This window comes from Stenotrophomonas nitritireducens, from assembly GCF_050984405.1.
Lineage (GTDB): Bacteria > Pseudomonadota > Gammaproteobacteria > Xanthomonadales > Xanthomonadaceae > Stenotrophomonas > Stenotrophomonas nitritireducens_B.
In genome coordinates this window covers 685,001-800,343 of record NZ_CP158790.1, presented here as the reverse complement: position 1 = coordinate 800,343, position 115,343 = coordinate 685,001, and the positions used below count along the sequence as shown (strand labels likewise).

The following is a 115,343-nucleotide window of genomic DNA, read 5'->3' as shown; positions in this document are numbered from 1 at the left end:
ATCGGCATCAGCATGTTCCCGCACGACGGCCACGACATGGAAACGCTGCTGCACCACGCTGACATGGCCATGTACCAGGCCAAGAACGGCGGCCGCAACGGCGCGCGCTTCTATTCGCGCGAGATGGACCACAACGCGCAGGAACGGCTGGCGCTGGAGACGGCGCTGCGCGAGGCCGTCGAGCAGCGCCAGCTGCACCTGCACTACCAGCCGCAGATCCGGATCGGCGACGGCCGCCTGTGCGGCGTGGAGGCACTGGCGCGCTGGCGGCATCCGCGCCTGGGCGAGGTGCCGCCGATGCGCTTCATCCCGCTGGCCGAGGAATGCGGGCTGATCGTCGATATCGGCCACTGGGTGCTGGAGGAGGCCTGCGCGCAGCTGGCGCGCTGGCGCCGCGCCGGACTGGACGTGCCCTGCGTGGCGGTGAACCTGTCCCCGACCAACTTCCACGACCTGGACCTGCCGGCGCGGATCGAACAGGTGCTGCGGCACAACGCGCTGCAGCCCGGCGACCTGACCGTGGAGATCACCGAGGACGTACTGCTGGATACCGACCCCAGCACCCTGCGCACGCTGCATGCGGTGCACGCGCTGGGCGTGCGCCTGTCCATGGACGACTTCGGCACCGGCTACTCCAGCCTGAGCTACCTGCGCCTGCTGCCGATCAGCGAACTCAAGCTGGACCGCAGCTTCGTGCGCGGCATCGAGAGCGACGAGGTGGCCAGCGCCCTGACCCGCGCCATCGCCCATATCGGCCAGAGCCTGCGGCTGACGGTCGTGGCCGAGGGCGTGGAAAGCGCCGAACAGCTGCGCCTGCTCGGCGAACAGGGCTATTGCATCGCGCAGGGCTACCACTTCACCCCGGCGCTGCCGGCCGAGGAGCTGGAGGCGTGGGCCCGGGAACGGCCGTAGGAGCGCACTTCAGTGCGCGATGGGGCTCTACCGGGGAAGCCTCGATCGCGCACTGAAGTGCGCTCCTACGGCAACCTCAACCTGTGGAAGCAGGTCAAACAGGCACCACCGCCAGGGTCAGGCGCGAAATGCACACCGGCTTGCCGGCTTCGTTCTCGATGCGGATTTCCCAGACCTGGGTGGTGCGGCCGACGTGCAGCGCGCGCGCCGTGCCGGTGACCACGCCCGAGCGGGCCGCGCGCAGGTGGTTGGCGTTGATCTCCAGCCCCACGCAGACCTGGCTGGCGGTATCCACGCACAGGTTGCCGGCGCTGCTGCCCAGCGTCTCGGCCAGCACCACCGAGGCACCGCCATGGAGCAGGCCGTAGGGCTGGCGCGTGCGTTCGTCCACCGGCATGGTCGCCTGCAGCCAGTCCTCGCCGGCGCCGGTGAATACGATGCCGAGGTGGTCGATCAGGGTGCCCCGGCTGAGGCGGTTGAGTTCGTCCAGTGAAACGGGGGCGCGGAAAACCATGGCGATGACCGGTGTGGAATCGATGCCAGTTTACGGGGCCGCGCGCAGGCCGGGTTCACCCGAACAGATCGTCCTGCGGCGGCGGATAGACCAGCCGGCCATCGACCAGGCGCGCGGTGTCGGTCAGCGCATGCACCTGCAGGTGGGTCGCGTCGAGGATGTGCCGCACCTCGATGCCGCGCGTGGTGAGCACGTCGGCGATCAGGCGGCGATGGCAGCGCCACCACACCGCTTCGGCGCACATCAGCGCGGTGCGGCGGCGCGCGGCCAGTTCCAGCAGCAGCGCCAGGCCTTCGGCGAACTCGGCGCTTTGCAGATGATCGGCGTAGCCCTGGAAGGCGGCATTGCGCCACGCGCCGTTGGGCGAGCCCGGCAGCGCGCGGCGGCGCCCGCCCAGCTGCGGCAGCCAGAGGTAGTCGAAGCCCGCCGCCGGCAGGGTGCGGGCCATGGTCTCGCCGGCGAACCAGGGATGGCGCCGCGAGCCGGGGAAACGGCGCACGTCGGCCACCGCCTCGATGCCGTACCCACCCAGCAACGCGAGGAAGTCGTCCCAGTCGCGGGTGGAATGGCCGACGGTCCAGACGGTGGCGACGCCGGCCATGTCAGCCGATCTTCTCCAGCACCGCGCCGCGGTGCATGGCGATGTGGTCGGTGCGGTCGCTGCGGATCTCGTACTGCGGGTCGTCCTCGCTGCAGCGGCGCATGTGGCCCTTGTACGACGTATCGCGGGTATGGACCTTGATGATGTGGCCGGTGACGTGGCCGGCCTCGGAATTCCAGCGGACGTGGTCGCCGACCTTGAAGGCGTGGCTCATGGCAATGCTCCGGGTGGGAACAGAAGGCGGTTCCGGCGGCAACGGCGGGATGTGCGTCATGCGCAGGGCGCCACCGGCCCGTGCCGCGGCCCCCTGGAAGGCGGAGCGGGCCCGTTCCACGCGGCGCGGGAACGGCGGGCGGGCGGAGCGCCGGAACACGGGCCGCGCGGCGGCCCACCCTTGTTTTATAGGTCCCTGCCGTGAATTCCCGGTCAAGGGCGGCAGATGGTTCAGGACGCCAGCGTCCAGCGCAGCGTTTCCAGCGTCCTGCCGTTGAGTTGGACGGAGAGCGCGTGCGCACCGGGGTGATGCACACGGGTGGTTACCTGCCGCAGGGCGTGGCGCTTCTCCAGCCGCAGCCGGGCGCCGGGCGGAAGCTCGAAGGTCTTCCACTTGAAGACCTTGGGGCTGAGCGCGCCGTTCGCCTTGCGGTAGTGCACCGCATAGTCGAGCACGATGCGCTGGTTCCGGGACGAGCGCGATTCCAGATCGATGGCGAAGACCAGCGTGTCGCCCATCGCGTAGACCGCCTCCTCGAAGCGCAGGCCATGCACGCGGACGGCGGCGCCGGCATCGACGCCGATCGCCGCCAGGGCCGGCGCGTGGCCGGCCTTGATCAGGGTGCGCAGCGCATGCCGGGTGATCCATTCCAGCCGCGCCTTCTCCTCGGCGGTCGTCGCCTCCCTGCGCCAGGCGAGCAGGGTATCCACCACGTACCCGGGATGGTCCTTGGCGATGTCGTTCAGGTGGTTGGCGACGCTCTTGCGCACGTAGAGCGAGGCGTCGAAGACCAGCGCGCGCAGGATGGGCAGGGTCGGCGTGGGGTCGGCAACCAGCTGCTGCAGGCGTTCGCCCCAGGGCAGGCGCGGCCGCGAGCCCTCCGAAGCCCAGCGCCGGTCGTGTTCGTTGTCCGATGCCGTGCAGCGCAGGAGATGGGCCAGCGTTTCCTGCGGGTGCAGGCGGAGGAAGGGCCGGACGGCGAATTCGGCGGTGAACAGCCGGGTGAGCACGGTCAGCGCATCGAGCGAGCGCCTGCGGTCGTCCAGGCCGAAGGTCTGCACGAAATCGGTGAACGGCCAGATGTCGAAACCGCGCAGGTTCCCTCTCCCGGCGGCGGCGAGCAGGACGGCCAGCGCGTCCGGGTAGGAGGCGGGCAGCCGCCGCGCGAGCTCGTCCCGCACCCGCGCGATGCGCGGCTTGAGCTCGAGCCGCGCCAGGTCGCCGGCGATGCCTTCGAAGGCCCTGCGATCGAAGGCGGGATGGACCGCCTCGATCTCACGGCCCATGCGCTCCAGCAGGGCCGGGCCCACGCTGTGCTTGAAAGCGGAAGGGTTGTGCTCTTGTTCCAGGCCCACGGTCGGTTTCCTCGCTGTGGCGGCGGTCTGCCGGATGCATGCCGGCGACGCGGGATGGATCGCGCGCCGGAACCAAACGGCCGCCGCGCATGATGAGGATCGACGCCGGGCGCACGACCCGGTGGGCGCCACGACCCGGCCGGATCACAGGATCGGCACCAGCCCCGCGCCGAACGCGGTGAGCATGCGCACCAGCAGCCATTTCGGCCCGACGTCGACCTCGGGGAAGTCGCCCACCGGCACGTAGCAGCGGCGGAAGTCCGGATCGTGCCGCGACAGCGGCAGCGGGCATTCCGGTCCCGGCTGGAACGCGTAGTTGGTGGCATAACGCCACGGCCAGACGTCGAGGATCGGCAGCGCCTCGGAGGCCTTGCCCAGGCTGTAGTTCAGCCCCGAAAGTACCGGTGCCTTCTCGCGCGGCGCCACCACCCAGGCGTTGTCCGGCGCGATGTCGCGCAGGATGCTCTGCGCCAGCCGCTCGGCGAACACCGGGTCGTCGATGATCACCGCGCCCTCGGTGTTGTAGTTCTCGCTGCGCGGATCGAAGTTGTGGGTGCCGACCACGCCGATGCGGCGGTCCACCACCAGCGACTTGGCGTGCAGGCCCATGCGCGCGCCGCGCCGGGTGACCGGCAGCGGACGGTTGGCCGCCTTGCTGCCGAGGAACGAAGGCCGCGTCTCGGTACGCAGCACCTCGCGCTCGACCTCGCTGCCATCGGCGCCCGCGCGCCGCCCCGGACCGCTGCCGCGCACGTTGCTGCCGGCCACGCTCGCGCCGATCACCCGGTCCGGCGGCGGCGGCGCGTCGTCCAGCGCCGCGGACAGCAGGTTGGCCGGGGCCACCGGCGCATCCAGCGGGAACGGCTTGTACTCGTAGACGTCGAAGCCCAGCACGCGCAGGTTGCGGCGCTTGTACTTGTAGGACATCGCATAGACGATCGGGTTGTCGGTCGCCGCCAGGCTGTTGGTGGACACCACCACGCGCGGCGGCGACTGGCGCGCGCGCAGGTCCTCGAACAGCTTCTGCGCCGGCCTGGAGAGCACCAGGTACGGGGTCTGCAGCAGCACTTCGGACTGCGCGCCGGCGATGAGCGCGTCCAGCCGCGGCTCGGTGGCGTGCGGCGCCTGGTCGCCGCGGTGCTTGCGCGGCAGGTCGGCGACGTAGGCCACCGAACGCACCGGCAGCGCGGTGTCGACGAAGGCCTCGGCGACGAACGCCGGGTCGGCGGCCTCGGCGGCGGCGCGCGCCACCCGCTCCGGGCGCAGGAAACGCGCTTCGGGCAGCGCGGGCACGCCATGCCGCAGCAGGGTCCGGCCGACGTCGTTGAGGCGCTCGGCCGGCACGCTGCGGCGCGCTTCCCAGAACGCCTGGAAGTTGGCGGCCATCTCGCGCGCCTCGGGCCCGGCCACCACCACGTCGCGGTCGCGGAAGTTGTACTCGCGGTCCCAGTCGTAATAGTCGTCCTGGTAGTTGCGCCCGCCGACCACGCCGACCACCCCGTCCACCACCAGCAGCTTGTTGTGCATGCGCTGGTTGAAGCGGCGGAAGCAGCACAGCACGCTGCCGGCGTAGTCGAAGTAGTTGAGCTTGGCCTTGCCAAAGGTGGGGTTGTAGATGCGCAGCTCGAAGTTGGCGTGCGCGCCGGACAGCGCGCCGAGCATCTGCAGGTCGGAAATCGCCGAAAGCTGGTCGATCAGCAACCGTACCTTGACCCCGCGCCGGGCGGCGTCCAGCAGCGCGTCGATGATCATGCGCGCGCTGTCGTCGGTATCGAAGATGTAGGTCTGCAGGTCGACGCTGCGGCTGGCGCTGCGGATCAGGTTCAGCCGCGCCACCAGCGACAGCTCGCCCTCATCCAGCAGGGTGGCGTAATGCCGCGGCGCGCCGGCGGCCTCGGAATCGGCGATGGCCTGCGCGCCCAGCGCGCGCAGCGGCGAATCCAGCGCGCAGCGGTCGGGGCGTTCGCAGTCCAGCGCGGTGGAGCGGGCGGCCACGGCGATGCCCTCGGCGCGCTCGCGCTGCTGCGGCGACAGCGACGCGCAGCCGCCGGCCAGCAGGGCCGAGCCGAGCAGCAGGAGGCGGAGCAGCAGGTTCACGGCAGGGGGGCGCCCACCAGGCGCGTACGCAATATGAAGGTCACACGGTCACTCAGGGCGAACTGCCAGCTGTCCATGCCGTAACGACCGCGCTGGACGGTACCCCGGCTGACGAGGTCGCAATCATAGCCCGGCCTCGCGCATTCAGGCTCCTCCAGGCGCAGCACCTCGCGCCGGCTGACGCCGCGGATGGTCAGGCGCCCCTGCACGCTGCCGCCGCGTTCGACGATGTCCGGCTCGTAGGGGTCGGATTCGAACTCGACCAGCGGATGCCGCTGCGCGTCGAAGAAGTCCTCGCCACGCATCCAGCCGGTGTAGCGCGGCTTGCCGGGAATCTCGACGTACTGGGTGAACATGCGCAGGCGCACCTGGTGGCGGCCGTCGGGCAGCACCGTGATCCAGCCGTCGAAGCGTGGGAACTCGCCCTCGATCCGCTGCCCGAACCGGGTGCGGATCTCGAAGCCGAAGCGCGAATGTACGGTATCGAACTGCAGCGGCTGCGACGCGGACGCCGCGCCCGTCGCCGCCAGCAGTGTCAGCAGCAGTCCAGCACACACCGACCGCATGCGCTCAGCCCCTGTCCACGTTCCCGTCGCATCCGCCGGCAGCCGGGGACGGGCCGCCGGCGCCGTCCGCCCATGTACCCGCACCGGCGCGCATGCGCCGCGCGCCACCCTGGCCCCCGGACCGTCGCACGCGGCGGATCGCGGTCATGGGCTCAGGGCCACCAGAAGGCGGCCAGGCGGGCGATGCCCGGTTCGATCGCCGCGGCCATCGGCAGCGACAGCACCGCCACCGAGGCGGTGGGCATGCCGCGGTAGTCGCCGGACTGGCCGCTGTGCATCAGCGCCACCAGCCGCTCCATGCCCGGGTTGTGGCCGACCAGCAGCAGGCGCTCGACCTCGCGGTGCTCGTCCACCAGCGCGGCGAGGGTCCCGGGCGTGGCGTCGTAGATCCGCTCCTCCAGCCGCTGCTCGACATAGCCGGTCAGCGACAGCACCGCCTCCAGCGTTTCGCGCGCGCGCCGCGCCGGCGAGCACAGCACCCGGTCCGGCACCAGCCGCTGCTCCAGCAGCCAGCGACCGGCCGCCTCGGCCTCGGCCAGGCCATGCGGGGAAAGCGGACGGTCGATGTCGGCCAGGCCATTGTCGGCCGGCTCGGCGTGGGCATGTCGCAGCAGGATCAGTTCACGCATGAGGTTTCATTAGCTCCGGGTCAGACCTTGTTCAACCATTTCAGAAGCGGCTCCCAGTCCTGCTGGTGCTCGCGGACCTGGGCGGAGTGGTAGTCGAACAGGCTGCGGCCCAGGCCGACCATGACCACGTAGCTCTGGCTGTCGCGCAGCTGCGCCACCACTTCGTACGGCCATTGCGCCAGCATCTGCCGCGCCTGCTGCGACGTCTGCGTCCACGGCTTGGTGCGATTGAGCACCAGGCCCACCGGCAGCGCGCGCGAGTGCACGCGCCTGACCTTGGCCAGACTGTTCAGGAAACCGACGATGGCCTCGATGTCCAGCGCCGACGGCAGCACCGGCACCACCACCGCGTCGGCCACGTCCAGGAAATGCTCGAGATCGTCCGCATGCGCGCCGGCCGGGGCGTCGATGATCACCTGCTCGGCGCCATCGGGAATGTGCTTTTCCCAGGCCTTCTTGCGGTAGACGTCCACCGGCAGCACGGCGCTGTCCAGGCCGGCGCGGCGTTGCGCCCAGCGGGTGCTTGACCCCTGCGGGTCGGCGTCGGCGATCACCGTCGCCCTGCCCTGCAGCGCCGCGTGCGCGGCCAGATGCGTGGCGATGGTGGTCTTGCCCACACCGCCCTTGGAACCGGCCACCAGGATCGTCTTCATGCACGCCTCGTTTTGCGCGGGACTGCCCGCAGCGTACACCGGCGCGCGACGGCCGCGGTAGTCGGTGCGTGAGGACGGCGCGCGGTGGGCGTTCCCGGCAAAGCCCGCCGCGCACCAGGCTGCGCTCCTGCGGGTGCGGCGCGCGCTTTGCTATCGTGGCGGTCCACACCGGAGCCGCCATGAGCGAACTGCAGGACCTGACCGCGCTGATCCGCGCCAATACGCCACTGATCGTCATCGAAACCCCGGACGAGGCGCGGGTCGTGGACCTGTTCCGGCAGGCGCTGATGCACGTATGGCGGGCGCTGTACCGCTGGTCGATCACCGAGGGCCTGCGCCGCATCGACATGGACCGCGAAGACGAGGCGGTCGGCCCGCCCGACGCCAGCGCGGCGCTGCGCATGATCCAGGCCGCCGAGCAGCGCGGCATCTACCTGCTGCTCGATTTCCACCCCTACCTGGGCTACGCCAGCCACCAGCGCCTGCTGCGCGACATCGTGCAGCGCCGCCACAGCCAGCCGCACGTGCTGGTGCTGGTCGGCGCCAAGGTCGAACTGCCGGCCGAACTGGAAGCGCTGGCCACCCGCTTCAACCCGCGCCTGCCCGACGCAAACGCGCTGCTGAAGATGCTGCGCGAGGAAGCGGCGGCCTACGCCGGCGACAACGGCGGCCGCCGCGTGGAGGTGGACCAGGACGCGGTGCGGCAGATCCTGCGCAACCTGCAGGGCCTGAGCCTGCCCGACGCGCGCCGCATCGCCCGCCAGCTGATCTACAGCGACGGCGCGCTGCGCGCCGACGACCTGCCGCAGCTGGCGAAGCTGAAGTTCGAACTGCTCAACCGCAGCGGCCACCTGCACTACGACTACGACAGCGCGCGCTTCGGCGACGTGGCCGGCGCCGCGCGGCTCAAACGCTGGATCGAGCAGCGCCGCGCGGTGTTCGTCGCCGGCGACGCGCCGCCCGGGCTGGACCCGCCGCGCGGCATGCTGTTGCTCGGCGTGCAGGGCTGCGGCAAGTCGATGCTGGCCAAGGCCACTGCCGCCGGCTTCGGCGTGCCGCTGCTGCGGCTGGACTTCGGCACGCTGTACAACAAGTACCACGGCGAGACCGAGAAGAACCTGCGCGACGCGCTGGCCTCGGCCGAGCAGCTGGCGCCGTGCGTGCTGTGGATCGACGAGATCGAGAAGGGCCTGGCCAGCAGCGGCGAGGACGGCGGCGTCTCGCGCCGGGTGCTGGGCTACCTGCTGACCTGGATGGCCGAACGCAAGGCGCCGGTGTTCATCGTCGCCACCGCCAACCAGGTGCACGAGCTGCCGGCCGAACTGCTGCGCAAAGGCCGCTTCGACGAGATCTTCTTCGTCGACCTGCCCGCGCCCGACACCCGCGTGGAACTGTTGCGGCTGCACCTGGGCAAGCGCGGGCTGGACGCCGACGGCTTCGCCCTGCCGGCGCTGGCGGCCGCGGCCGACGGTTTTTCCGGCGCCGAGATCGAGCAGGCGGTAGTCGCCGGCCTGTACGCCGCGCACGCCGAGCGCGCGCCGCTGGACACCGACCTGCTGATGGCCGAGATCCGCAACACGCGGCCGCTGTCGGTACTGATGGCCGAACAGGTACAGGCGCTGCGCGACTGGGCGCGCGGGCGCACGGTGCCGGCGGACTGAGGGCACCCGCCAATACGCCGCCGGGCCGGCCCGGCAGCGGGGTTTGCCTGGCAGCTCAGGGCCAGGCCGGCGGATCCGCGGCCCAGGCCTGCTGCACTTCGGCCAGACGCGCGCGTTCTTCGTCCTTCCACAGCGGCAGCAGCTGCGGGAAGCGCGCCGGGGTGTTCCACTGCTCCGGCTCGGTGCGGACCGCTGCCGCGTACCACTGCAGCGCTTCATCGCGACGGCCCAGTGCCCACAGCGCCAACGCCAGGGTCGGCGGTGCCCAGCTGGCGTTGCCGCGCGTGCCGCTGGCCGCCTGCGTCCACAGCGCCAGTGCGCCCTCGGCATCGCCCTGGCGGTACAGGTCCCAGCCCTGGTTCCAGCGGATGCTGCGCGACTGCAGCGAGTTTTCGGAGACCGACGCCAGCGCTTCCTGGTAGAGCTTGGCCGCCAGCTCCCCGCGGCCTTCGGCATAGGCGATGCCCGCCAGCTGGACCGTGGCATCCACGCCCTTGCGGCCGCGCTCGCGCAGTTTCATCAACTGGTCGACCAGCCCCGGCTGTTCCGGCGGCAGCGCCTGGATGGGCCTGGCCGCGGTGTCGTCATCGAAATAGAACTCGGCGATCTTCGGCATCCCCTGTGCCCACGCCGTCGAACAGAACAAGCCAGCCAGCAGCAACAGGCCGCCGGCCACGCACCTTATCACCTGCATGTTGCAATCCCCATCGTTCAGCATCCAGCAAGGGTCCGATCCTAACCGCTCGGGCGGCCGCCCGCGAGTCCGCCCGCCGGAGCAGCGGCGGGCGCCAAAACCCCCGCTGTTACAATCGCCGGCCGCGTGCGCGCCGCCCTGGCGCGGCCGCGCTGCCAGCCGTTCCTGCAATGGGCCAGCCATGACCAGTACCGCCGAACTCACCTCCCCCGCCTCCGCCAACACGCCGCTGACCGGCGTGCGCGACCGCGACTACACGCTGGAGCACAAGTACACCCGCACCGACGGCCGCATCTACCTGAGCGGCGTGCAGGCGCTGGTGCGGCTGCCGCTGATGCAGCAGCAGCGCGACACGGCGGCCGGGCTGAGCACCGCCGGCTTCGTCAGCGGTTACCGCGGCTCGCCGCTGGGCGGCTTCGACCTGGAGCTGTGGCGCGCGCGCCGGCACCTGGAGGCGGCGAAGGTGAAGTTCGTGCCGGGCCTCAACGAGGACCTGGGCGCGACCATGGTGTGGGGCACGCAGCAGACCAACCTGTTCCCCGGCGCCAACGTCGATGGCGTGTTCGGCATGTGGTACGGCAAGGGCCCGGGCGTGGACCGCTGCGGCGACGTGTTCAAGCACGCCAATGCCGCCGGCACCTCCAGGCACGGCGGCGTGCTGGCGCTGGCCGCCGACGACCATGCCTGCCGCAGCTCCACCCTGCCGCACGGCAGCGAGGACGAATTCGTCAGCGCGATGATGCCGGTATTGAACCCGGCCGGCGTGCAGGACATCCTCGACATGGGCCTGGTCGGCTGGGCGATGAGCCGCTACACCGGCCGCTGGATCGGCTTCAAGACCATCGCCGAGACGGTGGAATCCTCGGCCTCGGTGGACGTGGACCCGTTCGCGCGCCAGATCATCCTGCCGGAGGACTTCGAGATGCCGCCGGCCGGCCTCAACATCCGCTGGCCGGACCCGCCACTGGACCAGGAGATGCGCCTGCACCGCTACGCGGTGAAGGCCGCGCAGGCCTTCGCCCGCGCCAACGGCATCGACAGGGTGGTGATGGATTCGCCGCAGGCGCGGCTGGGCATCGTCACCACCGGCAAGAGCTACCTGGACGTGCTGCAGGCGCTGGAGTACCTGGGCCTGGACGAGAAGGCCTGCGCGCAGATCGGCATCCGCGTCTACAAGGTCGGCATGACCTGGCCGCTGGAGCCGCAGGGCATCGGCGCGTTCGCGCGCGGCCTGGAAGACATCGTCGTGGTGGAGGAGAAGAAGGCCTTCATCGAGCGGCAGATGAAGGAGTACTTCTACAACTGGCCGGCCAGCTGGGGCGCGCGCCCGTCCATCGTCGGCAAGTACGACGAGCAGGGTGAGTGGATCCTGCCGTCCACCGGCGAACTGACGCCGGCCACCATCGCCGGCGTGATCGGCCGCCGCATCCAGCGTTTCTTCAACACCGAATCCATCGAGCAGCGCCTGCGCTGGATGGACGAGAAGGAAGCGGAAATGGCGCTGCCGCGCGCGCAGTTCCCGCGCGTGCCGCACTACTGCTCCGGCTGCCCGCACAACACCTCGACCAACGTGCCGGACGGCTCGCGGGCGATGGCCGGCATCGGCTGCCACTACATGGTGACGTGGATGGACCGCGACACCGACACCTTCACCCACATGGGCGGCGAAGGCGTGACCTGGGCCGGGCAGGCGGCGTTCACCGACACACCGCACGTATTCCAGAACCTGGGCGACGGCACCTATTTCCACAGCGGCTCGCTGGCGATCCGCCAGGCCATCGCCGCCGGCGTCAACATCACCTACAAGGTCCTCTACAACGACGCGGTGGCGATGACCGGCGGCCAGCCGGTGGACGGCACGCTCACCGTGCCGCAGATCGCCCAGCAGATGCGCGCCGAGGGCGTGCACACCATCGTGCTGCTGTCCGACGACATCGAAAAGTGGAAGCTGCGCCGGCACGAGTTCCCGCACGAGGTAGAATTCCACGACCGCGCCGAGCTGGACGCGGTGCAGAAGCACCTGCGCACGGTGAAGGGCACCAGCATCCTGATCTACGAGCAGACCTGCGCCACCGAGAAGCGCCGCCGCCGCAAGCGCGGCAAGCTGGTCGATCCGCCCAAGCGCACCATGATCAACTCGCTGGTCTGCGAAGGCTGCGGCGACTGCGGCGAAAAGAGCTTCTGCGTGTCGGTGCTGCCGAAGGAAACCGAGTTCGGCCGCAAGCGCGACATCGACCAGTCCAACTGCAACAAGGATTTCTCCTGCACGACGGGCTTCTGCCCGAGCTTCGTCACCGTGCACGGCGGCCAGCTGCGCAAGGGCAGGAAGAGCGATGCCGCCAGCCTGCTCGACAACCTGCCCGACCCGGTGTTCCACAGCGACCTGTCGCAGCCCTGGAACATCCTGATCACCGGCGTCGGCGGCACCGGCGTGGTCACCATCGGCGCGCTGCTGGGCATGGCCGGCCACCTGGAGGGCAAGGGCGCCACGGTGCTCGACCAGACCGGCCTGGCGCAGAAGGGCGGCGCGGTCACCACCCACATCCGCATCGCCAACACCCCGGCCGACATCCACGCCGTGCGCATCGCCGCCGGCGAGGCCGACCTGGTGCTGGGCTGCGACATGGTGGTGGTCAACGACTACTGGGCGCTGTCCAAGGTGCGCGGCGAGCGTTCGCAGGTGGTGCTCAACACCTACGAGGCGATGCCCGGCACCTTCACCACCCACCCGGACATGCAGTTCCCGGCCGCCGACATCATCGCCGGGGTCAAGGTGGCGCTGGGCGGGCGCGACCCGATCCTGCTCGACGCCACCCAGCTGGCCACCGCCCTGCTCGGCGATGCCATCGCCTCCAACCTGTTCATCCTCGGCTTCGCCTGGCAGCAGGGGCTGGTGCCGCTGTCGCTGGAAGCGCTGATGCGCGCCATCGAGCTCAACGGCGCCGCCATCGAGATGAACCAGCGCGCCTTCGCCTGGGGCCGCCTGGCCGCGATCGACCCGCAGGCGGTGCAGCAGGCCGCCGGCCTGGTGCGCAACGCGCCCACCGAGGCCGAGCGCACCCCCGGCCCGCTGCGCGAACTGCCGCCGGGCGAATGGGAAGGCAGCGAGGCCGGCGCGCCGTCGGCGCCGCGCAACCCCGGCAACGAACCGGAAGTGCGCGGCCTGCCGTCCAACGACCCGCAGCCGGGCGACGTCACCTTCCCGACCCTGGACGACGCGCGCCTGTCGCGCTCGCTGGACGAACTGATCGCCCGCCGCAGCGGCTTCCTCATCGACTATCAGGACGCCGCCTACGCCACCCGCTACCGCCAGCTGGTCGACGCGGTGCGCAAGGCCGAACAGCGCGTGGCGCCGGGCAGCACCGCGCTGACCGAGGCGGTGGCGCGCTATTTCTTCAAGCTGATGGCCTACAAGGACGAGTACGAGGTGGCCCGCCTGTACACCAGCGGCGACTTCCTCAAGCGCGTGCAGCAGCAGTTCGAAGGCGACTACCAGGTGCGTTTCCACCTGGCGCCGCCGCTGTTCGCCAAGCGTGACGAACAGGGCCGACTGCAGAAGAAGGAATACGGGCCGTGGATGTTCAAGGCCTTCGGCCTGCTGGCCAGGCTCAAGGGCCTGCGCGGCAGCCGCTTCGACCCCTTCGGCTATACCGCCGAGCGCCGCGGCGAACGCCAGCTGATCGCCGATTACGAGAAGACCCTGCAGGAACTGCTGGGCACGCTCGACGCCGGCCGGCTGGCGCTGGCGGTGGAGATCGCCAGCATTCCCGAGCACATCCGCGGCTACGGCCACGTCAAGGAAGCGCACCTGCACGAGGCCAAGGCCCGCGAAGCGGCGCTGCTGGCGACTTGGCGCAATCCGAAGGCGCTGCATATCGTGCAGGCGGCGTAGTCCCAGCAGGCAATCCGTACATCGCATGCAGGACATGCAATGTATGGGTTGCATTCGGGAAATGAAACCTATGCCTTGCATTTTGCATATGCAAGGCATAAGTTGCCTCGGCACCTCGTGCTTCGGGCGCCCGCCATGACAAACAAACGCCACACCCTCCGCACCGCCCACCAGTTGGGCCCCTTGATGCGGGCATTCCGCAGGCAGGCCGGGCTCAGCCAGGCCCAGCTGGGCGAACGCCTCGGCATCTCCCGGCAAGCCATCACCGCGCTGGAGCGCGAGCCCGAGGCGGCCACCTTCGAGCGGCTGATGCGGGTATGGGCCGAACTCGGCTTGGAGGTTTCCCTGCAACCACGCGGCCAGGAAACGCCCGATACCGGCCTGGAGTGGTGAGCCATGGGCGAGTTGCGGGTATGGATGAACGGCCTGGAAGTCGCCTCGTGGCAGGAGGGCGCGCGCACCGGGCCACGGCTGACCTATCTCCCCACGTGGCTGGACTCCGAACTGCCGCGTCCGTTGTCGCTGTCGTTGCCGCTGCTGCCGGACGGTGAAAGCCACCGCGGCCCGGTGGTCACGGATTACTTCGACAACCTGCTGCCGGACAACGGCGTCATCCGCAATCGCATCCGCGACCGCTTCGGCATCCGCTCATCCGGCACGTTCGACCTGCTGCAGGAAATCGGCCGCGACTGCGTCGGCGCCGTACAGCTGCTTCCTCCCGGCATGGTGTCGGAAGACATCCACCGCATCGATTGCACGCCGTTGAGCGATGCCCAGGTGGCGGGCCGTCTGCAGGCGGTCACCAGCGCCGCGCTGCCGGGCCGGCATGTGGATGACGAGTTCCGCATCTCCATTGCCGGCGCGCAGGAAAAGACCGCCTTCCTGCGCCATGACGACCGCTGGTGCGTTCCCACCGGCAGCACGCCCAGCACGCATATCTTCAAACTGCCGCTGGGGCTGGTAGGGAACATGCGCGCCGACATGCAGCTGTCGGTGGAGAACGAATGGCTGTGCATGCAGCTGCTGGCCGCGTTCGGCATCCCCGTCGCCGCTACCTCGATCGGCCAGTTCGGCGATCAGCGCGCCTTGATCGTGGAGCGCTTCGACCGCCGGCTTGCCCGCAACGGCCGCGGGTGGCTGCGGCTGCCGCAGGAGGACATGTGCCAGGCGTTCGGCCTGCCCTCCTCGCGCAAGTACGAAAGCGACGGCGGCCCGGGCATCGTGCAGATCATGGAACTGCTGCGCCAATCGGAGCAGCCGCAGGACCGTGCCACCTTCTTCAAGACCCAGCTGCTGTTCTGGATGCTGGCCGCCACCGACGGGCACGCCAAGAACTTCAGCCTGCACATCGAAGCGGCGGGGCGCTTCCGGCTGACGCCGGTCTACGACGTGATCTCGGCATATCCGATCCTAGGGAACGGGCCGAATCACGTCTCCCCGCACAAGGCGGCACTGGCAATGGCGGTGAGCGGCCGGAACCGGCATCGCCAGCTCCTGCATATCCGTCGCAGGCACTGGAACGAAACCGCACGCGCCTGCGGCGTTGCCGAAGGCGCCGAACCGTGGATCGTTGAACTGCTGGAACGCGTCGAGCCGGCCATCCGGACGGTGCAGGCAACACTGCCGCCCGACTTCCCGGATCGTGTCGCCACCCCGGTCTTCGAGGGCCTGCGGCAAGCCGCGGCGCGCCTGGCACAGATGACGCCGGACGCCTGACGGCGGCCCGGAGCGCTTCGATCCACACGAAGCGCATGCGGGCCAATGACCTCAACGCCGCGGCGCAAGAATCTCCGTCAACAGATCCTTGCGGCCGGCGATGCGGCGCAGGTGCGGGTAGCGCAGGCCGTCGCGGTAGTCGATGCGCACGGTGCGGAAGCTGTCGGCCTGGCGCACGATCAGCTCGACCGGCGTGCCGCCCTTGGCGTCGCTCACCGCCTGCTTCAGGCGCGCCCCGCTGTAGGCCAGCCCGTTGACCGCCACCACGGTGACGTCCTTCGCCAGCCCGGCCTTGAACGCCGGGCCGTCCCAGCCCACCCACTGCAGCACGCCGTCGCTGCCGGCCTTCAGGCCCAGCGAATACTGCAGGTCGGTCACGCCATCGGCCTCGCCGTCGGCGACCACCAGGTTCGGCGCTTCGCCGTAGTACAGCTCCCAGCCCGCGGCTTCCAGGCCGTCCGGCGCGCTGCCATCGCGCGCGTCCAGGCGCTGGCCGATGAAGGCGTCCCAGCCGCCGGGCTGCACCGCCTCCAGCGCCTGCATCACGTCGGCGCGGTCGTACAGGCGGATCTCGCCCTGCGCGCCGCCCTGGTGGAAGCGGCGCGCGAAGTCGTCCAGCGCCACCTTGCCCTTGGACAACGTGCGCAACCGCGCATCCACGCCCAGCCACAGCAGGGTGCTCTCGTTGTAGAACTCGAAGGCGCGCTGCCAGTCGGCCCAGGCCTGCGGTCTGGAATTGAAGTCGAGGATGCCCTGGTGCACGGTGTCGTGCAGGTCGCGCCACTGCCGCCCCGGCTGGGTGGCGTAGTTGGCCTGCAGCTGGGCCAGCATCGCCATGGCGTAGTCCCGTTTCCAGAGGCCCGAGCGCGTGGCCAGCATCACCGCCCAGTACTGGGTCTGGCCCTCGTACATCCACAGCTCGTCGTTGTGCATCGGCGCGTTGTAGTGCGGCACCCAGGTCGGGCGTGGGCGCCACGCCTTGCCGATCCACGCATGGGCGTATTCGTGCGGCAGCAGGTCGTTGTCGGCGTAGGGACGCTCGCCGCGCAGGTAGCCGTCGTGCATGCCGTTCTCGCTGGACTGCGCGTGCTCCAGGCCGATGCCGCTGAACACGTCCGAGACCGCCAGCAGGAAGTCGTAGCGGGTATACGGGCGCGGCCCGAACACCTTGTCGGCCTCGTGCACCAGCGCGCGGTGCGCGTCCAGCACCTTCGGGTCGGCCTGCAATGCCTGCGGGTTCTCGGCCACCACGTCCAGCCATACCGGCTGCGCGGCCTTGTCGTCCAGGGCGAAGCGCCGGAACCAGCGCCCGGCATAGACCGGCGAATCGATCAGCGTCATCAGCGGCACCGGCGCGTAGTGCTCGGTGGCGCCGTCGCGCCGGGCCAGGTCCAGCGCCGTGCCGCTCTGCCAGCCTTCGGGCAGGCGCAGCGCTGGCTTGACCTGGATGCCGCGCGCGTCGAAGCCGGCCGGGTACAGCACCACGCGGTGCCATTGCAGGTCGAGCAGGTTGGGCGTCATCGCCACCCGGCCCTGGTCGGCGGCGGTGGGCGAGAGGTACTGGAACTCGATGTCCAGCGTGTCCACGCCCGCGGGCACCTGCAGCCGGAAGGCGTACATGTCGCCGGAATCGCGGGTCCAGGGCAGCGGCTGGCCGTTGCCGTGGATCACCAGCCCGGCGATCTGGTTGATCGGCCCGGTCGGCGCATGGTTGCCGGGAATCCACTGCGGGTACCACAGGGTCAGCGGGCCGGGTGACACCGGAATGCGTTCGCGCACGCGCTGGATGCGGCGCTCGATGTCGCTGGCGTCCACCTCCAGCTCGATCACGCCCGGATAGCGCGCCTGCACCTGCGTCGCCGCCTGCCGCGCACCGCCGTCCTGCGCCTGCGCGCCGGCCAGCGGCGCCAGGCCCAGCATCATCGCCAACAACCAGTCGCGCACCTGCATCCGTCCACCTGCCCCGTGTTGAAGTTTCCGCATCCTAGCCGGTCCGCGCCGGCGTCCGCCGCCAGACCAGAGTGCGGTTGTTGGCCGGCATCGCCGCGTCCTCGCGCAGTTCCATCCCCTGCGCGCGGGCCAGGGCGTCCACCGCCTCGAAATCGCGGATGCCCGAGCGCGGGTCGCGCGCCTTCAGCCAGCCGTCGAAGGCGCGGTTGCTGTCGCTGCTGAAATTATCGCCATAGTTGAACGGCCCATAGGCGATGAACAGCGCGCCCGGCGCCATCAGCGACGGCAGCCCGGCGAACAGCGCCTGCACCGCATCCCAGCCCATGATGTGCAGGGTGTTGGCGGTGAACACCGCATCGAAGCCGGCCACGCCGTCGACGACCGGCAGCGGCGGCGCGGGCCGCAGCCCGGCGCCCACCACCGCCTGCAGTTCCAGCGGCGCCGGCGTGTTGGGCAGCGCGGCCTCGTCCAGCCATTGGCCGATGCCGCACAGGTGGTCGCGGTGGTCGCTGGCCTGCCAACGCAGCCACGGCATCGCCGCGGCGAAGTGCACCGCGTGCTGGCCGGTGCCGCTGCCGATCTCCAGCACGCTGCGGGCATCGCCCAGGTGGCGCCGCAGCACCGCCAGGATCGGTTCGCGGTTGCGGTCGCAGGATTCGGCGTGGGGCTTGGCGGTCATCGCGGCGGGGCGTCTCCTGTGGTCCGGGCGATTGTGCCGGAGCGCATGCGCGCGCCACGCATGACCATGGTCACTTGTGCCGGCACCGCGCCGCGGCCGAGATTCGGGGGTCCCGCGCGATGCCCGCATCGCCACGCCCATGGAGTTCCGCATGCAACGCCGCCAGTTCCTCGCGCTTTCCGGCCTCGGCCTCGCCGGCATGATGCTGCCCAATGCCCGCCTGATCGCCGCCGAGGAACTGCTGGCGCCGGCCGACGTGACGCGCAAGAAGGTGCTGGCAGACACCGTGCTGGCGCTGGCGCGGAAAGGCGGCGCCAGCTACTGCGACGTACGCATCGGCCGCTACCTCAACCAGGCCATCATCACCCGCGAGGACAAGGTCCAGAACGTCACCAACAGCGAGTCGGCCGGCGTCGGCATCCGTGTGATCGTCGATGGCGCCTGGGGCTTCGCCGCCAGCAACCAGTCCACCGACCAGGGCGTGGCCACCGCGGTGGCGCAGGCGCTGGCCATCGCCCGCGCGAACGCCAAGGCCCAGACCCGGCCGGTGCAGCTGGCGCCCACGCCCGGCGTGGGCGAGGTGCGCTGGCAGACGCCGATCCGCCGCAACGCGATGGCGGTGCCGGTCAAGGACAAGGTGGACCTGCTGCTGTCGATCAATGCCGCCGCGCTCAATGCCGGCGCCAGCTTCATCAACTCGCAGCTGTTCCTGGTCAACGAGCAGAAGTACTTCGCCTCCAGCGACGGTTCGTGGATCGACCAGGACGTGCACCGCATCTGGCTGCCGTTCACCGCCACCGCCATCGACAAGGCCAGCGGCAGGTTCCGTACCCGCAACGGGCTGTCGGCGCCGGCCGGCATGGGCTGGGAGTTCCTCGATGGCGACGCCGCGGGCAAGTACCACCTGCCCGGCGGGGTGATCGGCTACGGCCATTCCTACGATCCGGTGGAGGACGCCATCGCCGCGGCGAAGCAGGCGCAGGAAAAACTGAAGGCGCCGTCGGTCAAACCAGGCAAGTACGACCTGGTGCTGGACCCGTCCAACCTGTTCCTGACCATCCACGAGAACGTCGGCCACCCGCTGGAGCTGGACCGCGTGCTCGGCTACGAGGCGAACTACGCCGGCACCAGCTTCGCCACGCTGGACAAGCGCGAGGCCGGCTTCCGCTGGGGCAGCGACATCGTCAACTTCACCGCCGACAAGACCGAGCCCTACAGCCTGGGCGCGGTGGGCTACGACGACGAGGGCGTCAAGACGAAACGCTGGGACCTGGTGAAGGACGGCATCCTGGTCAATTACCAGGCCACCCGCGACGAGGTGCATATCCTTGGCGAGAACGCCTCGCACGGCTGCAGCTATGCCGATTCGTGGAAGAGCGTGCAGTTCCAGCGCATGGCCAACGTGTCGCTGGCGCCGGGCAAGGTGCCGCTGACGCCGGCGCAGATGGTCAAGGACGTGGAGAACGGCATCTACATCCACGGCCGCGGTTCGTACTCCATCGACCAGCAGCGCTACAACGCGCAGTTCGGCGGCCAGCTCTGCTACCAGATCAAAAATGGCGAGATCACCGGCATGGTCGAGGACGCCGCCTACCAGATCCGCACGCCGGAGTTCTGGAACGCCTGCTCGGCCATCTGCGACGAGCGCGACTTCCGCCTGGGCGGCTCGTTCTTCGACGGCAAGGGCCAGCCGGGCCAGGTTTCGGCGGTGTCGCACGGCTCGGCGACGACGCGCTTCGACGGGGTGAACATCATCAACACGGCGCGCAGCCTGGGGTAATGCACCAAGCCCCTCTCCCGCCGGGAGAGGGGTTGGGGTGAGGGTGCGGGCGACGCCGTGCTGCCGGGGACTGCAGGCAATGGCGATGAAGGCATCGGCGGATGCTCAACCATATCGCAGCCTGTTCGTCGCGGTTGATACCCGCGCCCGTCCCTACCCTCATCCGCCCCTTCGGGGCACCTTCTCCCGGCGGGAGAAGGGCGGCTACCTCAGCGCGTCGTATAGCCGCCGTTGACCAGGATGGTCTGCCCGGTCATCCACCAGCCCTCGGACACCAGGAAGCGGATCCACGGCACGATGTCCTCGATGTCGGTCAGGCCGGTGCGCGAGAACGGCGACAGCGCCGCGGCGGTCTTGTGGTAGGCCACCGCGTCGGCACCCTCGGCCGGATAGAAGAATGGCGTATCCATCGGTCCCGGACCGATCGCGGTCACCGAGATGCCGCGGTCGCCGAACTCCTTGGCGGCCGCGCGCGTGTAGTGCTCCACCGGCGCCTTGGTGCCGGCATAGCTGGAATAGAACGGGGTGAACGCGCCCAACAGCGAGGTCACCAGCGTGCAGACCTTGCCGTTGTCGGCGAGGTGGCGGCCGGCTTCCTTCAGGAAGAAGAACGCGACCTTGTTGTTCACCGCGTCCATCTCGTCGAACTCGGCTTCGCTGACCTCGGCCATCGGCTTCTTCAGCACCTTGCCGACGGTGTTGACCGCGATGTCGATGCGGCCCAGCGCCTGGCGGGCGTCGGCGAACAGCTTCTCCACCGCCCCGGCGCGGGTCAGGTCGGCCTGGAACAGGTGCGCGTTGCTGCCGGCGGCGCGCACCGCGGCGGCGGTCGCCTCGGCCTGGCCGCGGGCGGCGATGCCGTTGTAGTGGATGGCGATGCCGCTGGCGCCGTGGGCGGCGAGGTCGTGGGCGAGCAGGCCGCCCAGGTTCTTGGCGCCGCCGGCGATGAGCACGGTCTTGCCCTGGATGCGATGGTCGGTCATGGCGAACTCCTCTGGCTGGAATGCTTGCAGAGGCTATCGGCTTGGATTTCCGGATAAAGCCAGCCATCCTGACTTCACTTGTCGGATTTCCCGGACAATCGCCATGGACCGCATCGAGCTGTGCCGCATCTTCGTCCGCGTGGTGGACTGCGCCGGCTTCACCCGCGCCGCCGACCAGCTGAACCTGCCGCGTTCCACCGTCTCCGAGGCGGTGCGCACGCTGGAACAACGGCTGGGCACGCGCCTGCTCCACCGCACCACCCGCCAGGTCACGCCAACCCAGGACGGGCTGCTGTTCCATGCCCGCTGCCAGCAGCTGATCGCCGACATGGACGAAGCCGAGCAGCTGTTCCGGCAGTCGCCCCACGCGCTGAGCGGACGCCTGCGGGTGGACCTGCCGGGCCGCATCGGCCGGCTGATCGTGGCGCCGGCGCTGCCGCGCTTCCTCGACGCGCACCCCGGGATCGACATCGAGCTGGGCATGACCGACCGCGCCGTGGACCTGGTCGAGGACGGCGTGGACTGCGCGCTGCGGGTGGGCCCGCTGCAGGATTCGCGGCTGGTGGCGCGCGGCCTCGGCCAGCTGCCGCTGCTCAACGTGGCCAGCGCCGGCTACCTGGCCGTGCACGGCACGCCCACCCACCCCCGCGACCTGGCGGACCATTGGGGCGTGCGCTACGCCTCGCCCGGCAACGGCCGGGTCGAACCCTGGGAATGGCGCGAGGACGGCGTGCTGCACGAGCAGCCGCTGCGCGGACGCGTCACCGTCAACAGCGCCGAGGCCTACATCGCCTGCTGCATCGCCGGCATGGGCCTGATCCAGATCCCCGCCTACGACGTGCGCCGCGAACTGGCCGACGGCACCCTGGTCGAGGTGATGCCCGGCCATCGCGCCGATCCGATGCCGATGCACCTGCTGTATCCGCACCGTCGGCACCCGTCGCAGCGGCTGCAGGCGTTCGTGGCGTGGCTGCAGGAGGTGCTGGACGAAGCGCTGCGCCAGCGCACGCGCCGGTGAGGAAAGCGGGCGCCGGCGCTGGTTCCTATGTCTAAAGTCACTACCGCTGCAAACGCCTCCCCGCAAGAATCGAACGGTTCGCGGAGCACCGCGAAGCCACCGTCGTTCGTTGCCGTAACGCCCGCCGCGCGGGCCGTCCCTGGAGAGCAGCCTTGCAAAGACGTGACTTCCTCGCCCTGACCGGGCTCACCGCCGGCGGCCTGATGGTGCCGTCGTTCTTCGGCAAGGCCATCGCCGCCGAACAACTGCTCACCGCGATCGACCCGGCGCTGAAGAAGCGCCTGGCCGACGATGCGATGAACGCCGCGCGCGCCGCCGGCGCCAGCTACTGCGACGTGCGCATCGGCCGCTACCTGCGCCAGTTCGTGATCACCCGCGAGGACAAGGTGCAGAACGTGGTCAACACCGAGTCCACCGGTGCCGGCATCCGCGTGATCGCCGGCGGCGCCTGGGGCTTTGCCGCGACCAACGACCTGAGCCCGGCCGGCGTGGTCAAGGCCGCGCGGCAGGCCGCCGCCATCGCCAAGGCCAACGCCAAGGTGCAGACCGCGCCGGTGCAGCTGGCCAAGGCGCCGGGCTTCGGCGAAGTCAGCTGGCGCACCCCCATCAAGAAGAACGCGATGGAAGTGCCGATCAAGGACAAGGCCGACCTGCTGCTGGGCGTGAACGCCGCCGCGCTCGGCGCCGGCGCCAGCTTCGTCAACTCGATGCTGTTCCTGGTCAACGAGCAGAAGTATTTCGCCTCCACCGACGGCTCCTACATCGACCAGGACGTGCACCGCATCTGGGCGCCGATGACGGTGACCGCCATCGACAAGGCCAGCGGCAAGTTCCGCACGCGCGACGGCCTGTCCTCGCCGATGGGCCTGGGCTTCGAATACCTGGACGGCGCCGCCTCCGGCAAGACCGTGCTGCCCAACGGCGTGACCGTGTACGGCCAGTCCTACGACATGCGCGAGGACGCCATCGCCGCCGCCCGGGACGCGCAGGCAAAGCTCAAGGCGCCGTCGGTGAAGCCGGGCAAGTACGACCTGGTGCTGGACCCGTCGCACACCTGGCTGACCATCCACGAATCGGTCGGCCACCCGCTGGAGCTGGACCGCGTGCTCGGCTACGAGGCCAACTACGCCGGCACCAGCTTCGCCACGCTGGACAAGCGCGAGCAGCATTTCCAGTACGGCAGCGACAAGGTCAACATCTTCGCCGACAAGGTCCAGCCGGGCAGCCTCGGCGCGGTCGGCTACGACGACGAAGGCGTCAAGACCAAGCAGTGGGACCTGATCAAGGACGGCAAGCTGGTCGATTACCAGGCCATCCGCGACCAGGCCCACATCCTCGGCAAGACCGAATCCGACGGCTGCTGCTATGCCGACTCGTGGTCGAGCGTGCAGTTCCAGCGCATGGCCAACGTGTCGATGGCGCCGGGCAGGAGCCCGCTGAGCGTGGCCGACCTGATCAAGGACGTGGAGAACGGCATCTACATCATCGGCGACGGTTCGTTCTCGATCGACCAGCAGCGCTACAACGCGCAGTTCGGCGGCCAGCTGTTCTACGAGATCAAGGACGGCAAGATCACCCGCATGCTCGAGGACGTGGCCTACCAGATCCGCACGCCGGAATTCTGGAACGCCTGCAGCGCCGTGGCCGACGAACGCGACTACCGCCTGGGCGGCTCGTTCTTCGACGGCAAGGGCCAGCCGGGCCAGGTCTCGGCGGTGTCGCACGGCTCGTCCACGGCCCGTTTCGACGGCATCAACGTCATCAACACCGCGCGCAGCCTTGGCTGACATCTGTAGAGCCGGGCCTGCCCGGCTGCTGCGGATCGCCCCCTTATAGAAAAAGCAGCGGAGCACGCTCCGCTCCACGGAGAATCACATGAGCATTTTCACCGAACAGGAAGCCAAGGCCATCCTGGACAAGGTCATCGCGCTGTCCAAGGCCGACGAATGCACGGCGACGCTGGCCGGCTCCGTCGAAGGCAACATCCGCTTCGCGCTGAACAACGTCTCCACCAGCGGCATGGTCAACAACGCCGAACTGGCGGTGCAGGTCGCCTTCGGCAAGCGCGTGGGCACCGCCTCGATCAACGAGTTCGACGACGCCTCGCTGGAACGCGTGGTGCGCCGCGCCGAGGACCTGGCGCGACTGGCGCCGGAGAACCCGGAGTTCATGCCCATCATCGGCAAGCAGGACTACAAGCCGAGCCCGACCTTCAGCGAATCCACCGCCGCCATCGATCCGGACTTCCGCGCCAAGGTCGCCGCCGACTCCATCGCGCCGTGCCGCGGCCACGGCCTGATCGCCGCCGGCTTCCTCGAGGACGGCAACGGCTTCGTCGCCATCGCCAACAGCAAGGGCAACTTCGGCTACCAGAAGAGCACCAGCTTCAACTACACCTGCACCGTGCGCACCGAGGACGGCCGCGGCTCGGGCTGGGTCGGGCGCAACCTCAAGGACGCGGCCGACTTCCACGCCGGGCAGGAGATCGAGATCGCCAAGCGCAAGGCGATCGAGTCGGCCGAGGCCAAGGCGCTGGAGCCGGGCAAGTACACGGTGATCCTGGAACCGGCCGCCGCCGCCGGCCTGATCAGCTTCATGATGAATTTCTTCGACGCGCGTTCGGCCGACGAAGGCCGCAGCTTCCTGTCCAAGAAGGGCGGCGGCAACAAGCTCGGCGAGCAGGTCTACGACCCGCAGGTGAACATGTTCGCCGACCCGTGGCACCCGGAGGCGCCGGTACTGCCGTGGGACGGCGAGGGCATGCCGCGCGAGCGCATGGCCATCATCGAGAACGGCAAGGTGATGAACCTGAACTACTCGCGCTACTGGGCGCAGAAGCAGGGCAAGACCGCCAACGCGCGGCCGGGCAACCTGCTGATGAGCGGCGGCAGCAAGTCCATCGCCGAACTGGTCAAGGGCACGCAGAAGGGCATCCTGCTCACCCGCACCTGGTACATCCGCATGGTCGATCCGCAGACCGTGCTGCTGACCGGCCTGACCCGCGACGGCACCTTCTACATCGAGAACGGCCAGATCAAGCACCCGGTGAAGAACTTCCGCTTCAACGAATCGCCGGTGATCATGCTCAACAACATCGACGAACTGGGCAAGCCGGTGCGCGTGGCCGGCGACGAATCCAGCTTCGTGATGATGATTCCGCCGATGAAGCTGCGCGATTTCACCTTCACCTCGCTCTCCGACGCGGTGTGACTTTGCCTTCCCCTTCTCCCGTCGGGAGACAGCCTGGCAGGATTGCCAGGCTGCACGGCGAAGCCGCCCGCAGGGTGAGGCACAGGGATGTGCCGAATGCAGATGCCCCGAAGGGCGGATGAGGGTAGGGGCCAAGCCTCGTGTAACCAGACATTGAGAGGGCTTTGCCCCGACCCTCTCCCCAACCCCTCTCCCGGTGGGAGAGGGGCTTCGAGATTTCCCACCTTTGTCCCAGCCCCGGCTAACGCGCGTGCAATTCCTCCACCTGCTGCTCGGCGGCGCGGTGGCGGCCGCGTTGCCTGGGCGCGCGCGCGCGCAGGCCAGCCGCTACGACTTCTGGTTCACCCGCCTCAAGTACGACTCCGGCGACTGGGACGTGGACGCGCGCATGCCGTCCAACCTGATCACCTCGCTGATCGACTACACCACGCTGCGCGTCGATCCGAAGGAACACGTCGTCGCCCTGTCCGACCCGAAGATGCTGCGCGCGCCGTTCTGCTACCTGGCCGGGCACAAGCTGGTGGAGTTCAACCCCGACGAACGCCGCAACTTCGAGCGCTACGTGCGAAACGGCGGCTTCGTGCTGGTGGACGACTGCAACCACGACATCGACGGCCTGTTCGCCACCTCGTTCGAGGCGCAGATGCGCGCCATCTTCGGCGCCAATGCGCTGAAGAAGCTGCCCAACACGCATGCGCTCTACAACAGCTTCTTCAGGTTTCCCGAGGGCCCGCCGGCGACCACGTTCGAACTGAACGGCTGGGGCGACGACCTGGTGCACGACTACCTGAAGGGCATCGAGATCGACGGCCGCCTGGGCGTGCTCTACAGCAACAAGGACTACGGCTGCGAATGGGATTACGACTGGCGCAACAAACGCTTCCTGGCCGAGGACAACACGAAGTTCGGCGTGAACATCGTGATGTACGCACTGACGCATTGACTCCACTGGTGACCGCATGAACAGCCCCGCCCACGACCTCGACTCCCTGCTGCCCCGCCTGGGCGAACTGCGCGGCGCGCTGGCGCAGGCGGTGGTCGGCCAGCAGGACGTGGTCGAACAACTGCTGATCGGCCTGCTCGCCGGCGGCCACTGCCTGCTCGAAGGCGCGCCCGGCCTGGGCAAGACCCTGCTGGTACGCTCGCTCGGGCAGGCGCTGGAACTGCAGTTCCGGCGCGTGCAGTTCACGCCCGACCTGATGCCCAGCGACATCCTCGGCACCGAGCTGCTGGAGGAAGACCACGGCACCGGCAAGCGCGCGTTCCGTTTCCAGCAGGGCCCGGTGTTCACCAACCTGCTGCTGGCCGACGAACTCAACCGCACCCCGCCCAAGACCCAGGCCGCGCTGCTGGAGGCGATGCAGGAGCGTACCGTCAGCTACGCGGGCACCACCTACACGCTGCCCGCGCCGTTCTTCGTGCTGGCCACGCAGAACCCGATCGAGCAGGCCGGCACCTACCCGCTGCCGGAGGCGCAGCTGGACCGCTTCCTGCTGCACGTGCGCGTGGACTACCCCAGCGAGGCCGAGGAGCGCGACATCCTGGCCCAGACCACCGGCAGCAGCGGCGGCGCGGTGCCGAAGGTGATGGACGCCGACGCGGTGAAGGCGCTGCAGGCCGCGGTGCGCGAGGTGCACGTCGGCGCCGACCTGCTGACCTGGATCACCCGGCTGGTGCGCGCCAGCCGCCCCGGCGACGGCGCGCCGGCCGAAGTGAACAACTGGATCAAGTGGGGCGCCGGCCCGCGCGCCGGGCAGTCGCTGGTGCTGGCGTCGAAGGCGCGCGCCCTGCTGCACGGCCGCTTCGCCGCGACCCGCGAGGACGTGCAGGCGCTGGCCGCGCCGGTGATGCGCCACCGCCTGCTGCTGTCCTTCGCCGCCGAGGCCGAGCAGAAGAGCGCCGACGACGTGATCGCCGCGCTGCTGCGCGCGGTGCCGTACCCGGCCTGAGCCACGCCCCGCGTTCGCCTTGGCCGCCACCGCGCCACCGCTGATTCCCGCCGACGTGCGCAGCCGCCTGCGCGGCCTGCGGCTGTTGCCGCAACGCGCCAGCGGCAGCCGCGGCAGCGGCATGCACGCCAGCCGCAGCCGCGGCGCCGGGCTGGAGTTCGCGCAGTACCGCGCCTACGAGCCCGGCGATGAACTGCGCCAGATCGACTGGAAACTCTACGCGCGCTCGGACCGCTTCTTCGTGCGCGAATCCGAACGCGAAAGCCCGCTCACGGTGTGGCTGCTGCTCGATACCACCGCGTCGATGGCGCAGGCCGACCAGGCGCGGCGCGACTGGACCCGCCTGGACGCGGCCTGCGCGCTCGCCGCCTGCGTCACCGAACTGGCGCTGCAGCAGGGCGATGCCTTCGGCCTGGTCGCCATCGGCGGCGAGGGCCTGCGCCTGGTGCCGGCCGGCCACGGCCTGCGCCAGCGCGACCGCCTGCACCTGCAGCTGCACGCGCTGCGCGCGCAGGGCCGGTGGCCGGCGCAGGAACGGCTGGCGCCGGTGTGGGAACGCATCGCCGCCCACGACCTGGTGGTGATGATCGGCGACGGCTTCGACGAGGCGGCGATTGAACTGGCCGAGCGCCTGGCCAGGGCCGGCCGCGATGTCGTGCACCTGCAGCTGCTGACCGCCGAGGAACGCGACTTCCCGTTCCGCGACGGCCACCGCTTCCGCGACCCGGAAACCGGCGAGGAGCTGCTCAGCGACGGCGCGACGGTACGCGCCGATTACCTGGCGCGCTTCGCCGAGGCGCGGCGCACGCTGGACGCGCGCCTGCAGGCCGCCGGCATCCGCCATGACACCGGCTTCCTCGACGAAGCCATCGACGCGCCGCTGCAGCGCCTGGCCGGTCGCCGCGGAGGCCGCGGCGCATGAGCCTGGTGTGGCTGTTTCCGGCGGGCCTGGCCGCACTGGCGGCGCTGCTGCTGCCGCTGCTGATCCACCTGGCGCGGCGCGACGAGCAGCGGCTGATCGACTTCGCCGCGCTGCGCTGGCTGTCGGCCAGACCGCGCCCGCGCCGGCGCATCCGCTTCGACGACTGGCCGCTGCTGCTGGTGCGGCTGCTGCTGCTCGCGCTGCTGGCGGTGCTGCTGGCGCGGCCGGCGCTGGAAGGGGTGGAAGACGATGCGCCGCGCGTCGCCGTGGCGCCCGGCGTGGACATCGCCGCCGCGCGCGGCGCGGTCGGGGCCGCCGAAGCACGGTGGCTGTGGCTGGCGCCGGGTTTTCCGGCGCTCGATGCGCCCACGGCACCCTCGCCCTCGCAGCCGCTCGCCAGCCTGCTGCGCGAACTGGATGCGACGTTGCCGCCCAAGGCGCCGCTCACCGTGGTCGTACCGTCAGTACTGGACGGGCTGGACGCGCAGCGGCCGCGGTTGTCGCGCGCGGTGCGCTGGCAGGTGGTCGAGAGCGCGCCATCGGCCTCGACTGCCGTCGCCGTGGCGGCACCGCGCCTGCATATCCGCCATGACGACGCTGGCAGCGCCGCCTTGACGTGGCTGCGTGCCGTCGCCCGGGCATGGAACCGTGACACGCCGGCGGACATCGCCCGCGACGATCAGCCCTTCACCGACGGCGAAGGCGTGCGCGTCTGGCTGTCGGCCACACCGGTTCCCGACGCCCTGCAGGCATGGGCGCGCGCGGGCGGCCGCTTGCTGGTCGATGCGCGCACGCCGGTGCCGGACAACACGCAGCGCCTGCCGCTGTGGCGCGACGACAGCGGCGCGCCGGTGATCGAGCAGGTGGATGGCGCCCACGCGCATTGGCTGCGCTGGGCCGCGCCGCTGCAACCGGCAACGATGCCGGCGCTGCTGGAGGCCGGCTTCCCGCAGCGCCTGCGCGACCTGCTGCAGGCCCCACCGGTCCCTAAGCGGGCACCGGCGGCGGCAATGCCGCCGGACAGCGGCGCCGGCGCATGGCCGCAGCCGGCCTACGAACCGGTGCCGTGGCTGGTGGCCGCCATCGCCCTGCTGTTCCTGCTGGAACGCTGGATGGCCAGCGCGCGCCGGCGCCGGGGGCAGGCATGAGCCCGCTGGCCCTGCTGCGCGGCGCACGGCGCCGGGTGCTGCTGATCGCGCTGGCCGGCGGCGTGCCGCTGGCGCTGGCGCTCGGCCTGCTGATGGTGCGCGTGGCCGGTTTCGACACCGGCAGCGTGGCGCTCACGCTCGCCCTGCTCGCCGTCGCCGCGTTCGCCACCTGGCGCGCGCGGCGGCTGGATGCGCGCTGGCTGGTCGCGCGCCTGGACGCGCAGCCGCGGTTCGAGGACAGCGCCGACCTGCTGTTCGCCGCGCCGCAAACGCTGAACCCGCTGCAGCAGCGCCAGCGCGCGCGCATCGAACAGCGCCTGCGCGCGACGCCGCCCGACCTGCGCCCGCGCTGGCCATGGCCGCGCCTGTTGGCCTGCGTCGCCGTCGCGCTGCTGGTCGTCGCGGCCTCCGTGCTGTGGCCGCGCGGTACGCCGGGCGCGCCGGCCGGCAGCCACGGCGGCAACCCGGCAGCCGTCGCTTCGACTGCACCGCCGGCGCTGCGCGGCACGCGACTGGAAGTGACGCCGCCGGCCTACACCGGCCAGGCGGCCAGCGCCGGCGAAAAGCTCGATGCGCGCGCCCTGCAGGGCAGCCGCCTGCACTGGCAGCTGCGCTTCGCGCCGCAGCCGCAGCGCGCGTGGCTGCAGTTCCACGACGGTCGCCGCCTGCCGCTGCAGCGCGACGGCGAGCGCTGGCAGGCCAGCGAAACCCTGCAGCGTTCCGGCCTCTACCGCATCGTCGCCGAACCCGCGCTGGTCGAGCCCGGGCGTGCGTGGCGGCTGGAAGTGGTGCCCGACCGTCCGCCGCAGGTGAAGGTGATCGAACCGGCGCAGACGCTCACCCAGGCCGCGCCGCACCAGCGCCGCTGGCCGCTGCGCTTCGAGGCCAGCGACGATTTCGGCGTCGCCGCCGGCGCGGTGCTGGAACTCACCACCGCCAAGGGCAGCGGCGAGAACATCGACTTCCAGCAGCGCCGCGTCGCACTGTCCGGCAGCGGCACCGCCACCGCGCGCCGCTTCGCCTACGACGTCGACCTGGCGGCGCTGGGCGTCGGCCCCGGCGACGAAGTGGTCGCGCGCCTGGGCGTGCGCGACAACCGCGCGCCGCAGCCGCAGGAAGCGCGCAGCCCCAGCCTGATCCTGCGCCTGCCCAGCGAGCAGGAGGTGCAGACCAGCGACCTGGAAGGCGCGATCAAGAAGGTGATGCCGGCCTACTTCCGCAGCCAGCGGCAGATCATCCTCGACGCCGAGACGCTGCTGAAACAGCGCGGCACGCTCGACGCCGACACCTTCACCCGCCGCTCGGACGCCATCGGCGTGGACCAGCGCATCCTGCGCCTGCGCTACGGCCAGTTCCTCGGCGAGGAGGCCGAAGGCGGCGCCAAACCGCCGCCGACCGGCGACCATGCGCCCACCGCCGACGCAGCAACCAGCGAGCACGCGCACGACGACGGCCACGACCACGCCGACACCAGCGACGGCAGCGCGCCCGCTTTCGGCAGCGCCACCGACGTGCTCGCCGAGTACGGCCACACCCACGACCACGCCGAGGCCGCCACCCTGCTCGATCCGCAGACCCGCGCCATCCTCAAGGCCGCGCTCGACCAGATGTGGCAGTCCGAAGGCGAGCTGCGCCAGGGCCATCCCGACAAGGCGCTGCCCTATGCCTACAAGGCGCTGGGCTTCATCAAGCAGGTGCAGCAGGCCGAACGCATCTACCTGGCGCGGGTCGGCCCCGAGCTGCCGCCGATCGACATGGCGCGACGCATGGGCGGCAAGCGCGAGGGCCTGGGCAACCGCGGCCTGCGGCTGCCGCCGCGCGACCGCGGCGATGCCACGCCGGCCGACGCCTGGCGGGCGCTGGCGACGGCGGACGCGGCGGTCGACCTGGACGCGCTGTCGCGCTGGCTCGATGCGCATCCGCAGGCCGTGCCCGACCCGCTCGACATCGCCGCCGCCATCGACGAACTGCGCCAGCAACCCGATTGCCGCACCTGCCGGCAGCGCCTGCGCGACCAGCTGTGGCCGGCGCTGCCGCGCGCGCCCGGCCCGCCGGCGCGGCGCGACGCCGCCGACGCCATGGGCCGCCGTTATCTGGATGCCCTGGCCACGCCGCAGGAGGCCGCACGATGATCTTCTGGCTGCCCCTCGCGCTCATCGCCGCGGCCGTGCTGCTCGCCAGCCTGCGCCTGTGCCTGCCGCCACGGCCACCGCTGGCGCGCCTGGGTCTGCTGCTGGCGCTGCAGCTTGCGGCGGCGCTGCTGCTCGGGTTGACCCTGTTCCCGCCACTGCACGCCGTGCCCGCCGGCACGCTGCTGGTCGCCAGCGCCGGCACCACCGCCGCGGACCTGGCAGCCGTGCCGGCCGCCGTGCGGCTGCGCCTGCCGGAAGCGTCGGCACTGGCAGGCGTGGCGCGCGTGCCCGACCTGGCCACCGCCCTGCGCCAGCACCCAGGCGCAAGCGACCTCGTCGTCGTCGGCCAGGGCCTGCCGGCGCGCGACCGCGACACCGCGCTGCCACCGCTGCGCTTCCAGGCCGCCGCCGCGCCACGCGGACTGGTCGAACTGCAGGCGCCGCCGCCGCTGGCCGCCGGCGCGCGCTTCGAGGTCGGCACCCGCGTGCAGGGCCTGCCGCAGGTGCGGGTGGAACTGCTCGACCCGGCCGGACATCGTGTCGCCATCGCCGCGCCCGGTGCGGACGGCCGCGTGCGCCTGGCTGCCAGCGCGCGCGATGCCGGCGATGTCGAGTTCGCCCTGCGTGCGCTCGACGGCGACGGCAAGGTGCTCGACCAGCTGCCGGTGCCGGTGCGCGTGCGGGCCGTGCCGGCGCCGGCGCTGCACCTGCTCGCCGGCGCGCCCGGGCCGGAACTGAAATACCTGCAGCGCTGGGCCGCCGATACCGGCGCCAGCCTGCAGACCGGCATCAGCGTCGGCGGTGGCGTGCAACTGGGCGATGCGCCACAGGCCATCGACGCCGCCAGCCTCGCCCGGCTCGACCTGCTGCTGCTCGACGAACGCCGCCTGGCCGCGCTGTCCTCGGCGCAGCGCGCGGCCATCGCCGCGGCCATGCGCGAGGGCCTGGGCGTGCTGGTGCGCCTGGGCGGCGCGCTCGACGGCAACGCCCGCCGCGCCCTGCGCGACTGGGGGCTGGACGTGCGCGGCGGCGAACAGACGGCCACGGTGAAGCTGCGCGATGCCGATGCCGATGCCGATGCCGCCGGCGACGAGGGCAACGCGCCGGCGACACTGGACATCGAACGCTTCGACCTGGCGTTCGCCGACACCGGCGTGGTGCCGCTGCTGCACGCCGCCGACGGCAGCGCGATCGGCGGCTGGCGCGCCGTCGGCCGCGGGCGCATCGGCGTGCTGCCGGTCGTCGACAGCTACACCCTGGTGCTCGCCGGCCATGCCGGCGCCCATGCCGAGCTGTGGAACCATGTGCTGGCGACGCTGGCGCGGCCGCTGCCGGCATCGCCGCTGGCCGCGCTGCCCGCCTGGACCTGGGCCGGCGAACGCGCCGCGCTGTGCGGGCTGCCCGACGGCACCCGGATCGAAGCGCCCGACGGCAGCACCACGCTGCTGCTGGCCGATCCGCGCGCCGGCAACTGCAGCGGCTGGTGGCCGCGACAGGCCGGCTGGCACCACGTCGTCGCCGGCGATACCCGCGCCGGCGTGCGGGTCATCGACCCGGCCGACGCCCGCGCCCTGCACGCGCAGGCCACGCGCGAGGCCACCCTGGCCCTGCGCGGCGGCACCGGGAATGCCGCAACCACGACACTGCCGGTGCCCCGCCCGCGCTGGCCGTGGCTGCTGGGCTTCGTGCTGGTGGCGAGCTTGCTGTGGTGGCTGGAACGGCGGCCACGGCCGTCAGGCGGCGCTCATGCCCCGGGCAGTGCATAGGAAACGGCGGCTCCCGATACCTTCACGCAGCCCCGTTCGCGCAGCACGGCGATGAGCCGCTGGACCTCGGCCCGCGGCAGCTTCTTGCCGAACATGGAATCCAGCGCGCTTTCCAGGGTTTTCACCCGCGCCGGCCGGGTCATGGCCGCAAGCCGTTGCAGGACAAGCTGCAGCCGCGCTTCCTGCTCCAGCGGTGGCGCGGCCGGCGCGAAGCACGGCATCCGCGTAATGGCGGTAGAGCGGCACGCAAGTATCCGGTTGTCCTTGAGGTGCTGGATCAGCGGGTCGAAGCCGGTGTCGCCGGAGATGACATGGAAGAACCCCCGGGGATCGGCCTCCGCCAGGCGCCCCATATACCAGGCGATATGGAAGTCGGCCGCATTCGGGCCGTTGCCGGCAATCTTCACGTACTCGGCATGTCGCCCCATCCGCTGCAATGCCGCAGCCACCTGGAACGATATCTTCGCCTGGCTGGCGCCGACGAACACGATTACGCGGAAGTCCGGCCGCTCCAGCTGCTCCAGCGATTCCGGCTGCACGTTCTCGTAATCGATCAGCACATAGTTGATGCGTGCGGTCGAAGCCGATGCTTCGCCAGCACTTGCCTGCAGATCCATCGCATCCCTGTTCGCGACCGCCGACAGGCACAGCTTATACGCCTCGATGGACCTTGCTGCCAGGCGGGTGCCTTGAAGCAACGGCGCCCGCGCCCGGAGCGGGCACGGGCGTCGCCGCTATCACGCGGCTCAGCGCGCCGGCGCGTTCACTTCGTGTGGCTTGCTGCCCTGCTCGGCATCCATGCGGTTGCGCTCCTCGTGCAGAGTCTGCACCTGCTCCTTGCTCAGGCCGTCGTGCAGGGTGTCGCGCAGGCCGGTCAGCCAGGGAATGCGCTGGCGGTCGGGCAGCTGCCGCACCCACATGCGCAGGTCGTAGCGCTGTTCCGGCGTCATCTGCCAGTACGCGGCGGCCGTGGGTACCGGCGGTACCTCCAGCTGCGGCATCAGCATGAACGACACCGCGCGGCTGATCGCCGTGGGGATGACGGTGCCGTGGTCCTCGCCGGCGATCTCGTCGAAACGCGCGTCCACCGCGGTGCGCTCGGTCAGCGCGGCCGCCAGCGCGCGGCTGCTGTCCACCTGCGCGCGTTCCTTCTGCAGCAGCGCCAGCTTGGCGACATTGGGCCGCGAGTGCGCCAGCGGCGACAGCGCCTGCTCGTACTCGCCCGCGGTCAGCAGCAGCCGCAGCGGCGACGCCTGCGAGGGGCGCGCGGCCAGGGTGTCGGCCAGCTGCCGGGCGATGTCGGCGCGGTCGAACCAGATCGATGGGCTGGCGGCGACACGCACGGCGAAGGCATCGGGCCTGCGCAACATCGAATGCAGCACGAACAGGCCGCCGAAGGAATGCCCGAACAGCGCCTGGCGCGCCGAGTCGACCGGCGCCAGCGCGGCGATGCGCGGCTTGAGCGTGTCCTCGATGAAATCGAGGAAAGCGTCGGCACCGCCGGACGCGGCGGTGATGCGCGGGTTGCCGCTGCCCGGCGGGGTCAGGTCCAGGGTGCGCGCCGTGCCGACGTCCACGCCGTCGGGATAGCCGATGCCCACCACCACGGTCGCCAGATCGCGCGGCACGTCGGGGCGGCGCTCCATGGCGCGCACGGTTTCCAGGGCGGTGAGGAACATGGCGTTGCCGTCCAGCACGTAGAACGCGCCGTAGCCGGAGGGCGGCGCCGGCTTGTCCGGCACCGAGACGAAGATGCGGTAGACGCGCCCGTCGGCGGCCTCCAGATCGAACTGCTGCGCGCCCTTGACCTGCAGCGGCGCGGCGGCCGGTGCGGCAGGGTGGCCCAGCGCGGCCGTCGCCATCGCCGGCGCCAGGCCGAGGCCCAGCGCCAGCATCACGGTTGCTGCTTTCATCATTGCGTTGTCTCCCGGCCTGCCCGGCGCGATGCCGGGCAGGCCTGCGTTGCTTACCAGCGCTTGTCGAAGGACAGCACCAGGCTGCGGCCCAGCACCGTCGCGTTGGCCGGATCATAGGGGTCCGGCAGGGTATCGACGGCGGCGGTGGTGCCGGTGTCGAAGAACGGCGGCGCGCTGTTGGTGAGGTTGATGGCGGTGAAGCTCACCCGCGAATCATGGAACAGGCCGCCGATGCCGGACAGGTCGTAACCGAGGTGGAAGTCGAACGTCTTCCATGCCTTGATCTTCACCGGCGCGGTCGCCGCCACCGGCAGGCCCTGGGCGTTGGGCAGGAAGCAGCCGGCCACGCACTGGTAGTCGTCCACGTAGTTCATGGTCAGCGATGCGTTGAGGTTGCCGTAGTACCACTTCACGCCGTGCATCGAACGCAGCTTGACCGGGCTGGAACCGTCGGCGGCGCTGTACCGGCCGAGGCGGTCGACGTAGCCTGCGCCCGGCGTGGCCTCGATCTCGTAGGACTTCAGCAGGGTGCCGCGGTTGAAGAACTCCAGCGAGCCGCCGTAACGGGTGTCGAAACCGTAGTCGAGGTTGAAGTCGAAGCCGTCCATCCGCAGTGAGGCCAGGTTGAGCTGGGTGGCGTTGACGATCATCGCCACATCCGCCGGGCCCATCACCGGGCCGGCGCCGAGCTGGCCGAGATAACGCGGGTCGTTCTCCATGATCTGGCGCACGCGGTCCACGCCCGGGTTGATCTCCAGGCTGTCGATGTACGGCGTGGTGCCCTTGGTGAACAGGTCGTTGAGGATGCCGCCCAGCTGCCCGGCCTGGATGCGCACGATGCGGTCGTCGACCTTCAGGTTGAAGTAGCTCGCCCCGGCGTGCAGGCCCGGCGCCCATTCCGGCTTCCAGTCGAAGCCCACGGTCCAGGTACTGGCTTCTTCCGGCTTCAGCGTGGGACCGGCGCCGCCGGAGACCACGATCGCGTTGAAGGTGCAGCCGGCCGCCGTGTTGGACACGCCGTTGAGCGGGACCACGGTGGTGTCGCAGGGCGCGCGGTACAGGTCCGCGCGCAGGAACGCGCCGTTGCCGCCGGTGATCGGCTGCACGCCGTCGTAGGCGTAGCGCATCGGCGGAGCGTGGAACGAGGTGCCCCAGCTGGCGCGCAGGGTCAGGTCGCCAGTCGGCTTGAAGTCCAGGCCGACCTTCGGGTTGAAGGTGGAGAAGTCGCCCATGCCGCGGCTGCGCTCGTAACGGCCGGCCAGCGACAGGTCCAGCTTCTGCGCGAAGCGCGAAGCGTTGTCCTTGCCGATCAGCGGGAACGCCAGCTCGGCGAACACCGCGCCGACGTCGCGCTCGGTGGTGCCGAACACTTCGTGCTTGCTGGAGGTCGAGCGCCAGTTGAAGTCCAGCTCGCCGCCGATGTTCTCGCGGCGATAGTCGATGCCCGCGGCCAGCTTGGCGGTGCCGCCGGGCATCGCGAACAGGTCACCGTCGACCTTGAAGCTGGCCTGCGCCAGCCACGAGGCGAAGTCCAGGTTCTCGTAGCCGATCAGCTGCGACAGCACCTGCTCGGACAGCGGGTCGGTGGTCCACGGGTTGAACGCGGCGTAGTTCAGTCCGGCGCAGTAGGCCAGCTGCGCCGGCGTGGCGTTGCCCGGCAGGCCCTGGCTGCACTGGATCGCGGTCGGTGCCTGCACCCTGCCGCCGGCGGGCGTGGGCAGGTAGTCGTAGATGTTGGCGTTGCGCTGCACGTCGGAGTTGCGGAACTGCTCGTCGCGGCTGTAGCTCAGCGTGGCCTCGCCGCGCCAGCTGCCGCCCAGGTCGAACCCGGCGCCCAAGGTCGCGGCGATGCTGTCCACGCCGACCTCGCGCTGCAGCGGGCGGTCGTCGATCAGCACGCCGTAGTTGTTGGCCACGCCCGGGATCAGGTACGGATTGTTCGGGCCGAGGGTGCCGTACAGCGCCTGGTAGCCCTGGTTGTAGGTGCCGCGACGGCGGGTGTAGCGCAGGTCGCCATACAGGTCGGCCGAGCCCACTTCCTGCTCGAAGCCGACGAAGGCGCTGTGGCGCTCCATCTCCGGCAGGATGTCCACCTTGTCCCAGGCGTCGTGGGTGTTGCCGACGCCGTCGGTGACCGCGACCAGGCCGCCGCCGGAGATGCGCCGCGCCGGCGTGCCCCAGCCGTTGGCGGTGGGCGTATTGAACTGGTTGGCCGCCGCGCCCGCGCGGGCGCCGGCACGGCGCCAGTTCACGCCGCCGCGGTCGCTGAAGTCGCTGCCGGAGCGGTAGATGCCCAGGTCGGTGGCGGCCAGCGCGTCCTGCCGGTCGTACTCGTAGCCGACGATCATGCCGCCGCCGTTCCATTGCCGGCCCCAGGTCTGGCCGATCTGCAGCTGGCTGTTGCCGCCCTCGGTGGCGTTGCCGAGGCGGACCGTGGTGCGTGCACCGTCGTCGCTGCGCTTGAGGATGATGTTGACCACGCCGCCGACCGCGTCCGAGCCGTACACCGCCGAGGCGCCGTCGAGCAGGATCTCGATGTGGTCGACCGCGTTGCTGGGGATGGTCGAGATGTCGACGAAGTCGCCGTACTGGCCGGCGGCCGCGACGCGGCGTCCGTTGACCAGCACCAGGGTGGACAGCGCGCCCAGGCCGCGCAGGTTCACGCCCTGCCCGCCGGTCATGTTGGAGCCGGCCACGCTGCTGTCCGAGCCCTGGATGTTGTCGCTCATGCCCACGCCGCCGGCGAAGTTGGCCGGCAGTTCGCGCAGGAAATCGGCCACGGTGGCCTTGCCGCTGGCCTGGATCTGCTCGGCGCCGATCACCATCACTTCGTTGCCCGCCGGCGTCGCGCCACGGATGTTGGTGCCGGTGACGACCACCGTATCCAGTTGCACCGGCGCTTCCTGCGCCTGCAGCGCGCCGGCGATGCACACCGCCAAGATCGAAAATCCGCTGGCCAGAACCCGCTGTTTCCCTGCTCGACTGCTCATCATTCCCCCGCATTCACTGTGGCTGACGGATGGACGCCCACGCTGCCCGCATGTCGCCGGCAGTGGCCGTTCCCGGGCCCGGGCCGATGCCCCATCCACGTTCCGAAGGCCGGCGCCTGGCGCCGGAGTGCACCCGGATCACACCAAGAGCGCGTCGAAGTGTCAACGAAAATTACGATATTTTTTCCACATCTATGCGGATGATAGCCAGTCTCACATGTTAGCCAGCCACCCGGTCTTTGAAAAACAATGACTTGAAGCGTTCACAAAAGGATAGCGAATGCCACGTTGTCGAAATTAATGCGGAGAATGCTGCAACACAGCAAAGAATTTGATTTTCGAAATTCCCGCCCCACACTGTACGCATGACGACCCCAGCCTCCGCCCCGGCCACCACTGCCCGCACCCTGGCCAAGCGCGCCTACCAGCGCCTGCGCCGCGACATCGTCCACGGCCAGTGGCCGCCCGGCGGCAAACTCAAGCTGGAGGCGCTGGTCCAGCATTACGAGATCGGCATGTCGCCGCTGCGCGAGGCGCTGGCGCGACTGGTCGGCGACCAGCTGGTGAAGACCGAGGACCAGCGCGGGTTCTGGGTGGCGCCGCTGTCGCTGGAGGAACTGGACGACATCTCGCGGGTGCGCAACCTGATCGAAACCGAGGCGCTGCGTCTGTCCATCGAGCGCGGCGACGAGGCCTGGGAAGCGCGCGTGCGCGACACCTACGACGCGCTCAACGAAGTCGAGGGCGAGGTGCTGGGGCGCGGCGAAGGCGCGCCCCAGGAACTGCTCGACGCATGGGAGGAGCGCAACCGCCAGTTCCACTACGCGCTGGTGTCGGCCTGCGATTCGCCGTGGCTGATCAAGCTGCAGGAACTGCTCTACCACCAGGCCGAACGCTACCGCCGGGTGTCGCTGAGCGCCTCGCGCGGCAAGCGTTTCGTGCAGGACGAGCACCAGGCGATCTTCGAGGCGACGCTGGAGCGCAACGCGCTGCGCGCCTGCCGCCTCACCCACGACCACCTCATGCGTACCTACGACGAGGTGCGCAAGACCGTGGCGGCGCTGGGCGCCGGGCAGAAGGACGCCTCATAGCAGGTATTCCAGCGCCAGCTTGACGGTGCTGGTGCGGCCGCCGCGCGGATCGTCGACGCTGCGGCCGGCCAGCGCCTGCCATTGCAGGTGGCGGCCGATCCGCCGCTTCGCGCCGATGTTCAGGCGCAGCTCGCGCGCCCCCAGGTCCTGCCGCGGCGCGTCGGCGACCAGTTCGATCCCGCACGACCAGCGCGGCGCGGCCACGTACTCCAGCAGCAGCCCGGCGCCGAGCTTGTCGGCATCGCGGCCGAAGGTGCGCTGCATGCTGGCTTCGCCGGTCAGGCGCATGTCGCCGAAACGGCGGCTGGCGCGCACCGGCAGCTCCAGCGCGTAGGCGCCCTTGCCGATGCCGCTGGCGCGATCCCCGGTCGGCAGGCTCAGCGAAGGTTCGATGGCCAGCGCCGGACGCTGGCCCTGCTCGTCGAGCAGGCGCCACTTCATGCCCACCGACAGGTCGCGCATGCCGTGGCTGTCGCGGCCATCGGCGCGCTCGATGCGGCCGTGGCCGGTGCCCATCGTCAGTTCGAGGTTGTCGGCCAGCGGCCCGCCGACGCCAAACTTGGGCAGCACCCAGGTGTCCTTGTCGGCGCCGTGCTTGAGCTGCACGTTGCTCTTGAACTTGATGCCCTTGGCGGTGCTGGTGCTGCCGGTCTCGTAGGGACCGGCCAGCGCGGGGGCGCTGGCGCCGAGCAGGAGGCACAGCGCGGAGGCGGGGCGGAGGAGCGGAATGGCGGGCATGGCGTCGATCTCGGCGGTGGAACGGACCGCCATGCTCGGCGCGCCGCCATTACCCGCGCCTGCCCGCCACATTGCGCAGCGGTAACCTGCGATGGCGGCGGCGCGCGGCTATCCTGCAGGCCGCGATGACGTAGGAGCGGCGGATGCAGATCCTGCTGGTGGAAGACGACCAGGAGACGGCCGAGTACATCGGCGACGGCCTGCGCGCCGAAGGGCACCAGGTGGTGCATGCGGTCGATGGCCGCGACGGCCTGTACCTGGCGATGGACGAGGCGGCGCCGGATGTCGTGGTGGTGGACCGCATGCTGCCGGGGCTGGACGGGCTGTCGCTGGTCAAGGCGCTGCGCAGCGCCGGCTCGCAGGTGCCAGTGCTGTTCCTGACCGCGCTGGGCGGCGTGGACGACCGCGTGCTCGGGCTCAAGGCCGGCGGCGACGACTACCTGGTCAAGCCCTTCTCCTTCGCCGAACTGGCGGCGCGGATCGAAGCGCTGGCGCGGCGGCCGCGCGCGCTGTCGGCGCAGACCCGGCTGCAGGTGCACGACCTGGAGATCGACCTGCTGGCGCGCACCGCCAGCCGCGGCGGCCAGCCGGTGGACCTGCAGCCGCGCGAGTTCCGCCTGCTCGAATACCTGGCCCGCCACGCCGGCCAGGTGGTCACCCGCACCATGCTGCTCGAACACGTCTGGGACCTGCACTTCGATCCGCAGACCAACGTGGTGGACAGCCATATCAGCCGCCTGCGCGCCAAGATCGACCGGCCGCACGGGCAGCCGCTGATCCACACCGTGCGCGGCGCCGGCTACCGCCTGGACGCCGGCGCCGAGCCGGAGTGACGCCGATGCCGCTGCCGCGCCTGCTGCGTACCAGCAGCTTCCGCCTGACCCTGCTGTACGCGGCGCTGTTCACCGCCTCGGTGGCGATCCTGCTGGGCATCGGCTACCTGGAGATCCGCGGCTACGCCACCCATCTGCAGGACGAGATCGTCAAGCGCGAGGTGCAGTACCTGCGCCGCGCCGAGCAGGACGGCGGCACGCCGGCGGTGCGTGCGCTGCTCGAGCAGCGCCTGCGCCAGCCCCTGCTCAAGTCGATGCGCTACGTGCTGCAGGAGCGCGACGGCCGCCTGATCGCCGGCAACGCGCCGGCGCAGGCCGGACGCCCCGAAGGCCGGTTCTGGTTCCGCATGCCCAAGGGCGACAGGCCCGACCAGATGCGCACGGTGCGCGCCTACGGCCTGCCGCTGCAGGACGGGCGCTACCTGGCCGTGGGCGAGGCCGGCAAGGCGATCGAGGAATTCACCGACCTGCAGGGCGCGCTGCTGCGCGACATCGGCTACGCGCTGCTGGCGGTACTGGCGCTGGCGCTGGCTGGCGGCGCGCTGATGAGCCACCTGATGCTGCGCAGGGTCGAGCGCATCGTGCGCGATACCCGCGCCATCGCGCTCGGCGAGCCGGCGCGGCGGCTGCCGGTGGGCGACGGTGGCGACGAGTTCGACCGGCTCGCGACCAGCGTCAACCACATGCTCGACCGCATCGACGCGCAGGCCGATTCGCTGCGCCAGGTCTCCAACGACATCGCCCACGACCTGCGCACGCCGCTGGGCCGGCTGCGCCAGCAGCTCGAACGCGGCCGCCGGCTGCGCGACGTCGATGCCCTGCATGGCGTGCTCGAACGCGCCACCAGCGAGGTCGACACGGCGCTGCGCACCTTCGCCTCGCTGCTGCACATCGCCCAGATCGGCGGCGACCCGCACCTGCTGCAGCAGGCGCCGATGCCGCTGTCGGAACTGCTGGAAACACTGGCCGAAGTGCACCAGCCCGCGTTCGAGGCCGCCGGCCAGCATTTCCACGCGGACATCGCGCAGGACCTGCGGGTGGCCGGCAACCGCGACCTGCTCGGCCAGTTGTTCTCCAACCTGCTGGAGAATGCCTGCCGGCACTGTCCCGCCGGCGCCCACGTGACGCTGCACGCCGGAACCAGCGCGGACGCGGTAACGGTGAGAGTGGCCGACGACGGGCCGGGTATTCCGGCGCAGGAGCATGCGCACGTGTTCCGCCGCCTGTACCGGCTGGAGCGCAGCCGCACCACGGCCGGCAGCGGCCTGGGCCTGTCGCTGGTCGAGGCGGTGGCGCGCGCCCACGGCGCGCAGGTCGAACTGCACGACAACCGGCCCGGACTGGACGTGCGGGTGCGCCTGCCGCGCCTGGCCTCCGCGCCGCCAGCGGCGCGAAGGCCGGGGGATTAACCGGCCGCGCAGATGCGCGGTTGGCTGCGCAGCAGTTCGCGGGTGCGCTCGAAACCGGCCACCGCCCTGGGATCGAAATCCTTCACGCCCTCGGACACGTACAGGCCGACGATCAGCGCGCCCTTTTTGTCGTAGAAGCCGAGGATGCGGGTGAACTTGTCCGCTTCCCTGGTCGGCAGCTGGAGGGCCCAGATCTGGTCCACTTCCTGCGGGGTGATGTGGCCGTGCACGCCGGCGCCGCCATCGGCGTACATGTCGTACCAGATGGGCGTGCTGGTCGACTGGGTCTGCGGCACCTTGCTCGGGAAATTCCACACGTGCATGCCGCCGGAGGTGAACACGATGCCGATGCGGGTGTCCGCGCCCCAGGCGTCGACCGACTTCCACACCTCGTCGAACAACAGGCGGTTGGAGCGCACGCCGTAGGCCTGCGCCGGTTCCAGCGCGCTGACCACGCGCGTCTCGTCCATGCGGAACAGCCGCGCCACCGCCGGCGGCGGTGCGCCCGGGCGGGTCTGCGCGTAGTAGTGGCGGATCACCTTGGTGTCGTCGGCCGAGGCGCAGTTGTCGGCGGCCGCGGCATGGCCAGCCAGGCCGAGCGCCGCCAGCAGCGACGCGTTCAGCAGGGTCTTCATCGGTCTTTCTTCCGTCTTCGGGTGGTGGAGAGGCGGGCGGCGGCTCAATCCAGCTCGGCGTCGCCCGCGGTGAGGTAGTCCCACATGCGCTCGAGCAGGCGGCCATCCCAGGTCGCGCGGACCGCGGACTGCTCGTCGCTCAGGCAGGTCGGCAGGGTGTGCGCGGCGGCGGACAGGCAGTCCAGTTCCACGCGCGCGGCGTCTTCCAGGTACCAGGCCAGCACCACCGCCGCCTGCAGCGACTGTCCGGCGGTGACCGCGCCGTTGCCGCGCATGACGATGGCGCGCGCGTCGCCGAGCTGCTCGGCCAGGCGCCGCGCCTGCACGTCCGAGCGCAGCAGCAGCGGGTCGTCCCACAACGGCGGCTGCGGGTGGAAATAGGCGCCGAAGCCGTGCCGGGCCAGCGGCGTGCGGCCGAGCACGCTCAGGCTCATCAGCTTCGGCGGCTGGATCCGCGCCACGCCGCCGACATCCGGGCGCCGGCGGTAGATCTCGCGGTGGATGCGCACTTCCGGCAGCACGCCCTCGGGCAGGTCGCCGTCCAGCGGCACTACCGTGCAGCGCTCGCCCGGGCGTACCAGGCCCAGCGGCCGTGACGGTGCGACCAGGAACGAGGTCGCATCGATGCGCGCGCTGCAGTGCCCGTAGGCATGCACCAGCCCGGCGCGGCCCAGCGCGCGCGCCGCCACGCGCACGCTGCGCGCCAGCGCTTCCAGCTGCGCGCTCACTTGCGGAACTCCCGGATCTGCGGCTCGGCACCCCACATGCAGAAGCCCGGCGGCGCGAACTCGAACTGGCGCTCGCGGTACAGCAGCTCGTCGGCGATGCTGCTCACGCCCGAGGAATACTCGTAGACCATGCCGTCGGGCCCTTCGAAATACAGGAAGCGCGCGCCCGAGGTCGGATGGCGGCCGGGCCCGAACACCACCGGGATGCCGTGGCCGCGCAGGTGGTGCAGCGAACGCTGCACGTCGTCGGCGCTGGCCACCTGGTGGTTGATGTGCTGGATGCCGGCGCGGGTGGTCGGAAACAGCGCGATCTTGTGGTGGACCTCGTCGATGCGCAGCAGCGGCGCGTCGCCGATGCGGTCGCTGACCCGCGCGTTGCACACCGAGGTCCAGAACGCCTCGTCGCGCGCGGCGTCGGTGGTGCACAGGCCAATGTGGCTGAAACCGGTGATGCCGGCATCGCGCGTGCCGTGGTAGCGGCGCGCGGACATCTGCGGCCGCCACACCAGTTCGATGCGGTTGCCGGTGGGGTCGCGGAAGCCGATGAAGTCGCGCACCTTGCGCTGCTGCGCCTCGCCGGCGGTGCCGCGGTGCACCGGATGCCCCAGGCGCTCGAGCTCGGCGCCGGCCGCGTCCAGTTCGGCGCGCGTGTCCACTTCGAAGGCGACGACCTGGTCGGCCGGATCGCCGTCGAAATAACACAGCGTGTGCTCGCGCTGGTCGGACTTGAAGTAGGCCGCGCCGTGGCCGCGTTCGGCCACTTCCAGGCCAAGGATGGTGGTGGCGTAGCGCGTGGCGCCTTCCAGGTCGCGGGTTCCCAGGCGCACGTAGCTGACGTCGCGCAGGTGGATCATGCGCTGGGCACCCCGCGCAGCGCCGGGCGCTGCGCCGCGGCCTCGGCCGCGAGCTCGGCGATGGTGCAGTCGCTGCCCCAGGCGCAGTGCGAATCGGCGCGCATCGCGAACTGGCGCGGGCGCCGCGCCGAGGCCGCGTCGATGCGCTCGCCCTCGGCAACGAAGCTGTAGTACACCGCGTCGGGCCCGGCGAAGGTCACGAACGCCTGGCCCGATACCGGCCGGCGGCCGGGACCGTGGGCGACGGCCTGCGGCAGCGCGCGCAGGCGGTGGTACTGCTGCATCACCTGGTCCAGCCCCTGCACGTCGAACTCCACCGCCAGCACGCCGGCGGCCGCAGCGGGGAACAAGGCCAGCCGGTGGTGCGCCGCGTCCATGCCCAGGTAGGCCGCATCGCCGATCCAGTCGCGCACCTGCAGGCCGAACAGGTCGGCCAGCAGCGCTTCGTCGGCGGCCACGTCGGTGCTGCGCAGCGCCAGCGCCGCCAGCCCGGTCACGCCGCTGTCGCGCGCCGGGAAGAAGCGCCAGCCCTGGTTCTGCGGGCGCACCACCAGTTCCAGGCACAGGCCGCCGGGCGTGGTGAACGCGGCCAGCGCGCGTACGTTGCGCCGCGCCGCCAGCGTGGCGTCGCGCGTGGCGGCGATGCCGCGCGCCTGCAGGGCCTGCAGCGCCGCCTGCAGCGCGGCCTCGTCGCGCAGCTCCAGGCCCACCGCATGACGCCGCGGCGCCGCATTGGAATAGACCAGGCTGTACTGGCGTTCGTCGGAACGGAACGCCTGTTCGCCGTTGCCGGCCGGCAGTGCCTGCAGCCCGAGTTCGGCGCCGGCGAAATGCGCCGCCGCCTCCAGGTCGCGGGTTCCAAGGACGACGTAACGCAGTTGCTCGATGACGGTCGACATGACGCGGTGCCTCAGTTCGTTGCGGTGGCCGTGCAGGGTGGAAGTCGTCGGCGCGGCGGCGCGGGCTCAGCCCAGGCGGCGGCGCACGATCCGCTCGAACACCGCCGCCGCCACCGGCAGCAGCTGGTCGTCGAAACGGAAAGTCGGGTGGTGGCACATGGCGCTGTCCATGCCCAGGAACAGGTAGGCACCCGGCCACCGCTCCAGCATGTAGGAAAAATCGTCGGAGAACGGATAGGCGCGCATGTCGGTCCTGACGTTGTCCGCGCCCAGCACGTCGCCCAGCGCCTGCGCCGCCAGCGCGGCCTGTTCCGGAGCGTTGACGCAGGGCGGGCAGGAATGCGGGATGCGCAGGTCGATGCTGCAGCCGGAGATCTGCGCGTAACCCTCGCACAGCGCGCGCAGGCGCTTGAGCAGTTCGTCGTGGACCTCGCGCGACAGCGAGCGGATGGTGCCGCTGAGCGAGGCGGTGGACGGGATGATGTTGTGGGTGGTGCCCGCCTGCAGGCTGCCGACGTTGATCAGCGCCGCTTCCATCGGGTCGATGTGGCGGCCGACGATGGCGCTGATCTCCACCGCCAGTCGCGCGGCGACCTGCAGCGGGTCGTTGGCCCGGTGCGGCGCGGCGGCGTGGCCGCCGACGCCCTCGATGGCGATCTCGAACACCGCCAGCGACTGCAGCGTGGCGCCGGTGCGCACGCTGGCCTGGCCGCCGGGCAGCGCCGGCATGTTGTGGAAGGCGTAGACCTCATCGCACGGCCAGCGCTCGAACAGGCCGTCCTCGATCATCCGGATGGCGCCGCGGCCGCCTTCCTCGGCCGGCTGGAACACCAGCACCACGCGGCCGCTGGCCGGCGGGTGCTTCACCAGGTGCTCGGCGGTGCCCAGCAGCGCGGCGGTGTGGCCGTCGTGGCCGCAGGTATGGGCCACGCCCGGACGCTGCGAGCGGTACGGCAGCTCGTTGTGCTCGTCCATCGGCAGCGCGTCCATGTCCGCGCGCAGGCCGATCGACGGACCCGGCCTGCCGGAATCGATCACCGCCACCACGCCGGTACCGCCCAGGCCGGTATGCACCTCCAGCCCCAGTCCACGCAGCACTTCGGCCACCAGCGCCGACGTCCGCTCCTCCTCGAAGCCCAGTTCGGGCCAGGCATGGATGCGCTGGCGCCAGTCGGCCATGCGCGGCGCCAGGGCAAGGACGGAATCAGGAACAGCGGCCATCAGGGTGCATCTCCGGAACGTGGGCGTGGGACGGATCAGAGCAGAGTCCCACCGCGCTGTCAAATTTAATTTCGATATTTTGCAGACATTGCGAAATTTGTCTGGCATGATCGCCGCTCGAGCATCAGCCCAACAAACATTGGCATTTGGCTGACAGACGAGAGAAATCCGGCCCCCAAAGCACCACGAGGAAACGGAATAAATTTCGTAATTTATGGATTCGACCACGGAAACCACATGAACACCATTGCAGCGCAAGCGCCCGCTCCCTCCGTCATCACGCACTACATCGCAGGCCGCCCGGTCACCTCCAGCCGGCCTCCGTTCGCCAACATCGATCCGGCCACCGGCCAGGTCGTGGGGCATGTCCACGAGGCCGACGCCGGCACCGTCGACCAGGCGGTGCGCGCGGCGCGCGAGGCGCTGCACGGCCCTTGGGGCCGGCTAACCGACGGCGAGCGCGCGACGATCCTGCGCCGGCTGGCCGACGGCATCCGCGCCCGTTTCGACGAGTTCGTCGCCGCCGAGGTGCGCGACACCGGCAAGCCCAGGAGCCTGGCCAGCCACCTGGACATCCCGCGCGGAGCGGCCAACTTCGACGTGTTCGCCGACCAGCTGGCGCACGGCGCCACCGAAGCGTTCCGCTCGCCCACGCCCGACGGCGGCACCGCGCTCAACTACGGCCTGCGCACGCCGCGCGGGGTGATCGCGGTGATCTGCCCGTGGAACCTGCCGCTGCTGCTGATGACCTGGAAGGTGGCCCCGGCGCTGGCGTTCGGCAACACCGTGGTGGTCAAGCCCTCGGAGGAAACCCCGAGCACCACCACCCTGCTGGCCGAGGTGATGAACGACGCCGGCGTGCCGCCGGGCGTGTTCAACGTGGTGCACGGCTTCGGCCCGGACAGCGCCGGGCAGTACCTGACCGAGCACCCGGACGTGAACGGCATCACCTTCACCGGCGAGACCCGCACCGGCACGGCGATCATGAAGGCCGCGGCGGTGGGCGTGCGCCCGGTTTCCTTCGAACTGGGCGGCAAGAACGCGGCGCTGGTGTTCGCCGACTGCGACCTGGACGCAGCCGTCGCCGGCATCACCCGTTCGGCCTTCCTCAACAGCGGCCAGGTCTGCCTGGGCACCGAGCGCCTGTATGTCGAACGGCCGATCTTCGACGCCTTCGTCGTGCGCCTGAAGCAGGCGGCCGAGGCGCTGCGCCCGGGCGACCCGAACGCGGAGGGCACCACCTTCGGCCCGCTGATCAGCAAGGCGCACCGCGACAAGGTGCTGTCCTACTACGCCCGCGCGCGCAACGAGGGCGCCACCATCGTCACCGGTGGCGGCGTGCCGTCGCTGCCGGCGCCGCTGGCCGGCGGCTGGTGGGTGGAGCCGACCATCTGGACCGGCCTGGCGGCCGACTCGGCGGTGCTGACCGAGGAAATCTTCGGGCCGTGCTGCCACATCGCCCCGTTCGACCGCGAAGACGAAGCGGTCACGGCGGCCAACGACAGCCCCTATGGGCTGGCCACTTCGATCTGGACCGGCGACCTGTCGCGCGCGCATCGCGTGGCGGCGGCCATCGAGGTCGGCGTGGCCTGGGTCAACTGCTGGTTCCTGCGCGACCTGCGCACCGCCTTCGGCGGCGCCAAGCAGTCGGGCATCGGCCGCGAAGGCGGCGTCCACGGGCTGGAGTTCTATACGGAGCTGCGCAATGTCTGCATCAAGCTTTGAAGCACTGGCCGGCACCGCGCCGGTGCGCGAGGCCGCGCGCCTGCTGGGCGAGGCCGCACGCAGTGGAACGGCCTGCGAACCGGTCGCGCCGCTGCTCCAATCCGGCGGCATCGACGCCGCCTACGCGGCCCAGCACCTGCTCACTGAGCAGGCGCTGGCCGGCGGCCGGCGCCTGTCCGGGCGCAAGATCGGCCTGACCTCGGTGGCGGTGCAGCGGCAGCTGGGCGTGGACCAGCCCGACTACGGCATGCTGTTCGACGACATGGCCCATGGCGACGGCGAGGAGATCGCGCTCGGCCGCCTGATCCAGCCCAAGGTCGAGGCCGAGATCGCCTTCGTGTTCGACCGCGACCTGGACGCGGAACGGCCGACGCTGGGGCACGTGCTGGGCGCCATCGGCTACGCGCTGCCGGCCATCGAGGTGGTCGACAGCCGCGTGCGCGACTGGAAGATCGGCATCCTCGACACCATCGCCGACAACGCCTCCTCCGGCGTCTACGTGCTCGGCGGCGCGCCGAAGAAGATCGACGCGCTGGACCTGCGCCTGTGCGGCATGAGCCTGGAGCAGCGCGGCGAGCCGGTATCGCTCGGCTGCGGCGCGGCCTGCCTGGGCAACCCGCTCAACGCGGTGGTGTGGCTGGCGCGCACCGCCGCGCGCATCGGCCGGCCGCTGCGCGCCGGCGACACCGTGTTGTCCGGAGCGCTGGGGCCGATGGCCGTGGCGCGCCCGGGCGATGTCTTCGAAGCCCGCATCTCCGGCCTGGGCCGGGTCGCGGCCGCCTTCCGCGGAGAGTGAACCCATGAGCAAGCGCAACGTCGCGGTGATCGGTTCCGGCAACATCGGCACCGACCTGATGATCAAGATCCTGCGCCACGGCCGCCACCTGCAGATGGCGGCGATGGTCGGCGTGGACCCGCAGTCCGACGGCCTGGCGCGCGCGCGCCGGCTCGGCGTGGCCACCACCCACGACGGCATCGAAGGCCTGCGCGCGATGCCGGAATACGCCGGCATCGACATCGTGTTCGACGCCACCTCGGCCGGCGCCCACGTCGGCCACGACCGCCTGCTGCGGGCCGACGGCAAGCGCGTGATCGACCTGACCCCGGCCGCGGTCGGCCCCTACGTGGTGCCGGCGGTGAACCTGGACCAGCACCTGGCCGCGGGCAACATCAACATGGTCACCTGCGGCGGCCAGGCCACCATCCCGGTGGTGGCCGCGGTGGCGCGCGTGGCGCCGGTGCGTTACGCCGAGATCGTCGCCTCCATCGCCAGCAGGTCCGCCGGCCCCGGCACCCGCGCCAACATCGACGAGTTCACCGAGACCACTTCGCGCGCGCTGGAGACCGTCGGTAGTGCGCAGCGCGGCAAGGCGATCATCGTGCTCAATCCGGCCGAGCCGCCGCTGATCATGCGCGACACGGTCTACTGCCTGACCGAAGGCGGCGACCCCGCCGCCATCGCCGCCTCGATCGAGGCGATGGTCGCCGACGTGGCCGGCTACGTGCCCGGCTACCGGCTCAAGCAGCAGGTGCAGTTCGAAGCGCTCGACGCCGCCGCGTGCGCGGCCATCCTCGGCCGCGCCGACGCCGCGCCGGGGTTGAAGGTGTCGGTGTTCCTCGAGGTCGAGGGCGCCGGCCACTACCTGCCGGCCTACGCCGGCAACCTGGACATCATGACCTCCGCGGCGCTGGCTGCGGCCGAACGCATGGTCGAGGTTTCCCTGGACACCGCCACCGAGGAGGGCGTGCGATGAACCGGCTCTACATCCAGGACGTGACCCTGCGCGATGGCATGCACGCCATCCGCCACCAGTACGGGCTGGACCACACCCGCGCCATCGCCGCCGCGCTGGACCGCGCCGGCGTGGCCGCCATCGAGGTGGCGCACGGCGACGGCCTGGCCGGCTCCAGTTTCAATTACGGCTTCGGCCGGCACTCGGATCTGGAATGGATCGCCGCGGTGCGCGAGAGCGTGCAGCAGGCGAAGCTGACCACCCTGCTGCTGCCCGGCATCGGCACCGTGCACGACCTGCGCGAGGCGGTGGCCGCCGGCGTGCGCTCGGTGCGCGTGGCCACCCACTGCACCGAGGCCGACGTCGCCCGCCAGCACATCGAGGAAGCGCGCCGGCTGGAGATCGACGTGGCCGGCTTCCTGATGATGAGCCACATGACCCCGCCGGCCCAGCTGGCCGAGCAGGCGCTGAAGATGGAGAGCTACGGCGCGTACTGCGTGTACGTGACCGATTCCGGCGGCGCGCTGACCATGGACGCCACGCGCGAGCGCGTGCGCGCGCTGCGCGACGCGCTGCGCCCGGAAACCCAGATCGGCATCCACGCCCACCACAACCTGTCGCTGGGCGTGGCCAACTCCATCGTCGCGGTGGAGAACGGCGTGACGCGCGTGGACGCCTCGCTGGCCGGCATGGGCGCCGGCGCCGGCAACGCACCGCTGGAGGTGTTCATCGCCGCGGCCGACCGCATGGGCTGGGAACACGGCTGCGACCTGTACGCGCTGATGGATGCGGCCGACGACCTGGTGCGGCCGCTGCAGGACCGCCCGGTGCGGGTGGACCGCGAGACGCTGAGCCTGGGTTATGCCGGCGTCTACTCCAGCTTCCTGCGCCACGCCGAGAAGGCCGCCGCCGACCACGGCCTGGACGTGCGCTCAATCCTGGTCGAGCTGGGGCGCCGGCGCATGGTCGGCGGACAGGAAGACATGATCGTCGACGTCGCGCTGGATCTGCTGGCGCGCAACCGCACTTCCGAAGGACAGACCGCATGACCGCCATCGACATCGACGCGCTGGCCGCGCGCCTGGACGACGCCGCCCGCCACGCCACCGCCACCCCGCAGCTGGAGCAGGCCATCAGCCTGCAGCAGGCCTATGCGATCCAGCGCCTGAGCATCGAGCGCCGGCTGCGCCGCGGCGAACGCCGCATCGGCATCAAGATGGGCTTCACCAGCCGCGCCAAGATGGTGCAGATGGGCGTGTCGGACATGATCTGGGGCCGCCTGACCTCGTCGATGCTGGTCGACGACGGCGGCTCCATCCGCATCGGCGACTACGTGCATCCGCGGGTGGAGCCGGAAGTGGCCTTCCTGGTCGGGCGCCCGCTGGCCGGCGCGGTCACCGCGCCGCAGGCGCTGGCCGCGATCGACGCGGTGGCGCCGGCGCTGGAGATCATCGATTCGCGCTACGAGGACTTCCGTTTCTCGCTGACCGACGTGGTCGCCGACAACAGCTCCTCGTCCGGCTTCGTGGTCGGCCCCTGGCGCAACCCGGCCACCGATCTGGACAACCTCGGCCTGGTGCTGGACTTCGACGGCCGCCCGCAGGCGTTCGGTTCCACCGCCGCGATCCTCGGCCACCCGCTGCGCTCGCTGGTGGCCGCCGCGCGCGTGGTCGCCGAGGCCGGCGAAAGCCTGCAGCCTGGGGACATCGTGCTGGCCGGCGGCGCCACCGCCGCCTGCGCGCTGCGGCCCGGCATCCACGTGTCGCTGGAGGTCGCATCGCTCGGCCGCTGCGGCTTCCACGTCGAGGGCTGAACCATGCCGATCCTGCACGCGCACATCCTGGCCGGCCGCAGCGCCGAGCAGAAACAGGCCTTCGCCCGCGCCGTCACCGAGGCCGCGACCGTCCACCTCGCGGTGCCGGCCACGGCGGTACGGGTGCTGATCCACGAGATCCCGGCGGCCGAGTGGTTCACCGCCGGCGAACCGAAGGCGCCACCCACGCCCGCGCGCTGACGCCGACCCGCACCGCCCCTTGCGACCCGAACACGAGCGATTCCAGCCATGCCCCACGCCGCAGCCAACACCGTTCCCTCCCCCCCGCCGGCCGCCCCGCGCCGGCTCTGGCTCCTGCTGCTGGTGGTCCTGGCGGTCACGGTCCTGACCGAATGGATCGGACCGATCGCGGTGCCGGTGTGGTCGTCGAAGATCGTGATCCTGCCGATGCTGATGGCGCTGCTGCTGACCACGACGCTGGCCGCGCTGCACGCGCGCATGCCGGCGGCGCTGCGGCTGGACGTGCCGCTGCAGCGCCACGCCGGCAAGCTGCTCAACGCCGCGCTGCTGCTGTTCATCGTCAAGCTCGGGCTGATGGCCGGGCATTCGATGCCGCAGCTGCAGAAGGTCGGCTGGGCGCTGGCCTTCCAGGAACTGGGCCATGCCTTCGGCACCATGGTGCTGGCGCTGCCGCTGGCGCTGATGCTGGGCATCAAGCGCGAGGCGGTCGGCGCGACCTTCTCGATCGGGCGCGAGAACAGCCTGGTCATCATCGGCCAGAAGTACGGCATGCAGTCGGCCGAAGGCCGCGGCGTGCTCGCCGAGTACATCACCGGCACGGTGCTGGGCGCGGTGTTCATCACCCTGCTGGTGAGCGTGATCGCGCCGCTGGGCATCTTCGATCCGCGTTCGCTGGCGATGGGCGCCGGCATGGGTTCGGGCAGTCTGATGGCGGCCGCGCTGGGCGTGATCACCGTCGGCATGGCGCCGGAGGTGGTCAAGGAACTGAACGCCATCGCCGCGGCGGCGAACCTGATCGCCGGCGTGGTCGGGTTCTACTTCGCGGTGTTCGTCACCCTGCCGCTGTGCAACTGGCTGTACGCGCGTCTGGAACCGGTGCTGGGGCGCACCGCGCTGGCGCGGCGCGCGCCCTCGGCCGACGACCTGGACCCGCAGGCGGCGATGGCCGAGGAGGACGAGAACCCCTCCTTCGCCGACAGCGTGGTGGCGCTGCTGCTGATGGTCGCCGGCATCACCCTCAGCAACTACATGGGGTACGGCGTGCCGCCGCAGCAGACCCTGCCGGGCGTGGCGGCGATGGTGGCGATCGTGCTGGCCGGCATCGCGCTCAAGCGCGTGCTGCGCCGGCTGCCGCTGATGCTGTTCCTGGCGGTGGCGGCGACGCTGGTGACGATCCCCGGCGGCTGGCCGCTGGCCGACGCGCTGGCCACCACCGTCGACCGCGTGCAGTTCATGAGCATCACCACCACCGTGCTGGCGCTGGCCGGCTTCTCGGTGGCGCGCAAGCTGCCGATGTTCCGGCGCCTGGGCTGGCGCATCGTCGCGGTGTCGCTGACCGCCACCGCCGGTACCTTCATCGGTGCGGCGGCGATCGCCGAGTTCTTCCACTGACGTGGCCGCGGCGAACGACATGGCGCGCGGCATGGACGCAACGTCGCGCTGGCCGGCGGCGGTGCGCTGGCTGCACTGGCTGGGTCTGCTGCTGGTCGTCGCCACCGCGGCGATCGGCCTGCTGATGGTGGACATGGAGCGCGGCAGCGACCTGCGCCGGCTGTGCTACGGCCTGCACAAATCGCTGGGCGTGTCCGCGCTGGCGCTGGCGGCGCTGCGCATCGCCGTGCGCGTGGCCACGCGCGCGCCCGCGCCGCCGGCCGGACCGGCCTGGCAGCTGCGCGCCGCGCGCGCCACCCACCTGCTGCTGTACGCGCTGCTGCTGGCCCTGCCGTTGTCCGGCTGGCTGCTCAACTCGGTGGCCGGACAGCCGTTGCCCTGGTTCGGCCTGTTCCAGCTGCCGGCGCTGACCGCGCGCAACCCGGATCTGCGGCAGGTGCTGGACGCTGCCCATGTGTGGCTGTTCTGGACGCTGGCCGCGCTGGTCGCGCTGCACCTGGCGGCGGTGCTGCACCACCAGCTGCTGCGCCGCGACGGGCTGCTGCGGCGGATGCTGCCGGCCGCGCGCGGCTGAGCGGCAAGGGGTATCCACGATGTCCGTCAGCACGTTCGACCTGTTCAAGATCGGCATCGGCCCGAGTTCGTCGCACACCGTGGGCCCGATGCGCGCGGCCGAGCGCTTCGTCCACCGCTGGCTGCTCGATCCGGGCAGGCTCCAGGACGTAGTGCGCATCCGCGCCGAGGTGTTCGGCTCGCTGGCCCTGACCGGCCGCGGCCACGGCACCGACACCGCCGTGCTGCTCGGCCTGGAAGGCCACCGCCCCAACCTGATCGACCCGGACATCATCCCGGCCACGCTGGCGCGCATCCGTTCCAGCAAGCGCATCAACCTGATGGGCCAGCATGAGATCGCCTTCGACGAGAAGCGCGACCTGGCCCTGAACAAGCGCCAGAAGCTGCCCTACCACACCAACGGCATGCGCTTCACCGCCTTCGACGCCAACGACGCCGTCATCGCCACGCGCGATTACTACTCCGTCGGCGGCGGCTTCGTGGTCAATGCCGACGATGCCGCCGACGACCGCATCGTGCCCGACCAGACCCCGCTGCCGTATCCGTTCAGGAGCGGCGACGAACTGCTGGCCCAGGCCGCGCGCAGCGGCCTGAGCATCGCCGCGCTGATGTTCGAGAACGAGAAGTGCTGGCGCAGCGAGGCCGAGATCAAGGACGGCCTGCGCGAGATCTGGGACGCCATGCAGGCCTGCGTGGCGCGCGGCATCCGCTCCGAGGGCACCCTGCCCGGCGGCCTGCACGTCAATCGCCGCGCCCCGGCGCTGTACCGCGAACTGTCCGCGCGCCCGGAAGCGGCCATGCGCGATCCGCTGACCACGCTGGACTGGGTCAACCTGTACGCGCTGGCGGTCAACGAGGAGAACGCCGCCGGCGGGCGCGTGGTCACCGCGCCCACCAACGGCGCGGCCGGCATCATCCCGGCGGTGCTGCACTACTACGACCGCTTCTGCCCGGGCAGCAACGAGCAGGGCGTGTTCGACTTCCTGCTCACCGCCGCGGCCATTGGCATCCTCTACAAGGAGAACGCCTCGATCTCCGGCGCCGAGGTCGGCTGCCAGGGCGAGGTCGGCGTGGCCTGCTCGATGGCCGCCGGCGGGCTGATGGCCGCCCTGGGCGGCAAGCCGGGGCAGATCGAGAACGCCGCCGAGATCGGCATGGAACACAACCTGGGCCTGACCTGCGACCCGATCGGCGGGCTGGTGCAGATTCCCTGCATCGAGCGCAACGCCATGGGCGCGGTCAAGGCGATCAACGCCGCGCGCATGGCCATGCGCGGCGACGGCAAGCACAAGGTCAGCCTGGACAAGGTCATCAAGACCATGCGCGACACCGGCCGCGACATGCAGGACAAGTACAAGGAAACCAGCCGCGGCGGGCTGGCCGTCAACGTCATCGAATGCTGAGCGTTCCCCCGTCATCGACACCCGCGAAGGACACCCCATGAAGCCATCCATCCGCCCCGCGCACCCGCCACGCTGCCTGCTCCCGCTGGCCCTGCTCGCCACCGGCATCGCACCGGCCTACGCGCAGCAGAACGGCGACCATGCCGCACTGCTGGAACAGGTCGCGCAGCTGCGCGCGCAGCAGGCGCAGCTGGCGCGCATGCAGCAGGACAACGAGGCCGCGCTGCGCGCGCTGGAATCGCGCCTGGGCGTGGCCGCGGCGGTGCCGGCCACGCCTGTGGATGCACCGGCACCTGCGCCCATCGCCGCCAGCACACCGGCGGCATCGACCACGGGCGATGCCACGTCGCGGCTGAAGATCAGCGGCGACCTGCGCGTGCGCTCGCAGTTCGAGAACTCCAACGGCGGCGCGCGCGACCGTACCAGCGGCCAGGTGCGCGGCCGCCTCGCCGCCGCGTTCGCGGTCAACGACCGCGTCAGCATCGGTGCGCGCCTGGTCACCGGCAACCCGGACGACCCGCGCAGCACCGACGTGCAGCTGTCCAACTGGGACGACGACCTGGAGGTCAGTCTGGACCAGGCCTGGCTGAAACTGGCCTTCGGCGAGCTCGACCTGCACGCCGGCAAGATCCCGCAGCCGTTCACCCGCACTGAGCTGGTGTGGGACGGCGACGTCAACCCGCAGGGCCTGTCGGCAAACTGGAAGCACGCGCTGGCCGGCGGCGGCGCGCTGCGCGCCAACGGCCTGTTCTTCGTCGTCGACGAGCAGGCCACCGGCGCGGACAGCACCATGGCCGGCGCACAGATCGGCTACGACACGCCGGCGCTGGGCCACTGGCGCTTCGACATCTCGGCCGCGCACTACCGCTACAGCATCGGCAGCACCGTCGGCGCCACCGCCACCGACTGGCGCAGCAACCTGCTGCGGCCCGACGGCAGCTACCTGTCCGGCTTCCACCTCAACGACGTCATCGTCGGCGCCAGCTGGTCCGGCTGGGGCGAACGCTGGCCGCTGCGCGTCGTCGGCGACTACGTGCGCAACAGCGCCGCGCGCGCCGACGCCGACAGCGGCTACGGCGTGGACCTGCTGCTCGGGCGTGCGCAGCAGCCCGGCGACTGGCGCGTCAGCTACGGCCACGCGATGGCCGAGGTGGACGCGGTGCTGACCGCGTTCTCGCAGGACAACATCGGCCTGGGCAGCAACTACCGCATGCATGCCTTTGGCGTGGATTACGTGCCGTGGCCGAAGACCACGCTCAGCGCGCTCTGGTACCGCTACCGGCCGCTGTCGGCGCAGTACGCCGGCGCCGCCGACCCCGGCGACTGGCTCAACCGCTTCCGCGTGGCGCTGATGGTCAGCTTCTGAGCCGCCGCCCCGTAGAAGCGTCCATGGAAACGACCGTAGGAGCGGCTTCAGCCGCGATGGCGCTTTACCGGCAAAGCCCCTTTCGCGGCTGAAGCCGCTCCTACGGGAAGCGCAGCAGAATTCCGACATGCGTTTCACGCGTGCGCCGACGTGGCACCCACCATCCGTCGCGTCATGTTGTGCGGCATGCTCATGCCATCCATCGCACCTGGCCATCGCGCCCTGCGCAAGGGACGGGACACGCGGCCCAACGGCCTGTATCTGCTGACCACCACCACGCATGGGCGGCGGCCCATGTTCGCCCAGTGGCACTGCGCCCGTGCTGCCGCCGCTTCGCTGGCACAACCGGAAAGCTGGCCCGGCGCGGAGCTGCTGTGCTGGGTATTGATGCCCGATCACTGGCACGGCCTGGTCCGGCTGCAGGATTCCGGCGCCCTTGGCGTTGCGATGCGCCACGCCAAGGGACGTTCGGCACGGGCGGTCAACCTCGCCCGCGAACGCAGCGGACCGGTGTGGTCGCGTGCATTCCATGACCATGCCTTGCGCGCGGACGAGGACATCCTGCGCTGCGCGCGCTACGTGATCGCCAATCCATTGCGCGCCGGACTGGTGGAGCGCATAGGCGACTACCCCTATTGGGATGCGGTATGGCTTGAGCATGCTGCCATCCCGTAGGCGCGGCTTCAGCTCTACCGGCAAGGCCCTTCGCGGCTGAGGCCGCTCCTACGGGTTTTCCTTGCGGCACGTTGCCCTGCGGCAAGAGCGGGGATCGGGCGCGATTCCCGGACACATCCCGCGTGCCCGCAGGCCCTGTCGCCCTTCGTAGGAGCGGCTTCAGCCGCGAGGGGGCCTTGCCGGTAAAGCCCCATCGCGGCTGAAGCCGCTCCTACGGGTTTTCCTTGCGGCACGTTGTCCTGCGGCAAGAGCGGAGTTCCGGCACGGTTCCCGGACACATCCCGCGCGCCCGAAGGCCCTGTCACCCTTCGTAGGAGCGGCTTCAGCCGCGATGGGCCTTGCTGGGAAAGCCCCATCGCGGCTGAAGCCGCTCCTACGGGTAACGCGGGGTTACCTGCGCGCGCTGAAGATCGGCGTCAGGTAGTCGGGGGTGCCTTCGATGCGCTGCAGCGACGGGTAGCGCAGGCCGCCGTGGTAGTCGATGCTGAGCGTGCGGTAGACGTCCATCTCCTTGACCAGCAGGCGGATCGGCTGCTTGCCGTCCTTGGCCGCGCGCACCGCTTCCTCCAGTTCGTCGGCGCTGTACTGCAGGTCGTTGACCGCCAGCACCTGCATGCCGCTGCCCAGTCCGGCGTCGAAGGCCGGGCTGTCCCAGCGCACTTCGCCGATGCGGCCGCCGGCGTCCAGCGACATGCCCAGCGAGTAGATGAAGCTGGCGCCGCGGCCCTTCATCATCGCCTTGTAGTAGGCGCTGGGCTTCTCGCCATAGACCAGTTTCCAGCCGGCCGCCTCGATGCCGCCGGTCAGACCGGTCCTGCGCTCCAGGCGGTCGCGCAGGAACTGCGTCCAGTCGCCGGTGGGCTGCACCTGTTCCAGCGTGGCGGCCACGTCCTCGAAGGTGTAGGTATCCGGCCGCTCCCACTGCCCGTCGTTCTTTCCGAAGAAGGCGCGGGCGAAGTCGTCCAGGCTGCGCCGGCCCTTGCTCAGGCTGCGGATGCGCACGTCCGCCTCCAGCCACAGCATCTGCCCGCCCTGGTAGTAGTCCTCGCTCATCTGGTAGCCGCGGTAGGGCTTGGGCTTGCGGCGCGCGATCACCGGGTCGTTGGTGGTATCGCCCAGCGCGCGCCATTCCAGGCCGGGGCGGTTGTCGGCATAGGTGGCCGCGACCAGCGCCAGCGCGTCGCGCGAGGCCCCCATCGGGCGGATGCCGGCGCGCGCGGTGAGCACGTTGCCCCAGTACTGGGTCTGCCCTTCGTACACCCACAGCAGGCTGCCCTGCATCGGCACGTTGTAGTGCAGCGTGGCCAGGTCGGCCGGGCGGCGGTACTTGCCGTCCCACGAATGGGTGTACTCGTGGCCGAGCAGGTCGCTGCTGCCGATCTTGGCGTCCCAGCCGCTGAAATAGTCGCGGTCCTCGCTGTTCTCGCTGGAGCGCTGGTGCTCCAGGCCGATGCCGCCGAGCTGATTGGTCACCGCGAACAGGAAGTCGTAGTGGTTGTAGTGTTCGGCGCCGTAGAGTTTGCGCGCCTGCGCGACCAGCGCGCGGTGCTGTTCGATGTGCTCGGGCTTGGCCTCCAGGTCCTTGGCCCGGTCGGCGAACACGTTCAGGCGCACCGGGCGGGTGCCGGCCGGCGCCAGGTCGATGGTGCGGTGGTAGCGGCCGGCGAACACCGGCGAATCGACCAGGATTTCCAGGTTGGTCGGCGCGTAGTGCACGGTGTCGCCTTCGCGGCGTTCGACTTCCAGCGCGCTGGCCGCTTCCCAGCCCTGCGGGTAGCGGGCGCTGGCGCGGTAGGTGATGGCGTGCGCGGCATGGCCGGCCGGGTACAGCACCATCGCGATCCACTGCAGGTTGAGCATGTTCGGGGTCATCACCGTGCGCCCCTGCGAGGCGTCGGTGGGGCTGAGGAACTGGTAGTCCATGCGCAGTTCGTTCACGCCTTCGGGCACCTGCACGTTGAAGGTGAAGACATCGAGCGGATCGCGCGTCCACTCCAGCCGCTGGCCGTTCCCGGTGACGACCAGCCCGGCCAGCTTCTCGATCGCGCCGCTGGCGGCGTGGTTGCCGGGCAGCCACGCCGGATAGTGGAAGCGCTGCAGGCCGGGCCGCACCGGCACCGTCTGGCGGATCTTGAACACGCGCTGGCCCAGGTCGGTGGCGTCCACGTCCAGCACGATGGTGCCCGGGTAGGCCGCCTCGCTGATGGCGACGCCGCGCGCGTCGGTATTCGGCACGTCGGGGGCGGCATGCGCCAGGCCCATGGCGGCCATCAGCGCCAGTCCCAGCATGGCGGGGCGGATTACATGCATCGGCAGACCTCTCGTCGGTTCGGATCGACGGATGATCGCCGGATCGGGCAGGCGGCGCACGGGCCGTTCGGCATGCCTCCATGCCCGGATTGCGCCGGCGCCATCTCCCGGAAACGAACAGCCGCCCGGGGCGGTTTCGGCATCGCTGGCGATGGCAGGAAAGCGCGAGCCGTCATGGTTGGCAGCAACGAAAAGGAATCGCAAGGAGCGATTCCGGCCATCGCTTGCCGATGGCCCCGAGGATTGCCGCCATGGGCGGCGGCAACAAAGGAACCGCCAGGAGCGATTCCTGCCATGGCCCGCCGATGACCCACGTAGTTGTTCGCCATGGATGGCGGCAACAAAAAAAGTCCGGCCGGAGCCGGACCACACATCCCATGCTGCGGCCTCTTGCGAGGGGGAGAGACAGACGGGAAAAGAGAGATTTGGATGGCGCCAGCATGAACTCGCCGCTGCCGTCCCCGCGCCCACGACGATCGGGGCGACCGGGGACGTGGCCCGGCATGCGCCGGGCCACGGACGTTCCGCTGGAGCGTCGGCTTACCTGAACTTGTAGATGACCTCCGCGGCCACTTCGCGGCCGATCGGGTCGTCCACGCTGTAGGCGAAGTCGCCATGCCACTTGTCGCGGTAGATCTTGTCGAAGATGTTCGACACGTACAGGTTCACCTTCCAGGCGTCGGTGATCTGGTAGCCCACGCTGCCGTTGAAGTAGCGGCGCGGCTGGCGATGACCGTAGTGGCGCTTGGAGGTCTGGCCGTAGGTGACGCTGGTCGGATCCTCGTCGCGGCAGGTGGCGTCGTCGACGTAGGTCAGCGAGGTGTAGCCGTCGGCCAGCGGTTCGCAGCCGCCCCAGCCGACTTCGCGGCCGCCGGACTTCTGGTACACCAGCAGGGTCGCGTTCCACTTCTCCCAGGTCCAGTTGGCGCTGGCGGTGATCTTGGTGCGCGGGTTCTGTTCCTTGCGGGTGTTGACCAGCGGCTCGGTGGACAGGCCACGCTGCTTGTAGGTCAGCATGTTGGTGTAGCCGAGGTTGAAGCTCCAGCTGCCGATCGCCGTGTCGGGCAGGCGGTAGCGGGCGCTCAGGTCGACGCCGGCCACCTGGGTTTCGGCGCGGTTGATCGGGTTGATGTCGATGGTGACCGAACCGGCCACGCTGCCCGCCGTACCGGGCGTGCGGTGGATGCGGCTGGCCACTTCCGAGCACCACTGCGACGAGGGCGGCGACGCCAGCGGGGCGCCGTCCGGCGTGAAGCCGTTGCGGCTGCAGTAGGCCTCGGCCTTGAGCAGGTCGTCGGCGCCGATGTCGTCGATCAGGTTGTCGATGCGGATGTCCCAGTAGTCCGCCGACAGCGAGAAGTTGCTGAAGGCGTCCCAGACGAAGCCGACCGTGTACGACTCGCCTTCCTCGTACTTCAGGCCCGGCGTGCCGCCGCGGTTGACGCGCGCGTCCTCGATCTTGAACGGCACGTTGTTGCGGCCGTCCCACGGGCAGCCGTAACCGCCGCCACCGCCGTTGTCGGCACAGGCCACGTAATCGGTGAAGTCGGAAACGCCCGAGCTGGGCAGCGCGTAGACGTAGTGCATGTCCGGCGCGCGGAACGCGGTGCCGTAGCTGCCGCGCACCAGCAGGGTTTCCAGCGGACGCCACTCCAGGCCGGTCTGGTAGGTGAACTTGGCGCCGCTGCGCACTGCGTCGTACTTGTCGTAGCGGCCGGCGATGTTGGCCGTCAGCGTGTCCATCAGCGGCACGCGGAACTCGACACCCGCCGCATAGCGGTTGCGGCTGCCGCCGCCCTGCTCGATGTTGCCGAACGGCGTGTACCAGCCATCCGGATCGTCCGGATTCAGGGTCTTGGGATCGGGCGTCAGCTTGTAACCCTGGCGCGCGGCTTCCACGACGCCGGCGAAGCCAATCGGGCCAGCCCAGCCCTCGAACAGGTCGCCGTTGATGGTGAAGCTGGCCTGGTTCAACCACGAACGCGCCTTCTTGTTGCCGCGGCCGAGGAAAGCCGAGGTCTCGTCGGGCGACAGCGGGTTCCACAGCTTGTCGTAGTCCGGCGTGTAGATCGGCATGCCGTTGGTGGCGGTGCCCTGCTGCGCGCCCATGAAAAAGTCGTACATCTTGCCCTGGTTGTAGGTGGGGAAGTTCTCCCGCACCTCGTAGGTGGCACGGCCGACCATCGCTTCCCAGTCGAAGCGGTCGCCGATGCGGCCGGTCACGCCGGCGCTGAAGTCGATCGCGCGTTCCTTGGACAGGGTCAGAATGGCGTCGTGGTTGCCCATTTCCTCCGGCGCCAGGAACTTCAGGAAGTTGCGCGGCGCGCCGGCGCCGTTGTTGGCGCGCGGATCCCAGTAGTTCGGGCTGGAGAAGCCGTCCAGGAAGCTGTTGAAGCGGCCGGTCGAATCCCACACGCCCAGGCTGGCCCAGCCCTGGGTGTCATCGCTGAAATCGAAGGTGCCGTGCAGGTAACCGGAGTTGTCCTCGCTGCCGGTGCGCAGCGCCCAGTTGTGGAACACGCGCTGGGCGCACATGGTGCCGCCGGTCGATTCGGCGCCGGTGTTGCGGTCGTAACCGCGGTAGGTGAACTTGTAGTAGAGGTCGCCGTACTGGTCGCACGCGCCTTCCGGCGGGGCGATCAGGCGGGTGACGCTGCCGACGCCCGGCAGGTTGTCGATGGTGCCCGGCTGGCGCAGGCGCAGGCCCGGGTAGGGCGTGGCCTTGCCGATTCCATAGTGCCGCTCGACCGGGTTCCAGGTGATGTAGTCCTTGTCGTCCTCGGCGTCCATGAACGGCCGGTCGCCGGCCAGCAGCTCGCCGCGGTCGAAATGCTGCAGGTTGTAGACCAGGCTCCAGCGGTCGCCGCTGAAACCGCCGGACAGCACGATGTCCGTGTTCTCGCGGCCGCCGCGGGTGGCCTCGCCATAGCGCACGCGCGCGGTGTGGCCGTCCATGTCGTCCTTGAGGATGACGTTGACCACGCCGCCCATCGCGTCGGAACCATAGATGGCCGACGCCGAACCGGTCAGCACTTCGATGCGCTCGACGATGCCGGTCGGGATGTTGTTGAAGTTGGCGAAGTTGCTCTTGCCCTGGTAGGGCATTGGGTAATCGGCGACGCGGTGGCCGTTGATCAGCAGCAGGCTGCGGCCGGGGCCGAGGTTGCGCAGGTTCAGTGGGCTGGCGTTGACCGAGCTCTGGCCCCAGTCGTAGTCGTTCTGCACCGAACCGATCGCCTCGGTGATGGTCAGCAGCGCGTCATAGACGGTTGCGAAGCCTTCCTTCTTCATCTGCTCGGCGGTGATGACCGTCACCGGCGCCGGGCCTTCGACCTCGGAGCGCTTGATGCGCGTGCCGGTCACGGTAATCGCGTCCAGCTGCTTGGCCTGGGTCTTGTTGCCGTCCTTCTCTTGCGGCGGCGCGTCCTGCGCGGTGGCGACGAACGGAGCACCCAGTGCCAGAGCCAGGGCGGCTGCCAGCACGGTGCGGTGGTGTGTGCAGGAACGAATCATCACAAATTCCCCTCCCGGGAGACGAAATCGGTTCAAAGGTCCAACCTGTTGGCACGCACGAAGCCCCCTGAGCACGTGCATGGCGCCAACATAATCGCAACACTATCGTAAAAATGTGATGTGTATCACTATTTAAACCGATTCAATTCGCGAAACCGCTCTGGAACCGATTTCAGGGCAGACCGAGACGGGTAGCTGGCTGCCAGCCGCTGTCCCGCCCCCCTGTCTCCCGGGATGGCCCTCCGGCAGGCGGGAGCATTGCGTCCGACGGCAATGCCGTTAGGATTGGTCCAGCCATTGATCCGGAAACGATGCCCATGCCCTCCCGCCTGTCCGCTCTCCCGCTGTTGCTGGCCCTGCTGGCCGCGACCGGCGGCGCCCCGTCCGCGCTGGCCGCTCCGGCGGCCGATGACCCGCCCGCCGCCGCGCCCGGCAGCGACGACCTGCATGGCGAAACCGCCGCGCAGCGCACGCAGCGCCTGCAATGGTTCGCCGACGCCAAGCTGGGCGTCTTCATCCACTGGGGCATCTACGCGGTGGACGGCATCGACGAGTCCTGGTCGTTCTTCAACGGCAAGATCTCCCACGCCGACTACATGAAGCAGCTGCGCGGCTTCACCGCCAGCGCCTACGACCCGCAGGCCTGGGCCGACCTGGCCAGGCGCAGCGGCGCGCGCTACGCGGTGCTCACCACCCGCCACCACGACGGCGTCGCGCTGTGGGATTCGGCACAGGGCATCAACGTGGTGCGCGACACGCCCGCCCGGCGCGATCTGGTCGGCCCGTTCGTCGACGCGCTGCGCGCCGACGGCCTGAAGGTCGGCCTGTACTACTCGCTGCCGGACTGGTCGTACCCGGACTACGACGTGTTCACGCGCAAGGAAAAACGCTACGACCCCGCGCGCGAACCGCAGCGCTGGCAGCGTTTCCTGCGCTATTACCAGGGGCAGATCGCCGACCTGCAGCAGCGCTACCGCCCGGACCTGGTCTGGTTCGACGGCGACTGGGAACACGACGCCGCGCAATGGCAGTCGGCGAAGCTGCGCGCGGACATGCTCGCGCGCAACCCCGACCTGATCATCAATTCGCGCCTGAACGCGTACGGCGACTACGCCACGCCGGAACTCGGCCTGCCGGTGCTCAAACCGGCGCAGAGCCACTGGGAGCTGTGCCTGACCATGAACCGCTCGTGGGGCTACCAGCCGCGCGACGGGGAGTACAAGAGCCCCAGCCAGATCATCCAGATCTTCGCCCAGACCATCGGCATGGGCGGCAACCTGCTGCTCGACATCGGCCCGAAGGCCGACGGCAGCATCGACCCGCGCCAGGTCGAGATCCTGGAGAAGCTGGGACGCTGGACCGGCAAGCACGCCGAGGCGATCTACGGCACCACCGGCGGCATCGGCCCGGAACATTTCGCCGGCCCCAGCACCCTCTCCAAGGACGGCAGGACGCTGTACCTGTTCCTGGACGGCCGCCCCAACGGCGACGTGCTGGTCAAGGGCCTGGACAGCAAGGTGCTGCGCGCGCGCGTGGTCGGCGCCGGCCAGCCGGTGCAGGCGCGGGTGCTGGGCAAGTACGACTGGGCCAGGCAGCCCGGCCTGCTGTTCCTGACCCTGCCGCAGGACGCCTTCGACAGCGACATCACCGTGGTCGCGCTGGAACTGGACGCGCCGGTGAAACTGTACCGCGAGGAATCGCGCCCCATCGAGAGCAACGGATGAAACCGCATCGTTTCCTGGCGCTGGCGCTGCTCGGCGCGCTCATCCTCCCCGCCGCGTTCAGCGCCCGCGCCGACAGCCCGGGCGAGTACGTGCCCGAAACCGACCCGCTGGTGCTGCGCCGGCTGGAGCAATGGCAGGACTGGAAGTTCGGTTTCATGATGCACTGGGGTCCGTACAGCCAGTGGGGCGTCGTCGAATCCTGGTCGATCTGCGCCGAGGACGTGGACTGGTGCCGGCGCCCGGACGGCGTGGCCTACAGCGACTACGTGAAGCGGTACGAACACCTGCCCGACACCTTCAACCCGGTGAAGTTCAACCCGGCCGCGTGGGCGCAGGTCGCCCGTGAGGCGGGCACGAAGTACGTGGTGTTCACCACCAAGCACCACGACGGCTTCGCCATGTTCGACACCAGGCAGAGCGACTACCGCATCACCGCGCCCAACGTGCCGTTCCACGCCGACCCGCGCGCCAACATTAGCCGGCAGGTGTTCGACAGCTTCCGCGACGCCGGCTTCGGCATCGGCGCCTATTTCTCCAAGCCGGACTGGCACAGCGACGACTACTGGTGGCGGCGCTTCGCCACGCCCAACCGCCACGTCAACTACGACACCCGCCGCTACCCGGAGCGGTGGCAGCGCTTCGTCGATTACACCCACGCCCAGGTCGACGAGCTGACCCGCGACTACGGCCGCATCGACATCCTGTGGCTGGACGGCGGCTGGGTGCGCCCCGGCGACACCCTGGGCGACATCGCCAACGGCACCGCCGGCGTACCGTGGCCGCAGGACATCGACATGCCGCGCATGGCGGCGATGGCGCGGCGCAACCAGCCGGGCCTGATCGTGGTGGACCGCGCGGTCGGCGGCCGCTACGAGAACTACCGCACGCCGGAGCAGAAGATCCCCGAGCTGCCGCTGCCCTATCCCTGGGAAACCTGCATGACCCTGGGCGACTCGTGGAGCTACGTGCCCGGCGACAACTACAAGTCCGCGCGCAGCGTGGTGCAGATGCTGGTGGACGTGGTCGCCAAGGGCGGCAACTACCTGCTCAACGTCGGTCCGCAGCCCGACGGCCAGCTGCCGGCCGAGGCGATGCGGCGGCTGCGCCAGATCGGCGCGTGGATGGACGTCAACGGCGAGGCGATCTACGCCAGCCGCGCGGTGGCGCCCTACCGCGACGGCAAGTTCCGTTACACGCGCCTGAAGAACGGCGACGTCTACGCCCTCTACCTGCCGGACCCCGCAGAGACGCGGCTGCCGGCGCACCTGCACATCCCCGGCCCGGCACCGCGCGCAGGCGCGACGCTGAACGTGCTGGGCAGTGACGCGGCACTGCAATGGCACCGCGAAGGAGACAGAACCGTGGTGAAGATTCCCGCCGCCGTGCGCGCCGCGACGGCCGATGCCTACGCCTGGGCGATCCGCCTGCCCGGCGCCGCGGAGGCCATGCAATGAGCCGCATCCTCGCCCTTGCCGCGCTCGCCGGACTCGCAATGCCGGCGCTGGCGGCCGCGCCGCCGGCGCAGTTCGGCAGCGACCACGACGACCCGCGCACCGCCAATCCGGCACCGACCACCGATGGCCTGCCCGCCTGCACCGTCGAGGTGCTGCGCCACGGCTTCACCAGCTTCGAGCCGGCACGCGCCATGCTCGACGCGGCGCGCGCCTGCCCCGGCCCGTGGAGCCGGGTGGTGCTGCGCATCGACGGCGAGGTGAAGGGGCGCCAGTACGACCGCATCGGCCACGTCGCCATCGGCGGGGTGACGGTATTCCGCACCAGCACGCCCGAGCCCTCGCGCGACGGCATCGCCTGGCACGTGGAGAAGGACGTGAGCGCCTACGCGCCGCTGCTGGCCACGCCGCAGCCGGTGGAGCTGCACATCGGCAACGTGGTCAACGACACCTATACCGGCGTATTCGACATGCGCCTGCAGCTGCACTTCCACCCCGTCGATGCCGCACATCCGCCGCTGGCCAGCGCCGACCAGGTGCTGGCGCTGGACGCGCTGCACGAGGACGGCCAGGACACCGCCGGCAGCCTCACCCTCGCCCCCGATACCGAACGCCTGCTGGCCGAGGTCTACGCCACCGGCTCGGGCGGCGGCTGCGAGGAGTTCTGGTACTTCGCCACCACCGCCGACGGCTACTGGTGCCATGCCCGCCAGGGGCCGTACCGCGAAGTGCAGGTGCTGGTGGACGGCCGCGTCGCCGGCATCGCCGCGCCCTACCCGCACATCTATACCGGCGGCTGGTCCAACCCGTTCCTGTGGTACGCGATCCAGGCCCCGCGCACCTTCGACATCGCCCCGATCCGCTACGAGCTGACGCCCTTCATCGGCCTGCTCAACGACGGCCGGCCGCACGAGATCCGCTTCCGCGTGCTCGGGCTGGAGAGCGGCCGCGAAGGCTGGAAACTGATGCCCAACGTGCAGGTCTGGCGCGACCCCGCCGGCCAGCGCGTGCAGGCGCTGCTGCTGCAGGCCGAACTGGGCGAGGTCGCGCACGACGGCGACCTGGCCGCGGCCGACCCGCAGCAGCAGCGCATGCTGTACCGCTGGCAGCGCCGCTTCACCGCGCGCGGCGAGGTGAAGGGCTCGCGCGGCACCGTGCAGACCACGGTGGAGCGTTCGCTGGAAGGCGACCTGCACCATCGCTGGACCAGGGACGAGGACGGCGACGACCACCTGCTGGCCGAATGGCGCGACCTGCAGACCCTCACCCGCGCCCCGGAGCATGGCGATGCCAGCACCGAAACGCTGGATCAGCGCTTCGGCCTGGACGGCGCGCTGGTCACCGCCAAGGTGGACGGCAGACCGCGCCTGACCACCACGCTGGACATCCACGACGACACGAGGCACAGCGAAGCCTCCGCCGGTGGCACCCGCAGCTCGCTCACGCGCGATCGTTTCGTCGGCACGGCGTCGTACACCAGCGGCGTGCCGCGCGAGCAGCGCAACGCGACGGCGCGCACGCGGCAGGTGTGGCGGCGCGAGGACGAGCGCGGTTGCCAGCAGCGCAGCATCACCAGCGTCAACGGCTATTTCGTCGAGGACGAGAGCGGCTGCAAGGCCTCGCCGTGACGCCCCACCCGTAGAAGCGGAGCTCGCTCCGCTTGCCCTTGCTTTGCCCTTGCTTTGCCCTTGCTTTGCCCTTGCTTTGCCCTTGCTTTGCCCTTGCTTTGCCCTTGCTTTGCCCTTGCTTTGCCCTTGCTTTGCCCTTGCTCTTGCCCTTGCTCTTGCTCTTGCTCTTGCCCTTGCCCTTGCCCTTGCCGTTGCTCTGCGGTTGCGGTTGCGGTTGCGGTTGCCCGTGATCTTGCTCTGCTTTTGACTTCCGGGGTCCCCTTCCGCAGCGACGGAGCCGGCGGACAAGACCCCGCAGGGGCGACGTGCAGGGATGCACGTCGTTTTTCGACGAGACATGGATGTCTCGTCGAAAAATCCCGGCGGCGGAGTGGACCCGGAGTGCCGCAGGCACGGAGGGCGCGTAGGCAGGGGCGTGTTTCTTTTGGCTACCTTTTCTTTGCACGAGCAAAGAAAAGTAGCTCGCGCCCCGAAGGGGAGCGAAAGCCTTTGATCCTGTTTCTGCCCTTGCTCTGGCTTCCTTTGGACGTCTGTGCCAAAGCGATAGGCAAAGAGCTAAAGCAGAGGGCAGAGGCCAAGCATGAAAGCGGAAGTTTGAAAGCAGAGCTTTCGCCCCTGCTTCGCAGGAGCGAGTTACTTCTCTTTGCTCGTGCAAAGAGAAGTAACCAAGAGAGGCGCTTTTCAACAGCCGAATGGCTGGTCAACACGCCCCTGCCTCCGCGCCCACGGCACTGCGTGCCGTGGGTCCACTCCGCCGGCGGGATTTTTCGACGAGACATCCCTGTCTCGTCGAAAAACGACGCGCGTCCATGCGCGTCGCCCTTCGGGTTATTCCCACCGGCTCCGTCGCTGTGGAAGGGGACCCGGAAATCAAAAGCCCAGGAGCAGAAGCAAAGTCACGGCAACGGCAACAACGGCGACCGCGGATCAGCCTTGCGCCGCACCCGGCGTCTCGAACACCGGATCCACCAGCCCCTGCACCCGCAACAGCGGCGCATCGCTCTCCAGCTCCAGCACCACCACCTCGTTCTCCCCGCGCCGCAGCCACTGCGCCGGCACCAGCAGCGTCTGCTGCGGGCCGATGCGCCAGTACCGGCCCAGGTGGTGGCCGTTGATCCACACATGCCCGCGACCCCAGCCGCGCATGTCGATGAAACTGTCGCCCAGCGCGTCCAGCACGAAGCGGCCGCGATGGAACGCCGGCGCCACCTGCGCGCCGGCGGTGAAGCGCAGCGCCGACAGATCGTCCAGCGGCAGCGGGTGCATGTCCCAGTCCAGCACCGGCTTGCCGGCGAAGCGCACCGGGCCGAGCAGGCCCTTGCGCTCGTCGACCATGCGCGGGCCGTAGTTGATGCGGCCCAGGTTCTCCACCAGCAGGTCCAGCGGCACGCCGGCCTGCACTTCCAGCTCCACCGAGGTGTCGCCGCGGCGGCGGTCCAGCGTGCCGAGGCGGCGGCCGTCCTGGTACAGCAGCGCCATGTCGCGCACGTCGCCCACCTGCAGCGCGCCCTTGCCGGCGGCGGGCAGCCGCGCGCGGTACCAGACGAAGCCATAGGCCTGGTCCAGTTCCTCCATCGCCAGCGGGCGCACCGCGCGCACCGGTTCGCCCAGCAGCGCGCGCAGCGGCGCCGATTGGTCCAGCGTCACCGGCGCGATGGCGATCATCGGCGGCGACGGCGGCACCGCCGGCAGGGTTTCGCCGGCCGGCAGGTGGCGGCCGATCAGCGCGCGCAGCGCATGGAACGCCGGCGTCGGGCGCCCGGCCTCGTCCAGCGGCGCACCGTAGTCGTAGCTGCTGGTGTCCGGCTGGTACGGCTCGGTGGCGCTGTCGTTGGCGCCGTTCATGAAGCCGAAGGTGGTGCCGCCATGGAACATGTACAGGCTGAAGGAGATGTCGCGCTCCAGCATCCACTGCAGGTTGCGCGCGACCAGCGCCGGGTCGGCGGCGGTGTGGTGCCGGTCGCCCCAGTGGTCGAACCAGCCCGGGTAGAACTCGCCGGCCATGCGCGGCACGCCCTGGCGGTGCCGGGCGAAGGCGGCGAAGCTGCCGGCGGCATCGTCGCCGAAGTTCACCATCGCCAGCACGTCGGGCAGGGTGCCGCCGCCGAGCATGCGCTCGGTGGGGCCGTCGGCGGTGTACAGCAGGCCGTCGAAGCCGGCCGCGCGCAGCGCGTCGCGGATGCTGGCCATGTAGCCGTGGTCGCTGCCGAAGGAGCCGTATTCGTTCTCCACCTGGGTCATCAGGATGGGTCCGCCACGGTGGATCTGCAGCGCCGCCAGTTGTTCGCCGACCGCCTTCAGGTAGCCGGTGGCGGCGGCAACGAAACGCGGGTCGTTCGTGCGCACGCGCAGGTCCGGGGCCTTCAGCAGCCACGCCGGGAAGCCGCCGAATTCCCATTCGGCGCAGGCGTAGGGACCGGGCCGCAGGATCACCCACACGCCCTCTTCCTGGGCGATGCGCACGAACGCGGCGATGTCGTTCTGGCCCTCGAAATCGAAACGTCCGGGGCGCGGCTCGTGCAGGTTCCAGAACAGGTAGGTGCCGACCGTGTTCAGACCCATGGCCTTGAGCATGCGCAGGCGCGCGCGCCAGTGCTGGCGCGGGACGCGGCCGATATGCATCTCGCCGCCGCGGATCACGAACGGCTTGCCGTGCAGCAGGAAGCGCTCGCCCTGCCAGCCGAAGGCGGCGGTGCCGCCGCGGCCGGGCGGCGCGGCCAGGGCCATGGGCGGCAGCGACAGCGCGGCGAGGCCGAGCATGCCGGCGTGCAGGAGCTGGCGGCGGTCGATCATGCGTCGATGTCCCCGTGGTGGTCCGGGCGCGCCCAGTCGCCACCGGCGCTGCGGTGCAGGCCGATGCGGGCGATGCGCGGCGCGTCGTAGGCGTGCTCGATCACCACGCGCAGGCGTGGCGTGCGGGTGAGCGGCACGCGGTCGAGCTTGCAGTGGCCGATCGTCGTGCCCCAGGCCAGCGGCTGCCAGCAGCCGTCGCGCCAGGCGTCGATGCGGTAGTTGCTGACGTGCTGGCCATGGGCGATGGCTTCCTCCAGGCGGATCACGTCGAACGCCGCGTCCGCCGGCAGGGCCAGTTCCAGCCAGCCGTCGCGCGCGCCGGCGGCCGGCATCCAGAAGCTGTCGCGGTCGCCGTCGGTCACGCGCGCGGCGGCGGCGCCGTTGCTGCTGGCGCTGGCCGCCGCGCCGGCGGCGAGGTCGCGCGCCAGCATCGCCGTGCGCAGCTGCGCGAAACCGCGCAGCGCGCGCACGTCGTTGTCGTGGAACAGGCCCTGCGCCGTCGGCGGCACGTTCAGCAGCAGCTTGCTGTTGCGGCCCACCGAGGTGAAGTACAGGCCCAGCAGGTTCTGCGGCGTGCGCACCCGCGCGTCCTGCTCGGCATGCCAGAACCAGCCCGGGCGGATCGACACGTCGGTTTCGCCGGGGCGCCACACCGCGCCGTGGGGATCGCCCTGCTGCAGCGCTTCGCCGGTCCACGGATCGTCGGCGCCGGGGCGCGGCACCCGCGCCGGATCGACGCTGGCCCAGCAGGTGCTGCCGGCGCTGCCGCTCTCGTTGCCGATCCAGCGCAGGTCCGGCCCGGCGTCGGAGAACATCACCGCCTGCGGCTGCAGCGCGCGCACGGTGCGGTGGATGCGCGCCCAGTCGTACTGCTGGCGCCTGCCGCCGGGGCCTTCGCCGTTGGCGCCGTCGAACCACAGCTCGGTCACCGCGCCATAGCCGGTCAGCAGTTCGGTGAGCTGTTCGATGTAGAAGTCGTCGTAGGCCCGGCCCTCGCCGTAGACCGGCGCGTTGCGGTCCCAGGGCGACAGGTAGAAGCCCACGCCCAGGCCTTCGGCGCGGCAGGCGTCGGTGAACTCGCGCACCAGGTCGCCCTTGCCGCCGCGCCAGGGGCTGGAGGCCACCGAATGCGCCGTGGTCTTCGTCGGCCACAGGCAGAAGCCGTCGTGGTGCTTGGCGGTGAGGATCATGCTGGCGAAGCCGCACTCGCGCGCGGTGCGCGCCCACTGCCGCGCATCCAGCGCTGCCGGCGCGAACAGCTTCGGGTCCTCGCTGCCATCGCCCCACTCGCGGCCGGTGAAGGTGTTGATGGAAAAGTGCACGAACATCGACAGTTCTTCGCGCTGCCAGGCCAGCTGCGCGGCGCTGGGGCGCGGCCGCGATGAACCAGGCGGCGCGCAGGCCGCGGGTGCGGCGCCGGCGGGCGCTGGCGCCAGCGCACCGGCCAGGGCCGCGGTGCCTGCGCCGAGGAAGCCGCGGCGCGTCCAGTGGGGGGGAAGGGTCGTCATTGTTTCGTTCCTCTCATGGAGCGATGCCAGCCATTTCCTTCTCCCCTGGGGTGAAGGCGTGTTGCTCGCGAGCCACCGGCTCGCACATGCCTGAACGCCCGGCGCTCGGTGCCGGGCCGGGGCGTGAAGCGGGTGCCCCGAAGGAGGATGAGAGTCCGGGCGGAGCCTCGTCCAATCGGACATCGTGCGGGCTTCGCCCCGGATCCTCACCCCAACCCCTCTCCCGGAGGGAGAGGGGCTCGATCAGGCTCACGGCAACACCTCGAATTCCCCCTGCTGGCGGATGTCCTCCGAACCGCCGCCCAGCATCACCCGGAACATGCCCGGCTCGACCACGCGCTGCATCTGCCGGTTCCACAGCGCCAGCGCCTCCGGCGCCAGGGTGAAGGTGACGGTGCGGGTCTGCCCCGGCTGCAGGGCGATGCGCTCGAAGCCGCGCAGGTTCTTCTCGTAGGTGGTCACCGAGCCGACCAGGTCGCGGGTGTAGAGCTGCACCACTTCCTCGCCGGCGCGCGCGCCGCTGTTGCGCACGTCCACGCTGACGGTGACGCTGCCGCCGGGCGCCACCTGCCGCGGTTCGATGCGCAGGTTGTCGTAGGCGAAACTCGTATAGCTCAGGCCATGGCCGAAGTAGTACAGCGCGCCGTTGACCCGCGACTTCTCCAGTTCCGACTGCGCGTTGGGCTTGGTCGGGAAGTTGTAGGGCAGCTGGCCGGCGCTGCGCGGGAAGGTGACGGTGAGCTTGCCGCCGGGGTTGTAGTCGCCGAACAGCGCATCGGCCACCGCGGTGCCGCCCTGGTCGCCGGGGAACCAGGCTTCCAGGATCGCCGGCACGTGCGCGTCGGCCCAGTTGATGCTGATCGGCCGGCCGTTGATCAGCACCAGCACCACCGGCGTGCCGGTGGCGTGCACGGCCTGCAGCAGTTCCAGCTGGCGCCCGGGCAGGTCCAGGCTGGTGCGCGACTTGCTCTCGCCCACGGTGTTGGCGCCATCGCCGAGCACGACGATGGCCACGTCGGCGCCGGTCGCCGCGCGTACCGCCGCGTCGATGCCCGCCTGTTCGGCGACGCTCAGCGGCTCGGGCAGGATCTCGATGCGCGGCCAGTTGGCGCCGGCCGCTTCCACGCCCCTGGCGTAGCGGATGTCGATGCCGTTGCCGAATTTGGCGCGGATGCCAGCCAACACGGTGACGGTGTCGCCGCCCGAAGGGCCGTAGTGGCGCTGCGAGTAGTGCACGTCGTCAGCGTTGGGGCCGATCACCGCAATGCTTTTCAGGTCTTTGCGCAGCGGCAATGCAGCATCACTGTTTTTCAGCAGGACCAGGCTTTCGCGTGATGCCTGCAAGGCCACCGCGCGGTGTTCTGGCGAATTGACCAGCCGCAGCGCGGCGTCGGCGCTTTCGATATAGGGACGGTCGAACAGGCCGAGCAGGAACTTGACCCGCAGGATCTCGCGTACGCGCTGGTCCAGCACCGGCATCGCCAGCGTGCCGTCGCGCACCGCCGCGCGCAGCGGCAGCACGTAGTCCTCCGGCGGGGTGAAGTTGGTGCGGATGTTCAGCCCGGCCTCGGCCGCCTGCCGCGCCGCGTCCTTCTGGTCGGCGGCCACCGCATGCTTGCTGTGCAGGTATTCCACCGCCTCGCTGTCGGAGACCACGTAGCCGCGGAAGCCGAACTCGTCGCGCAGGCGTTCGGTGAGCCAGTAGTGGCTGCCACTGATCGGCACGCCGTCGTAGTCGTTGTACGAACTCATCACGCCGAGCAGGCCGGCCTCGCGGATGGCCGCGGCGAACGGCGCCACGTGCACGTCCTCGACCTCGCGCGGCGCCACCTGCGGATCGGTGCGCGCCATGAACTCGCGCGCGCCCTTGTTGGCGCTGTAGACCACGAAGTGCTTGGCGGTCGCGGCCACGGTGTGGTCCTGCTGCAGGCCCTTCACCATTTCCACGCCCAGCCGCGAGACCAGGTACGGGTCCTCGCCGTAGACCTCCTCCATGCGCCCCCAGCGCTGGTCGCGGGCCACGTCCAGGATCGGCGCGTAGACATTGGTATAGCCCAGCGCGCGCGCCTCAAGCCCGGTGATGCGGCCCATCTGCCGCACCAGCGCCCGGTCCCAGGTGTGGCCGATGCCGATCTGCGCGGGGAAGCTGGTGGCGCGATGGGCCTCGATGCCGCGGATGCCCTCGTTGCTGAAATCCACCGGGATGCCCAGCCGCGTCTGCTCGATGAAGAAACGCTGCACCTCGTTCATCGCCCAGGTGTGCTGCCCGATGTCGGTGGAGTACGGCGTCCTGCCGCCCTTGTCCCAGCCGTTGTGCATCTCGTCGATGTTGCCGATGCCGTCCTTCCACAGCGCCTGCTTCCAGCGCCGCGTCGGCAGCGGGTCCTCCAGCACCCGGCCGTAGCCGTAGAGCGTGGCCATCTGCGCGGTCTTCTCGTCCACCGTCATGCGCGCCAGCAGGTCCTCGACGCGCGCGTCGACCGGCGCGGCGCGGTCCTCGTAGACGTCCTTGCGGCCATTCTTGTCCAGGTCGATCCAGCCGTCGTGGTAGATCGCCGGCGTCGGCGCGAAGGCGACCGGCGGCTGGCCGGCGGTGACCGCGCCCGCCGCCGGCAACGCCGCCAGAAGCATTGCCACGGCGCGCATCAGCGCGCTTCCTCGCCGGTCAGCAGCTGCACGCTGTCGATGGCCCACAGCACGCGGCGGTGGCTGCCGCTGAAGCGCAGGCACAGGTCGTGGCTGCCGGCGCCGGCGGGCAGGGCCACGTCGATCTGTTTGACCGCACGCGCCTGCGTGGCGACGCCGGCGCTGCCCAGCAGCGGGCCGTCGCAGCCATCGCGGCGGACTTCCAGCCGTACCGGCGTGGCCGGCGGCGGCGTGGCGCCGACCGAGTCGCCGCCGAACTGGAAGTTGAAGGGCAGGTCCAGCGCCTGCGCGCGCAGCACGGCGATGCCGTCCAGCGTTGCCGCCGGCCACCTCCAGCAGGGCGCGCCGATGTTGACCGGCACTACGGCGCGTTCGCCGGCCAGCGGTTCGTCGTCTTCCAGGCGCAGAACGAAGTCGCTCTTGCCGCACGGCGCCAGCTGTTCGGCCTGGCGCGTGCGCAGCGCCAGCGCATCCACGCGCAGCGCGCGCGGCGCGGCCAGCGGCTGGCCGTCGAGGAAGCTGTTGGCGGTGACCGTGGCCGGCAGCGCCACCGCCAGCGGCTGCGCGTACCGCGGCGACTGCGCGGTGGGCGCGCTGCCGTCGGTGGTGTAGCGCAGTTGCCCCAGGCCGCTCTGGCTGGACAGGGTCACGCGCGCCTGCCCGCCCTGCGGCTGTGCCTCGATGCGCGCGGCGAAGGCGCTGTCGGCGGCGCCGATGCCGGCGCGCTGGAAGCGGCGCATCTGCGGCGCCAGCCGGTGCAGGAAGCCGTTCCAGTCGCGCGCTTCGCGCGGCGACCATGCCACCTCGGCCAATGCCGACAGCCGCGGGAAGGCCATGTGCTCCACGCGCGGCCCGGTGCGCACGTGCTCGGTCCACAGGTTGGCCTGGGTGCCGAGCACATGCCGCGCCTGCGCCGCGTCCAGTTCCGGCGGCACCGGCTCGAAGGCGTAGATCTTCTCCAGCGGGATCGGACTGTCGTGGCCCGGCGGTTCGTCGGCCGCCAGCGACTGCATGCGGTTGATGTAGGTGATGTCGCTGGGGCTGAGCACCACGTCGTGGCCCTGCCGCGCCGCTTCCACCGCGCCCTGCATGCCGCGCCAGGACATGACGGTGGCTTCCGGCGGCAGGCCGCCCTCGAGGATCTCGTCCCAGCCGACCAGGCGCCGGTCGTGGGCCACCAGGAAGCGCTCGATGCGCTTGATGAACCAGCTCTGCAGGGCCATGTCGTCCTTCAGCCCCAGCGCCCCGCGCCGGGCCTGCACCTGCGGCGAGGTACGCCACTGGTACTTGTCGGCCTCGTCGCCGCCGATATGAATGTAGGTGCCGGGAAAGATCTCCATCACCTCGGTCAGCACGTTCTCCAGGAAGGCGAAGGTCGGCTCGTCCACGCCGTACAGCCAGGTGTGCACGCCCCAGTCCGGCGACACCGGCGGCGCCTGGCCGCTGGCGCCCAGTTCGGGATAGGCGGCGATGGCCGCCTGCGCGTGGCCCGGCATTTCGATCTCCGGCACCACGGTGATGTGCAGCCGGCGCGCGTACTCCACGATCTCGCGCGCCTGCGCCTGGGTGTAGAAGCCGCCGTAGCGCACCGGCTTCCCGTCGGCGCCCACGCCGGCCTTGCCCGCGGGCACGCGCCACGCGCCGACTTCGGTGAGCTTGGGGTAGCGCCGGATCTCCAGCCGCCAGCCTTGGTCGTCGGTGAGGTGCCAGTGGAAGGTGTTGAGCTTGTGCCGCGCCATCTGGTCCAGCAGGCGCTTGATCTGCTCCACGCTCTGCAGGTGGCGGGCCGAATCGAGCATGAAGCCGCGCCAGCGGAAGCGCGGCGCGTCGGCGATGCGCAGCGCCGGCACGGCCACCGGCAGCGCTTCGGCATTGCCCAGCAGCTGCCACAGGCTGACGCCGCCGTAGAACAGGCCGGCCGCGTCGCCGGCGGCCACGCGGACGCCGGCGTCGCCGACGTCCAGCGCATAGCCTTCGGCGGCGGCGCCTGCCTGCGGATCGGTCACGAAGACGATCGCGCCGGCGCCGGCGGCGTCGCCGAGCACCAGGGTGGCGCCGGTGCTTTCGTGCACCAGCTCGACGAAGCGTGCGGCGGCGTCGCGGGCGGCGGCATCGCCGGGCGCGGCGACCACGCGGGTATCGGCGGTCAGCACGAAGCGGCCCTGCGCCGGCTCCACCCGCAGGGGCTGCGGGATCAGCGGCGGCGGGCTACCGGCGGCGAACGCCTCGGCCGGCGCCACCGGCGCGGCCTCGCCGCCGCTTCCGCTACAGCCGGCCAGCAGCAGCGCCAGGGCCAGCCCGGCCACCCCCCGCATCGTCTCCCGCATTCCTGTCGAACCCCGCGCCATCCCCGCACCCCGTTTGCAACAGACCCGAGGCACGATAGCATTGGTCCAACCGCTGTACCAATCTCCCCAGGAGTCCAACCAATGCGCCTGCAAGGCAAACACGCCCTGGTCACCGCCGCCGCGCAGGGCATCGGCCGCGCCACCGCGCTGGCCTTCGTCCGCGAAGGCGCGCGGGTCATCGCCGCCGACATCAACCCGGACGCCCTGCAGCGCCTGCGCGAGGAGGCCGGCGGGGCGCTCACCCCCCTGCACCTGGACGTGACCGACCGCGCCGCCATCGCCGCGCTGGCCGCCCGCCACAGCGGCGACGACGCCGTGGACGTGCTGTTCAACTGCGCCGGCTACGTGCACAGCGGCAGCATCCTGGAGGCCAGCGAGCAGGAATGGGAGCTGGCCTGGCAGCTCAACGTCGGCTCGATGTTCCACCTGATCCGCGCCCTGCTGCCGGGCATGCTGGCGCGCGGCAGCGGCTCGATCATCAACGTCGCCTCGGTGGCGTCCAGCATCAAGGGCGTGCCCAACCGCTTCATCTACGGCACCACCAAGGCCGCGGTGATCGGCCTGAGCAAGGCGGTGGCCGCCGACCATGTCGGCCAGGGCATCCGCTGCAACGCGATCTGCCCCGGCACGGTGGGCTCGCCGTCGCTGGAGGCACGCATCGCCGAACAGGCGCGCCAGCAGGGCAGCAGCGTCGAGGCGGTGCAGGCCGCGTTCGTCGGCCGCCAGCCGATGGGCCGGCTCGGCCGCCCCGAGGAAATCGCCGCGCTGGCGGTGCACCTGGCCAGCGACGAATCGGCCTTCACCACCGGCGCCATCCACGTCATCGATGGCGGCTGGATCAACTGACCTCCCCCAAGGATCAAGGAACACACCATGAAACTGCTGCGCTACGGCCCGCACGGCGCGGAAAAGCCGGGACTGCTGGACGACGCGGGACAGCTGCGCGACCTGTCTGCGGTGGTGGCCGACATCGCCGGCGACACGCTCACCCCCGAAGGCCTGCAGCGCCTGCGTGCGCTGGACCCGGCGGCCCTGCCGCTGGTGCCGGGCACGCCGCGCATCGGCCCCTGCGTGGGCCGGGTCGGCAAGTTCGTATGCATCGGCCTGAACTATTCCGACCACGCCGCCGAGACCGGCGCGCAGGTGCCGGCCGAGCCGGTGGTGTTCAACAAGTGGACCAGCGCCATCTGCGGCCCGCACGACGACGTGCAGATCCCGCGCGGCTCGCGCAAGACCGACTGGGAAGTGGAGTTGGGCGTGGTGATCGGCCGCGGCGGGCGCTACATCGCCGAGGCCGACGCCATGGACCACGTGGCCGGCTACTGCGTGGTCAACGACGTCTCCGAGCGCGAGTTCCAGCTCGAGGGCACCGGCACCTGGGACAAGGGCAAGGGCTGCGACAGCTTCGGCCCGCTCGGGCCGTGGCTGGTCACCGCCGACGAGGTCCCCGACCCGCAGGCGCTGGACCTGTGGCTGGAAGTGGACGGCCACCGCTACCAGGACGGCAACACCCGCACCATGGTGTTCGCCGTCCCGTTCCTGGTGAGTTACCTGAGCCGCTTCATGAGCCTGCAGCCGGGCGACGTGATCTCCACCGGCACGCCGCCGGGCGTGGGCCTTGGGCAGAAGCCGCCGGTCTACCTGCGCGCCGGCCAGGTCATGCGCCTGGGCATCACCGGGCTGGGCGAACAGCGGCAGAAGGTGGTGCAGGCATGAACGCAGCCGCCGACGGCGTGCGCATCACCGGCCTGCGGGTCGAGGACCTCCGCTTCCCCACCTCGCGCCAGCTCGACGGCTCGGACGCGATGAACCCGGACCCGGACTATTCGGCCGCCTACGTGGTGCTGGAAACCAGCCGGCCGGGGCTGGAAGGCCACGGCCTGACCTTCACCATCGGCCGCGGCAACGAGGTGTGCTGCGCGGCGATCGAGGCGCTGCGGCACCTGGTCGTCGGCCTGCGGCTGGACTGGATCGCCGCGGACATGGGCCGCTTCTGGCGCCACGTCACCTCCGACAGCCAGCTGCGCTGGATCGGCCCGGACAAGGGCGCCATGCACCTGGCCACCGGCGCGGTGGTCAACGCCGTGTGGGACCTGTGGGCCAAGGCCGAGGGCAAGCCGGTGTGGCGGCTGGTGGCGGAGATGACGCCGGAAGAACTGGTGCGCTGCGTGGACTTTCGCTATCTCACCGACGCGATCACCCCCGACGAGGCGCTGGCCCTGCTGCGCGGGCGCCAGGCCGGCAAGGCCGGGCGCATCGCCACCCTCGAGCGCGAGGGCTACCCCTGCTACACCACCTCCGCCGGCTGGCTCGGCTACCCGGACGACAAGCTGCGCCGACTGTGCCAGGAAGCGGTGGACGCCGGGTTCGACCATGTGAAGCTCAAGGTCGGCCGCGACCTGCAGGACGACATCCGCCGCGTGCGCATCGCCCGCGAGGTGCTCGGCCCGCAGCGCCGGCTGATGATCGACGCCAACCAGATCTGGGACGTGGGCCAGGCCATCGACTGGGTGCGCGAGCTGGCGTTCGCGCAGCCGTGGTTCATCGAGGAACCCACCAGCCCCGACGACGTGGCCGGGCACCGCGCCATCCGCCAGGGCGTGGCGCCGGTGCAGGTCGCCACCGGCGAGATGTGCCAGAACCGGGTGATGTTCAAGCAGTTCATCGCCGGCGGCGCCATCGACGTGGTGCAGATCGACGCCTGCCGCGTCGGCGGCGTCAACGAGGTGCTGGCGATCCTGCTGCTGGCCGCCAAGTACGGCCTGCCGGTATGCCCGCACGCCGGCGGCGTGGGCCTGTGCGAATACGTGCAGCACCTGGCGATGATCGACTACGTGTGCATCGCCGGCACCCGCGAGGGCCGCGTGGTGGAATACGTGGACCACCTGCACGAGCACTTCCTGGACCCATGCACGATCCGCGACGCCGCCTACCTGCCGCCCGCCGCGCCGGGCTTCTCGATCACGATGAAGGCCGACAGCCGCCGGCAATACCGCTACCCGGACGGCAGCGCCCACCGCGGCGGTACCGCGTGACCCACGCCCGCCTCCGCCCCGCGGCCCTGGCCGCGCTGCTCGGCGCGGTGCTGCTGGCCGGCGGCGGTTGCCAGCGCGTCCCTCCCGCACCGCCGGTTGCCGGCGGCGCCGCGGCGGCAGACGCCACCGGGGCGGCCGCCGACAGCGCCGGACAGGCGCGGCTGGCGCGCTGGCAGGCGCTGGGTTACGGCATGTTCGTGCACTGGGGCCTGTACTCCGAACTCGGTGGTGAATGGCAGGGCAGGCCGGTCACGCAGGGTTATTCGGAACAGATCCAGGGCTGGGCCAAGATCGCGCCGGCCGACTACGCGGCGGTCGCCACGCGTTTCGCCGCGCCGGCCTTCGACGCCGACGCGATCTGCGCGCTGGCCCGCGATGCCGGCGCGCGCTACATCGTCGTCACCAGCAAGCACCACGACGGCTTCGCCATGTTCGACACGGCGAGCACCGACTACACCATCGTCAAGCGCACGCCGTTCGGCCGCGACCCGCTGAAGCTGCTGTCCAGCGCCTGCCGCAAGCTCGGCGTCGGCTTCGGCGTGTACTTCTCGCTGGTGGACTGGCACGCCGGCCACGAGACCGAGGTGCAGAACAACAGCAACCCGATCCCGGCGGCGATGGAGCCGCTGATCGAACAGCAGCTCACCGAGCTGATGACGAACTACGGGCCGATCACCGAGGTGTGGTTCGACATGGCCGCGCCCACCGCCGCGCAGAGCCGGCGCTTCGCGGCCATCGTGCGCCGGCTGCAGCCGGACGCGGCGATCAACGGCCGCATCTGGAACAACGCCGGTGACTTCGTGACCCTGGGCGACAACGAAGCGCCGCCGCCGGGCATGCAGCCGCCGTTCGAGGTGCCCGCCTCGATCTACCACGCCACCTGGGGCTACCGCCGCTGGCAGGCGCGCGACGACCTGCCCGGCAAGCTGCGCGAACTGGCCAACGGCCTGGCGCAGGCGCGCGCGGCCGGCGGCAACTACCTGCTCAACATCGGCCCGGAGGGCAGCGGCGCCATTGTGCCGTTCGAGGCCGACGTGCTGCGCGGCCTGGGCCAGTGGCTGCAGCGCCAGGGCAATGCCGCGCTGGACGCACGCCCCAGCGGCCTGCCGCCGCAGCCGTGGGGCAGCACCCTGGCCGATGCCGGCGGGCTGCATCTGTTCGTGCGCGACTGGCGCGGCGGCGACCTGGTGGTGCATGGCCTGGCCAGCGACCCGCGCGCGGTGCGCGTGGCCGGCAGCGACGCTCCGCCACTGGCCTGGCGCCGGCAGGGCGACGACGTGGTGATCGAACTGCCGGCGCAGGCGCCCGACCCGGTGCTGCCGGTGCTGCGCGTGGAACTGGACGGGCCGGCGCGCATCGTGCCGCCGGGTACCGTGGCGCTGTCGGCCGATGGCCGCGCCACCGTGCCGATGCAGGCCTGGCAGCCCGGCACCAGCTTCGCCTTCGGAAGCGGCTACCGCACCCAGCAGAGCACCACGGTATCGCTGCAGGCCGCGCTGCGCGCCCACGCGCCGCAGGCGGCGGCCTGGCTGCGCTTCGAAGGCGTGCAGGCGCCCCCGCAGCAGCGCTACCGCATCCGCGTCGGCGGGCAGCAGCGCGAGGTCGACGGCGCGACGCTGCGCGCGCAGGCCATCGGCCCGTTCGCATTGCCCGGCGCCGAAACCGGCGCCACCCCGATCCGCGTGGAACTGGCCGCACCGGCCTACCCGGCGCAGGACCTGGAACTGCACTTCGACGCGGCCACTGTCGCCCCGCGCGCGGACGCGGCGCCATGAGCCTGCGCATCGACGCCCACCAGCACTTCTGGCGCTACAGCGCGCAGGACTATCCGTGGATGGGCGCCGGCATGGACACGCTGCGCCGCGACCGCCTGCCGGACGAGGTACTGCCGCTGCTCGACGCCGCCGGCCTGGACGCCTGCATCGCCGTGCAGGCGCGCGCCAGCGAGGCCGAAAACGTCTTCCTGCTGGAACTGGCGCAGCGGTACCCGCGCATCGCCGCGGTGGTCGGCTGGGTCGATCTGTTCGCCGCCGATGCCGGCGAGCGGCTGGCGTACTGGCGCAGCCAGCCGCGTTTCGCCGGCGTGCGCCACCTGCTGCAGGACGACGCCGACGTGGCCGCGACCCTGGCCGACGCGCGTTTCGCCCGTGGCCTGCGCGCGCTGCAGGAACGGGCGCTTGTCTACGACATCCTGGTGCGCGGCCCGGCGCAGCTGGCGCCGGTGGCCGCGTTCTGCGCGCGCCACGACCGCCACTGGCTGGTGCTCGACCACCTCGGCAAGCCGGCCATCGGCGGCGACGGCGAGGACCAATGGCGGCGCCACCTGCGCGAGGTGGCCGCGCTGCCGCACGTGCTGTGCAAGGTGTCCGGCCTGGTCACCGAAGTGGCCGGCGCGCGGCTGGATGCCGATGCGATCCATCGCCACCTCGACGCGGCGCTGGACGCCTTCGGCGCGGACCGGCTGCTGTTCGGTTCGGACTGGCCGGTGTGCCTGCTGCGCGCCGACCATGCCGCCGTCACCGCGCTGGTGCGCGACTGGGCGGTGCGCCTTTCCAGCGACGAGCAGGCGCGACTGTGGGGCGACAATGCCGCACGCTGCTACGGCGTGCATTCCAAGGTGGACAACTGATGGACCTGCAACTGCGCGACAAGGTGGTGATCGTGACCGGCGGCGACGCCGGCATCGGCGGCGCGATCTCGCTGGCGCTGGCCGCCGAAGGCGCCATCCCGGTGGTGCTGGCGCGCGGCGCGCCGGAAGCCGGCTTCGCGCGACAGCTGCAGGCGCTGCAGCCGCGCGCGCGGTTCTTCCCGCTGGAACTGGCCGACAGCGACGCCTGCGCGGCGGCGGTGCGCGAGGTACTGGCCGAGTTCGGCGCGCTGCACGGCCTGGTCAACAACGCCGGGGTCAACGACGGCGTTGGCCTGGACGCGGGGCGCGCGGCCTTCGTCGCCTCGCTGGAACGCAACCTGATCCACTACTACGTGATGGCACACCTGTGCGTGGACGCGCTGAAGGCCGCGCGCGGCGCCATCGTCAACATCTCGTCCAAGACCGCGCTCACCGGCCAGGGCAATACCAGCGGCTACTGCGCGTCCAAGGGCGCGCAGCTGTCGCTGACCCGCGAATGGGCCGCGTCGCTGGCCGGCGACGGCGTGCGCGTGAACGCGGTGGTGCCCGCCGAGGTGATGACGCCGCTGTACCGCGCCTGGATCGCCGGCTTCGACGATCCCGACGCCAGGCTCGCCGACATCACCCGCCGCATCCCGCTGGAGCGGCGCATGACCCGCGACGACGAGATCGCCGACACCGTGCTGTTCCTGCTCTCGGCGCGCGCCTCGCACGTCACCGGGCAATGGCTGTTCGTGGACGGCGGCTACACCCACCTCGACCGCGCGCTGACCTGAGGAACCCGCCCATGCGCCACTGCCTCGCACTCGACCTGAAGGACGACCCGGCGCTGATCGCGCGGTACGAGGCGCACCACCGCGCGGTGTGGCCGGAGGTGCTGGCGCACCTGCGCGGGCACGGCGTGCGCGAACTGGAAATCTTCCGCCTGGGCACGCGCATGGTGATGGTGATGGATACCGACGATGCCGTGTTCGACGCCGCGCGCATGGCCGCGGCCGAAGCCGGCGACCCGCGCCTGCAGGCCTGGGAAGAACTGATGTGGACATTCCAGGCGGCCACGCCGTGGACGCCGGCCGGCGCCAAGTGGACGCCGCTGCAGTGCCTGTTCCGCCTTACCGACGCCGACTGACCCCGACCCGCAGGAGCCACCGCCATGCCCGCACTGCCCGGCACCGCCGCCCCGATCCCGCAAGACGCCGGTGCACGCCGCTACCGCCTGGCCTTCGTGCTGGTCACCAGCCTGTTCTTCCTGTGGGGGTTTTCCTACGGCCTGCTGGACGTGCTCAACAAGCATTTCCAGGAAGCGCTGGACATCACCCGCGCGCGCTCGGCGCTGCTGCAGGCCGCCTATTTCGGCGCCTATTTCCTGATGGCGCTGCCGGCCGCGCGGCTGATGGAGCGCCACGGCTACAAGACCGGCATCCTGCTCGGGCTGGGGCTGTTCGCGGCCGGCGCGCTGCTGTTCATCCCGGCCACTGCCGCCGGCGTGTTCGAGTACTTCCTGTTCGCCCTGTTCGTGATCGCCTGCGGGCTTGCCTGCCTGGAAACCGCGGCCAATCCCTATGCGACCGTGCTCGGCCCGGCGGAGAGTTCGGAACGCCGGCTCAACCTGGCGCAGTCGTTCAACGGCCTGGGCACCTTCATCGCGCCCTTCATCGGCGGCAAGCTGTTCTTCGGCGCCTCGACGTGGGGCATTTCCGGCAGCCACGGCGTGCAGCTGATCTACGTCGCCACCGCCATCGTGGTCATCGCCATCGCGGTGCTGGTGTGGCGCACGCGCATGCCGGAGGCGGCCGGCGAGGCGGACGCCGCCGCCGCGTCGGCCAGCCACGTGCCGCTGCTGGCGCAGCGCCATTTCGTATTGGCGGTGGTGGCGCAGTTCTTCTACGTCGCCGCGCAGGTGGGCGTGGGCGCGTTTTTCATCAACTACGCGGTCGACCACGTGGCGGGGCTGTCGTCCGAGCGCGCCGCCTACCTGCTCGCCGTGGCGCTGGGCTGCTTCCTGGCCGGGCGCTTCCTGACCACCGCGCTGATGGGCGCGGTGGCGCCGGCGCGGCTGCTCACCGTGTACGCGGTGATCAGCATCGTGCTGTGCGGCGTGGTCGTGGCCGGCCTGGGCAAGCTGTCGGTGGCCGCGCTGATCGCGCTGTTCTTCTTCATGTCGATGATGTTCCCCACCATCTTCGCGCTGGGCGTGAAGGGGCTGGGCGCGCAGACCAAGCGCGGCGCCAGCTTCATCATCATGGCCATCGTCGGCGGCGCCATCGTGCCGTGGTTCATGGGCCGCATCGCCGATGCGCGCGGCATCGAGAGCGCGTTCTGGGTGCCGGCGCTGTGCTTCGCGGTGGTTGCCGGTTACGGGCTGTACGCGCGGCCGCGGGCGTGAGCGCGCACGCGGTGCGGCGCGCGCCGTCCGCGGACGGACGCTGCCGGTGAACGCTCCGTCAGGCCTTGCCGCGCGAGAAGATGCGGATCACCGAATCCAGGTGCACGCGCATGGCCTTGCGCGCGGCCGCCGCGTCGCGCGCGCGGATCGCGTCGACGATGGCCTGGTGCTCGTTCTCCGAGCGGTGCGGCATGTCGTGCGGCGTGTAGAGATGCTGCAGGCGCTGGAACATGGCGCCGTAGCGGTGCCCGAGCAGGTGGCGGATCAGCAGCGAATAGGCCGGGTTGCCGCTGGCGTCGGCGATGCGTACGTGCAGCAGGCGGTCGCCCGGGTGCGTGGTGGAACCATGCAGGTTGTCGGCGATGTTCCGCTGCAGCGCGTCCTCGATGCCGGCGATCTCTTCGTCGGAGGCGTTCTCCGCGGCCAGCGCCGCCGCTTCCGGTTCCACCAGGCGGCGTGCGCTCAGCAGCGAGAACGGCGGGATCTCGGCGTCGAAATCGGCCACCACGCCCAGTTCCGGATCCAGCGTCCACGGGTTGAGCTGGCGCGCGCGGTCCAGCGCGCCGACGCTGGGCGTCGCCTCGCTCGGCTCCGGCCCCACCACGCTCACCCCATCGCCCACGCGCACGCGCACCAGGCCCAGCACTTCCAGCGCGATCAGCGCCTCGCGCAGCGAGGTGCGGCTGACGCCGAACTGCTGCGACAGTTCGCGTTCGGGCGGCAGGTAGCTGCCCGGCGGGTATTCGCCACGGTTGATCATGCCGCGCAGCTGGTCGGCGATCTGCTGGTAGAGGCGACGGTTCTGGATGCTCTTCACTGGCACGCGCGGGCTCCGCATCCGTTACGACTTCCTAGACGGGGACATGCGGGAAGTATAGGCCAGCGCGCGCGCCGCTCAGGGCCTGCGCAGCGTTTCCTGCACCGGCGCGCCGGCCTTCGGTTCCATGCGGCGGAAGTCCAGGCCGAACAGCGCGGCGATGCTGGCGGCGATCTGTCCCTGGCGCAGTTCCGGCGCCTGCCGCAGTTCGCCGCGCCGCGCCTGGCCAGGGCCGGCCATCGCCAGCCACACGTCCTGCGCGCCTTCCACCCGCGGCCCATGGTCGCTCCAGTCGCGCACGGTGCGGCCGCGGCCGTGGTCGGTGGCGATCACCAGCACGGTGTTGTCGCGGTAGTCCGGCTGCGACTGCAGCCACTGCCACAGCGCCTGCAGGAAGCGGTCGGCCAGCGCCAGGCCTTCGAGCGTGTCGATGTAGCGGCCGGCGTGCGCCCATTCGTCGGTATCGCCCAGGCCCACGTAGAGCAGGCGCGGGCGCTCGCGTTCCAGGTAGCGCAGCGCGAACGCGGCGGTGAAGGCATCGAAGCGCTCGTGGCGCCAGGTGCGCGCCTGCGCCTGGATCGCGTCGAGCCGCTGGATGCCCGGGTCGCTGTCAACGAACGGCATGAAGCCGGCGTTGACGGTGATGCTGCCGCGCGTGTGTTCGGGTATGCCGATGAAGCGGTCCCACGAGCCGAACGCGGCGACCCTGGCGCGCGGCAGGCGCAGCTGTTCGCGCACGAACTCCAGCACCGTCGGATACGGGCTCTGGATGGCGGCGTTGCTGGTGACGCTGTCGTCGCGCGGCACGCCGGTCAGCAGTTCGGCGTAGCCGGGATAGGAGAAGCGCATGCGGTTGCCGAGCTGCACGCGGCTGCCCAGCGCGGCGTTGCCGGCGATCCAGCCGTGCTCGCGCATCAGCGTGCCCCAGAAGAAAGGCATCAGCCGCTCGCGCCGCTGCGCGGCGCTGTCGCCGCGGTAGCGATCGAACTGGCCGGCGTCCTCGCCCTCTTCGCCGGCCGCGCGCGCGATCTCCGCGTCCATGCCGCCGAAGATCTCCTGCACGCGCACGCCGTCCAGCGTCACCACCACCACGTTCGGTTCGCGCGGCGCCGCGTCCGCGCAGGCGCCGGCCAGGCCCAGCAGCAGCACGGCCAGGCCGCGCAGGATCGTCGTCGTTTCCATCATCCGCTCCGCATGTCCCCGCCCATCGTCCGCCCGATCATGTCGGCGCGCGCGGGAAATCGCCACCTTTCCATGTCCCTTCTCCCCCGGAGACCCGCATGCCCCTGAACGCTCCCCGCTCGCTGCTGCTCGCCTTCGCTTTGGGCTGGCCGGCGTTTTCACCGGCCGCGACGCACGCCACGCCTTCGGTAGTGCCCCTGCCCACGCGGCTCGACGTGCAGCCCGGCCGCTATCGCCCCGGCGCCACGCTGCGCATCGCCACGCAGGGCGACCCGGCGCGCCTGGACGCGCTGCGCGCGCTGGCCGGCGACATCCTGCAGGCGGCGTGGCAGCGCCCGCTGGCGCCGGCCGGCAGCCGCGCGCCGGCCGACCTCACCCTGGTGCTGGACGCGGAGGCCAGCGCCAACCCCGAGGCCTACACCCTGCGCGTGGACGAACGAGGCATCCACCTGCGCGCGGCCAACGACGCCGGCCTGTTCCATGGCCTGCAGACCCTGCGCCAGCTGCTGGACGACGGCGGCGACGGCATCGCCCATGTCGCCATCGACGACGCGCCGCGCTTCGCCTGGCGCGGCCTGCACCTGGACGTGGCACGGCACCTGTTCCCGATGGACTACATCAAGCGCCAGCTCGAGCTGATGGCGCGCTACAAGTTCAACGTGCTGCACTGGCACCTCACCGACGATCAGGGCTGGCGGCTGGAGATCAAGCGCTACCCGAAGCTCACCGAAGTCGGCGCATGGCGCGCGCAGACCGCGCTGTACCGGCGCGACGGCCGCATCGAGTACGACGGCACGCGCTACGGCGGCTTCTACACCCAGGCGCAGGCGCGCGAGATCGTCGAGTACGCACGCCGGCTGCACATCACCGTGGTGCCGGAGATCGAGATGCCCGGCCATACCGTGGCCGTGCAGGCCGCCTACCCGGAGCTGGCGTGCACGCCGGGGCCGTTCCAGGTGCGGGTGGACTGGGGCGTGGACGACAACGTGGTGTGCCCGGGCGAACCCACCTTCGCCTTCATCGAGAATGTCCTCGACGAGGTGATGGCGATCTTCCCCTCCGAGTACATCCACCTCGGCGGCGACGAGGCACCAATCGTGCGCTGGCAGCAGAGCCCGCTGGCGCAGGAGATCATCCGCCGCGAGGGGCTGAAGGACGAACACGCGCTGCAGGGCTGGTTCATGCGCCGGGTGGAGCGCTACCTGCAACAGCACGGCCGGCGCATGCTGGCCTGGGACGAAATGCTCGCCGGCGACCCGGCCAAGAGCACCACCATCATGGCCTGGCGCAGCATCGGCGAGGGCATCGAGGCGGCGCGGCGCGGCCACGACGTGGTGATGACGCCGGTGTCGTACTCCTACTTCGACTACTGCCAGTCGCGCGCGGCCGACGAACCGTACTGCCCGCAGTACCTGCCGCTGCGGCAGGTGTACGCCTTCGAGCCGGTGCCGGCGCAGCTCACCCCGGCGCAGGCCGCGCACGTGCGTGGCGGCCAGGCCAACCTGTGGACCGAGCACATCCGCACGCCGCAGGCCGCCGAGTACATGCTGTGGCCGCGCGCGCTGGCGATGAGCGAGGTGCTGTGGTCGGCGCGCGAACGCCGCGACTGGGACGGTTTCGCCGCGCGGCTGGGGCCGCAGCTGGCCGCGCTGGGCCGCCTGGAGGTCAACTACCGCGTGCCCGAGGTGCTGGGGCTGGACGGCGACGTGCTGACGCTGGCGCCCACGGCCACGCTGGCGCTGCGCTCGCCGCTGGACGATGCCGCCATCGTCGTCACCACCGACGGCAGCGAGCCCACGGCGGACTCGCCGCGCTACACCGGCCCGCTGGTGCTGGACCTGGGCACGGCGCCGGTGCAGGTGGCGGCGCGGCTGCTCACCGCCGACGGGCGGCTGGGGCCGACGATGCGCGCCGGCTACGCGCGGACCACCCTGCAACCCGCGCCGGCAGCATCGGCCGACGCGCGCCGGCCCGGCCTGCAGCGCGACTACTTCGAGGCGCCGGTACAGAAGACCGACGAGCTGCCCGGCATGCGCCCGACGCGCTCGGATACCACCGACGTCATCGACCTGCCGGAGTTCAGCCGGCAGGAACGGTTCGGCCTGCGCTATCGCGGTGTCGTGCGCGTGCCCGCCGATGGCGTCTACCGGTTCTCGCTGGCCTCGGACGACGGCGCGCGCCTGCTGCTCGACGGCACCCTGCTGGTCGACCGCGACGGCCCGCAGTCGCCGGGCACCACCCACGGCAGCCGCGCGCTGGCGCGCGGCGCGCACGCCTTCGAGCTGCGTTATTTCCAGGGCGGCGGCGACCGCGTGCTCGAGCTGCAGGTCAGCGTCGACGGCGGCGCGCCGATGCCGGTGCCGGCGACGTGGTGGGCGCACTGAGCGACCCGGCCGTTACCGGTGCCGGGTCCGCTCCCTGAATCCGGCGTCCTTCGTGCGGGCTCCGCATTCCCGGGCCCGCGCCCGGTTCCCGCTCAGGTCCGCACGAAGATTTCCACGCGGCGGTTGAGCTGGCGGCCGCCGGGGTTGTCCCGGCCGTCAACCTCGTTGGGCGCCACCGGTTGCGACTCGCCGTAACCGCGCGCGCTGGCGTCCTGCGCCACGCCGCGCTGGCGCAGCGCCGCCACCACCGCCTGCGCGCGGCGTTCGGACAGGTCCTGGTTGTAGCTGTCGCTGCCCTTGGCGTCGGTATGGCCGCGGATTTCCATGGCGCGCGAGGGCACCTTCTGCAGCGCGGTGGCCAGCGCGTCCAGCACCTTGCCCGCGTCGTCGCGCACCTGCGCCTTGTCGAAGTCGAACAGCACCCTGTCGTTGAGGGTGACGACGAAGCCGCACGGCGCGCCGGAGGGTTTGAACTTGTCCAGCGGCGGGAAGCGCCCGGCCGGCGGCAGCGGCGGCAACGGCGCCATGCGCACTTCGCGCGCGATCGCGCCCACGGTGCCGGTGCCGTCGCCGCGGTTCTCGACGATGCCCTCGGGCCCGCCGATCCAGCGCCCCGAACCGTCGGCACGCACCTCGATGCTGCCTTCCCCGCCGATCCAGCGGCCCGAGCCGTCGCCGTGGTTCTCGATGTTGCCGAAGTCGCCCACCCACATGCCGCCGCCCTTGCCGTCCAGCTCGATATGGCCGGACTCGCCGACATAGGTGCCCGAGCCGTCGGCGCGCACCTCGAACGTGCCGGCGCTGTTGACGATGCTGCCGCTGCCATCGGGATTGACCCGCACCACGTCGGCGTCGGTCACCGCCAGGCCGCTGCCGTCGGCGGCCACTTCGAACACGCCCTCGCTGCCGATGCGGCGCAGGTTGCCGGCGCCGTCGACGTTGGTGAAGCCGCTCTCGTTGACCAGCGCGCCGTCGGTGGCGCAGTTGGCCGGGCGCACGCTGATGCCGGCCACCGGGTCGATCAGCGCCTGCATCGAGGCTTCCAGCTGCCGCTGCGCCGGGCCGCTGCCGACGATGCTCGGCACCATGATCGGCGGGATCGCCGGGAACTCGAAGCCGGCGTCGGTCGACGCGCCGTCGTCCTGCTCCGCCGCGGTGGCCCCGGTGGCTGGTGCCGCCGCGTCCTGCTGCGTGGATGCCTGCGGCGATGGCGGGCTGCACGCCGACGCCAGCAGGGTCAGGCAGGCCAGCGACAGGGTCTTCTTGCGCATGCGGCAACTCCTCAGGAGGGAGCCGCACTGTCGGCGATGGCGCGTTCAGGCACCGTGACCGGGCCGGCCGGTGGCCGTGGCCAGAATCCGCCGGAACGATCCGATCCATGCGCAGCCGATGCGCTGGCGCCGCCGCCTCCTATCCCACCCACCACTGGCGCCTGCGCGTGGCGGCATGGAAGGTCCAGGCGATGAAGCGGCTCTGCTTGTTGCCCTGGGCCATCGGCACTTCGCGCACCTCGGCGACGCCGGCCTTGGCGAGTTGTTTATGAAGCTCGGGCAGGTGTTCGCGTTTGGCGACCAGCGAGCTGAACCACATCACCTGCGCCTGCACGGCCACGCTCTCGCGGATCATCCGCCGCAGGAACGACGCTTCGCCGCCGGTGCACCACAGCTCGCTGGCCTGTCCGCCGAAGTTCAGCAGCGGCGGCCTGCCGCGCGGCGCCGCCTTGTCGCCGCCGAGATTGCGCAGCTTGCGCTGGCTGCCCTGCACGGCCTCCCTGGCCGACGCGTGGAACGGCGGGTTGCACAGGGTCAGGTGGAAGCGGTCCTGCGGCTGCACCACGCCGGCGAACAGGCTGCCGCGCGCGTGCTGCCGGCGCAGTTCGATCGCCTGTTCCAGGCCATTGGCGCGGACATTGGCGCCGGCGCACTGCAACGCGGCCGGCTCGATGTCGCTGCCGACGAACCGCCAGCCGTACTCGGCATGTCCCAGCAGCGGGTAGATGCAGTTGGCGCCGACGCCGATGTCCAGCGCGCGCACGTGCGGCCCGCGTGGAACCGCACCGTCGCCGTCCGCCGCCAGCAGGTCGGCCAAGCCGTGCAGGTAGTCCGCGCGGCCCGGTACCGGCGGGCACAGGTAGCCGTCGGGGATCGTCCAGTGGGCGATGCCGTAATCGCTGGCGAGCAGCGCGCGGTTGAGTTCGCGCACCGCCGTCGGGTCGTTGAAATCCAGGCTCTGCCCGCCGCCGGGCGTGCGCACCAGATGGGCGCGCAGCGGCGGGTGGACCGCGACCAGCCGATCCAGGTCATAGCGGCCCTGGTGGCGGTTGCGCGGGTGCAGGGCGGCGGTCGTCGCGGCGGGACGTTGCCGGGCCGGGCGCGGAGGGGACGACGGCATGCGGGGTCGGCCGGAGGCAGCCGCCACGGCTACGCCTGGAGGCGCCGCAGCAGCGGGGAGGCGTCCATGCCGGGGCGCCGGGCCAGTGCGGCCACGACCGCCGCGCGGGCGGCCTGCAATACCTCGGCCTCGTTGCGGCTGGCGTCGATCACCTGTTTGTCGGGCAGTTCCAGCTGCTGGAAGATCGCCCGGCAGCGCTCCAGGTTCTGCGCCGTCTCGAAATGGTTGGGCACGTCGCCGCGGGCGCGGATGCGCGCCAACCCGGTGGCCGGCGGCAGGTCCAGCAGCAGCAGCAGGTGCGGGCGCGGCGCGAAGGCGTTGAGCTGCAGCAGTTCGTCCACCGGCAGCCCGGCCGCGCCCTGGTAGGCCACCATCGACGGGAAATAGCGGTCCAGGATCACCACCTCGCCGCGCTCCAGCGCCGGCGCCACTCGTTCCTCGACATGCTGGCGGCGGTCGCGCAGCAGCAGGTCCACTTCTTCCTCCGGGCTCAGCCGGCCGGTCGCGGCCGAGGCCCGCAACTGCGTGCCCCACGGCCCGTCGGTCGGCTCCTTGCTCAGCACCACCCCGGCGCCCGCCTGTTCCAGCGCATCGGCCAGCCCCCGCGCCAGCGTGGACTTGCCGGCACCGTCGATGCCCTCGATGGCGATCAACAGGCCGCCGGGAATGTGCTCTTTCGTCATCGCGGTACTTTAGCCCAAGCGATCCGGCGCACCCACCCTGCCTCCCGCCGGGCCAGCAGCCGATGACTACCGGCCCATGGCCGCCGGCGCGCCGGGCCGGCACACTGCCGCGACCACGAGAGGAAACCACCATGCCGCCCGCCGCACTGCGTTCGTTCGTCCTGGGAATGCTGTGGGTCGCCGGCAACGCCTTCGCGGCGCCGCCGGACGCGGCCACGCTGCAGGCCATCGAGGCCACCGCCTACGACTACATGGACGGGCAGCTGGAGGGCGACCCGGCGCGGGTGGCGCGGGCGCTTCACCCCGACCTGGCCAAGCGCAACATCGTGGCGAACCCGGACGAGACCCTCGGACTGGGGCGCATGACCTCGGACGAGCTGATCCGCTTCACCCGCGAAGGCGCGCTGAAGACCCCGCGCGACCAGTGGCAGCGCACGGTGACGGTGCTGCAGGTGGACGAGGACATCGCCACGGTACGGCTGGAAAGCCCCTGGTTCATCGATCACCTGCAGATGGGCCGCTTCGACGGCCGCTGGGTGATCGTCAACGCGCTCTGGCACCGCAAGGTCAGTCCGCGCGGCTGAGTCCGTCGGCGCCGCGCAGCGACGCCTGCCTGCGCTGGTTTGCGCGGCATCGCCACCGCGATCTGGCGCCCCGCGCATAAATCAATGCTGAACAATGCCGGCAAACACGGCTATCGTATGCCGCTCCCGTGAGCCGCTGCCGTCATTCACATGAGCCAGAACGACGCTTTGCCCGCTGCCCCGCCTCCGGTCGCCGTCGAGCAGGCCGCGCCCGCGCATGGCGCCTGCGGGAACTGCCAGGCCGCGCTGCACGGCCACTACTGCCACCACTGCGGGCAGTCGGCGCACAACCCGCTCAAGCACGTGGGCCATGCGATCGAGGAAGTGTTCGAGTCGTTCTGGCACCTGGACGGGCGCATCTTCCGCACCCTGCGCGACCTGCTGGTGCCGGGCCGGGTGGCGCTCAACTATCTCAACGGCCAGCGCGTGGGCTACGTGCAGCCGCTGCGGCTGTTCGTGATCCTCACGCTTTTCACCTTCTTCGTCGGCAAGCTGACCCTGCATGCGGACGACCTCGATACCAGCGGCGGCCGGAACAACGTGTTCGCGAGCGCGCAGACCGAGACCGAGGTGGAGACCCTGCGCACGGCGCGGCTCGCGGAGCTGGAACGCGACCTGGGCGACGCGCCGCAGAACGTGACCGGCTTCGCCATCGCCACGGCCGCGATCAACGCCGCCGCGGCGCAGCGCCTGCTCGAGCTCGGCAAACAGGCCGCGCCGCCGGAAAAGGACGCCGCCGATTCGACCATGGCGCGTGCCGCCCAGGCCGCCGTGCGCGCCACCGGGCGGCATAGCGACGGTGTCTTCAACTACACCATCGGCGGCAAGCCCTGGGACCCGGAAACCAATCCGGTCGTGTTCGCCGGCTGGCCGCAGTTCGTCAACACCTGGTTCAACCGCCGCCTGGACAACACCCGCGCCAACATCGAGCGCATGGGCGGCAAGACCGACCTGTACGTGCAGGCCTTCCTCACCGCCCTGCCCGGCGCGCTGTTCATCCTGATGCCGGTGTTCGCCCTGGTGCTGCGCACGGCCTACCTCGGCCGCCGCACCGGCTACCTGGAGCACCTGGTGGTGGCGCTGTACAGCCATGCGTGGCTGATGCTGGTGCTGCTGGCGACGTTCCTGACGATCGGCATCACCGGCGCCATCGGCCATCCCGTCGCCAACGTCGTCGGCGACTGCGTCTACGTGGCGCTGTGGGTGGCGATCCCGGTCTACCTGCTGTGGATGCAGCAGCGCGTCTACGGCGGGCGCTGGTGGGCGACGCTGGCGCGCTACCTGTTCATCGGCATGCTCTATTCCGGGCTGGTGGTGCTGGTGGTGATGTACGCGGCGCTGGCGGGCGTGTCGTCCTGAGCGACACCCCGCTCAGACCCAGCCCTGGTCCACCAGTTCGCGCTTGACGTAGGCGTAGAACACCGGCGCGGCGACCAGGCCGGACAGGCCGAACGCCGCTTCCATCACCAGCATCGCCAGCAGCAGTTCCCAGGCGTGGGCGCGGATCTCGCCGCCGACGATGCGCGCGTTGAGAAAGTACTCCAGCTTGTGGATCACCACCAGGAACAGCAGCGCGGCCACGGCGACGTAGAACGACACCGACAGCGCCACGATGGTGATCACGGTGTTGGAGATGACGTTGCCCACCACCGGCAGCAGGCCGGCGAGAAAGGTGATCAGCACCAGGGTCTTGGCCAGCGGCAGGTGCATGCCCAGCAGCGGCAGCACGCCAAGCAGGAAGATCGCCGTGAACAGCGTGTTGAGCAGCGAGATCTTGACCTGCGCGAACACCACCTGGCGGAACGCGGTGGCCAGGCGGCTGGTGCGGCCCACCAGCTCCCGCGCCAGCGGGCCCATCTGCGGCAGCGGCAGTTCGTCGTACAGCGCGATCATCGCGCCCAGCACCATGCCGATCAGCACGCGCACGCTGATCTGCACCGCCGAAGTGCCGGCCACGCCGAGCTGGCGGCGATGCTCGGCCACCCATTCGTTCACCCCGGCGCGCAGCGCCTGCATGTCCTCGGGGATATAGGGCTGCAGCAGCGCCGGCACCTGGTGGCGGGAGGTGTTGAGGATTTCCATCAGCCGCGCCAACAGCGCGTCCGGGCCGCCGGTCTCGTTGCGGAAGAAGGAAGCCACCGCGACGATCGCCAGGCTCAGCAGGCCGACCACCGCCACCGACAGCACCACCACCGCGATCGCCCGCGCCCGGCCCGGGGGCAGCCTGCCTTCGACGGTGGAGGCCAGCACGTGGCTGAGGTGGAACACCAGCAGGCCGGACAGCAGGGTCACCACCAGCCCCAGTTCCAGCACCGCCCACATGCCCAGCAGCATCAGCACCCAGGCGGCGATGCGCGACGGCGGCGTCGCTTGTTTCAGGGGGAGGAGGTCGATCACGGCGGCGGGTCCGTCGAAGATGCGCCATGGTAGGCGATCGTGCTGCCGCCGGCCGTGCCGATGCAGGGCTTCGAGCATGCGAAGACCCGTGCGGAGAAGGCCGTCGCTCCGGTCGTGCCCTCAATCGCCGGGCGGCGCCACGCAGCCTTCCTGCTGCGCGCAGAACCGCAGCGCGCGGCGCCGCTGTTCCTCGCTCAGTTCCGGTGGCGGGCGGGCGACGGCGGACTGGATCTGGTCGCGGCCGCCGCTCAGTTTGTGCAGGCCCCTGGCCGCGGCCTGCAGGCCGTAGTTGATGCCCATCATCAGGTAGCCGCCGCTCAGGCTGACCTGCTCGGGCGTGGGCGGCTCGCTCCACGAGCGGCTGAACCGGTTGGATTCGACCTTCACCGGATTGCGGAAGCGGTACAGGTCCAGCGGCTGGTCGTCCTCGGGCTTGAGCGCGCGCACTTCCTCCAAGGTCCTCACCCCTTCGGCCGGCGGCGCGGCATCCACGGCGGGCGCGGGCTCCTCGACGGGCGCGGCCTGCTGCGCCTGCGCGGCACCTGCCAGCGCCATGCACGCCACCACCGCTGCGAACCGCCAACGCCTTGCCACCGTTCATGTCCCTGCGGGTTTACGAAGGCGGCAGCATACGGATGCCGCCTTCAGATTCCGTTCGCGGCCGCGGCGGGCGTTCAGCCTGCGCCGGGTCTCACAGGCTGAGACGGCGGTGTGCTTCCATGCCGTCCTTTGATCGGCAGCACCGGCATGGCGTTTTCCCTCGCTCCCCGCACCGAAGCCAGCGAACGGGCGCTGGCGACCACCGACGGCCTGCCCTCGCGCGACGGCGCGCTGCTCGGCCAGCGGCTGGCCCGGCGCTACGGCGACCGCGTCACCGGCAGTTTCACGATCCCCGGGCGCGAGGGCAGCTACGCACCGATCCCCGACGACGTGCCCGACGCGCTGAAGGCCGCGCTCAAGGCACGCGGCATCAAGCAGCTGTACTCGCACCAGGCCGAGGCCTGGAACGCCACCCAGCGCGGCGAGCACGTGGCCATCGTCACCCCTACCGCCTCGGGCAAGTCGCTGTGCTACACGCTGCCGGTAGTGAGCGCGGCCATGCAGGGCAACGCCAAGGCGCTGTACCTGTTCCCGACCAAGGCGCTGGCGCAGGACCAGGTGGCCGAGCTGCTGGAGCTCAACCGCGCCGGCGACCTCGGCGTGAAGGCCTTCACCTTCGACGGCGACACCCCGGGCGACGCGCGCCAGGCGATCCGCCTGCACGGCGACATCGTGGTCAGCAATCCGGACATGCTGCACCAGGCGATCCTGCCGCATCACACCAAGTGGGCGCAGTTCTTCGAGAACCTACGCTACGTGGTGATCGACGAGATCCACACCTACCGCGGCGTGTTCGGCAGCCACGTCACCAACGTGATCCGCCGGCTCAAGCGCATCTGCGCGTTCTACGGCGTGCAACCGCAGTTCATCCTGTGCTCGGCCACCATCGGCAACCCGCATGCGCACGCCGAGGCGCTGGTCGAGGAACAGGTACATGCGATCACCGAATCCGGCGCGCCCACCGGGCCGAAGCACGTGCTGCTGTGGAACCCGCCGGTGGTCAACCCGGACCTGGGGCTGCGCGCCTCGGCGCGCTCGCAGGCCAACCGCATCGCCCGCATCGCGATCAAGAGCGGGCTGAAGACGCTGGTGTTCGCGCAGACGCGGTTGATGGTCGAGGTGCTGACCAAGTACCTGAAGGACATCTTCGACAACGACCCGCGCAAGCCGGCGCGCATCCGCGCCTACCGCGGCGGCTACCTGCCCACCGAGCGCCGCGAGGTGGAACGCGCCATGCGGGCGGGCGACATCGACGGCATCGTCAGCACCTCGGCGCTGGAGCTGGGCGTGGATATCGGCGCGCTCGACGTGGTGGTGCTCAACGGCTACCCCGGCAGCGTCGCGGCGACCTGGCAGCGCTTCGGCCGCGCCGGCCGCCGCCAGCAGGCCGCGCTAGGGGTGATGGTCGCCAGCAGCCAGCCGCTGGACCAGTACGTGGTGCGGCACCCGGATTTCTTCGCCAACGCCACGCCCGAGCACGCGCGCATCGCGCCGGACCAGCCGCTGATCCTGTTCGACCACATCCGCTGCGCGGCCTTCGAGCTGCCGTTCATGAGCGGCGAGCCGTTCGGCCCGATCGACCCGCTGGTGTTCCTGGAAGCGCTGGCCGAAACCGGCGTGGTGCACCAGGAAGGCGACCGCTGGGAGTGGATCGCCGACAGCTACCCGGCCAACGCGGTGAGCCTGCGCGCGGTGGCCGACGGCAACTTCGTGGTGGTGGACCGCAGCGACGGCAAGCAGCAGATCATCGCCGAGGTCGATTACTCGGCCGCCGCGCTGACCCTGTACGAAGGCGCGATCCACATGGTGCAGAGCACGCCCTACCAGGTGGAGCGGCTGGACTGGGACGGGCGCAAGGCCTACGTCACCCGCACCCACGTGGACTACTACACCGACAGCATCGACTTCACCAAGCTCAAGGTGCTGGATCGCTTCGACGGCAACGGCGCCGGGCGCGGCGATGCGCACCACGGCGAGGTGCACGTGGTGCGGCGCGTGGCCGGCTACAAGAAGATCCGCTACTACACCCACGAGAACATCGGCTACGGCCCGGTCAACCTGCCCGACCAGGAGCTGCACACCACCGCGGTGTGGTGGCAGCTGCCGCAGGCCACGCTGCTGCGCAGCTTCGCGCAGAAGCAGGATGCGCTGGATGGTTTCCTCGGCGCGGCGTATGCGCTGCACATCGTCGCCACCGTGGCGGTGATGGCCGACGCGCGCGACCTGCAGAAGGCGGTGGGCAACGGCGACGGCGCGTGGTTCGCGGTGGCCGACCAGGCCGGCCGCGGCCAGCTGCGCGGCAACGAGGGCGGCGAAGGCGCGGTGGAACTGATGCAGAGCTTCGTGCCCACCGTGTACCTGTTCGACAACTTCCCCGGCGGCGTGGGCCTGAGCGAGCCGCTGTGGCTGCGCCAGGGCGAGCTGGTGCAGCGCGCGCTCGAACTGGTGGAGCGCTGCGACTGCAGCGCCGGCTGCCCGGCCTGCGTCGGCCCGGTGCTGGCCGCGCAGGAAGAAGGCCAGGGCGAAACGCCGCGCTCACTGGCGCTGCGGGTGTTGTCGCTGCTGTCCGACGAGCGTTGCGACCAGGTGCCGGCGGTCATGGCCGACGAAGCGGACGTGGCCCTCGACCTGCTGCCATGAGCATCAGCCTGGACAAACTCAAGGCGCTGCGCAGGCAGGCCGGGCATGCGGAGACCGCCGTCGTAGGAGCGGCTCGGGGTGGCCCTGGGCCATCAGCCGCGAAGCCGACACTGTCGGAAGCCGAGGCGATGCCCGTTCCTTCGGAGGCATCCGGCGCTTCACCGGCTTCGGCAGGTTCATCGGTTTCGCGGCTGATGGCCCAGGGCCACCCCGAGCCGCTCCTACGACAAGCACCACCATGCGGCGAAGCGCCGCCGGCATCGCCCGCTCGCGAGGACTCGGTCTTTGGCTGGGTCGAGCAGATCCGGCACAGGCCCGTCACGCCGGCGCCCGCACCGGCCTCGCGTTCCCCGGGCCGGCCGCAGGACATGCACGCCTTGCGCCGGCTGCTCGCCACCCGCCACCGCGCGATCGCACCGGTGGCGCGCGACGACCGCAGCGGGCCGGTCGACCGCGACCTGCCCGGCACCGAGATCGCGCCCGGCCTGCACCTGGTCGAAGCCTTCCTGCCGCAGCCGGTTCCCACGCAGCCGCTGTCGCTGGCTTTCAGCAAGCGCCCGGACGATGCAGTGCAGCCACGGGACCTGCTGTTCTTCGACACCGAGACCACCGGCCTGGCCGGCGGCACCGGCACCCGCGCCTTCATGATCGGCGCGGCCGACTGGCACCACGACGCGGCGCGCGGCGAAGGCCTGCGCGTACGCCAGCTGCTGATGTCCACGATGGGCGCGGAGAGCGCGATGCTGGAAGCCTTCGCCGCCTGGCTGGCGCCGACCACGGTGCTGTCCAGCTACAACGGCCGCTGCTACGACGCGCCGCTGCTGAAGACGCGCTACCGGCTGGCGCGGCGCGGCGATCCGATTTCCGCGCTGGACCACGTGGACCTGCTGTTCCCGACGCGCCGCCGCTACCGCGGCACCTGGGAGAACTGCCGGCTGGCGACCATCGAGCGCCAGCTGCTGCGCATCCAGCGCGAGGACGACCTGCCCGGCTCCGAAGCGCCGGGCGCCTGGCTGGACTACCTGCGCGGCGGCAGCGCGCGCAACCTGCGCCGCGTCGGCGAGCACAACCACCAGGACGTGGTGACGCTGGCGCAGCTGTTCCTGCGCCTGGTGCAGGCCGAGGCCGACGAGCGGACATCCACCCTGGCCCCGTAGACGCGGGGCTCGCCCCGCAGGGCATTACCGGGAAAGCCCGGTACCTGCGGTCCGCTGCCGCAATCCATGCACTCTGTAGATGCGGGGCTCGCCCCGCATGCGGACCTCCCGGTGAAGCCCGTGCCGGGCAGGCCCGGCACCTACGACGCATTGCCGCAACTTGCGCCCTCCGTAGGGGCTTGCCGCGCATGCGCATTGCCAATGAAACGCCGGCGGAGCGTGCCCTCGCCGGCGAAGTCCCCTCAACCGCGGACCGGCTGCGCCAGTCCGTCGCGGATCGCTTCCTGGATCAGGCGTTCGGCTTCGCGCTGGGCACGCACGCTGGCTTCGGCCTGCTGGCGGCCCAGCTCGGCCTGCTGCCGGCCCAGTTCCGACTGCCGGCGCGCCAGTTCCCGCATCTCCTCGCGCAGGGCCGGCCGGTCCATTTCGGCATGGACCTTCTCGGCTTCGCGGCGCGCAGCCTCCATCTGCTCGTGCGTCAGCGTCTTGCGGCCCTCGGCCAGCCCGGCCAGCGCCAGCTGTGCCTGGCGCGCGGCAAGTACGCTGATGCGTTCGCCGATTTCCCCCATGCGCTCGCCGATCTCGCCCTGGCGCTCGCCCAGCTTGCCCTGGCGTTCACCGAGCCGGCCCTGTTCCTCGCCCAGGCGCGTGGTTTCGGCGAAGGCCTGCTCGAAACGCGACAGCACGCCGGCGTCGCGCACCACATAGGCGTGACCGTCGCGGCGCAGCAGCAGCACGCCGTTGCCGTCGTCCAGCCGGCGCGCCTGCTGCAGGTCGGCGATGGAACCGTTCATGACGTTGCGGTCGTCCTTGAGCAGCACGTAGCCGTTGCTGCTCGGGCTCTTGGAAAGACGGATCACGCCCTTGGTCGAGACCGGCGGCGCGGGTGGCGCCGGCGGAGCCTCGGGCGCGGCCGGAACGGCCGGCGGCGGCAGGGCCGGCGGCGCAGGCAGGGCAGCCCGCACCGCGCCCTTGGCCGAAATGACGGCGCGCACCACCGAATGGTCCATGGCCGGCGCGGGCGGCGGCGCGGGTACGGCCGGGGCGGTAGGCACCGGCGGCGGCGCGGGCGGAGCCGGCGGTGCCGGCATGGCCACCAGGCGCATCGGCAGCACGCCGACCAGGGCCACCGCGGCGACGATCAGGCCCGCGCCCACGCGCGGGAAAGAGGATGTGTTCTGCAGCATGAGCAGTCTCCGCTTGAGGCTGAGGAAGGTGGGCGAGGCGCTGGCGAGGCCGGCGCCGGGCCGGGGAGCGACGCCCAGCTGCAGCAGCAGGCGTCCGTAGTGCTGGCGGCAATGGCGATCGCCGGCGACGACGGCGGCATCGACCGCGGCTTCACGGGCAATGGCGTACTCGCGGGCCGCCAGGTGCACCAGCGGGTGGAAGAAGAACAGGTGCTGGGCCAGGGCCGGCAGCAGGCCCCACCACAGGTCACGGCGCTGCAGGTGCACCAGCTCGTGGGTCAGGGCCATGTCCAGGTCGTCGTCGCCCATGCGCCGCAGGTTGCGCGCCGGCAGCAGCAGCACCGGGCGCCACGGGCCGACCAGCTGCGGCGAGTCGATGGCCGCGCTGAGCATCAGCCGCGGCGCGCGGCGCAGGCCGTGGGCCTCGGCCGCCAGCTGCAGCGCGGCGTCCAGGCGCCGGTCGTCGCAGGGCCGCGCCATGCGCAGCAGCGCGCGGCTGTCGCGCCATGCCAGCGCGGTGCGCAGGCCCATCACCGCCACGCCGGCCAGCCACAGCGCCATCGCCACGTGCAGCCACGACCAGCCGCTTTCCAGCGGCAGCGGCGTCATCACCACCAGCGGCGCGGCGGTCGCGACCGGTGCCGCGGCGGCGGCCTGCGGCAGCAGCTGCACGGCGTCCGGCGCCGGCAGCACCGGCAGTTCCAGCGGCGCGGCCCACAGCAGGCCCAGCACCGCCTGCAGCGCGACCAGCCACCACAGACCGCACTGGGTCGCCGCCGGCAGGCGCCGCACGCAGCGGCAAAGCAGCCACACCAGCGCGGTCAGCAGCACGGTCTGCACGCTGGTGGCGAGCAGGCGGTTGCCAAGCAGTTCGAGAACGGTATCCATGGTTCAGTCCTCCCGGCGCTGCGACTGCAGCCTGCTGACCAGCGCTTCCAGTTCGGCCAGTTCGTTGTCGCTGACCTCGGCCTTCTGCGACATCCACGCCACGAAGGGCGAGATCGAGCCCTGCAGGGTCTTTTCGACGAAACTGCCGACCGCGCTGCTGACCACTTCCTGCTGTTCGGCGGTGGCCTGGTAGCGGTACACGCCCTCGTGCTGCTCGCGCTGCAGGTAGCCCTTGGTGCGCAGCCGCTCCATCATGGTCAGCACGGTGGAACGGGCCAGCCCGCGCGCTTCGCCGAAGCCGGCGGCCACTTCGCCGACGCTGGCCGGCGCGTTTTCCCCGATGTACTGCAGCAGGGCCAGTTCCTGGTCCCCGATGGTCTTGCGGCGCATGGTCGACTCCGTGACTACATTTGTCGTCACGGTAAGCATGACTACAAATGTAGTCAATAGCCCGGACGGCACACGGACCTATGTCAGGCTGAACCGCTTCAGGTTTCCGGTGCCGGCTTCAGGACACCTGGCTCTCGATCCGCCAACGGGCGAATTCGTCCTCGAACGCGGCCAGATCCAGCAACCCCATGCACGCATGCGCGCCCACCGGCAGCGGTTCGCCACGGGCCAGGTGCCGCGCCAGCAGCACCGCGGCGAAGGTGGGAATCTCCGGCCCGTGCAGCATCGGCGCGGTGAGGTCCCAGTGCACGCGGTGGGCGACGCCGCCGCGCTGCCCGCGCAGGGTCACGCGCATGCCGCCCAGGTCGGTGCCGAAGCGGTCGAACCAGCGCCCGGCATGGGCGAAGGCGCCGGCCAGCTTCGCCATCGGCAGCGGCACGCCGCGGCGGCGCAGCCAGGCCAGGGCGGCCAGGCAGCGCGACAGCAACGGCAGTTCCAGCGCGGCGCGGAAGCGCACCGTCGATACGCCCGGGTAACGCTGCACCAGCAGGTCGTGGTCGGGCACGTCGCAGGGCGAAGCCAGGCGCGGGGCGATGCGCGCGAAGGTGACCGGCCGCGGATCGGCCCAGCCGACGACGCGCTGCCAGTGCCCGTCGATCCAGCATTCGAACGGCTGCCCGCAGTACGACAGCACCGCGCGCACCGTGGCCATGCCCAGCGGCGTGGCCTGCGCCGGCGCGATCACGATGTCGATGGACTGCAGTACGTCGAAGCGGCCGCGCAGCGCATCGACCACCGCGCTGGACAGCGCCGGCAGGGTGCTGGCGCCGCTGATCGCGCTGCGCCCGCACTGGCGCGCGAGCGCATCCAGCCGCGCGGGAAAGTCGCGCACGAAATCGCGGCCGTCGGCCAGGTCGATGTAGTGCATGCCTGCCTGCAGGCAGGCGCGCGCGACCTCGTAACCCTGTCCCTGGAACGGGCCGGCGGTGTGGATGACCAGATCGGCACCGGTGGCCTGCAGGTCGCGGGCGAACTCGGGGTCGTCCACGTCCAGGCGCCGGCATTGCACCCGCGCCATGTCCACGCCCGGCAGGTTGGCCGCCGCCCGTTGCGGGTGGCGCCCGGCGGCGATGACGGCGATGCCCGGCGTGGCGGCCAGCGCACCCACGATGCGCGCACCGAAATGCCCGTAACCGCCCAGCACCACGACCCTGCAGTCTTCCTGTTGCGACATCGATCCACTCCGCGCGCGGCGATGGCGAATTATCGGCGGGCATCGCCACCGCGGGTGCTTTCATCGTCCGCACACGGCGGCGGCGGCAGGCTCGGCGTGTCGTCCCCCGTCGTGGAGTCCACCATGTACCGCAGCCTGATCCTTGCCGGCACCGTCCTGCTGGCCGCCACCGCCTGCAGCAGCGCGCCCGTGGCCAGCGTCGAGCCCATCGACGGCGTCATCTCCGGCCAATGCCATACCGACAAGGTGATCGGCGCGACCGGGCTGGCCGCCTCGCCGGGCACGATCGAACGCGCGCGCGTGGACAGCGACAGCCTGCACGTGCAGACCGTGCGCGGCGATGCGCCCATGCCCGTCACGCCGGCCAGCGCCACCTCCGGCGGCGACCGCCTCACCATCGAGGTCGGCCGCAACAACGGCATCACGGCGCTGCGCTGCGGCTGAAACCGCGCTGACGCGCGCGGCCGGATGACGCGCTGCGACGGTACACACCGGAAACCAGGCGATATGCTTGCCGCGTCCCTCAACGCACTGGAGTTCCGATGCGAATCCCGACGATGCCGCGCGCCCTGCGCCGCCCCACCGCCCTGATCGCCACGCTTTCGCTCGCGCTCGCCCTGGGCGCCTGCAACGGACCCGCCCCCGAGGAGCAGGAACAGGCCATGGACCAGGCCAAGCAGGCCGCCGACGCCGCTGCCACCCCCGACCAGGCCGCCGCCACCACCCCGCCGCCGGTCGGCACCTGCGACGCCAGCCAGGTCGAAGGCCTGGTCGGCCAGCCGTATACCGAGGAACTGGCCGAGCAGGCCAGGCAGGATGCCGGCGCCGCCAAGGTGCGCATGCTCAAGCCCAACCAGCCCATCACCATGGAATTCCTGGGCGAGCGCCTGAACATCGAAGTGGACGACAGGAACCTGGTCAGCGGCGTGCGCTGCGGCTGACGCAAACCCGGCCAAAGCCTTGCGCCGCAAGGCTTTGGTTGCTGCCGCAACCATGCGTTGCGGCACCGCAACAACTGTGATCTAGTCGAGCGCATCCGGTGGCCTCAACGCTGCGCTCCAGTGACGGGCATGCCGTGCACGCGCCAGCAACACGGCCGTGCATGGCGTGACGCGGTGGACGAGGGAGAGGTGTCGCCGCTCACCCGCGCACCACGAGGCACAGATGACCCTCCGCAACCGCCAGGGGCTCTACAACCCGCAAGACGAACGCGACGCCTGCGGTTTCGGCATGGTCGCGCAGCTGGACGACCAGCCCTCCCGCCTCCTCGTCGATACCGCCATCGCCGCGCTCTCGCGCATGACCCACCGCGGCGGCGTCGCCGCCGACGGCCTCACCGGCGACGGCTGCGGCCTGCTGCTGCGCAAGCCCACCGTGTTCCTGCGCCGGCTGGCGGAGGAAGCGGGCATCGCGACCGGGCCCAACTTCGCCGCCGGCGTGGTGTTCCTGCCGCACGACGCCGATGCCGCGCAGCGCTGCCGCGACGAACTCGACGCGCGCCTGCGCGATGCCGGCTGCCAGCCGCGCGGCTGGCGCGTGGTGCCCACCGACGCGGGCGTCTGCGGCGAACTGGCGCGGGCCACGCTGCCGCGGATCGAGCAGGTGTTCGTCGATGCCGGCCCCGGCCAGGGCGCCGGGCAGTTCGCGCTGGCGCTGTTCCTGGCGCGGCGCCGCAGCGAACAGGCGCTGCGCGACGTCGCCGACTACTACGTCACCACGCTCAGCGCCGATGCCATCAGCTACAAGGGCATGGTGCTGCCGGACAAGCTGGGCACGTTCTACCCCGACCTGCAGCGCCACGAACTGGCTTCCAGCGTGGTGGTGTTCCACCAGCGCTTTTCCACCAACACGATGCCGCGCTGGCCACTGGCGCATCCGTTCCGCCTGCTCGCCCACAACGGCGAGATCAACACCATCGAAGGCAACCGCCACTGGGCGCAGGCGCGCAGCAAGGTGTGGAAGACGCCGAACTTCGACATCGCCGAGTTCGACCCGGTGATCTCGATGCACGGCTCGGACTCGCAGAGCATGGACAACATGCTCGAGCTGATGGTGGCCGGCGGCATGGAGCTGATCCAGGCGCTGCGCATCCTGGTGCCGCCGGCGACGCAGTCGCTGGAGTTCAAGGACGCCGACCTGGCCGCGTTCTACGAGTTCTACGGCCTGAACAGCGAGCCGTGGGACGGCCCGGCCGGCATCGTCGCCTGCGATGGCCGCTATGCCGCCTGCACGCTGGACCGCAACGGCCTGCGCCCGGCGCGCTGGATGCTGACCTCCGACCGCCACTTCCTGGTCGCCTCCGAAGCCGGCGTGTGGGAAGTGCCGACCGAGCGCGTCGTGCGCAAGGGCAAGCTGGGCCCGGGCCAGATGATGGCCATCGACCTCAAGCGCGGCGACCTGCTCGATTCGGACGCCATCGACCGCATCAACCGCGCGCGCGCTCCGTACAAGCAGTGGCTGCACCAGGGCGTGACCTACCTGCAGACCGAGCTGATCGATCCGTCGCTGGCCGAGGAGCCGTTCGACGAGCCGACCCTGCGCAGCTACCACAAGCTGTTCCAGCTGACCTCCGAGGAAGTGGAGCAGGTACTGCGGCCGCTGGCCGAGACCGGGCAGGAAGCCACCGGCTCGATGGGCGACGACACGCCCATCGCCGTGCTCAGCCGCCATACCCGCCCGCTGTACGACTACTTCCGCCAGGCCTTCGCGCAGGTCACCAACCCGCCGATCGACCCGCTGCGCGAAGACTGCGCGATGTCGCTGACCACCCAGCTCGGCAAGGAGACCAACATCTTCCATGCCGGCCCGGAGACGGTGAACCACGTCATCCTCAATTCGCCGGTGCTCAGCCAGCGCAAGCTGCGCCAGCTGCTGAAGATGGAGCAGTACGTCGAACGCAACCGCCTGATCGACCTGTCCTACAGTGTCGAGGAGGGATTGAAGGCCGGCATCGAGCGCATCTGCGCGCAGTGCGAGCAGGCCGCGCGCGACGGCGTGGTGATGCTGCTGCTGTCCGACCGCTACCCGGTGCCCGAGCGGCCGATGGTGCACGCGCTGCTGGCCACCAGCGCGGTGCACCACCACCTGTCGACGCGTGGCCTGCGCTGCGACGTCAACCTGATCATCGAGACCGGCACCGCGCGCGACGCGCACCACATGGCCTGCCTGCTCGGCTTCGGCGCCACCGCGGTGTATCCGTACCTGGCCTACCAGACCCTGTTCGACATGGGCCGGCGCGGCATCCTGCTGCTGAAGAAGGGCGGCGAGGTCTCGCAGATCGGCCGCAGCTACCGCAAGGGCATCTACAAGGGGCTGAGCAAGATCATCTCCAAGATGGGCATCTGCACCGTGGCCAGCTACCGCGGCGCGCAGCTGTTCGAGATCGTCGGCCTGGACGCGGACGTGGTGCGGCTGTGCTTCCCCGATGCCACCGCGCGCATCGGCGGCGTCGGCCTGGCGCGCCTGGACACCGAAGCGCGCGAGCTCGCCGCGCGCGCCTGGAACGACCTGGCGCCGGCCGAGGTCGGCGGCCTGCTCAAGTACGTGCACGGCGGCGAGTACCACATGTACAACCCGGACGTGGTGCTGACCCTGCAGCGCGCCGCGCGCACCGGCAGGGCCGAGGACTGGCGCGCCTACACGGACGCAGTGCATTCGCGCCCGGCTTCGGCACTGCGCGACCTGCTGCAGCTCAAGCCGGCCGCCGTGCCAGTGCCGCTGGAGGAAGTGGAACCGGCCGAGGCGCTGTTCAAGCGCTTCGACACCGCCGCCATTTCGCTGGGTGCGTTGTCGCCCGAAGCGCATGAGGCGCTGGCCATCGCCATGAACCGCCTCGGCGGCCGCTCCAACTCCGGCGAAGGCGGCGAGGACCCGGTGCGCTACGGCACCGACAGGCGCAGCAAGATCAAGCAGGTGGCGTCGGGCCGCTTCGGCGTCACCGCCGAATACCTGGTCAACGCCGAAGTGCTGCAGATCAAGGTGGCGCAGGGCGCCAAGCCCGGCGAAGGCGGCCAGCTGCCCGGCCACAAGGTCAACGAGCTGATCGCGCGGCTGCGCTACGCCAAGCCGGGCATCGGCCTGATCTCGCCGCCGCCGCACCACGACATCTATTCGATCGAGGACCTGGCGCAGCTGATCTACGACCTCAAGCAGGTCAACCCGGATGCGCTGGTGTCGGTGAAGCTGGTGTCGCACGCGGGCGTGGGCACCATCGCCGCCGGCGTGGTCAAGGCCGGCGCCGACCTGATCACGGTGTCCGGCCACGATGGCGGCACCGGCGCCTCGCCGATCAGCTCGATCCGCTATGCCGGCGTGCCGTGGGAACTGGGCGTGGCCGAGTCGCACCAGGCGCTGGTCGGCAACGACCTGCGCGGCCGCACCCTCCTGCAGACCGACGGCGGCCTGAAGACCGGCCTGGACGTGGTCAAGGCGGCGCTGCTGGGTGCGGACAGTTTCGGCTTCGGCACCGGTCCGATGATCGTGCTGGGCTGCAAGTACCTGCGCATCTGCCACCTCAACAACTGCGCCACCGGCGTTGCCACCCAGGACGAGCGCCTGCGCGAAGGCTATTTCACCGGCCTGCCCGAGCGCGTGGAGAACTTCTTCCGGTTGCTGGCCGAGGAAGTGCGGCAGTGGTTGTCGTACCTGGGCGCGCGTTCGCTGGACGAGATCGTCGGCCGCACCGACCTGCTGGAGCAGCTGGAGGTTTCGCCACGCGAAGGCGTCAGGGTCGACCTGTCGCGCCTGCTCGCGCCGGCCCGCTACGAAGGCGCGCATTGCGCGGCGCAGCGCCTGTACCAGTCGCCGGACAGCCTGGCCACGCAGATGGACGGCCTGCTGTCCGATGCCATCGCCCACAAACGCGGCGGCGAGCACCGCTTCCTGATCCACAACACCGACCGCTCGGTGGGCACGCGCCTGGCTGGCGCGATCGCCCGCGCGCACGGCAACCACGGCATGGCCGAAGCGCCCTTGAACCTGCGCTTCCGCGGCACCGCCGGGCAGAGCTTCGGCGCGTTCAACGTCGATGGCCTGAACCTGGAAGTGGAAGGCGAAGCCAACGACTACGTCGGCAAGGGCATGGCCGGCGGCCGGCTGGTGGTGCGGCCGCCGCGCGGCGCGCGCTTCGAGGCGCGCAACACCGCCATCGTCGGCAACACCTGCCTGTACGGCGCCACCGGCGGCGAGCTGTTCGCCGCCGGCCGCGCCGGCGAGCGCTTCGGCGTGCGCAACTCCGGCGCGCTGGCGGTGATCGAAGGCGCCGGTGACCACTGCTGCGAGTACATGACCGACGGCATCGTCGCCGTACTCGGCAAGGTCGGCCTGAACTTCGGCGCCGGCTTCACCGGCGGCCTGGCCTACGTGCTGGATATCGACCGCGATTTCGTGGACCGCTACAACCACGAGCTGATCGACATCCACCGCATCTCGGCCGAGGGCTTCGAGAACTACCGCCAGCATCTGCACACGCTGATCGGCCGCCATCGCGAACTGACCGGCAGCATCTGGGCGCAGCAGATCCTGGACGAGTTCCGCGACTACGTCGGCAAGTTCTGGCTGGTGAAACCCAAGGCCGCCAGCATCGAATCGCTGGCCGCCGCACTGCGCAACGCTGCATGAAGCCAGGAGCCCCTCTCCCGCGAGCGGGAGAGGGGTTGGGGTGAGGGCGCCTTGAAAGCAAGGCCCCTCATCCGTCCCTACGGGGCACCTTCTTCCGCCCGCGGAAGAAGGGCTCCTCCCCAGACATCACGAGTCCCCCATGAGCCGCAAGCAAGCCTTCCAGTTCCTCGATCTGCCCCGCACCATGCCGCAGCGCATCCCGGTGGAACTGCGCACGTCCGGCGACTGGGGCGAGCTGTACGGAAAATTCGACAAGGCCGACGCGCAGTACCAGGCCGGCCGCTGCCTGGATTGCGGCAACCCGTACTGCAGCTGGAAATGCCCGGTGCACAACGCCATCCCGCAGTGGCTGCAGCTGGTGCAGGAAGACCGCATCCACGAAGCGGCGACGCTGTGCCATTCGACCAACCCGCTGCCGGAAGTCTGCGGCCGCGTCTGCCCGCAGGACCGCCTGTGCGAAGGCAGTTGCACGCTGGAGGAATTCGGCGCGGTGACCATCGGCGCGGTGGAGAAGTACATCGTCGACACCGCCCTGGCCACCGGCTGGAAGCCGGACCTGCAGGCCGTGCAGCCGAGCGGCAGGCGCGTGGCCATCGTCGGCGCAGGCCCGGCCGGGCTGGCCTGCGCCGACCGCCTGGCGCGCGCGGGCATCCAGGCAGTGGTGTTCGACCGCTACGAACAGATCGGCGGCCTGCTGCAGTTCGGCATCCCCAGCTTCAAGCTGGACAAGCGCGTCATCGACCGCCGCCGCGACATCCTCGAAGGCATGGGCGTGCAGTTCCGGCTGGGCGTGGAAATCGGCCGCGACATCACCGTCGAGCAGTTGCAGGCCGATTATGACGCGGTGTTCCTCGGCACCGGCGCCTACCGCTATACCGATGGCGGCCTTATCGGCCAGGACCTGAAGAACGTGCTGCCGGCACTGCCGTTCTTGGTGCAGAACAGCCGCATCGTCAGCGGCGACGACCCGCAGGGCCGGCCCATCGCCGGCTGGGAAGACCAGATCGTCCTGCCCGACCTCACCGGCAAGCGGGTGGTGGTGCTGGGTGGCGGCGACACCGGCATGGACTGCGTGCGCAGCGCGATCCGCCTGGGCGCGGCCCGCGTGACCTGCGCCTACCGCCGCGACGAAGCCAACATGCCCGGCTCCGCGCGCGAAGTGGCCAACGCCCGCGAGGAAGGCGTGCGCTTCCTGTTCAATCGCCAGCCGCTGGCGATCGAGGCCGGCGCCGACGACGAAGTAATCGGCGTGACCGTGGTGGAGACGCGCCTGGGCGAACCCGACGCCAACGGCCGCCGTAATGCCGAACCGATCGAAGGCAGCGAATCACTGCTGGAGGCCGACGTGGTGATCATCGCCTTCGGCTTCTCGCCGACGCTGCCGCATTGGCTGGCGTCGCAGGGTGTCGAAGCAACCGGCAGCGGCCGCATCGTCGCCGGCGGCGCCGGTCGCCTGCCCTACCAGACGCACAACCCCCGGCTGTTCGCCGGCGGCGACGCGGTGCGCGGCGCGGACCTGGTGGTCACGGCAGTGGCCGAAGGCCGCGACGCCGCGGCCAGCATCATCAAGCTGCTGCTGCACTGACACAGTCAGACCGCAGGGGAGAAGCCCCTCTCCCACCAGGAGAGGGGTTGGGGTGAGGGGCAAACGGTATCCACGATGGTCAACCACCGGCAGCCCGTTCGCCCCTCACCTCTCTTCGCGCATCTTCTCCCGACGGGGAGAAGGAAGCCTCCCCCAGGATTTACACTCAAACCCCAAAACCCAGCGAGATCTCCATGCGCATCGGCCTGGCCGCCAACCGCCTGCACCACGAACGCGCCGACGCCGCCCTGTTCCGCTGGCTGCGCGCCAGTGCCGGTGGCCTGCGCGAGCTTGGCGTGGAACTGCACGCCGTGGGCCGCACCCATGACGCCATCACCGCCGCATTGCCCGCAGGCAGCCTGCCCGGCCTGAAGCGCTATCCGAACGGTCGCGAGGGCGGGCTGATGAAGCTGGTCGCCGAGATCGTGGGCATGGGGTCGCCCGAGCGCACGCTGGACGGCGCGATCTACCTGATCGATCCGGTGGATCCGTCGTCGGTATTCCCGGAGGCCATCGCGCTGAAACGGCAGTGCGTCATCCACGGCAAACCTTTCATCTCCACGGTGGCCAGCGCCCGCGACTGGGTCGAGATGGAGCGCATCCACGCGGGCCTGGCCGCCGATCCGGGCGCGGATGACCTGCACGACTTCGGCAGCCAGACCCTGGCGCTGATCGCGCACGACGCCCGCAAGCCGCAGATGCTGGCCTTCGCCGCCGAACATTTCGACGTGCTGTCGCGGTTCGGCCAGCGCATCGGCACCGGCACCACCGGCCAACGTTTGAACGAGCTGGCGTGGAGCCGGGGGTGGCCGCGCGACCAGGATTGGATCCAGCGCTTCCAGAGCGGCCCATTGGGTGGCGATGCGCAGATCGCCGACCGTGTCCTGGAAGGCCGTTGCCAGCGTGCGATTTTCTTCGAGGACCCGCACGTGGCGCGTCAGCACGAGGCGGACATCCAGTTGCTGGAGCGGGCGGTGACCACGGTGACGGACAAAGCGGTGTGTATAACTGCGCCCAATCTGGCCGCCCGCTGGGCCATTGCGGCGCGGCAGCGCCCGCAGCAGCGCTGATCTTCAGGACGCCGCAGGCAGCAACGGCACCGTGAGGTGCCGTTGCTGTTTGAGCTTCTGGTCGACGTCTGGTCAATCGCGCGTCTGGCCACGCCTGAGGGTTATTCCCGCTTCCAGACGCCCGGCCATCCTGTCACGAGGTGTCCGGATATTTTCCCACGCGCAAAAGCAAACCCCCGCTGCATGAGCAGCGGGGGTTTGGGGGTAAAAACCCTGGCGATGACCTACTCTCGCATGGCTTGAGCCACACTACCATCGGCGCAGCTGCGTTTCACTTCCGAGTTCGGGATGGGATCGGGTGGTTCCACAGCGCTAATTTCACCAGGGAGAGGGTTGGAGGGTCGCTATCGCTTCTCTTGAAGAGTCCGCACATGGATGTGCGGGCTCTTGCGCAGGGAAGCGCATACAAGCGCCAGCCTCTCGTAGGTTCTTGTGACGTAGCGTGCACTTGGGTCCATCGACATGTCATGTCGGCCAAGGCAACTTGAGGTTATATGGTCAAGCCGCACGGATCATTAGTATCAGTTAGCTCAACGCGTTGCCGCGCTTACACACCTGACCTATCAACCACGTAGTCTACATGGTTCCTTCAGGGGGCTTGTGCCCCGGGAAGTCTCATCTTGAGGCGCGCTTCCCGCTTAGATGCTTTCAGCGGTTATCGCTTCCGAACATAGCTACCCGGCAATGCCACTGGCGTGACAACCGGAACACCAGAGGTTCGTCCACTCCGGTCCTCTCGTACTAGGAGCAGCCCCTCTCAAACTTCCAACGCCCATGGCAGATAGGGACCGAACTGTCTCACGACGTTCTGAACCCAGCTCGCGTACCACTTTAAATGGCGAACAGCCATACCCTTGGGACCGACTACAGCCCCAGGATGTGATGAGCCGACATCGAGGTGCCAAACACCGCCGTCGATATGAACTCTTGGGCGGTATCAGCCTGTTATCCCCGGAGTACCTTTTATCCGTTGAGCGATGGCCCTTCCATACAGAACCACCGGATCACTAAGTCCTACTTTCGTACCTGCTTGATCCGTCGATCTTGCAGTCAAGCACGCTTATGCCTTTGCACACAGTGCGCGATGTCCGACCGCGCTGAGCGTACCTTCGAGCTCCTCCGTTACTCTTTAGGAGGAGACCGCCCCAGTCAAACTACCCACCATACACGGTCCCCGACCCGGATAACGGGCCTAGGTTAGAACGTCAAGCACGACAGGGTGGTATTTCAAGGATGGCTCCACTGCAGCTGGCGCCACAGTTTCATAGCCTCCCACCTATCCTACACAGACGAACTCAACGTTCAGTGTAAAGCTATAGTAAAGGTTCACGGGGTCTTTCCGTCTTGCCACGGGAACGCTGCATCTTCACAGCGATTTCAATTTCACTGAGTCTCGGGTGGAGACAGCGCCGCTGTCGTTACGCCATTCGTGCAGGTCGGAACTTACCCGACAAGGAATTTCGCTACCTTAGGACCGTTATAGTTACGGCCGCCGTTTACTGGGGCTTCGATCAAGAGCTTCGCCTTGCGGCTGACCCCATCAATTAACCTTCCAGCACCGGGCAGGCGTCACACCCTATACGTCCACTTTCGTGTTTGCAGAGTGCTGTGTTTTTGATAAACAGTCGCAGCGGCCTGGTCACTTCGACCATCGCCAGCTATAGCCCGCATGGGCCACCGGCAATGGTGCACCTTCTCCCGAAGTTACGGTGCCATGTTGCCTAGTTCCTTCACCCGAGTTCTCTCAAGCGCCTGAGAATTCTCATCCTACCCACCTGTGTCGGTTTACGGTACGGTCTGCGTAAGCTGAAGCTTAGGAGCTTTTCCTGGAAGCGTGGTATCAGTGACTTCGTCTTAAAGACTCGTCTCGGTGCTCGGTCTTAAAGGATCCCGGATTTGCCAAAGATCCAAACCTACCGCCTTTCCCCAGGACAACCAACGCCTGGTACACCTAACCTTCTCCGTCCCTCCATCGCACTTACGCGAGGTGCAGGAATATTAACCTGCTTCCCATCGACTACGCATTTCTGCCTCGCCTTAGGGGCCGACTCACCCTGCGCCGATTAACGTTGCGCAAGGAAACCTTGGGCTTTCGGCGTGCGGGTTTTTCACCCGCATTATCGTTACTCATGTCAGCATTCGCACTTCCGATACCTCCAGCAAGCTTCTCAACTCACCTTCACAGGCTTACGGAACGCTCCTCTACCGCGCATAACAAAGTTATGCACCCCAAGCTTCGGTTCTGTGCTTAGCCCCGTTAAATCTTCCCCGCAGACCGACTCGACCAGTGAGCTATTACGCTTTCTTTAAAGGGTGGCTGCTTCTAAGCCAACCTCCTGGCTGTCTGTGCCTTTCCACATGGTTTTCCACTTAGCACAAAATTTGGGACCTTAGCTGTGGGTCTGGGTTGTTTCCCTTTTCACGACGGACGTTAGCACCCGCCGTGTGTCTCCCATACAGTCCGTCTCGGTATTCGGAGTTTGCAATGGTTTGGTAAGTCGCGATGACCCCCTAGCCATAACAGTGCTCTACCCCCGAGAGGATACATATGAGGCGCTACCTAAATAGCTTTCGAGGAGAACCAGCTATCTCCGGGTTCGATTAGCTTTTCACTCCTAATCACACCTCATCCCCTACCTTTGCAACGGGAGTGGGTTCGGGCCTCCAGTGCGTGTTACCGCACCTTCACCCTGGGCATGACTAGATCACCCGGTTTCGGGTCTACTGCCCGCGACTATGCGCCCTTATCAGACTCGGTTTCCCTTCGCCTCCCCTATACGGTTAAGCTTGCCACGAACAGTAAGTCGCTGACCCATTATACAAAAGGTACGCAGTCACTCTTTCGAGCTCCTACTGCTTGTACGCACACGGTTTCAGGTTCTATTTCACTCCCCTCTCCGGGGTTCTTTTCGCCTTTCCCTCACGGTACTGGTTCACTATCGGTCGGTCAGTAGTATTTAGCCTTGGAGGATGGTCCCCCCATGTTCAGACAGGGTTTCACGTGCCCCGCCCTACTCGTCTTCACTGGAATGGCCCTTTCAAATACAGGGCTATCACCTTCTATGGCCGGCCTTTCCAGACCGTTTTTCTAGAACCATACCAGCTTAAGGGCTGTTCCCCGTTCGCTCGTCGCTACTCAGGGAATCTCGGTTGATTTCTTTTCCTCTGGTTACTTAGATATTTCAGTTCACCAGGTTCGCTTCCAGCAGCTATGTATTCACTGCAGGATACTGCCGAAGCAGTGGGTTTCCCCATTCGGACATTACCGGATCAAAGCTTGTTGCCAGCTCCCCGATACTTTTCGCAGGCTGCCACGTCCTTCATCGCC

The 115,343-nt window shown here is 70.3% G+C and carries 86 protein-coding genes, 2 rRNA genes and 1 pseudogene (2 of these 89 running past the window's edge); 50 read left to right on the top strand and 39 right to left on the bottom strand.

Features of this window, described 5'->3' with window-relative positions; genetic code table 11:
* Window positions 1-912: the final stretch of an EAL domain-containing protein gene (locus tag ABTV91_RS03315; RefSeq protein ID WP_433853211.1), read on the top strand. The gene continues 1,641 nt to the left of window position 1, outside the view; 912 of the gene's 2,553 nt are visible here — the last part of the coding sequence; its start codon lies off the left edge, out of view; the stop codon is at window positions 910-912.
* A gap of 94 nt (window positions 913-1,006) precedes the next feature.
* Here ABTV91_RS03315 and ABTV91_RS03310 read toward each other — a convergent pair whose 3' ends face one another.
* The 8 genes from ABTV91_RS03310 to ABTV91_RS03275 form a co-directional block, all read right to left on the bottom strand.
* Entirely contained in the window at window positions 1,007-1,426 is a 420-nt protein-coding gene (locus ABTV91_RS03310; RefSeq protein ID WP_433853210.1) for a hotdog fold thioesterase, read from the bottom strand.
* 55 nt (window positions 1,427-1,481) lie between these two features.
* A complete protein-coding gene (locus ABTV91_RS03305; protein ID WP_433853209.1) occupies window positions 1,482-2,027 on the bottom strand; it encodes a DUF488 domain-containing protein in 546 nt (181 codons plus the stop codon).
* A gap of 1 nt (window position 2,028) precedes the next feature.
* Window positions 2,029-2,241, bottom strand: a complete 213-nt coding sequence (locus ABTV91_RS03300; protein WP_433853208.1) for a DUF2945 domain-containing protein — start codon at window positions 2,239-2,241, stop codon at window positions 2,029-2,031.
* A 230-nt stretch (window positions 2,242-2,471) separates the two neighbouring features.
* On the bottom strand, window positions 2,472-3,596 hold the full coding sequence (locus ABTV91_RS03295) for a hypothetical protein (protein WP_433853207.1): 1,125 nt from the start codon (window positions 3,594-3,596) through the stop codon (window positions 2,472-2,474).
* A gap of 144 nt (window positions 3,597-3,740) precedes the next feature.
* Window positions 3,741-5,693 carry a phospholipase D family protein gene (locus ABTV91_RS03290; protein ID WP_433853206.1) on the bottom strand — a complete coding sequence of 651 codons (1,953 nt, stop codon included), beginning with the start codon at window positions 5,691-5,693 and terminating at the stop codon, window positions 3,741-3,743.
* Window positions 5,690-6,259, bottom strand: a complete 570-nt coding sequence (locus ABTV91_RS03285) for a YceI family protein (protein ID WP_433853205.1) — start codon at window positions 6,257-6,259, stop codon at window positions 5,690-5,692. Before ABTV91_RS03285 ends, ABTV91_RS03290 begins: the two co-directional genes overlap by 4 nt.
* A 152-nt stretch (window positions 6,260-6,411) precedes the next feature.
* Complete coding sequence (locus ABTV91_RS03280; protein WP_054662172.1) at window positions 6,412-6,888, bottom strand: SixA phosphatase family protein; 477 nt, start codon at window positions 6,886-6,888, stop codon at window positions 6,412-6,414.
* A gap of 20 nt (window positions 6,889-6,908) precedes the next feature.
* A complete protein-coding gene (locus tag ABTV91_RS03275; RefSeq protein WP_433853204.1) occupies window positions 6,909-7,541 on the bottom strand; it encodes an AAA family ATPase in 633 nt (210 codons plus the stop codon).
* A 179-nt stretch (window positions 7,542-7,720) separates the two neighbouring features.
* Here ABTV91_RS03275 and ABTV91_RS03270 point away from each other — a divergent pair, with 179 nt between their 5' ends.
* Window positions 7,721-9,202, top strand: a complete 1,482-nt coding sequence (locus tag ABTV91_RS03270) for an AAA family ATPase (RefSeq protein ID WP_433853203.1) — start codon at window positions 7,721-7,723, stop codon at window positions 9,200-9,202.
* A 55-nt stretch (window positions 9,203-9,257) separates the two neighbouring features.
* On the opposite strand, the gene ABTV91_RS03265 is transcribed toward ABTV91_RS03270, so the two are convergent.
* A complete protein-coding gene (locus ABTV91_RS03265; protein WP_433853202.1) occupies window positions 9,258-9,896 on the bottom strand; it encodes a tetratricopeptide repeat protein in 639 nt (212 codons plus the stop codon).
* Between the two features lie 181 nt (window positions 9,897-10,077).
* Here ABTV91_RS03265 and ABTV91_RS03260 point away from each other — a divergent pair, with 181 nt between their 5' ends.
* From ABTV91_RS03260 to ABTV91_RS03250, 3 genes are all read left to right on the top strand, one after another.
* Window positions 10,078-13,788: an indolepyruvate ferredoxin oxidoreductase family protein gene (locus tag ABTV91_RS03260; RefSeq protein WP_433853201.1), complete on the top strand. Its 3,711-nt coding sequence runs from the start codon at window positions 10,078-10,080 to the stop codon at window positions 13,786-13,788.
* Between the two features lie 135 nt (window positions 13,789-13,923).
* Window positions 13,924-14,181 (top strand): helix-turn-helix domain-containing protein, encoded by a 258-nt coding sequence (locus tag ABTV91_RS03255; protein ID WP_153191580.1) that lies wholly within the window; start codon window positions 13,924-13,926, stop codon window positions 14,179-14,181.
* A 3-nt stretch (window positions 14,182-14,184) separates the two neighbouring features.
* Window positions 14,185-15,504, top strand: coding sequence for a type II toxin-antitoxin system HipA family toxin (locus ABTV91_RS03250; RefSeq protein WP_433853200.1), 1,320 nt, complete (start codon window positions 14,185-14,187; stop codon window positions 15,502-15,504).
* Between the two features lie 51 nt (window positions 15,505-15,555).
* On the opposite strand, the gene ABTV91_RS03245 is transcribed toward ABTV91_RS03250, so the two are convergent.
* Entirely contained in the window at window positions 15,556-17,448 is a 1,893-nt protein-coding gene (locus tag ABTV91_RS03245; protein ID WP_433853199.1) for a peptidase M61, read from the bottom strand.
* A gap of 40 nt (window positions 17,449-17,488) precedes the next feature.
* Entirely contained in the window at window positions 17,489-18,133 is a 645-nt protein-coding gene (locus ABTV91_RS03240; protein WP_433853198.1) for a DUF938 domain-containing protein, read from the bottom strand.
* Window positions 18,134-18,284: 151 nt separating this feature from the next.
* On the opposite strand from ABTV91_RS03240, the gene ABTV91_RS03235 reads away from it, so the two are divergent.
* Window positions 18,285-19,913, top strand: a complete 1,629-nt coding sequence (locus ABTV91_RS03235) for a TldD/PmbA family protein (protein ID WP_433853197.1) — start codon at window positions 18,285-18,287, stop codon at window positions 19,911-19,913.
* Between the two features lie 209 nt (window positions 19,914-20,122).
* Here the strand turns inward: ABTV91_RS03235 and ABTV91_RS03230 are convergent, their stop codons facing one another.
* Window positions 20,123-20,896: an SDR family oxidoreductase gene (locus tag ABTV91_RS03230; RefSeq protein WP_433853196.1), complete on the bottom strand. Its 774-nt coding sequence runs from the start codon at window positions 20,894-20,896 to the stop codon at window positions 20,123-20,125.
* A gap of 103 nt (window positions 20,897-20,999) precedes the next feature.
* On the opposite strand from ABTV91_RS03230, the gene ABTV91_RS03225 reads away from it, so the two are divergent.
* From ABTV91_RS03225 to ABTV91_RS03185, 9 genes are all read left to right on the top strand, one after another.
* On the top strand, window positions 21,000-21,914 hold the full coding sequence (locus ABTV91_RS03225; protein WP_433853195.1) for a LysR family transcriptional regulator: 915 nt from the start codon (window positions 21,000-21,002) through the stop codon (window positions 21,912-21,914).
* Window positions 21,915-22,066: 152 nt separating this feature from the next.
* Window positions 22,067-23,701, top strand: coding sequence for a TldD/PmbA family protein (locus tag ABTV91_RS03220; RefSeq protein WP_433853194.1), 1,635 nt, complete (start codon window positions 22,067-22,069; stop codon window positions 23,699-23,701).
* Window positions 23,702-23,789: 88 nt separating this feature from the next.
* Window positions 23,790-25,124, top strand: coding sequence for a TldD/PmbA family protein (locus tag ABTV91_RS03215; protein ID WP_433853193.1), 1,335 nt, complete (start codon window positions 23,790-23,792; stop codon window positions 25,122-25,124).
* Window positions 25,125-25,392: 268 nt separating this feature from the next.
* Window positions 25,393-26,067, top strand: a complete 675-nt coding sequence (locus ABTV91_RS03210) for a DUF4159 domain-containing protein (RefSeq protein WP_433854110.1) — start codon at window positions 25,393-25,395, stop codon at window positions 26,065-26,067.
* A 16-nt stretch (window positions 26,068-26,083) separates the two neighbouring features.
* Complete coding sequence (locus ABTV91_RS03205; RefSeq protein WP_433853192.1) at window positions 26,084-27,073, top strand: AAA family ATPase; 990 nt, start codon at window positions 26,084-26,086, stop codon at window positions 27,071-27,073.
* 19 nt (window positions 27,074-27,092) lie between these two features.
* Window positions 27,093-27,995 carry a DUF58 domain-containing protein gene (locus ABTV91_RS03200; RefSeq protein WP_433853191.1) on the top strand — a complete coding sequence of 301 codons (903 nt, stop codon included), beginning with the start codon at window positions 27,093-27,095 and terminating at the stop codon, window positions 27,993-27,995.
* Window positions 27,992-29,143: a BatA domain-containing protein gene (locus ABTV91_RS03195; protein WP_433853190.1), complete on the top strand. Its 1,152-nt coding sequence runs from the start codon at window positions 27,992-27,994 to the stop codon at window positions 29,141-29,143. The genes ABTV91_RS03200 and ABTV91_RS03195 overlap by 4 nt, the downstream gene beginning before the upstream one ends.
* Window positions 29,140-31,275, top strand: a complete 2,136-nt coding sequence (locus ABTV91_RS03190) for a hypothetical protein (protein ID WP_433853189.1) — start codon at window positions 29,140-29,142, stop codon at window positions 31,273-31,275. The genes ABTV91_RS03195 and ABTV91_RS03190 overlap by 4 nt, the downstream gene beginning before the upstream one ends.
* Window positions 31,272-33,041: a hypothetical protein gene (locus ABTV91_RS03185; protein WP_433853188.1), complete on the top strand. Its 1,770-nt coding sequence runs from the start codon at window positions 31,272-31,274 to the stop codon at window positions 33,039-33,041. The genes ABTV91_RS03190 and ABTV91_RS03185 overlap by 4 nt, the downstream gene beginning before the upstream one ends.
* Here the strand turns inward: ABTV91_RS03185 and ABTV91_RS03180 are convergent.
* From ABTV91_RS03180 to ABTV91_RS03170, 3 genes are all read right to left on the bottom strand, one after another.
* Complete coding sequence (locus ABTV91_RS03180) at window positions 33,020-33,658, bottom strand: PIN domain-containing protein (protein WP_433853187.1); 639 nt, start codon at window positions 33,656-33,658, stop codon at window positions 33,020-33,022. The genes ABTV91_RS03185 and ABTV91_RS03180 overlap by 22 nt on opposite strands.
* A 129-nt stretch (window positions 33,659-33,787) precedes the next feature.
* Window positions 33,788-34,954, bottom strand: a complete 1,167-nt coding sequence (locus ABTV91_RS03175; RefSeq protein ID WP_433853186.1) for an alpha/beta hydrolase — start codon at window positions 34,952-34,954, stop codon at window positions 33,788-33,790.
* Window positions 34,955-35,007: 53 nt separating this feature from the next.
* Complete coding sequence (locus ABTV91_RS03170) at window positions 35,008-37,890, bottom strand: TonB-dependent receptor plug domain-containing protein (protein WP_433854109.1); 2,883 nt, start codon at window positions 37,888-37,890, stop codon at window positions 35,008-35,010.
* Between the two features lie 422 nt (window positions 37,891-38,312).
* Here ABTV91_RS03170 and ABTV91_RS03165 point away from each other — a divergent pair, with 422 nt between their 5' ends.
* Window positions 38,313-39,038, top strand: coding sequence for a GntR family transcriptional regulator (locus ABTV91_RS03165; RefSeq protein ID WP_433853185.1), 726 nt, complete (start codon window positions 38,313-38,315; stop codon window positions 39,036-39,038).
* Here the strand turns inward: ABTV91_RS03165 and ABTV91_RS03160 are convergent.
* On the bottom strand, window positions 39,033-39,809 hold the full coding sequence (locus ABTV91_RS03160) for a hypothetical protein (RefSeq protein ID WP_433853184.1): 777 nt from the start codon (window positions 39,807-39,809) through the stop codon (window positions 39,033-39,035). The two genes, ABTV91_RS03165 and ABTV91_RS03160, sit on opposite strands and share 6 nt — an antisense overlap.
* A gap of 110 nt (window positions 39,810-39,919) precedes the next feature.
* On the opposite strand from ABTV91_RS03160, the gene ABTV91_RS03155 reads away from it, so the two are divergent.
* Together ABTV91_RS03155 and ABTV91_RS03150 are read left to right on the top strand one after the other, a co-directional pair.
* Window positions 39,920-40,609, top strand: a complete 690-nt coding sequence (locus ABTV91_RS03155; RefSeq protein WP_433853183.1) for a winged helix-turn-helix domain-containing protein — start codon at window positions 39,920-39,922, stop codon at window positions 40,607-40,609.
* Between the two features lie 5 nt (window positions 40,610-40,614).
* The gene (locus ABTV91_RS03150) at window positions 40,615-42,018 is read left to right on the top strand and encodes an ATP-binding protein (protein ID WP_433853182.1); all 1,404 of its coding nucleotides are present in this window, start codon (window positions 40,615-40,617) and stop codon (window positions 42,016-42,018) included.
* On the opposite strand, the gene ABTV91_RS03145 is transcribed toward ABTV91_RS03150, so the two are convergent.
* From ABTV91_RS03145 to ABTV91_RS03125, 5 genes are all read right to left on the bottom strand, one after another.
* Window positions 42,015-42,653: a ChuX/HutX family heme-like substrate-binding protein gene (locus ABTV91_RS03145; RefSeq protein WP_433853181.1), complete on the bottom strand. Its 639-nt coding sequence runs from the start codon at window positions 42,651-42,653 to the stop codon at window positions 42,015-42,017. The two genes, ABTV91_RS03150 and ABTV91_RS03145, sit on opposite strands and share 4 nt — an antisense overlap.
* A gap of 44 nt (window positions 42,654-42,697) precedes the next feature.
* A complete protein-coding gene (locus ABTV91_RS03140) occupies window positions 42,698-43,381 on the bottom strand; it encodes a class II aldolase/adducin family protein (RefSeq protein WP_433853180.1) in 684 nt (227 codons plus the stop codon).
* On the bottom strand, window positions 43,378-44,235 hold the full coding sequence (locus ABTV91_RS03135; protein ID WP_433853179.1) for a VOC family protein: 858 nt from the start codon (window positions 44,233-44,235) through the stop codon (window positions 43,378-43,380). Before ABTV91_RS03135 ends, ABTV91_RS03140 begins: the two co-directional genes overlap by 4 nt.
* The gene (locus ABTV91_RS03130; RefSeq protein ID WP_433853178.1) at window positions 44,232-45,134 is read right to left on the bottom strand and encodes a hypothetical protein; all 903 of its coding nucleotides are present in this window, start codon (window positions 45,132-45,134) and stop codon (window positions 44,232-44,234) included. Before ABTV91_RS03130 ends, ABTV91_RS03135 begins: the two co-directional genes overlap by 4 nt.
* A gap of 66 nt (window positions 45,135-45,200) precedes the next feature.
* Window positions 45,201-46,355, bottom strand: a complete 1,155-nt coding sequence (locus ABTV91_RS03125; RefSeq protein WP_433853177.1) for an amidohydrolase — start codon at window positions 46,353-46,355, stop codon at window positions 45,201-45,203.
* A 237-nt stretch (window positions 46,356-46,592) separates the two neighbouring features.
* On the opposite strand from ABTV91_RS03125, the gene ABTV91_RS03120 reads away from it, so the two are divergent.
* From ABTV91_RS03120 to ABTV91_RS03070, 11 genes are all read left to right on the top strand, one after another.
* Complete coding sequence (locus ABTV91_RS03120) at window positions 46,593-48,080, top strand: 2-hydroxymuconic semialdehyde dehydrogenase (RefSeq protein ID WP_433853176.1); 1,488 nt, start codon at window positions 46,593-46,595, stop codon at window positions 48,078-48,080.
* On the top strand, window positions 48,061-48,876 hold the full coding sequence (locus ABTV91_RS03115) for a 2-keto-4-pentenoate hydratase (RefSeq protein ID WP_433853175.1): 816 nt from the start codon (window positions 48,061-48,063) through the stop codon (window positions 48,874-48,876). Before ABTV91_RS03120 ends, ABTV91_RS03115 begins: the two co-directional genes overlap by 20 nt.
* 4 nt (window positions 48,877-48,880) lie before the next feature.
* Window positions 48,881-49,834, top strand: coding sequence for an acetaldehyde dehydrogenase (acetylating) (locus ABTV91_RS03110; RefSeq protein ID WP_433853174.1), 954 nt, complete (start codon window positions 48,881-48,883; stop codon window positions 49,832-49,834).
* Complete coding sequence (dmpG, locus tag ABTV91_RS03105; RefSeq protein ID WP_433853173.1) at window positions 49,831-50,862, top strand: 4-hydroxy-2-oxovalerate aldolase; 1,032 nt, start codon at window positions 49,831-49,833, stop codon at window positions 50,860-50,862. The genes ABTV91_RS03110 and dmpG overlap by 4 nt, the downstream gene beginning before the upstream one ends.
* Entirely contained in the window at window positions 50,859-51,626 is a 768-nt protein-coding gene (locus ABTV91_RS03100) for a 2-keto-4-pentenoate hydratase (RefSeq protein WP_433853172.1), read from the top strand. Before dmpG ends, ABTV91_RS03100 begins: the two co-directional genes overlap by 4 nt.
* A gap of 3 nt (window positions 51,627-51,629) precedes the next feature.
* A complete protein-coding gene (locus tag ABTV91_RS03095) occupies window positions 51,630-51,827 on the top strand; it encodes a tautomerase family protein (RefSeq protein ID WP_433853171.1) in 198 nt (65 codons plus the stop codon).
* 48 nt (window positions 51,828-51,875) lie between these two features.
* Window positions 51,876-53,219, top strand: a complete 1,344-nt coding sequence (locus ABTV91_RS03090) for a DUF3100 domain-containing protein (protein WP_433853170.1) — start codon at window positions 51,876-51,878, stop codon at window positions 53,217-53,219.
* Window positions 53,220-53,250: 31 nt separating this feature from the next.
* Complete coding sequence (locus tag ABTV91_RS03085; protein ID WP_433853169.1) at window positions 53,251-53,793, top strand: cytochrome b; 543 nt, start codon at window positions 53,251-53,253, stop codon at window positions 53,791-53,793.
* Between the two features lie 19 nt (window positions 53,794-53,812).
* Window positions 53,813-55,195, top strand: coding sequence for an L-serine ammonia-lyase (locus ABTV91_RS03080; RefSeq protein ID WP_433853168.1), 1,383 nt, complete (start codon window positions 53,813-53,815; stop codon window positions 55,193-55,195).
* Window positions 55,196-55,232: 37 nt separating this feature from the next.
* A complete protein-coding gene (locus ABTV91_RS03075; RefSeq protein ID WP_433853167.1) occupies window positions 55,233-56,561 on the top strand; it encodes a putative porin in 1,329 nt (442 codons plus the stop codon).
* Window positions 56,562-56,753: 192 nt separating this feature from the next.
* On the top strand, window positions 56,754-57,236 hold the full coding sequence (locus tag ABTV91_RS03070; protein ID WP_433854108.1) for an REP-associated tyrosine transposase: 483 nt from the start codon (window positions 56,754-56,756) through the stop codon (window positions 57,234-57,236).
* 390 nt (window positions 57,237-57,626) lie between these two features.
* Here the strand turns inward: ABTV91_RS03070 and ABTV91_RS03065 are convergent, their stop codons facing one another.
* On the bottom strand, window positions 57,627-59,546 hold the full coding sequence (locus ABTV91_RS03065; RefSeq protein ID WP_433853166.1) for a M61 family metallopeptidase: 1,920 nt from the start codon (window positions 59,544-59,546) through the stop codon (window positions 57,627-57,629).
* 540 nt (window positions 59,547-60,086) lie between these two features.
* Window positions 60,087-63,059 (bottom strand): TonB-dependent receptor plug domain-containing protein, encoded by a 2,973-nt coding sequence (locus ABTV91_RS03060; protein WP_433853165.1) that lies wholly within the window; start codon window positions 63,057-63,059, stop codon window positions 60,087-60,089.
* A 317-nt stretch (window positions 63,060-63,376) separates the two neighbouring features.
* Here ABTV91_RS03060 and ABTV91_RS03055 point away from each other — a divergent pair, with 317 nt between their 5' ends.
* Genes ABTV91_RS03055 through ABTV91_RS03045 form a run of 3 tightly spaced genes read left to right on the top strand, consistent with a single transcriptional unit; the run spans window position 63,377 to window position 67,862 of the window.
* Complete coding sequence (locus tag ABTV91_RS03055) at window positions 63,377-64,783, top strand: alpha-L-fucosidase (protein WP_433853164.1); 1,407 nt, start codon at window positions 63,377-63,379, stop codon at window positions 64,781-64,783.
* Entirely contained in the window at window positions 64,780-66,237 is a 1,458-nt protein-coding gene (locus ABTV91_RS03050) for an alpha-L-fucosidase (RefSeq protein ID WP_433853163.1), read from the top strand. The genes ABTV91_RS03055 and ABTV91_RS03050 overlap by 4 nt, the downstream gene beginning before the upstream one ends.
* Window positions 66,234-67,862, top strand: coding sequence for a peptide-N4-asparagine amidase (locus ABTV91_RS03045; RefSeq protein WP_433853162.1), 1,629 nt, complete (start codon window positions 66,234-66,236; stop codon window positions 67,860-67,862). Before ABTV91_RS03050 ends, ABTV91_RS03045 begins: the two co-directional genes overlap by 4 nt.
* Before the next feature lie 927 nt (window positions 67,863-68,789).
* Here the strand turns inward: ABTV91_RS03045 and ABTV91_RS03040 are convergent.
* From ABTV91_RS03040 to ABTV91_RS03025, 4 genes are all read right to left on the bottom strand, one after another.
* Complete coding sequence (locus ABTV91_RS03040) at window positions 68,790-70,655, bottom strand: glycoside hydrolase family 35 protein (protein ID WP_433853161.1); 1,866 nt, start codon at window positions 70,653-70,655, stop codon at window positions 68,790-68,792.
* Window positions 70,652-72,163: an alpha-L-fucosidase gene (locus ABTV91_RS03035; protein WP_433853160.1), complete on the bottom strand. Its 1,512-nt coding sequence runs from the start codon at window positions 72,161-72,163 to the stop codon at window positions 70,652-70,654. The genes ABTV91_RS03040 and ABTV91_RS03035 overlap by 4 nt, the downstream gene beginning before the upstream one ends.
* 249 nt (window positions 72,164-72,412) lie before the next feature.
* The gene (locus ABTV91_RS03030; protein ID WP_433853159.1) at window positions 72,413-74,809 is read right to left on the bottom strand and encodes a glycoside hydrolase family 3 N-terminal domain-containing protein; all 2,397 of its coding nucleotides are present in this window, start codon (window positions 74,807-74,809) and stop codon (window positions 72,413-72,415) included.
* Window positions 74,809-77,124 (bottom strand): family 20 glycosylhydrolase, encoded by a 2,316-nt coding sequence (locus tag ABTV91_RS03025; protein ID WP_433853158.1) that lies wholly within the window; start codon window positions 77,122-77,124, stop codon window positions 74,809-74,811. Before ABTV91_RS03025 ends, ABTV91_RS03030 begins: the two co-directional genes overlap by 1 nt.
* 114 nt (window positions 77,125-77,238) lie before the next feature.
* Here ABTV91_RS03025 and ABTV91_RS03020 point away from each other — a divergent pair, with 114 nt between their 5' ends.
* The 8 genes from ABTV91_RS03020 to ABTV91_RS02985 are packed head-to-tail and all read left to right on the top strand — an operon-like array spanning window position 77,239 to window position 85,207.
* Window positions 77,239-78,003 carry an SDR family oxidoreductase gene (locus ABTV91_RS03020; RefSeq protein ID WP_433853157.1) on the top strand — a complete coding sequence of 255 codons (765 nt, stop codon included), beginning with the start codon at window positions 77,239-77,241 and terminating at the stop codon, window positions 78,001-78,003.
* 27 nt (window positions 78,004-78,030) lie between these two features.
* The gene (locus tag ABTV91_RS03015; protein ID WP_433853156.1) at window positions 78,031-78,873 is read left to right on the top strand and encodes an ureidoglycolate lyase; all 843 of its coding nucleotides are present in this window, start codon (window positions 78,031-78,033) and stop codon (window positions 78,871-78,873) included.
* Complete coding sequence (locus ABTV91_RS03010) at window positions 78,870-80,192, top strand: L-fuconate dehydratase (RefSeq protein WP_433853155.1); 1,323 nt, start codon at window positions 78,870-78,872, stop codon at window positions 80,190-80,192. The genes ABTV91_RS03015 and ABTV91_RS03010 overlap by 4 nt, the downstream gene beginning before the upstream one ends.
* Window positions 80,189-81,967 carry an alpha-L-fucosidase gene (locus tag ABTV91_RS03005; RefSeq protein WP_433853154.1) on the top strand — a complete coding sequence of 593 codons (1,779 nt, stop codon included), beginning with the start codon at window positions 80,189-80,191 and terminating at the stop codon, window positions 81,965-81,967. The genes ABTV91_RS03010 and ABTV91_RS03005 overlap by 4 nt, the downstream gene beginning before the upstream one ends.
* Entirely contained in the window at window positions 81,964-82,821 is an 858-nt protein-coding gene (locus tag ABTV91_RS03000) for an amidohydrolase family protein (protein WP_433853153.1), read from the top strand. The genes ABTV91_RS03005 and ABTV91_RS03000 overlap by 4 nt, the downstream gene beginning before the upstream one ends.
* Window positions 82,821-83,597 (top strand): SDR family oxidoreductase, encoded by a 777-nt coding sequence (locus tag ABTV91_RS02995; RefSeq protein WP_433853152.1) that lies wholly within the window; start codon window positions 82,821-82,823, stop codon window positions 83,595-83,597. The genes ABTV91_RS03000 and ABTV91_RS02995 overlap by 1 nt, the downstream gene beginning before the upstream one ends.
* An 11-nt stretch (window positions 83,598-83,608) precedes the next feature.
* A complete protein-coding gene (locus ABTV91_RS02990) occupies window positions 83,609-83,950 on the top strand; it encodes an L-rhamnose mutarotase (RefSeq protein WP_433853151.1) in 342 nt (113 codons plus the stop codon).
* A gap of 24 nt (window positions 83,951-83,974) precedes the next feature.
* Window positions 83,975-85,207 carry a sugar MFS transporter gene (locus tag ABTV91_RS02985; protein ID WP_433853150.1) on the top strand — a complete coding sequence of 411 codons (1,233 nt, stop codon included), beginning with the start codon at window positions 83,975-83,977 and terminating at the stop codon, window positions 85,205-85,207.
* Between the two features lie 58 nt (window positions 85,208-85,265).
* On the opposite strand, the gene ABTV91_RS02980 is transcribed toward ABTV91_RS02985, so the two are convergent.
* Both ABTV91_RS02980 and ABTV91_RS02975 read right to left on the bottom strand, forming a co-directional pair.
* Window positions 85,266-86,030, bottom strand: coding sequence for a FadR/GntR family transcriptional regulator (locus tag ABTV91_RS02980; protein ID WP_433853149.1), 765 nt, complete (start codon window positions 86,028-86,030; stop codon window positions 85,266-85,268).
* Between the two features lie 72 nt (window positions 86,031-86,102).
* Window positions 86,103-87,206, bottom strand: a complete 1,104-nt coding sequence (locus ABTV91_RS02975) for an alkaline phosphatase family protein (protein ID WP_433853148.1) — start codon at window positions 87,204-87,206, stop codon at window positions 86,103-86,105.
* A gap of 98 nt (window positions 87,207-87,304) precedes the next feature.
* On the opposite strand from ABTV91_RS02975, the gene ABTV91_RS02970 reads away from it, so the two are divergent.
* Window positions 87,305-89,590 carry a family 20 glycosylhydrolase gene (locus tag ABTV91_RS02970; protein ID WP_433853147.1) on the top strand — a complete coding sequence of 762 codons (2,286 nt, stop codon included), beginning with the start codon at window positions 87,305-87,307 and terminating at the stop codon, window positions 89,588-89,590.
* A 92-nt stretch (window positions 89,591-89,682) separates the two neighbouring features.
* Here ABTV91_RS02970 and ABTV91_RS02965 read toward each other — a convergent pair whose 3' ends face one another.
* From ABTV91_RS02965 to tmk, 3 genes are all read right to left on the bottom strand, one after another.
* Window positions 89,683-90,861, bottom strand: a complete 1,179-nt coding sequence (locus ABTV91_RS02965; protein WP_433853146.1) for an OmpA family protein — start codon at window positions 90,859-90,861, stop codon at window positions 89,683-89,685.
* 139 nt (window positions 90,862-91,000) lie between these two features.
* Window positions 91,001-91,981: a 23S rRNA (adenine(1618)-N(6))-methyltransferase RlmF gene (gene rlmF, locus ABTV91_RS02960; RefSeq protein WP_433853145.1), complete on the bottom strand. Its 981-nt coding sequence runs from the start codon at window positions 91,979-91,981 to the stop codon at window positions 91,001-91,003.
* A 29-nt stretch (window positions 91,982-92,010) separates the two neighbouring features.
* On the bottom strand, window positions 92,011-92,664 hold the full coding sequence (gene tmk, locus ABTV91_RS02955) for a dTMP kinase (protein WP_433853144.1): 654 nt from the start codon (window positions 92,662-92,664) through the stop codon (window positions 92,011-92,013).
* A 131-nt stretch (window positions 92,665-92,795) separates the two neighbouring features.
* On the opposite strand from tmk, the gene ABTV91_RS02950 reads away from it, so the two are divergent.
* Both ABTV91_RS02950 and ABTV91_RS02945 read left to right on the top strand, forming a co-directional pair.
* The gene (locus ABTV91_RS02950; RefSeq protein WP_433853143.1) at window positions 92,796-93,248 is read left to right on the top strand and encodes a nuclear transport factor 2 family protein; all 453 of its coding nucleotides are present in this window, start codon (window positions 92,796-92,798) and stop codon (window positions 93,246-93,248) included.
* Between the two features lie 150 nt (window positions 93,249-93,398).
* A complete protein-coding gene (locus ABTV91_RS02945) occupies window positions 93,399-94,607 on the top strand; it encodes a DUF3667 domain-containing protein (protein ID WP_433853142.1) in 1,209 nt (402 codons plus the stop codon).
* A gap of 12 nt (window positions 94,608-94,619) precedes the next feature.
* Here ABTV91_RS02945 and ABTV91_RS02940 read toward each other — a convergent pair whose 3' ends face one another.
* A complete protein-coding gene (locus ABTV91_RS02940; protein ID WP_433853141.1) occupies window positions 94,620-95,645 on the bottom strand; it encodes an AI-2E family transporter in 1,026 nt (341 codons plus the stop codon).
* A gap of 120 nt (window positions 95,646-95,765) precedes the next feature.
* Window positions 95,766-96,200 carry a hypothetical protein gene (locus ABTV91_RS02935; protein ID WP_433853140.1) on the bottom strand — a complete coding sequence of 145 codons (435 nt, stop codon included), beginning with the start codon at window positions 96,198-96,200 and terminating at the stop codon, window positions 95,766-95,768.
* A 192-nt stretch (window positions 96,201-96,392) separates the two neighbouring features.
* On the opposite strand from ABTV91_RS02935, the gene ABTV91_RS02930 reads away from it, so the two are divergent.
* Both ABTV91_RS02930 and ABTV91_RS02925 read left to right on the top strand, forming a co-directional pair.
* Window positions 96,393-98,885 (top strand): DEAD/DEAH box helicase, encoded by a 2,493-nt coding sequence (locus ABTV91_RS02930; RefSeq protein WP_433853139.1) that lies wholly within the window; start codon window positions 96,393-96,395, stop codon window positions 98,883-98,885.
* A gap of 2 nt (window positions 98,886-98,887) precedes the next feature.
* Window positions 98,888-100,042: pseudogene (locus tag ABTV91_RS02925) on the top strand (ribonuclease H-like domain-containing protein); the annotation flags it as partial.
* Window positions 100,043-100,284: 242 nt separating this feature from the next.
* On the opposite strand, the gene ABTV91_RS02920 reads toward ABTV91_RS02925, so the two are convergent.
* The 3 genes from ABTV91_RS02920 to ABTV91_RS02910 form a co-directional block, all read right to left on the bottom strand.
* The gene (locus tag ABTV91_RS02920) at window positions 100,285-102,117 is read right to left on the bottom strand and encodes a M56 family metallopeptidase (RefSeq protein ID WP_433853138.1); all 1,833 of its coding nucleotides are present in this window, start codon (window positions 102,115-102,117) and stop codon (window positions 100,285-100,287) included.
* 3 nt (window positions 102,118-102,120) lie between these two features.
* Window positions 102,121-102,507 (bottom strand): BlaI/MecI/CopY family transcriptional regulator, encoded by a 387-nt coding sequence (locus ABTV91_RS02915; RefSeq protein ID WP_153193632.1) that lies wholly within the window; start codon window positions 102,505-102,507, stop codon window positions 102,121-102,123.
* Between the two features lie 118 nt (window positions 102,508-102,625).
* Window positions 102,626-103,741 carry a saccharopine dehydrogenase family protein gene (locus ABTV91_RS02910; RefSeq protein WP_433853137.1) on the bottom strand — a complete coding sequence of 372 codons (1,116 nt, stop codon included), beginning with the start codon at window positions 103,739-103,741 and terminating at the stop codon, window positions 102,626-102,628.
* 123 nt (window positions 103,742-103,864) lie between these two features.
* Here ABTV91_RS02910 and ABTV91_RS02905 point away from each other — a divergent pair, with 123 nt between their 5' ends.
* From ABTV91_RS02905 to ABTV91_RS02885, 5 genes are all read left to right on the top strand, one after another.
* Complete coding sequence (locus ABTV91_RS02905) at window positions 103,865-104,185, top strand: hypothetical protein (RefSeq protein WP_433854107.1); 321 nt, start codon at window positions 103,865-103,867, stop codon at window positions 104,183-104,185.
* Between the two features lie 98 nt (window positions 104,186-104,283).
* Window positions 104,284-104,682, top strand: coding sequence for an I78 family peptidase inhibitor (locus ABTV91_RS02900; protein WP_433853136.1), 399 nt, complete (start codon window positions 104,284-104,286; stop codon window positions 104,680-104,682).
* A 223-nt stretch (window positions 104,683-104,905) separates the two neighbouring features.
* Complete coding sequence (gene gltB, locus ABTV91_RS02895; RefSeq protein ID WP_433853135.1) at window positions 104,906-109,360, top strand: glutamate synthase large subunit; 4,455 nt, start codon at window positions 104,906-104,908, stop codon at window positions 109,358-109,360.
* Between the two features lie 139 nt (window positions 109,361-109,499).
* Entirely contained in the window at window positions 109,500-110,945 is a 1,446-nt protein-coding gene (locus ABTV91_RS02890) for an FAD-dependent oxidoreductase (RefSeq protein WP_433853134.1), read from the top strand.
* Window positions 110,946-111,139: 194 nt separating this feature from the next.
* Entirely contained in the window at window positions 111,140-112,015 is an 876-nt protein-coding gene (locus ABTV91_RS02885) for a methylglyoxal synthase (RefSeq protein WP_433853133.1), read from the top strand.
* A 211-nt stretch (window positions 112,016-112,226) separates the two neighbouring features.
* On the opposite strand, the gene rrf is transcribed toward ABTV91_RS02885, so the two are convergent.
* Window positions 112,227-112,341 (bottom strand): 5S ribosomal RNA (gene rrf, locus ABTV91_RS02880).
* A gap of 168 nt (window positions 112,342-112,509) precedes the next feature.
* A 23S ribosomal RNA gene (locus ABTV91_RS02875) occupies window positions 112,510-115,343 on the bottom strand; it runs 44 nt beyond the window's last position.

Coding starts and splice junctions, on each gene's coding strand:
- ABTV91_RS03310 (WP_433853210.1), bottom strand. CDS start 1,426: ATGGTTTTCCGCGCCCCCGTTTCACTGGACGAACTCAACCGCCTCAGC.
- ABTV91_RS03305 (WP_433853209.1), bottom strand. CDS start 2,027: ATGGCCGGCGTCGCCACCGTCTGGACCGTCGGCCATTCCACCCGCGAC.
- ABTV91_RS03300 (WP_433853208.1), bottom strand. CDS start 2,241: ATGAGCCACGCCTTCAAGGTCGGCGACCACGTCCGCTGGAATTCCGAG.
- ABTV91_RS03285 (WP_433853205.1), bottom strand. CDS start 6,259: ATGCGGTCGGTGTGTGCTGGACTGCTGCTGACACTGCTGGCGGCGACG.
- ABTV91_RS03280 (WP_054662172.1), bottom strand. CDS start 6,888: ATGCGTGAACTGATCCTGCTGCGACATGCCCACGCCGAGCCGGCCGAC.
- ABTV91_RS03275 (WP_433853204.1), bottom strand. CDS start 7,541: ATGAAGACGATCCTGGTGGCCGGTTCCAAGGGCGGTGTGGGCAAGACC.
- ABTV91_RS03270 (WP_433853203.1), top strand. CDS start 7,721: ATGAGCGAACTGCAGGACCTGACCGCGCTGATCCGCGCCAATACGCCA.
- ABTV91_RS03265 (WP_433853202.1), bottom strand. CDS start 9,896: ATGCAGGTGATAAGGTGCGTGGCCGGCGGCCTGTTGCTGCTGGCTGGC.
- ABTV91_RS03260 (WP_433853201.1), top strand. CDS start 10,078: ATGACCAGTACCGCCGAACTCACCTCCCCCGCCTCCGCCAACACGCCG.
- ABTV91_RS03255 (WP_153191580.1), top strand. CDS start 13,924: ATGACAAACAAACGCCACACCCTCCGCACCGCCCACCAGTTGGGCCCC.
- ABTV91_RS03250 (WP_433853200.1), top strand. CDS start 14,185: ATGGGCGAGTTGCGGGTATGGATGAACGGCCTGGAAGTCGCCTCGTGG.
- ABTV91_RS03240 (WP_433853198.1), bottom strand. CDS start 18,133: ATGACCGCCAAGCCCCACGCCGAATCCTGCGACCGCAACCGCGAACCG.
- ABTV91_RS03235 (WP_433853197.1), top strand. CDS start 18,285: ATGCAACGCCGCCAGTTCCTCGCGCTTTCCGGCCTCGGCCTCGCCGGC.
- ABTV91_RS03230 (WP_433853196.1), bottom strand. CDS start 20,896: ATGACCGACCATCGCATCCAGGGCAAGACCGTGCTCATCGCCGGCGGC.
- ABTV91_RS03225 (WP_433853195.1), top strand. CDS start 21,000: ATGGACCGCATCGAGCTGTGCCGCATCTTCGTCCGCGTGGTGGACTGC.
- ABTV91_RS03215 (WP_433853193.1), top strand. CDS start 23,790: ATGAGCATTTTCACCGAACAGGAAGCCAAGGCCATCCTGGACAAGGTC.
- ABTV91_RS03205 (WP_433853192.1), top strand. CDS start 26,084: ATGAACAGCCCCGCCCACGACCTCGACTCCCTGCTGCCCCGCCTGGGC.
- ABTV91_RS03195 (WP_433853190.1), top strand. CDS start 27,992: ATGAGCCTGGTGTGGCTGTTTCCGGCGGGCCTGGCCGCACTGGCGGCG.
- ABTV91_RS03190 (WP_433853189.1), top strand. CDS start 29,140: ATGAGCCCGCTGGCCCTGCTGCGCGGCGCACGGCGCCGGGTGCTGCTG.
- ABTV91_RS03185 (WP_433853188.1), top strand. CDS start 31,272: ATGATCTTCTGGCTGCCCCTCGCGCTCATCGCCGCGGCCGTGCTGCTC.
- ABTV91_RS03180 (WP_433853187.1), bottom strand. CDS start 33,658: ATGGATCTGCAGGCAAGTGCTGGCGAAGCATCGGCTTCGACCGCACGC.
- ABTV91_RS03175 (WP_433853186.1), bottom strand. CDS start 34,954: ATGAAAGCAGCAACCGTGATGCTGGCGCTGGGCCTCGGCCTGGCGCCG.
- ABTV91_RS03165 (WP_433853185.1), top strand. CDS start 38,313: ATGACGACCCCAGCCTCCGCCCCGGCCACCACTGCCCGCACCCTGGCC.
- ABTV91_RS03160 (WP_433853184.1), bottom strand. CDS start 39,809: ATGGCGGTCCGTTCCACCGCCGAGATCGACGCCATGCCCGCCATTCCG.
- ABTV91_RS03155 (WP_433853183.1), top strand. CDS start 39,920: ATGCAGATCCTGCTGGTGGAAGACGACCAGGAGACGGCCGAGTACATC.
- ABTV91_RS03150 (WP_433853182.1), top strand. CDS start 40,615: ATGCCGCTGCCGCGCCTGCTGCGTACCAGCAGCTTCCGCCTGACCCTG.
- ABTV91_RS03145 (WP_433853181.1), bottom strand. CDS start 42,653: ATGAAGACCCTGCTGAACGCGTCGCTGCTGGCGGCGCTCGGCCTGGCT.
- ABTV91_RS03135 (WP_433853179.1), bottom strand. CDS start 44,235: ATGATCCACCTGCGCGACGTCAGCTACGTGCGCCTGGGAACCCGCGAC.
- ABTV91_RS03130 (WP_433853178.1), bottom strand. CDS start 45,134: ATGTCGACCGTCATCGAGCAACTGCGTTACGTCGTCCTTGGAACCCGC.
- ABTV91_RS03125 (WP_433853177.1), bottom strand. CDS start 46,355: ATGGCCGCTGTTCCTGATTCCGTCCTTGCCCTGGCGCCGCGCATGGCC.
- ABTV91_RS03120 (WP_433853176.1), top strand. CDS start 46,593: ATGAACACCATTGCAGCGCAAGCGCCCGCTCCCTCCGTCATCACGCAC.
- ABTV91_RS03115 (WP_433853175.1), top strand. CDS start 48,061: ATGTCTGCATCAAGCTTTGAAGCACTGGCCGGCACCGCGCCGGTGCGC.
- ABTV91_RS03110 (WP_433853174.1), top strand. CDS start 48,881: ATGAGCAAGCGCAACGTCGCGGTGATCGGTTCCGGCAACATCGGCACC.
- dmpG (WP_433853173.1), top strand. CDS start 49,831: ATGAACCGGCTCTACATCCAGGACGTGACCCTGCGCGATGGCATGCAC.
- ABTV91_RS03100 (WP_433853172.1), top strand. CDS start 50,859: ATGACCGCCATCGACATCGACGCGCTGGCCGCGCGCCTGGACGACGCC.
- ABTV91_RS03095 (WP_433853171.1), top strand. CDS start 51,630: ATGCCGATCCTGCACGCGCACATCCTGGCCGGCCGCAGCGCCGAGCAG.
- ABTV91_RS03090 (WP_433853170.1), top strand. CDS start 51,876: ATGCCCCACGCCGCAGCCAACACCGTTCCCTCCCCCCCGCCGGCCGCC.
- ABTV91_RS03085 (WP_433853169.1), top strand. CDS start 53,251: ATGGACGCAACGTCGCGCTGGCCGGCGGCGGTGCGCTGGCTGCACTGG.
- ABTV91_RS03080 (WP_433853168.1), top strand. CDS start 53,813: ATGTCCGTCAGCACGTTCGACCTGTTCAAGATCGGCATCGGCCCGAGT.
- ABTV91_RS03075 (WP_433853167.1), top strand. CDS start 55,233: ATGAAGCCATCCATCCGCCCCGCGCACCCGCCACGCTGCCTGCTCCCG.
- ABTV91_RS03070 (WP_433854108.1), top strand. CDS start 56,754: ATGCCATCCATCGCACCTGGCCATCGCGCCCTGCGCAAGGGACGGGAC.
- ABTV91_RS03065 (WP_433853166.1), bottom strand. CDS start 59,546: ATGCATGTAATCCGCCCCGCCATGCTGGGACTGGCGCTGATGGCCGCC.
- ABTV91_RS03060 (WP_433853165.1), bottom strand. CDS start 63,059: ATGATTCGTTCCTGCACACACCACCGCACCGTGCTGGCAGCCGCCCTG.
- ABTV91_RS03055 (WP_433853164.1), top strand. CDS start 63,377: ATGCCCTCCCGCCTGTCCGCTCTCCCGCTGTTGCTGGCCCTGCTGGCC.
- ABTV91_RS03050 (WP_433853163.1), top strand. CDS start 64,780: ATGAAACCGCATCGTTTCCTGGCGCTGGCGCTGCTCGGCGCGCTCATC.
- ABTV91_RS03045 (WP_433853162.1), top strand. CDS start 66,234: ATGAGCCGCATCCTCGCCCTTGCCGCGCTCGCCGGACTCGCAATGCCG.
- ABTV91_RS03040 (WP_433853161.1), bottom strand. CDS start 70,655: ATGATCGACCGCCGCCAGCTCCTGCACGCCGGCATGCTCGGCCTCGCC.
- ABTV91_RS03035 (WP_433853160.1), bottom strand. CDS start 72,163: ATGACGACCCTTCCCCCCCACTGGACGCGCCGCGGCTTCCTCGGCGCA.
- ABTV91_RS03030 (WP_433853159.1), bottom strand. CDS start 74,809: ATGCGCGCCGTGGCAATGCTTCTGGCGGCGTTGCCGGCGGCGGGCGCG.
- ABTV91_RS03025 (WP_433853158.1), bottom strand. CDS start 77,124: ATGCGGGGGGTGGCCGGGCTGGCCCTGGCGCTGCTGCTGGCCGGCTGT.
- ABTV91_RS03020 (WP_433853157.1), top strand. CDS start 77,239: ATGCGCCTGCAAGGCAAACACGCCCTGGTCACCGCCGCCGCGCAGGGC.
- ABTV91_RS03015 (WP_433853156.1), top strand. CDS start 78,031: ATGAAACTGCTGCGCTACGGCCCGCACGGCGCGGAAAAGCCGGGACTG.
- ABTV91_RS03010 (WP_433853155.1), top strand. CDS start 78,870: ATGAACGCAGCCGCCGACGGCGTGCGCATCACCGGCCTGCGGGTCGAG.
- ABTV91_RS03000 (WP_433853153.1), top strand. CDS start 81,964: ATGAGCCTGCGCATCGACGCCCACCAGCACTTCTGGCGCTACAGCGCG.
- ABTV91_RS02995 (WP_433853152.1), top strand. CDS start 82,821: ATGGACCTGCAACTGCGCGACAAGGTGGTGATCGTGACCGGCGGCGAC.
- ABTV91_RS02990 (WP_433853151.1), top strand. CDS start 83,609: ATGCGCCACTGCCTCGCACTCGACCTGAAGGACGACCCGGCGCTGATC.
- ABTV91_RS02985 (WP_433853150.1), top strand. CDS start 83,975: ATGCCCGCACTGCCCGGCACCGCCGCCCCGATCCCGCAAGACGCCGGT.
- ABTV91_RS02975 (WP_433853148.1), bottom strand. CDS start 87,206: ATGGAAACGACGACGATCCTGCGCGGCCTGGCCGTGCTGCTGCTGGGC.
- ABTV91_RS02970 (WP_433853147.1), top strand. CDS start 87,305: ATGCCCCTGAACGCTCCCCGCTCGCTGCTGCTCGCCTTCGCTTTGGGC.
- ABTV91_RS02965 (WP_433853146.1), bottom strand. CDS start 90,861: ATGCGCAAGAAGACCCTGTCGCTGGCCTGCCTGACCCTGCTGGCGTCG.
- rlmF (WP_433853145.1), bottom strand. CDS start 91,981: ATGCCGTCGTCCCCTCCGCGCCCGGCCCGGCAACGTCCCGCCGCGACG.
- tmk (WP_433853144.1), bottom strand. CDS start 92,664: ATGACGAAAGAGCACATTCCCGGCGGCCTGTTGATCGCCATCGAGGGC.
- ABTV91_RS02950 (WP_433853143.1), top strand. CDS start 92,796: ATGCCGCCCGCCGCACTGCGTTCGTTCGTCCTGGGAATGCTGTGGGTC.
- ABTV91_RS02945 (WP_433853142.1), top strand. CDS start 93,399: ATGAGCCAGAACGACGCTTTGCCCGCTGCCCCGCCTCCGGTCGCCGTC.
- ABTV91_RS02935 (WP_433853140.1), bottom strand. CDS start 96,200: ATGGCGCTGGCAGGTGCCGCGCAGGCGCAGCAGGCCGCGCCCGTCGAG.
- ABTV91_RS02930 (WP_433853139.1), top strand. CDS start 96,393: ATGGCGTTTTCCCTCGCTCCCCGCACCGAAGCCAGCGAACGGGCGCTG.
- ABTV91_RS02920 (WP_433853138.1), bottom strand. CDS start 102,117: ATGGATACCGTTCTCGAACTGCTTGGCAACCGCCTGCTCGCCACCAGC.
- ABTV91_RS02915 (WP_153193632.1), bottom strand. CDS start 102,507: ATGCGCCGCAAGACCATCGGGGACCAGGAACTGGCCCTGCTGCAGTAC.
- ABTV91_RS02910 (WP_433853137.1), bottom strand. CDS start 103,741: ATGTCGCAACAGGAAGACTGCAGGGTCGTGGTGCTGGGCGGTTACGGG.
- ABTV91_RS02905 (WP_433854107.1), top strand. CDS start 103,865: ATGTACCGCAGCCTGATCCTTGCCGGCACCGTCCTGCTGGCCGCCACC.
- ABTV91_RS02900 (WP_433853136.1), top strand. CDS start 104,284: ATGCGAATCCCGACGATGCCGCGCGCCCTGCGCCGCCCCACCGCCCTG.
- gltB (WP_433853135.1), top strand. CDS start 104,906: ATGACCCTCCGCAACCGCCAGGGGCTCTACAACCCGCAAGACGAACGC.
- ABTV91_RS02890 (WP_433853134.1), top strand. CDS start 109,500: ATGAGCCGCAAGCAAGCCTTCCAGTTCCTCGATCTGCCCCGCACCATG.
- ABTV91_RS02885 (WP_433853133.1), top strand. CDS start 111,140: ATGCGCATCGGCCTGGCCGCCAACCGCCTGCACCACGAACGCGCCGAC.